Annotated in this window: 83 protein-coding genes, 4 tRNA genes and 1 pseudogene (1 of these 88 running past the window's edge); 24 read left to right on the top strand and 64 right to left on the bottom strand. The window is 61.8% G+C overall.

The window, feature by feature from the left end; all coding sequences use genetic code 11:
* Positions 1-83: 83 nt before the first annotated feature.
* From ACQ4W4_RS22585 to ssb, 5 genes are all read right to left on the bottom strand, one after another.
* Entirely contained in the window at positions 84-515 is a 432-nt protein-coding gene (locus tag ACQ4W4_RS22585) for a coiled-coil domain-containing protein (RefSeq protein ID WP_436543852.1), read from the bottom strand.
* Entirely contained in the window at positions 502-2,529 is a 2,028-nt protein-coding gene (locus ACQ4W4_RS22580; protein ID WP_436543851.1) for an integrase, read from the bottom strand. Before ACQ4W4_RS22580 ends, ACQ4W4_RS22585 begins: the two co-directional genes overlap by 14 nt.
* Entirely contained in the window at positions 2,522-4,069 is a 1,548-nt protein-coding gene (locus ACQ4W4_RS22575) for a site-specific integrase (RefSeq protein WP_436543850.1), read from the bottom strand. The genes ACQ4W4_RS22580 and ACQ4W4_RS22575 overlap by 8 nt, the downstream gene beginning before the upstream one ends.
* Positions 4,066-5,283, bottom strand: a complete 1,218-nt coding sequence (locus ACQ4W4_RS22570; RefSeq protein ID WP_436543849.1) for a tyrosine-type recombinase/integrase — start codon at positions 5,281-5,283, stop codon at positions 4,066-4,068. Before ACQ4W4_RS22570 ends, ACQ4W4_RS22575 begins: the two co-directional genes overlap by 4 nt.
* 128 nt (positions 5,284-5,411) lie before the next feature.
* On the bottom strand, positions 5,412-5,921 hold the full coding sequence (gene ssb, locus ACQ4W4_RS22565) for a single-stranded DNA-binding protein (protein WP_034781209.1): 510 nt from the start codon (positions 5,919-5,921) through the stop codon (positions 5,412-5,414).
* Positions 5,922-6,302: 381 nt separating this feature from the next.
* On the opposite strand from ssb, the gene uvrA reads away from it, so the two are divergent.
* Positions 6,303-9,152, top strand: a complete 2,850-nt coding sequence (gene uvrA, locus ACQ4W4_RS22560) for an excinuclease ABC subunit UvrA (RefSeq protein WP_436543848.1) — start codon at positions 6,303-6,305, stop codon at positions 9,150-9,152.
* A gap of 70 nt (positions 9,153-9,222) precedes the next feature.
* Here uvrA and ACQ4W4_RS22555 read toward each other — a convergent pair whose 3' ends face one another.
* Entirely contained in the window at positions 9,223-9,915 is a 693-nt protein-coding gene (locus tag ACQ4W4_RS22555) for a hypothetical protein (RefSeq protein WP_436543847.1), read from the bottom strand.
* A gap of 10 nt (positions 9,916-9,925) precedes the next feature.
* A complete protein-coding gene (locus ACQ4W4_RS22550) occupies positions 9,926-11,797 on the bottom strand; it encodes a phosphoenolpyruvate carboxykinase (GTP) (protein ID WP_436543846.1) in 1,872 nt (623 codons plus the stop codon).
* A gap of 357 nt (positions 11,798-12,154) precedes the next feature.
* Between ACQ4W4_RS22550 and ACQ4W4_RS22545 the strand changes: the two genes are divergently transcribed.
* Positions 12,155-13,168 (top strand): D-2-hydroxyacid dehydrogenase family protein, encoded by a 1,014-nt coding sequence (locus ACQ4W4_RS22545; protein ID WP_436543845.1) that lies wholly within the window; start codon positions 12,155-12,157, stop codon positions 13,166-13,168.
* Here the strand turns inward: ACQ4W4_RS22545 and ACQ4W4_RS22540 are convergent.
* A complete protein-coding gene (locus ACQ4W4_RS22540; protein ID WP_436543844.1) occupies positions 13,156-13,929 on the bottom strand; it encodes an L-asparaginase in 774 nt (257 codons plus the stop codon). The two genes, ACQ4W4_RS22545 and ACQ4W4_RS22540, sit on opposite strands and share 13 nt — an antisense overlap.
* A gap of 179 nt (positions 13,930-14,108) precedes the next feature.
* On the opposite strand from ACQ4W4_RS22540, the gene ACQ4W4_RS22535 reads away from it, so the two are divergent.
* The 5 genes from ACQ4W4_RS22535 (at position 14,109) to ACQ4W4_RS22515 (ending at position 16,691) form a co-directional block, all read left to right on the top strand.
* A complete protein-coding gene (locus ACQ4W4_RS22535; protein WP_034781194.1) occupies positions 14,109-14,594 on the top strand; it encodes an asparaginase domain-containing protein in 486 nt (161 codons plus the stop codon).
* Positions 14,595-15,030: 436 nt separating this feature from the next.
* Positions 15,031-15,168: a hypothetical protein gene (locus ACQ4W4_RS22530; RefSeq protein ID WP_436543843.1), complete on the top strand. Its 138-nt coding sequence runs from the start codon at positions 15,031-15,033 to the stop codon at positions 15,166-15,168.
* Positions 15,169-15,398: 230 nt separating this feature from the next.
* Positions 15,399-15,686: a hypothetical protein gene (locus tag ACQ4W4_RS22525; RefSeq protein WP_436543842.1), complete on the top strand. Its 288-nt coding sequence runs from the start codon at positions 15,399-15,401 to the stop codon at positions 15,684-15,686.
* A complete protein-coding gene (locus tag ACQ4W4_RS22520; protein ID WP_436543841.1) occupies positions 15,655-16,389 on the top strand; it encodes a TonB-dependent receptor in 735 nt (244 codons plus the stop codon). The genes ACQ4W4_RS22525 and ACQ4W4_RS22520 overlap by 32 nt, the downstream gene beginning before the upstream one ends.
* A complete protein-coding gene (locus ACQ4W4_RS22515) occupies positions 16,344-16,691 on the top strand; it encodes a hypothetical protein (RefSeq protein WP_436543840.1) in 348 nt (115 codons plus the stop codon). Before ACQ4W4_RS22520 ends, ACQ4W4_RS22515 begins: the two co-directional genes overlap by 46 nt.
* 113 nt (positions 16,692-16,804) lie before the next feature.
* Here ACQ4W4_RS22515 and ACQ4W4_RS22510 read toward each other — a convergent pair whose 3' ends face one another.
* The 3 genes from ACQ4W4_RS22510 to dinB form a co-directional block, all read right to left on the bottom strand.
* Positions 16,805-18,007 (bottom strand): hypothetical protein, encoded by a 1,203-nt coding sequence (locus ACQ4W4_RS22510; protein ID WP_436543839.1) that lies wholly within the window; start codon positions 18,005-18,007, stop codon positions 16,805-16,807.
* Between the two features lie 249 nt (positions 18,008-18,256).
* On the bottom strand, positions 18,257-19,153 hold the full coding sequence (locus tag ACQ4W4_RS22505) for a recombination-associated protein RdgC (RefSeq protein WP_034754435.1): 897 nt from the start codon (positions 19,151-19,153) through the stop codon (positions 18,257-18,259).
* 118 nt (positions 19,154-19,271) lie between these two features.
* Positions 19,272-20,426 carry a DNA polymerase IV gene (gene dinB, locus ACQ4W4_RS22500; protein WP_436543856.1) on the bottom strand — a complete coding sequence of 385 codons (1,155 nt, stop codon included), beginning with the start codon at positions 20,424-20,426 and terminating at the stop codon, positions 19,272-19,274.
* Between the two features lie 163 nt (positions 20,427-20,589).
* Here dinB and ACQ4W4_RS22495 point away from each other — a divergent pair, with 163 nt between their 5' ends.
* The 8 genes from ACQ4W4_RS22495 to ACQ4W4_RS22460 all read left to right on the top strand — a co-directional run bounded on the left by ACQ4W4_RS22495 (position 20,590) and on the right by ACQ4W4_RS22460 (position 25,821).
* On the top strand, positions 20,590-22,737 hold the full coding sequence (locus tag ACQ4W4_RS22495) for a S9 family peptidase (RefSeq protein WP_436543838.1): 2,148 nt from the start codon (positions 20,590-20,592) through the stop codon (positions 22,735-22,737).
* Between the two features lie 99 nt (positions 22,738-22,836).
* Positions 22,837-22,912: transfer RNA gene (locus ACQ4W4_RS22490), tRNA-Val, on the top strand.
* 54 nt (positions 22,913-22,966) lie between these two features.
* Positions 22,967-23,043 (top strand) — tRNA-Asp (locus ACQ4W4_RS22485).
* 217 nt (positions 23,044-23,260) lie between these two features.
* A tRNA-Val gene (locus ACQ4W4_RS22480) sits at positions 23,261-23,336 on the top strand.
* Between the two features lie 57 nt (positions 23,337-23,393).
* Positions 23,394-23,470, top strand: a tRNA-Asp gene (locus ACQ4W4_RS22475).
* A gap of 156 nt (positions 23,471-23,626) precedes the next feature.
* A complete protein-coding gene (locus tag ACQ4W4_RS22470) occupies positions 23,627-24,730 on the top strand; it encodes a hypothetical protein (RefSeq protein ID WP_436543837.1) in 1,104 nt (367 codons plus the stop codon).
* Entirely contained in the window at positions 24,721-25,347 is a 627-nt protein-coding gene (locus ACQ4W4_RS22465; RefSeq protein WP_436543836.1) for an ATP-binding cassette domain-containing protein, read from the top strand. Before ACQ4W4_RS22470 ends, ACQ4W4_RS22465 begins: the two co-directional genes overlap by 10 nt.
* Positions 25,348-25,482: 135 nt before the next feature.
* Positions 25,483-25,821, top strand: coding sequence for a CzcE family metal-binding protein (locus tag ACQ4W4_RS22460; RefSeq protein ID WP_436543835.1), 339 nt, complete (start codon positions 25,483-25,485; stop codon positions 25,819-25,821).
* A 66-nt stretch (positions 25,822-25,887) separates the two neighbouring features.
* On the opposite strand, the gene ahpF is transcribed toward ACQ4W4_RS22460, so the two are convergent.
* The 22 genes and pseudogenes from ahpF to ACQ4W4_RS22350 form a co-directional block, all read right to left on the bottom strand.
* Positions 25,888-27,483, bottom strand: a complete 1,596-nt coding sequence (ahpF, locus tag ACQ4W4_RS22455) for an alkyl hydroperoxide reductase subunit F (protein WP_436543834.1) — start codon at positions 27,481-27,483, stop codon at positions 25,888-25,890.
* 98 nt (positions 27,484-27,581) lie between these two features.
* Positions 27,582-28,145, bottom strand: a complete 564-nt coding sequence (ahpC, locus tag ACQ4W4_RS22450; RefSeq protein ID WP_034780873.1) for an alkyl hydroperoxide reductase subunit C — start codon at positions 28,143-28,145, stop codon at positions 27,582-27,584.
* A 187-nt stretch (positions 28,146-28,332) separates the two neighbouring features.
* Entirely contained in the window at positions 28,333-28,734 is a 402-nt protein-coding gene (locus tag ACQ4W4_RS22445) for a DUF3597 domain-containing protein (protein ID WP_436543833.1), read from the bottom strand.
* Between the two features lie 171 nt (positions 28,735-28,905).
* A complete protein-coding gene (locus ACQ4W4_RS22440) occupies positions 28,906-31,749 on the bottom strand; it encodes an EAL domain-containing protein (protein ID WP_436543832.1) in 2,844 nt (947 codons plus the stop codon).
* 134 nt (positions 31,750-31,883) lie between these two features.
* Positions 31,884-32,276, bottom strand: coding sequence for a D-ribose pyranase (gene rbsD, locus ACQ4W4_RS22435; RefSeq protein ID WP_436543831.1), 393 nt, complete (start codon positions 32,274-32,276; stop codon positions 31,884-31,886).
* 13 nt (positions 32,277-32,289) lie between these two features.
* Positions 32,290-33,198: a ribokinase gene (gene rbsK / locus ACQ4W4_RS22430; protein WP_436543830.1), complete on the bottom strand. Its 909-nt coding sequence runs from the start codon at positions 33,196-33,198 to the stop codon at positions 32,290-32,292.
* Complete coding sequence (locus ACQ4W4_RS22425) at positions 33,195-34,253, bottom strand: LacI family DNA-binding transcriptional regulator (RefSeq protein WP_436543829.1); 1,059 nt, start codon at positions 34,251-34,253, stop codon at positions 33,195-33,197. Before ACQ4W4_RS22425 ends, rbsK begins: the two co-directional genes overlap by 4 nt.
* A gap of 9 nt (positions 34,254-34,262) precedes the next feature.
* Entirely contained in the window at positions 34,263-35,234 is a 972-nt protein-coding gene (locus ACQ4W4_RS22420; RefSeq protein WP_070303783.1) for an ABC transporter permease, read from the bottom strand.
* An 18-nt stretch (positions 35,235-35,252) separates the two neighbouring features.
* Complete coding sequence (locus ACQ4W4_RS22415; protein WP_436543828.1) at positions 35,253-36,806, bottom strand: sugar ABC transporter ATP-binding protein; 1,554 nt, start codon at positions 36,804-36,806, stop codon at positions 35,253-35,255.
* An 86-nt stretch (positions 36,807-36,892) separates the two neighbouring features.
* Entirely contained in the window at positions 36,893-37,852 is a 960-nt protein-coding gene (locus tag ACQ4W4_RS22410) for a sugar ABC transporter substrate-binding protein (RefSeq protein WP_070219455.1), read from the bottom strand.
* A gap of 208 nt (positions 37,853-38,060) precedes the next feature.
* Positions 38,061-38,942: an EamA family transporter gene (locus ACQ4W4_RS22405; RefSeq protein WP_436543827.1), complete on the bottom strand. Its 882-nt coding sequence runs from the start codon at positions 38,940-38,942 to the stop codon at positions 38,061-38,063.
* Positions 38,943-39,104: 162 nt separating this feature from the next.
* Positions 39,105-40,187, bottom strand: coding sequence for a zinc-ribbon domain-containing protein (locus ACQ4W4_RS22400; protein WP_436543826.1), 1,083 nt, complete (start codon positions 40,185-40,187; stop codon positions 39,105-39,107).
* A gap of 8 nt (positions 40,188-40,195) precedes the next feature.
* A complete protein-coding gene (locus ACQ4W4_RS22395; RefSeq protein ID WP_436543825.1) occupies positions 40,196-41,317 on the bottom strand; it encodes a hypothetical protein in 1,122 nt (373 codons plus the stop codon).
* A gap of 67 nt (positions 41,318-41,384) precedes the next feature.
* Complete coding sequence (locus tag ACQ4W4_RS22390; protein ID WP_139841592.1) at positions 41,385-42,110, bottom strand: hypothetical protein; 726 nt, start codon at positions 42,108-42,110, stop codon at positions 41,385-41,387.
* Positions 42,111-42,159: 49 nt separating this feature from the next.
* The gene (locus ACQ4W4_RS22385; protein ID WP_436543858.1) at positions 42,160-42,894 is read right to left on the bottom strand and encodes a hypothetical protein; all 735 of its coding nucleotides are present in this window, start codon (positions 42,892-42,894) and stop codon (positions 42,160-42,162) included.
* 129 nt (positions 42,895-43,023) lie between these two features.
* Positions 43,024-43,179: pseudogene (locus ACQ4W4_RS22380) on the bottom strand (double zinc ribbon domain-containing protein); the annotation flags it as partial.
* A 281-nt stretch (positions 43,180-43,460) separates the two neighbouring features.
* Positions 43,461-45,722: a YgiQ family radical SAM protein gene (locus ACQ4W4_RS22375; protein ID WP_240453679.1), complete on the bottom strand. Its 2,262-nt coding sequence runs from the start codon at positions 45,720-45,722 to the stop codon at positions 43,461-43,463.
* A 356-nt stretch (positions 45,723-46,078) separates the two neighbouring features.
* On the bottom strand, positions 46,079-46,357 hold the full coding sequence (locus tag ACQ4W4_RS22370) for a DUF4404 family protein (RefSeq protein ID WP_034753883.1): 279 nt from the start codon (positions 46,355-46,357) through the stop codon (positions 46,079-46,081).
* 11 nt (positions 46,358-46,368) lie between these two features.
* On the bottom strand, positions 46,369-46,581 hold the full coding sequence (locus ACQ4W4_RS22365; protein ID WP_034780902.1) for a VF530 family protein: 213 nt from the start codon (positions 46,579-46,581) through the stop codon (positions 46,369-46,371).
* A 109-nt stretch (positions 46,582-46,690) separates the two neighbouring features.
* Positions 46,691-48,844 (bottom strand): M3 family metallopeptidase, encoded by a 2,154-nt coding sequence (locus ACQ4W4_RS22360; protein WP_436543824.1) that lies wholly within the window; start codon positions 48,842-48,844, stop codon positions 46,691-46,693.
* A gap of 226 nt (positions 48,845-49,070) precedes the next feature.
* The gene (locus tag ACQ4W4_RS22355) at positions 49,071-51,230 is read right to left on the bottom strand and encodes a M3 family metallopeptidase (protein WP_436543823.1); all 2,160 of its coding nucleotides are present in this window, start codon (positions 51,228-51,230) and stop codon (positions 49,071-49,073) included.
* A gap of 154 nt (positions 51,231-51,384) precedes the next feature.
* On the bottom strand, positions 51,385-51,603 hold the full coding sequence (locus ACQ4W4_RS22350) for a SlyX family protein (RefSeq protein ID WP_070290273.1): 219 nt from the start codon (positions 51,601-51,603) through the stop codon (positions 51,385-51,387).
* A gap of 158 nt (positions 51,604-51,761) precedes the next feature.
* Here ACQ4W4_RS22350 and ACQ4W4_RS22345 point away from each other — a divergent pair, with 158 nt between their 5' ends.
* Both ACQ4W4_RS22345 and ACQ4W4_RS22340 read left to right on the top strand, forming a co-directional pair.
* Positions 51,762-52,145, top strand: a complete 384-nt coding sequence (locus ACQ4W4_RS22345) for a type II toxin-antitoxin system RelE/ParE family toxin (protein WP_436543822.1) — start codon at positions 51,762-51,764, stop codon at positions 52,143-52,145.
* Positions 52,142-52,498, top strand: a complete 357-nt coding sequence (locus ACQ4W4_RS22340) for an addiction module antidote protein (RefSeq protein WP_131688131.1) — start codon at positions 52,142-52,144, stop codon at positions 52,496-52,498. The genes ACQ4W4_RS22345 and ACQ4W4_RS22340 overlap by 4 nt, the downstream gene beginning before the upstream one ends.
* A gap of 7 nt (positions 52,499-52,505) precedes the next feature.
* On the opposite strand, the gene ACQ4W4_RS22335 is transcribed toward ACQ4W4_RS22340, so the two are convergent.
* Positions 52,506-54,566, bottom strand: coding sequence for a UvrD-helicase domain-containing protein (locus ACQ4W4_RS22335; RefSeq protein WP_101483210.1), 2,061 nt, complete (start codon positions 54,564-54,566; stop codon positions 52,506-52,508).
* Positions 54,567-54,775: 209 nt separating this feature from the next.
* Between ACQ4W4_RS22335 and ACQ4W4_RS22330 the strand changes: the two genes are divergently transcribed.
* Positions 54,776-55,261 (top strand): SRPBCC family protein, encoded by a 486-nt coding sequence (locus ACQ4W4_RS22330; protein ID WP_436543821.1) that lies wholly within the window; start codon positions 54,776-54,778, stop codon positions 55,259-55,261.
* A 1-nt stretch (position 55,262) separates the two neighbouring features.
* On the opposite strand, the gene ACQ4W4_RS22325 is transcribed toward ACQ4W4_RS22330, so the two are convergent.
* Together ACQ4W4_RS22325 and ACQ4W4_RS22320 are read right to left on the bottom strand one after the other, a co-directional pair.
* On the bottom strand, positions 55,263-56,384 hold the full coding sequence (locus tag ACQ4W4_RS22325; RefSeq protein ID WP_436543820.1) for an HD-GYP domain-containing protein: 1,122 nt from the start codon (positions 56,382-56,384) through the stop codon (positions 55,263-55,265).
* Positions 56,385-56,548: 164 nt separating this feature from the next.
* Positions 56,549-57,997 (bottom strand): dihydrolipoyl dehydrogenase, encoded by a 1,449-nt coding sequence (locus tag ACQ4W4_RS22320; protein WP_436543819.1) that lies wholly within the window; start codon positions 57,995-57,997, stop codon positions 56,549-56,551.
* A gap of 131 nt (positions 57,998-58,128) precedes the next feature.
* On the opposite strand from ACQ4W4_RS22320, the gene ACQ4W4_RS22315 reads away from it, so the two are divergent.
* Positions 58,129-59,019 (top strand): ArgP/LysG family DNA-binding transcriptional regulator, encoded by an 891-nt coding sequence (locus ACQ4W4_RS22315; protein WP_436543818.1) that lies wholly within the window; start codon positions 58,129-58,131, stop codon positions 59,017-59,019.
* Here the strand turns inward: ACQ4W4_RS22315 and ACQ4W4_RS22310 are convergent.
* Both ACQ4W4_RS22310 and hemE read right to left on the bottom strand, forming a co-directional pair.
* Positions 59,016-61,067 carry a primosomal protein N' gene (locus ACQ4W4_RS22310; RefSeq protein WP_436543817.1) on the bottom strand — a complete coding sequence of 684 codons (2,052 nt, stop codon included), beginning with the start codon at positions 61,065-61,067 and terminating at the stop codon, positions 59,016-59,018. The two genes, ACQ4W4_RS22315 and ACQ4W4_RS22310, sit on opposite strands and share 4 nt — an antisense overlap.
* An 842-nt stretch (positions 61,068-61,909) precedes the next feature.
* Positions 61,910-62,995: a uroporphyrinogen decarboxylase gene (gene hemE, locus ACQ4W4_RS22305; RefSeq protein WP_070312001.1), complete on the bottom strand. Its 1,086-nt coding sequence runs from the start codon at positions 62,993-62,995 to the stop codon at positions 61,910-61,912.
* A 198-nt stretch (positions 62,996-63,193) separates the two neighbouring features.
* Here hemE and ACQ4W4_RS22300 point away from each other — a divergent pair, with 198 nt between their 5' ends.
* From ACQ4W4_RS22300 to ACQ4W4_RS22280, 5 genes are all read left to right on the top strand, one after another.
* Complete coding sequence (locus ACQ4W4_RS22300; protein WP_436543816.1) at positions 63,194-65,137, top strand: dipeptidyl-peptidase 5; 1,944 nt, start codon at positions 63,194-63,196, stop codon at positions 65,135-65,137.
* A complete protein-coding gene (locus tag ACQ4W4_RS22295) occupies positions 65,134-69,315 on the top strand; it encodes an SNF2-related protein (protein ID WP_436543815.1) in 4,182 nt (1,393 codons plus the stop codon). The genes ACQ4W4_RS22300 and ACQ4W4_RS22295 overlap by 4 nt, the downstream gene beginning before the upstream one ends.
* A gap of 69 nt (positions 69,316-69,384) precedes the next feature.
* The gene (locus ACQ4W4_RS22290; RefSeq protein WP_436543814.1) at positions 69,385-69,873 is read left to right on the top strand and encodes a hypothetical protein; all 489 of its coding nucleotides are present in this window, start codon (positions 69,385-69,387) and stop codon (positions 69,871-69,873) included.
* Between the two features lie 169 nt (positions 69,874-70,042).
* The gene (locus ACQ4W4_RS22285) at positions 70,043-71,902 is read left to right on the top strand and encodes a DUF885 domain-containing protein (RefSeq protein ID WP_436543855.1); all 1,860 of its coding nucleotides are present in this window, start codon (positions 70,043-70,045) and stop codon (positions 71,900-71,902) included.
* Positions 71,903-72,074: 172 nt separating this feature from the next.
* Entirely contained in the window at positions 72,075-72,509 is a 435-nt protein-coding gene (locus tag ACQ4W4_RS22280) for a hypothetical protein (RefSeq protein ID WP_436543813.1), read from the top strand.
* Between the two features lie 83 nt (positions 72,510-72,592).
* On the opposite strand, the gene tatC is transcribed toward ACQ4W4_RS22280, so the two are convergent.
* The 26 genes from tatC to ACQ4W4_RS22150 form a co-directional block, all read right to left on the bottom strand.
* A complete protein-coding gene (gene tatC, locus ACQ4W4_RS22275) occupies positions 72,593-73,348 on the bottom strand; it encodes a twin-arginine translocase subunit TatC (RefSeq protein WP_035823092.1) in 756 nt (251 codons plus the stop codon).
* Positions 73,345-73,878 (bottom strand): Sec-independent protein translocase protein TatB, encoded by a 534-nt coding sequence (tatB, locus tag ACQ4W4_RS22270; protein ID WP_436543812.1) that lies wholly within the window; start codon positions 73,876-73,878, stop codon positions 73,345-73,347. Before tatB ends, tatC begins: the two co-directional genes overlap by 4 nt.
* Positions 73,879-73,926: 48 nt before the next feature.
* Entirely contained in the window at positions 73,927-74,163 is a 237-nt protein-coding gene (tatA, locus tag ACQ4W4_RS22265; protein WP_071075001.1) for a Sec-independent protein translocase subunit TatA, read from the bottom strand.
* 80 nt (positions 74,164-74,243) lie between these two features.
* On the bottom strand, positions 74,244-74,615 hold the full coding sequence (locus ACQ4W4_RS22260) for a histidine triad nucleotide-binding protein (RefSeq protein WP_436543811.1): 372 nt from the start codon (positions 74,613-74,615) through the stop codon (positions 74,244-74,246).
* A 16-nt stretch (positions 74,616-74,631) separates the two neighbouring features.
* Positions 74,632-75,003: a phosphoribosyl-ATP diphosphatase gene (locus ACQ4W4_RS22255; RefSeq protein WP_034753849.1), complete on the bottom strand. Its 372-nt coding sequence runs from the start codon at positions 75,001-75,003 to the stop codon at positions 74,632-74,634.
* Entirely contained in the window at positions 75,000-75,437 is a 438-nt protein-coding gene (gene hisI, locus ACQ4W4_RS22250) for a phosphoribosyl-AMP cyclohydrolase (protein WP_070219635.1), read from the bottom strand. The genes ACQ4W4_RS22255 and hisI overlap by 4 nt, the downstream gene beginning before the upstream one ends.
* A 35-nt stretch (positions 75,438-75,472) precedes the next feature.
* Complete coding sequence (gene hisF / locus ACQ4W4_RS22245; protein ID WP_326459562.1) at positions 75,473-76,234, bottom strand: imidazole glycerol phosphate synthase subunit HisF; 762 nt, start codon at positions 76,232-76,234, stop codon at positions 75,473-75,475.
* Positions 76,235-76,292: 58 nt separating this feature from the next.
* A complete protein-coding gene (gene hisA / locus ACQ4W4_RS22240) occupies positions 76,293-77,066 on the bottom strand; it encodes a 1-(5-phosphoribosyl)-5-[(5-phosphoribosylamino)methylideneamino]imidazole-4-carboxamide isomerase (protein WP_070219639.1) in 774 nt (257 codons plus the stop codon).
* A 55-nt stretch (positions 77,067-77,121) separates the two neighbouring features.
* Positions 77,122-77,760 carry an imidazole glycerol phosphate synthase subunit HisH gene (gene hisH / locus ACQ4W4_RS22235; protein WP_121670709.1) on the bottom strand — a complete coding sequence of 213 codons (639 nt, stop codon included), beginning with the start codon at positions 77,758-77,760 and terminating at the stop codon, positions 77,122-77,124.
* A gap of 38 nt (positions 77,761-77,798) precedes the next feature.
* On the bottom strand, positions 77,799-78,389 hold the full coding sequence (gene hisB / locus ACQ4W4_RS22230; protein ID WP_010402123.1) for an imidazoleglycerol-phosphate dehydratase HisB: 591 nt from the start codon (positions 78,387-78,389) through the stop codon (positions 77,799-77,801).
* A gap of 19 nt (positions 78,390-78,408) precedes the next feature.
* Positions 78,409-79,503, bottom strand: coding sequence for a histidinol-phosphate transaminase (gene hisC / locus ACQ4W4_RS22225; RefSeq protein ID WP_436543810.1), 1,095 nt, complete (start codon positions 79,501-79,503; stop codon positions 78,409-78,411).
* A 33-nt stretch (positions 79,504-79,536) separates the two neighbouring features.
* Complete coding sequence (locus ACQ4W4_RS22220; protein ID WP_436543809.1) at positions 79,537-80,469, bottom strand: DNA-methyltransferase; 933 nt, start codon at positions 80,467-80,469, stop codon at positions 79,537-79,539.
* Positions 80,466-81,791 carry a histidinol dehydrogenase gene (gene hisD, locus ACQ4W4_RS22215; RefSeq protein ID WP_436543808.1) on the bottom strand — a complete coding sequence of 442 codons (1,326 nt, stop codon included), beginning with the start codon at positions 81,789-81,791 and terminating at the stop codon, positions 80,466-80,468. The genes ACQ4W4_RS22220 and hisD overlap by 4 nt, the downstream gene beginning before the upstream one ends.
* Before the next feature lie 26 nt (positions 81,792-81,817).
* Positions 81,818-82,486, bottom strand: coding sequence for an ATP phosphoribosyltransferase (hisG, locus tag ACQ4W4_RS22210; RefSeq protein ID WP_034753828.1), 669 nt, complete (start codon positions 82,484-82,486; stop codon positions 81,818-81,820).
* A 20-nt stretch (positions 82,487-82,506) separates the two neighbouring features.
* Positions 82,507-83,757, bottom strand: a complete 1,251-nt coding sequence (gene murA, locus ACQ4W4_RS22205) for a UDP-N-acetylglucosamine 1-carboxyvinyltransferase (protein ID WP_152252794.1) — start codon at positions 83,755-83,757, stop codon at positions 82,507-82,509.
* A 4-nt stretch (positions 83,758-83,761) separates the two neighbouring features.
* On the bottom strand, positions 83,762-83,998 hold the full coding sequence (locus ACQ4W4_RS22200) for a BolA family protein (protein ID WP_034753824.1): 237 nt from the start codon (positions 83,996-83,998) through the stop codon (positions 83,762-83,764).
* A gap of 70 nt (positions 83,999-84,068) precedes the next feature.
* Positions 84,069-84,830, bottom strand: coding sequence for an ABC transporter permease (locus tag ACQ4W4_RS22195; RefSeq protein WP_099379209.1), 762 nt, complete (start codon positions 84,828-84,830; stop codon positions 84,069-84,071).
* Positions 84,827-85,744, bottom strand: a complete 918-nt coding sequence (locus ACQ4W4_RS22190) for an ABC transporter ATP-binding protein (protein ID WP_436543807.1) — start codon at positions 85,742-85,744, stop codon at positions 84,827-84,829. The genes ACQ4W4_RS22195 and ACQ4W4_RS22190 overlap by 4 nt, the downstream gene beginning before the upstream one ends.
* Before the next feature lie 210 nt (positions 85,745-85,954).
* Complete coding sequence (locus ACQ4W4_RS22185; RefSeq protein ID WP_436543806.1) at positions 85,955-86,302, bottom strand: STAS domain-containing protein; 348 nt, start codon at positions 86,300-86,302, stop codon at positions 85,955-85,957.
* 52 nt (positions 86,303-86,354) lie between these two features.
* The gene (locus ACQ4W4_RS22180; protein WP_436543805.1) at positions 86,355-86,990 is read right to left on the bottom strand and encodes an MlaC/ttg2D family ABC transporter substrate-binding protein; all 636 of its coding nucleotides are present in this window, start codon (positions 86,988-86,990) and stop codon (positions 86,355-86,357) included.
* A 72-nt stretch (positions 86,991-87,062) separates the two neighbouring features.
* Entirely contained in the window at positions 87,063-87,944 is an 882-nt protein-coding gene (locus ACQ4W4_RS22175) for an MlaA family lipoprotein (RefSeq protein ID WP_436543804.1), read from the bottom strand.
* The gene (gene mlaD / locus ACQ4W4_RS22170) at positions 87,941-88,411 is read right to left on the bottom strand and encodes an outer membrane lipid asymmetry maintenance protein MlaD (RefSeq protein WP_070219660.1); all 471 of its coding nucleotides are present in this window, start codon (positions 88,409-88,411) and stop codon (positions 87,941-87,943) included. The genes ACQ4W4_RS22175 and mlaD overlap by 4 nt, the downstream gene beginning before the upstream one ends.
* Before the next feature lie 79 nt (positions 88,412-88,490).
* On the bottom strand, positions 88,491-89,276 hold the full coding sequence (gene mlaE / locus ACQ4W4_RS22165) for a lipid asymmetry maintenance ABC transporter permease subunit MlaE (RefSeq protein ID WP_436543803.1): 786 nt from the start codon (positions 89,274-89,276) through the stop codon (positions 88,491-88,493).
* Positions 89,273-90,082, bottom strand: coding sequence for an ABC transporter ATP-binding protein (locus tag ACQ4W4_RS22160; protein WP_436543802.1), 810 nt, complete (start codon positions 90,080-90,082; stop codon positions 89,273-89,275). The genes mlaE and ACQ4W4_RS22160 overlap by 4 nt, the downstream gene beginning before the upstream one ends.
* Before the next feature lie 258 nt (positions 90,083-90,340).
* Complete coding sequence (locus ACQ4W4_RS22155) at positions 90,341-91,804, bottom strand: glutamate synthase subunit beta (RefSeq protein WP_436543801.1); 1,464 nt, start codon at positions 91,802-91,804, stop codon at positions 90,341-90,343.
* Positions 91,805-91,883: 79 nt separating this feature from the next.
* On the bottom strand, positions 91,884-92,977 hold the end of the coding sequence (locus ACQ4W4_RS22150) for a glutamate synthase-related protein (protein WP_436543800.1). The gene runs 3,607 nt beyond the window's last position; only the last 1,094 of its 4,701 coding nucleotides appear in the window; its start codon lies beyond the right edge, outside the window; its stop codon occupies positions 91,884-91,886.

The raw sequence follows: 92,977 nt of genomic DNA, 5'->3' as shown, positions 1-92,977 counted from the left end.
CCACTACCTGATGCACCGGTATAACTGGATACGGCCACATCAGTTCAACCAGGGACTGGCACCGGCCGTCGCCGAAGAAAAACTTAACGTAGTGTCCGGGATGGGTTGACCACTACAGAGTGAGGCAGAGGCTCATTGAGCTTTTTTTCAGACAGACCGTGCTTTCCTGCGTTGTGCACCCATACAAAAAACTTAGCACGATAGTTGTTGCACTCAATACTGAGACGTTCGTTTTCTGCCTGAAGTCCGTCCAGCCTCTTCTGCAGAGCCTCAACTCGACTATCGGCTGGAACGGGACGGCCCGCCTCAAGCTGAAGCGAACGCTTACGAAGGTTGAACTCTTGAGTGATTTTCTTATGGTTGGCAAGTGCCTGCCGAGTGTATTCAGCACCGATACCCTTCTTTATGGCGGCAATTAGTAGGTCCCAGGTCAGCTTCCCGGTCCAATCGGAAAGAATCTCATGTACCACTTCGATGACGTCGTCATCAATGACCCTCGCTCTACTTTTTGCCATTTCGCAACCTCTCTAGCAGCTTGTTCTTTTTCGGCTCGCCTAGCTTCTCCTGCCGTAAGAAGGCGACCTGTTCAAATCGGGATGCCGACCGTACTTCGCTAAGGGCAACTAGCGCTCCATCGGCTATGGCTGGGTTCTCCAATATCGATACGAGTTGCTCGCAGTGGACCAGAGTCTTTCGATGATGTACAACCCACCGAGACGCGCCGTACTTTGACTGCTGTTCGGCCGCCTCAGCCTGCGCAAGAAGGACTTCGGTTTCGTCGCGCAGGCGTCGGATATTTGCAAGCTTCACCTGCGCGCCTTTAACGCAGATGTGCTCGTGGCAGTTCAGACAATCTCGATGAATTGGGCAAGGGGACGATGCGAAATCGTGCCTGCACATGCCGTACAGCGTGGCATGAGCCGTACCCGTTATCAGCTTTCCAGTAGCATCGTCGCGGTGCGCTACGACACGAATTTTCGGTATCTCGGTGACGCCCGCAAATAACTGCGCCCCCACAGCGACGGCGATTGCCCTAGTCTTGCTAAGAATTTCACCAGAGGAGACGTGGTCATACGCCGAGTTCTGGGAGGGGTCGGCGCGGCCGGACCACATTGCAATATCCAGCTGAGAAGCACCGTTAGACTGAGCCAAAGTATTAAGATAGTGCCGGGCCTGATGCGAACGCATCTCAAGGGCGGTGCCGTCACGCTCTTTCAAACCGCGCCGCTCGAAGATGGAGTTCGCACTACCACTGCTGCTCAAACGCGATGTGATTTCGCCAGGCGAAATTCTGTCGATAATGCACGAGTAGGCATTCAGCTTCTCGTCAAGGTCAAAGCGGCAGCATATAAACAGACTATCGCTGTACTTCAGTCCAGCTGTAGGCTCGCAGATGTCCTGGGGAAGTTTCCCGAGCACAACCCTTTCAATGTCCTTGAATAGATAGTGCTTCGGTATAACGGGCTTGACCTTTTCGTTGACGCAAAACTTTCTCATAGGCCGCGGCCGACCATAGAGCATTAAGCCAACCTCTTCTTCGTTGACGTATTGCTTTTCACGCAGGTATTCACACTCTGGTAACAGGTAAATCTCGTGCGGATGAGCCTCATACCATAAAGCAGCCTGCCTAGCTTTGCTCGAGGCTTCTTTAATGTTCTTGATAGCCCTACGAGCAACCGACTCCATAGTTGGCAAAATCCATCGCACAGAGTCGTTAAATCCCTTGGAACCAGACTCCCGCAGGCCGTAGTGCGGCTTTTGTTCACTGTCGTATTCGACCTCACACTCGTAAGGCAGCCTTACGACTTCGTTGATACGCTGTGGAAAACAGTACATCACAGCAAGGGCAGAGGTCACGAACAGCTCCGCAAGCGAAGCTGGCGTCTGAAAGATGAATGCTAAGGCTTCGATTGCCTCTTTGGAAGGAAGCTTCTCATCCCTTGCTTTGTCTGCATCGGCACCGACTCGTATACCTGTATCAATCGGTCTTCTGAGCGGATTAACCCAGGCCATCTTCATTTGACACAAGCCCTGTTCGAGCAAGAAGTCGCCTATTTTTTCAAGCTGCCCAGCAATCTTTGGCGCGGTCATGGCCTGATAGTCCCGCTTTATGACTCGACATGCGGCAACGAAGACATCGTATGTCGCGTGATTTACCTTACCATTGAGTCCTTCTATGCATAAAGCATGGTCCAGGACACGCAGGGCGGCAAGCCGATTTGACCAAGTTGTACTTCCCTTGAGGCTCAAAGAGTAGCGGAAATAGGACTTCGCAAAGCCGACAAATCCAAGCGACATGGCCGGAATGTCATTTCGAGACCGCGCGGCGTCGTAACTAGAGAAAATCGCGCGCGACTTTTTGTTAGAGCCCTTAGTGGGGTACGTAGCCGTGATATCCCAGACATCGTCATCAAATTGCAAGTCCACCCCAAAAAGAACAAGCTCGTGACGACAGTACTTTTCGAAAGCCGCCAGGTTATGTTCGGCAGACAACTCGGCCTTAGATTTAAATAGAAGAACATCACTCATCGATTTCTCCTACCAACTCAGCCTTCATACGCGCACATTCATCCATGACGTTCTTGATAGCTATTATCGTCAAATCATTCACAGCCGCCATGCGCTCCCCGCCAATTTCGAGCATATCCTCTCGCTCTTTCGTCAACTGCTCATAGAGTTCGCCGTGTGGGGCATCAACCCACGCTTCGAATTTAGGGCAGGTATAGCAGGCGATAGGGGCATGGAATTGGCAGTTATAAGTTGTGCCGCAGTTGCCTACACCCTTACCGCTATTCTTGTAGTCAATAATCTGACTACTGGAATCTTCGAAGCGTGTCGCATCAGAGAGTTTGGTTATAACTGTTCCGACAAAAGCGTTTGCGATAGGAGCCAAATCCTTTGCCAATTTTTTGTCTAGCCGCTCTGCGATTTCCGGTATAACGGCTACATAACACTTCACGTTTTGCGTATCAACGTGACCCAGAATCTCAGCGATAACCAACTCGCCGAACCCCTCTTGAGCAGCCCGCGTGCCCAGCGTGTCCCTGAAGCGACCGATAACCATGTGCATTGGCTCTGAGGTTCGAGGGCTTATTGGCGCGATTGCTGTCAAGGCTTCTCTAAAGTGTCTCGCGAGGCTGGTCGAGGTCCAATGCTCGGCGAAATCACTGTCCAGTTGTAGCAAACTAGAGTCGATATCGGTCGGAAACATCGGTGCGTTCACGCCGAGTCCTGGATAGCTAGCTTGTACCTCGAGCGCATAAGCAAGGAGCTCATCGCCAAACTGGCGAAGGAGCGGGCGTACCAAAAAATCATCACGAACAACGGCGCCGCGTTGTTTCGCCTTCGGAATCGAGACCTCATATGAAACGGTACCGTCACTGTCCTTTCTAACCACCAAGTCACACACCTTAAGGGCACAATATTGGGAGACTCGCTGTCCAGTCAGCATAGCTAGCCACGTCAAGAAATAGAATTTCGGCACGATTCGACCATTGGCGTAAGCCAAGTTCAAAGCTTGAGAGAGCTGCTGGATTTCAAGCTCCGTAAATGGTCCTTCGATTGGGTCCTGCGTTAACACAGCATGCCCCTTCTTGTTGCCCTTCTTGCGCATACTCTTAAGGAGCTTGACGGCGTCCTTCGACAGCCCGGGCAATCCCAAGTCATCCCACCTCGTAACTAGAGCCGACAAGTGCGTATCAATGCCGAGCCTATTTCGATGATGAGCAACGAAATTCAGGATGTGGGCTTCAGTGACTTGCCCAACTTCGGCAATGGCAGTCAGCTCTATCACGTCGGCCAATCGGCTAAAGCTTCTGTACATATTGACCGCATATGTCGGAGCATTGATTTCAAGAAAGTTGATTAAAACCTGCTTGACGTAAGGGATAAGCAGCGTTACCTGTACAGGTAAATCCGAGAAATTCATATAGACAGTGTAAATTCCATCAACAAATTTCCAGTGCTCTTGGTCCGGATGAAACGTGGCGCCGCTACGAAGACGAACGATCGTGGGAAGCCCGGTGTCGAAGAAATTTCGCTGAGCGGCAGTAGCCATCGGAAAGTTCATTTGTACACTTTCCCTTGCAAGGCCGTCAGAACTTCATTTGCTTTTTGTTCGATATAAGCCTTCGTATAAATTTGGGAGGTTTGCGAACCCTTTCCCCAACCCATAAGATAGTTTTGAATCAACTGAACCAAAGGCGCTTCCATCCCCTCACAAAGTTTCGCGAATCGGTCATTGATAGTGTGGCGCAAGACGTGAGCAGATAGCTGAACGAATTCAGGGAACGCACGGCGGAGAGACGAAAATAGATAATCGATGCCATTTAAAGCCAACTCGTTTCCTTCATCTGAGACAATTAGATACGGGTTGTACCCAGCCAATCGGCGGGTCGGCCGGACGTGTTGTATATAGTGCAGCAATAGCTGGACCATCTCGTCGTTAAGAGGCAGCACCCGGGACAAAGTTTTGGTGGTAGCCGGGCGCCCACGGTCGTCATCTTCATCATCGGTCCTCTTAGCAATGAAGATAAGGCCATTTCGCAGATTTATGTCCTCCAGCTTCACTCCAAGCAATTCGCCCTTACGAATGCCCAAGCCGTACAGCAGTTTCACGACTAGCTGATTGCGATGCCTGACAAATTCGCTCTTCCAGGGGTTACCGGGAAAATCAACATTGGTGACTTCAAAGAGCCGTACATCTGCTTCCTGGGGAAGGCCCTTTCGGTCAGATTTTTTGGGAACCACAGGCTTTTTCAACCTTAACGCATTGAGCGTAAGTTCAGTAGCTTGGTTGAATTCAGATTTTTTGATGGGAAGGTTTTGCAGCCGGGCGCGGCCCGCGAAGTGCTTAAGAAAGACAATGATGTAATGCAAGCGTATAACAGCGGTCTTGGAGCGGACCGACTCCACTTTCGAACGCGTGAATCGCCCTTTCCGACGCCGCGCAACTGCCAGCGAAATGACTCCCGTTGAGGAGTCCGCAAGTGCTTCCTTCCGGGTTTTACAGCGGTCGGAGATAGCCTCTACCTCAGATTGCCTCAGTAACTCGCCAGCACGAGCTCGCTCTACGAGGGAGACCTTCTTCTCGTGAAGGACTTCGTAAAGGAGCTGTACCGCGCGGATTGCAGAGTCGATGGTCTTAGTCTTCAGCGCCTGTCCTCGCAAATGCAGCGCAAAGGCTGCAGCCTCAAAATCTCCAAGCAAAGTAGAACTACTCACAAGCAACGGGAGTCGTTCACCATCCCCGAAGGCAACCAATCGCACCGCATATTCGCTCATTTACGTTTACACTTCTTCAGCTAGGTAATAAAAAATTATACCTTTCAATGAGAAAAATTGTAAACGAAAAAAAGTCCTGCAAATCAATGACTTGCAGGACGTTGTTTACGAATGAGGCTTATTGGGTCCTAGAACGGAATATCGTCATCCATATCAGAGAAGTTCGGTGCTGGCTTCGGTGCCGGGCGTGGGGCCGGGGCCGGAGCTGGACGCGGGGCTGGTGCCTGGCGTGGGGCCGGGGCTTCGTAGCCGCCGCCACCGCCGTAGCTGTCATCGCCACCGCCGGCGTCGCCGCCCATGCCGGAACGGCCGCCCAGCATTTGCATCTGTTCCGCGATGATGTCGGTTGCGTACTTCTCGACGCCGTCCTTGTCCGTGTATTTACGGGTTTGCAGACGGCCTTCGACGTAGACGGACGAGCCTTTTTTCAGGTATTGGCCGACGATTTCCGCCAGGCGGCCAAAGAACGAGATACGGTGCCACTCTGTCAATTCTTTTTGTTCGCCCGTGTTGCGGTCCTTCGATTTGTACGAAGTGGCCACGGCGATGTTGGCGATCGCGTCGCCGCTAGGCATGTAGCGGATTTCCGGGTCACGGCCCAGATTGCCGACGATGATGACTTTGTTGACTGATGCCATGAATAACTCCTGATGAACTGCAGCGGGAGCCGGTGTCCCGCGCGTTAGTTTAGTGTACTAAACGAGGATTATAAGCGACCACGCGACGCAAAGCACCCGCTTTCTGGCGGACGCCATCTCCCGTGCGGTGGCACGTTTTTTTCACGGCAGAGGAAAACAAGAAACTTGAATACTGGTATTATATACAGTATTCAAACGTCAGTACGCATCTGCATCAAACTTTGTCAGGGCACGTTCGCCCGGCGGCGCAATCCGCCCATGGACGCCTCAGGCATGCAGAGCAAAACCCGGCTATAGTTACAGGTTGACCCGTTGTGGCTCCTCATCTGCACCCAGGCACAATGCGCCGGCCGCACCACTCACTGAAAGCAAGGCAATCACATGGAACAGATCCGCATTCGCGGCGCTCGCACGCATAACCTCAAGAATATCAATCTCGATTTGCCGCGCAATAAGCTGATCGTGATTACCGGCTTGTCCGGCTCCGGCAAGTCGTCGCTGGCCTTCGACACCTTGTATGCGGAAGGCCAGCGCCGCTATGTCGAGTCGCTGTCGGCGTATGCGCGCCAGTTTCTGCAATTGATGGAAAAGCCGGACGTCGACCTGATCGAGGGCCTATCACCGGCCATCTCCATCGAACAGAAGGCAACGTCGCACAACCCGCGCTCGACGGTGGGCACCGTCACGGAAATCCACGATTATCTGCGCCTGCTGTATGCGCGCGTGGGCACGCCCTACTGCCCCGACCATCCGGAAAACGCACTGGCCGCCCAGTCCGTATCGCAAATGGTCGATGCCGTGCTGGCCATGCCGGAAGACACCAAACTGATGATACTGGCGCCCGTCGTCGCCAACCGCAAGGGCGAGCACGTGGATCTGTTCGAGCAGATGCAGGCGCAGGGCTTCGTGCGCTTCCGCGTGCAGAGCGGCACGCATGCGGCCAAGATCTACGAAGTCGATGACCTCCCGAAATTAAAGAAAACGGAAAAACACACGATCGACGTCGTCATCGACCGGGTCAAGGTGAACCAGGAGATCAAGCAGCGCCTGGCGGAAAGTTTCGAAACGGCCTTGCGCCTGGCCGATGGCCGCGCCATCGCCTACGAAATGGACACCGCCCAGGAGCACGTGTACTCCAACAAGTTCGCCTGCAATGTGTGTGGTTATTCCCTGCAGGAACTGGAACCGCGTCTGTTCTCGTTCAACAACCCCATGGGCGCCTGCCCCGAATGCGACGGCCTGGGACACATTGAATTCTTTGACCCGAAACGCATCGTCGCGTTCCCGAACCTGTCGCTGGCGTCGGGCGCCGTCAAGGGCTGGGACCGCCGCAACCAGTTTTACTTCCAGATGCTGTCGAACTTGGCCGCGTATTACGAGTTCGACCTGGACATGCCGTTCGAGCAACTGGACTTGAATTCACAGCAAGCCGTGTTGTACGGTTCCGGCAAGCAAGTGATTCCATTTACCTATGTCAACGAACGGGGCCGCACCGTCATCAAGGAACACACGTTCGAAGGCGTGGTCAACAATTTGCAGCGCCGCTACCGCGAGACGGATTCGATGGCCGTCAAGGAAGAATTGGCCAAGTTCATCAATGAAAAATGCTGCCCGTCCTGCGATGGCGCGCGCCTGCGCGTGGAAGCGCGCTTCGTCAAGGTCGGCACCGGCAAACAGCAGCGCGCCATCTATGAGGTGGCGGGAAAACCGCTGCGCGAGACGCTGGAATTCTTTGAAAAACTGAAGCTGACGGGCGCCAAGAAAGAGATCGCCGACCGCGTGGTCAAGGAAATCATTTCGCGCCTGAAATTCCTCAACAACGTCGGTCTCGACTACCTGTCCTTGGACCGCAGCGCCGATACGCTGTCCGGCGGCGAAGCACAACGCATCCGCCTCGCGTCGCAAATCGGCTCCGGTTTGACGGGCGTCATGTATGTGCTCGATGAGCCGTCGATCGGCTTGCATCAGCGCGATAATGACCGCCTGATCGAAACCTTGAAACACTTGCGCGACATCGGCAACAGCGTGCTGGTGGTCGAGCATGATGAAGACGCCATCCGCACGGCCGACTACATCGTCGACATGGGCATCGGCGCGGGCGTGCACGGCGGCGAGATCATCGCCGAAGGCACCCTGCAAGACATTCTCAAGAACAAGAAATCGCTGACGGCGCAGTATCTGAACGGCAAGCTGAAAATCGCCGTGCCCGCCAAGCGCCACGCCAGCAATCCGGAAAAGCAGCTGGTCATTACCGGCGCGACGGGCAACAATCTGAAGAAAGTCTCGCTGAGCTTGCCGGTGGGCTTGATGACCTGCGTCACGGGCGTGTCCGGTTCAGGCAAATCGTCGCTGGTCAACGATACTTTATATCCGGCCCTGTCGCGCCATTTGTACGGTTCGCAGACGGAACCGGCGCCGCACGAATCGATCAGCGGCCTGGAACACTTCGACAAGGTCATTTCCGTCGACCAGGCGCCGATCGGCCGCACGCCGCGCTCGAATCCCGCCACGTACACGGGCTTGTTTACGCCGATCCGCGACCTGTTCTCCACCGTGCCGACGGCCAAGGAACGGGGCTACAGCGCAGGCCGCTTCTCGTTCAACGTGAAGGGCGGACGCTGCGAGGCGTGCCAGGGCGACGGCGTGATCAAGGTCGAGATGCACTTCCTGCCCGACGTCTACGTGCCGTGCGACGTGTGCCACGGCAAGCGCTACAACCGCGAAACGCTGGAAGTGCATTACAAGGGCAAGAACATCACGGAAGTGCTGGGCATGACGGTGGAAGAGGCGCATGAATTCTTCAAGCCCGTGCCCTTGATCGCACGCAAGCTGCAAACCCTGCTCGACGTGGGCCTGGGCTACATCAAGCTGGGCCAGAGCGCCACTACCCTGTCCGGCGGCGAGGCGCAGCGCGTGAAATTGTCGCTGGAACTGTCCAAGCGCGACACGGGCCGCACCCTGTACATCCTCGATGAACCGACGACGGGCTTGCACTTCCACGACATCGACTTGCTGCTGAAAGTCATCCACCGCCTGCGCGACCAGGGCAACACCCTCGTCATCATCGAGCACAACCTGGACGTCATCAAGACGGCCGACTGGATCGTCGACCTGGGTCCCGAAGGCGGCGCCGGCGGCGGGCAGATCATTGCCACGGGCACGCCGGAAGACGTGGCCGTCAACCCGGCCAGCGTGACGGGGAAATACCTGGGGCCGCTGCTGAAGCAATAAGCTGCAGCACTTAAAAAAATGGCGCGGATTGTCCAGACAATTCGCGCCATTTTTTGTTTCCGCGCAAACGTCAGGGTTTGCTCACCTTGTTGGCTTTGGCAGCGCGTTCCAGTTTCGTCTGCATGTAGGCCCAGGAGTACTCAAGCGCCTCATACAGCGCCGTACCGTCTTCCAGCAGGCGCGGCCCAAGCAGGCACATGCCCCGCAACATTTCCGGCGACTGGCCGCGTTGGCCATTCCAGGCTTGCGCCGCCATCGCCTGGACTTTGTAGCGTTCGCCAGCCTTCTGGCGCTGCGTATCGACGGCCTTGCCCTCCTCATCCGTCCACACGGTCTGGAAGAAACGGCCGGCGTCGTCATCGGACCAGATACCGCCTTGCTTCATTTCTGCAAGCATGGCATCGAGTGTCTTGTGATAGCGCGCCTGCTGCTGGCGCATGCGCTCGACATTGCTCTTCAGCCCTGCTTCCAGCGTGACGCCATACTGCCGGGCATACTCGATGTTCTCGCAATCCTGGCGGTGCTCGGCATGAGCGCCGCTGCCGAGCAGGCAGGCGGCCACGGTGCTGATGATGATCGTTTTTTTCATTTTTTGAGCAGGCATAACAGGAAATAATTTCCACGGGACAATTATTATACCGGCAATAAAAAACGGCGCGGATTGCTCATGCAATCCGCGCCGTTTCTCTTTTGATAGCACCCCAGTCATTGCCGGCGTGTCATTTATCGCACGCCAGTCTTTGCCGGCGTGTTTCTCCCCCACTACTAAACGCTTACTCAGCCAAACGCTTTTCCAGCGCCGCCTTGTGATCTGCCAATTCTTGCGGCAGATGATACGCGAGTTTTTCAAACAACTGCGTATGCAATTTCAATTCTTCCACCCACGCGGCCTTGTCGATCGAGGTGATGGTGTCGAACTGTGCTTGCGTGAATGGCAAGCCATCCCAGTTCAGATCGCCATACTGCGGCGTCGTGCCGAACAGGTTTTCCACGCCGCCCGCCTTGCCCTCGATGCGCTCCAACATCCACTTCAGTACGCGCATGTTGTCGCCAAAGCCGGGCCAGACGAATTTGCCTGCCTCGTCCGTGCGGAACCAGTTGACGCAGTAGATCTTCGGCAGGGCTGCCGGGTTGACCTTGCCCACCTTGACGCCCATGTCCAGCCAGTGCTGGAAGTAATCGCTCATGTTATAGCCGATAAACGGCAACATGGCAAATGGATCGCGGCGCACGACACCCATCTGGCCCACGGCCGCAGCCGTCGTTTCCGAACCCATGGTGGCGGCCATGTACACGCCCTCGACCCAGTTGCGCGCTTCGGTCACCAGCGGCACGGTGGTCGAGCGGCGGCCGCCGAAGATGAAGGCCGAGATCGGCACGCCGGCCGGATCGTCCCAGGCCGAGTCGATCACGGGGTTTTGCGTAGCGGCAACCGTGAAGCGCGCGTTCGGATGCGCGGCCTTGGTGCCGGACGCTGGCGTCCAGTCCTTGCCTTGCCAGTCGATCAGGTGGCTTGGCGCTTCCTTGGTCAAACCTTCCCACCACACGTCGCCATCGTCCGTCAGCGCCACGTTGGTGAAGATCGTGTTGTCGCGCATGGAGGCCATGCAGTTGTAGTTGGTTTTTTCGTTGGTGCCCGGCGCCACGCCGAAGTAGCCCGCCTCCGGGTTGATGGCATATAAACGGCCATCGGCGCCCGGCTTGATCCAGGCGATATCGTCGCCGATGGTGGTCACTTTCCAGCCGTTAAAACTTGCCGGCGGGATCAGCATGGCGAAGTTGGTCTTGCCGCACGCCGACGGGAACGCTGCCGCCACGTAATGCTTCTTGCCTTCCGGCGACTCCACGCCAAGGATCAGCATGTGTTCGGCCAGCCAGCCCGGGTTGCTGTCCGATGCTTGCGCTTCCTGGTAGCCCATATTCGAGGCGATGCGCAGGGCGAAACATTTCTTGCCCAGCAAGGCGTTGCCGCCGTAGCCGGAACCGAAAGACCAGATTTCACGCGTTTCCGGGAAGTGCACGATGTATTTGGTGCTGTTGCACGGCCATTTCACGTCTTGCTGACCGGCAGCCAGCGGCGCGCCCACGCTGTGCACGCACGGCACGAACTCGCCATCGGTGCCCAGCACGTCGTACACGGCGCGGCCCATGCGGGTCATGATCTTCATGTTGACGGCGACATACGGCGAATCGGACAGTTCCACGCCGATGTGGGCGATCGGCGAGCCCAGCGGGCCCATCGAGAATGGCACGACGTACATGGTGCGGCCGCGCATGCAGCCATCGAACAGGCCGTTCAAGGTGTGGCGCATTTCGCCAGGCTCGGTCCAGTTATTCGTCGGGCCGGCCGCTTCTTTCGTTGCCGAGCAAATATACGTGCGGTCTTCGACGCGGGCCACGTCGCTCGGATCGGAGCAGGCCAGGTAGGAATTCGGGCGCTTGTCGGCATTGAGTTTTTTCATGGTGCCGCTGGCAACCATGTCGGCGCACAGGCGCTCGTACTCTTCTTGCGAACCGTCGCACCAGTAGATGCGGTCCGGCTTGGTCAGCGCGGCAATGTCGGCCACCCAGTTGATCAGTTTCTGTTGTTTAATATAAGCTGGGACGTTGAGTGCGGCGACGCCACCCATGACAGGCTGATTCATATTACCTCCAATACCAATAAAAGAAATTCTGGTCGTTCCGGCAAGACAGGCAGCATCGTTGAGAGGTGGCTGCGGCTCACTGCGGGCGGTGTGTTCACGCGGGCAGGGCTCTGGTGTCGTGTCCGCCGCGGCGTTCGGGCCAGCGGCATTTACCTGGATCATGCTCCCGAGCTGCAGGAACAGTTTGCGCTATCACTATAATCACGAAGCTTCAAAAGTGCCGGCGATTGTACACCCGCATAACGGCTATTCTCGCAAAAATGTAGGAGAATAGCCTGACTAATGTAGTAGGCTATTCAGCATTTCCCGTATCCTGTTATTTCCCTACCAAATCCTTACTAAAATCGGCCATCCACCATGAAAATTGCCATACTCGATGATTACCAGGATGCCGTGCGCGGCCTCGACTGTTTCAAATTGCTCGATGGACACGAGGTCAAAGTGTTCAGCAATACGGCGCGGGGCCTGGGCCAGCTGGCGATCCGCCTGGCGCCGTTCGACGCGCTGGTGCTGATCCGCGAACGCAGCAGTTTCAATCGTGCCTTGCTGTCGAAACTGCCGAATCTGAAACTGATTTCGCAAACGGGCAAGGTCAGCGGACACATCGATGTGGCGGCTGCCACGGAACTCGGCATCGCCATCGCGGAAGGCATCGGCTCGCCCACGGCGCCGGCCGAACTGACGTGGGCGCTGATCATGGCGGCACAGCGCAAGATCGTGCCGTACGCACAACATTTACAGGAGGGGCTGTGGCAGACGTCGTCGCTGGAGCCAAAGCGCAATACGCTCGGCACGGTATTGAAAGGGCGCACCCTGGCGATCTGGGGCTACGGCAAGATCGGTCAATTGATCGCCGGCTATGGCCGCGCCTTCGGCATGACCATCCTCGTGTGGGGCAGCGAAGCGAGCCGCGCAGCGGCCGTGGCCGCCGGCGATACGGCGGCGGCATCGCGCGAGGCCTTCTTCGAGCAGGCCGACGTCTTGACCCTGCATCTGCGACTGTCCGACAAGACACGCGGCCTGGTCACAGCCGAAGACCTGGCGCGCATGAAACCGACGTCGCTGTTCGTCAACACCAGCCGCGCCGAACTGGTGATGGAGGGCGCGCTGGAAGCGGCGCTGCCGCAGGGGCGCCCGGGCGCCGCCGCGCTCGACGTATTTACGGACGAGCCGCTGCCGCCAGGCTCGCCATTGCTGCTGCTGCCGAACGTGCTGGCCACGCCCCACCTGGGCTACGTCGAGCGTGACAGCTATGAACTGTATTTCCGCTACGCCTTGCAAAACATCGTTGATTTTGCGCAAGGTCAATGCACGCGCCTGCTCAATCCCGAGACGCTGGCACATGCGCGCCAAGCCCCTCAGGAGCGCTGAAAGCCCTTGAGGAGGTCCGGCTCGCCCGTGATGCGGATGGCGGGCGCGGGCAGCACGTGCCGGCCGCGCCACAGGCCGGACCAGCCTGGCGGCCAGGCGATGTCCGGCCCGCCGTACGGCGCCACGCCGGCGCGCACGGCCACCACCGGCACGGGCGGCATGTCTTGCAAGGGCTCGCCTGGCGCGCGCTGCATGTCCAGGCTGTACATATAGTCAGGCAACAAGGCATCGCAGACGCGGCCAAACCACTCGCTATGGTCGTCGTCGCGTCCCAGCGCCTGCGCCAGGCCTTGCGGATCGAAGCGGGCCAGCGCATCGATCAGCTCGCCCGTGGTGGCGCCGGGAGAGTCTCCCCAGCCCATCACGGGGTTGACGTTGTAGTCGGCGCCCGAACCGTACCAGCCTTCGCGCCAGGGCCGTTGCATCCAGTCGCGCGGCCCCGTAAACAAATGCCAGCGCCAGTGCAGGCCGGACGGCTTGGGCCAGGAATACAGATACAGTTTCTGATAGCCGGCCTGGTGCAGTTCGCGCACCATGGCCATCAGGCGCGCGTGCGGCATGCGGTCGGGCGGCGCGCGGCGAAACAGGATCGCTTCGCCATCGGCGAACTGCACGTCGTCGGTCGACAGGTTCAGGTCCAGGGTCCGCGCTTCGCTGCCGAAACGGGCGGCGATCCAGCCCGTCAGCAAATTGACGGACGTGATCACCCCGTAACCGCGGTGGCGGTGAAAAATGACGGTGCCGGGAGCGAGCGCTTTCATACGGAGTCGGGGGTGGCTGGCAAGCAAAGAAACCAGTGTACTCACAGATGGCCGAATTTTCCAGATGTGGCGCGGTAGCAGGGCGGCAAGCACGCCGTCCCATCCGCAGCGGCATTCACGCAACGCTGCCAATCCACGCTATCATGCGCGTCATTCTCCACTGACATCGTGACCACATCATGACATTGCGCATACTCGCCACCGGCGGCACTTTCGACAAACACTACAACGAATTGAACGGTACCCTGGGCTTTTCCGACAGTCATTTGCCGGCAGCGATTGCCCGCGCGCGCATGACGGCGCCCGTGGCGCTGGAACAATTGCCCCTGCTCGACTCGCTCGACATGCAGGATGCGGACCGCCAGCGCGTGCTCGCCTCGTGCCGCGCGGCACAGGAAAAGGCCATTGTCATCATCCATGGCACCGACACCATGCGCGAAACGGCGCAAGTGCTGGGCGCGGCGAACCTGCAGCAAACGGTCATTTTGACGGGCGCCATGATTCCCTACGAAATCGACAACTCCGACGCCCTGTTCAACCTGGGCTTTGCCTGCGGCGTGGCGCAAACCTTGCCGGCCGGCGTCTACGTGGCCATGAATGGCCAGATCTTCGCCTGGGACAACGTGCAAAAGAACCGCGCCGCCGGCGTATTCCAGCCCTTGTAAGCGAATGGCAGGACAGGGCGCAACAACAGATCGGCACACACTCTGACTGACACTCTGTCACAATTCGACCAGCCCGTTTCAACGGGCTTTTTTACGTTTTTTACATTGTACAAATTCTGCAAAGCAATCCGACACGGTTGAGGTGCATTTTTTCTTGCTGAGACGACATACTGTTTGCCTCAACAAGTCAAAAGTACATTTATAACAATATTTCGCCATGTAGTCTTCCACCTTCCACCGACGTGGTACCGCCTACCGTACACGCCTTCGCAGGCCCTCTACCCGATGGCCCGAGCGGTGCTCGTGTACTGCTTGTCGTTATTAAAACTACTACGGGGTAATTGCTAGAATGGCATTAAAGAAAAAATGGGCGTGCGCAGCGTACGCCTGACCCTGACCGTTCTGGCAGGCGACGTCTTGTTCTCCGGCCAATACCATGGCGGACGAAACAATTCAAAAAGTTGAAATTACCGGTTCGAGTATCAAGCGTATGGCTGTCGAAGGCGCCTTGCCTGTACAGCGCCTGTCGCAAGAAGCGATCGCCAAATCGGCGCCACTTCGGTTGCCGACCTGATCCAGGCCCTGCCAGCCATGCAAGGCTTCACCATCGGCGCAGTCGCAGCAGGTTCCGACTCGGGTGGCAATACCAGTGCTTCGCTGCCCGGTATCGGCGAGTCCTACCCCCTGGTACTGCTGCATGGCCGCCGCATCGTGCCACAAGGCTCCCGCACCACGGTCATTTAGGCAGCGCAACAGGGCGATATCAAATCGGTCACGGCCAACTTCCCCAGCAGCGACTTCGGTGTGCGTGCAAGCCAGACCGTTACCCAGACCAAGCACATGGTGGTTGGCGTGGAAGGCGGACTGGGCGCGTGGAACTTCGAGAGCGGCCTGACCTGGTCGCAAAACTCGATCGACGAGCGCTACACAGGCGGCTACGCGACAAATCAGGGCTGCAATGACATCCTGGCCAATCCGGATTTCGATGCGTTCGCGTTGGGCCAAAAAGCCATTCGTGCAAGCGCAATTCGTCGGCTCCGTGCGTACCGCATCGACCACGATGCGCGGCATCGACACGCACGGTTCGCGTGAGTTGTTCTCCTTGCCAGGCGGCAAGGCCAGCCTCGACATCGGCGGCGACTACCGCACCTACCGCTATGAGCAGTCGCCAGGCGCCACCAGTGACGACATCTACAGCTTCAACACGAAGACCGCCTACAACATGAGCGGCGACACCTACGGCGCGTTTGTCGAGTTGCTGGCTCCGCTGACGAAATCGTTCGAAATGCACGTCGGTGGCCGTTACGATGCTGTCAAGGCGATCGATGACAAGCCGAACAAAAAAATTGTCGGCAAAAAAGACAGCGCCAATACCTACAAGGTAACGGCACGCTGGCAGCTGGTACAAACCGTGCTGATCCGCGATTCCTACGGCACGGGCTTCAAGGCGCCAAGCATGCTGGACACCGCTCAGCCACTGGTCAATGCCGCCTTTACCGCCAAGAAATTTACCTGCCCATGGCCAGGTACCGAGTTCTGCTGCGGCGAACCAATTCAAGACAACGCCGTATCGGAAGGCAACCCGGAACTGCAATCGGAAAAATCGAAACAGTTCACCCTGGGCTTCCGTGTCGGGCCTAGCGCGGCCTTCTCGTTCGGCGCCGACCTGTGGGATGTGAAACTGCACAATACCGTCTCGTCAATCACCGAACATCAGGCATTTGGCGATCCGGTCAATATACCTGCAACATGCACTTCTTCGGCGACACCAACAAAGTCACGTTCCGCAACCTGATGAAGCTGACGACGACCCTCGATACGGGCCGCCTGAGCAACGCGGTCACGGTCAACTACCGTAACGGCTACACCGACGCAGCCGCTGCCGTATATGACGTAGCGGCCGCAAAAGAAGTGAAGGGTTTCCGCCTGCAAGTACCGTCGTACACGACGTTCGACTGGCAAGCACGTTTCGCCTTTGACAAGCAAACCACGATACGCGCAGGCATCAAAAACTGTTCGACCGTGCACCGCCGCTGTCGCTGCGCGCTTCATCTGGCCACCAGGTCGGTTTCGACCCACGTTACGCCGATCCAATGATGCGTTCGTTCTACATCACCGGCAACTACAAATTCTAATGTGACGTTTTGAACGAGCTTGTCCGAAAGCGCCTTGCACTTCACCGTACAAGGCGCTTTTTTCTTGTCGCACAGCTATTTTGTTACCTGGACATTCAGATAACGGTAATGGCTCTCACCGTAATCTTTCGATAACGTACGCAATTGTATGGCGACGCCCAGATCATGCAGCAAAGCACTCTCAACCACGTACGCAGTTTCCTGCGAGGTGCAGACAAAGCGGGTCGCTTCGCCTTGCAAACTGGCGAAAATCGTACTGGCCTGTAACGTATCCTGCACTTCACATAGCGTGGTCACGTGCTCTGGCCGCTCGCCCGGCTTGGCAGGCACATTAGTTGTGGTCATATTGGCCTGAAAGCGGGTACCCGGGGACAAACTCGCCGGCAGCGACAGCGACAGGCTGGAGGTGGCCAGATAACTGTTGCGGACATCGCCCTTCTCTGCGGCCCGCAACTGAAACAGGCCCGCAACCTCCAAGCGCTGCATCGTAAAGGTACGGTAATGCTCGCTCGTCACGACCAGGCCATCGCGCTCGCGCAAGTCATGCTCGACCACCGTGGTCCCTTCAGGTTTGCCGGCAGAGATGGACTGCCGGGAAAAATGCAGCGTCTTGAATCGCGGCTGCCACAGCGGCGCCGCCGCCAAGGCCGCTTGCGCCGCCGCCAACACCTGCGGCGGCAGCGGCGCACTGTCAAACGCGCCCGTGGCATTTGGCGGCGGCGGATACTCGCTCGCATCGATGTCGGGGCGCGCCTCGCGCAGCAGAGCGCCGTCGACACCGCCTTGCAGCGAACAGCCGACGCGCACGACGCCTTGCAGCTCTTCGTGCGGTTCGATCAGGAACACGCGTTCGACCTTGTCCCGTCCGGCCGCCACGCCGGAGGCGGACGCAAACGCCTGCCAAGGCCCGCCGGGCAGGCGCACGTCGGAGCGCACATACGCGCCGTCATCGGCGCGCATGCGCCGGGCATCGTGAATCAGAGGCTGCAATTGCCCATACACCGCGTCGACCTTGCCGGCGACGAGAAAGCCCCAGCTGTAATAGCGGCCCAGGCCGCCCAGATCCGACGCTTCATCCGTATAGCCGAGCAAGGTCAAGCCGCCAGCGCGCAAGGGCGCGGCAAACAGCACACTATTGCCCTTGGCCTGATAACGGTTGGGCACCCTGATCCAGCTGGTATCGCCGCGCGTGGCCAGCGGCACGCTGCCGGCCAAGGCCGCGCTGTCCTGCTGCAAGCTGCGGAAAAAAGAGGCATCGCAAGCGCTCAGCTCGCGCAAGGTAGTGTCGGATAGTTGCGCCTGGGCGGTGGCCATCTGCGTGGCCGCGAGAATAAGGACGGCGCAACAGCGCTGGAAATACTTGTGCATGAGTGAATGTAGAAATAATCAATGTCAGGATAGTAACGATATCACAGCAATATTATTTCCACATGGCAAATTTTAATGTGCTGTCGCCAGCTTTGCTCAATGCAAAACGGCCCGCCGGGCAATGCCAGCGGGCCGTCCGTCACGCATACATGCTGGTGCTTACGCCGTCGCTTCGCCGCCCAATGCCTCGACCACGTCGGCCATCAGCTTGCTCAGCTCGCCCGTCATCAGCATCACGTCGCCGTCAAAACGCTCTTCGTCGTTCTTCGTGCTCGATTCCGTTTCCTTGATCACGTCCAGCGGCTTGACGCTCTTGATGGCCAAGGACTCCGTCAACACGAACGAGATCTTGTCGTTCCAGGTCATGGCCAGGCGCGTGCACTGCTTGCCGGCGGCGATGTGGCGGCGCACGTCGTCCGCTTCCAGCGTATGGCGCACATAGCGCACGGTGGCCTTGCTTTCGCCTGTGGCGCGCAATTCCGTGTCCATGTCGACCGTGAAGCCGGCAGGCGCGTCATCCGCCTGCAGCCACTCCGTCATCACCGCCACGGGCGAGCGCTGCACGCGCAGGCTTTCCAGCGGCAATTTATCCACGGCTTTCAACAGCAGCTTGATGACTTCATCGGCTTTCGCCGGGCTGGCGGCATCGACCACCAGCCAGCCATTGACGGGGTCGATCCACGTCCAGACGTTGCTGCGGATGCTGAAGGCGCGCGGCAACAGTTCGTCGGCCACGCGTTCCTTCAATTCTTTCATGGCTTTCTTGCCAGGCGCAAAGCCTTGTGCTTCTTCCATCTCGGCGGCGCGGGCCTTGGCCACCTGGTTGATGACGGTCGCCGGCAACAGTTTCTTTTCCGTGCCCAGCAAGATCAACATCTGTTTGTTGACCACGTGGACCAGGCCGCCGTTCGGGCGCGGCGTATCCCAGCCCTGGCGCATCAGATCCATGCTGGTCGCCGGCGTAAATTTGTTCGAGGACAAGGCCTCTTCCAGTTGTTCTGGCGTATAAGCCCACGGTGCGGGCAGGCGGTAAATCTGAAGATTCTTGAACCACATAGTTTTTGTCTTCCGTTTGTTTCAGTAGTGCCAGGGGAACGCCATTCTACACTTTCGACACGGGAATGCCGTCAAAAGCGCGGACTGGCGCGGTGTTGTTGATACATGGGGAACGCCGCTACAGGGCGGGAAACAGCTCCGCCTGGGCTGGCGCCTGGCGCGTCACGACGGCCGGATCGGACAAGGTCGAGATGCGCACGCCCAGCAGGCGAATTTTCTTGTCAAATGGCACGCGCCGCAAGCAATCGCGGCTGGCGCGCAGGATGGCGGCGGCATCCGCCGTGGCGCTGGGCAGGGTGATGTCGCGCGTAACGGTGCTGAAATCCTCGAAGCGCAGCTTGATGCCCACCGTGCGCCCCGCCAGCGACTGTTTATCCAGGTCGCCCGCCACGCGCGTGCACAGGCTTTCCAGCTTTTCCGACAGGGTGGCGCGGTCGCGCACCACCTGCAAGTCGCGCTCGAACGTCGTTTCGCGGCTGACGGACTTGGTTTCCCGGCTCGTCTGCACGGGCCGTTCATCGATGCCCAGCGCCGCCTGGCGCAGCCAGCCCGTGTACAGGTCGCCGAACTGCGTGCGCAGCATGGCCAGATCGGCCCGGGCCAGCTCGCCGATGGTATGGACGCCCAGCGCTTCCAGCTTGGCCGTCGCCTTCGGGCCGATGCCGTTGATCTTTTTCGCCGGCAAGGGCCACACGCGCGTTTCGATATCCTCGGGCGACAAGATGGTCAGGCCGTCGGGCTTTTCCAGGTCGGAACAGATTTTTGCCAGCAATTTGTTGGGCGCCAGGCCGATCGAGCACGACAGCCCGGTCGCCTCGAACACGGCCGCCTTCAGGCGCGCCGCCATGGCCGGCGCCCGCTCGCCGTACTCGGTGAGGTCGACATAGATTTCATCGATGCCCACGTTCTGGATGATGGGGCACAGCTGGGCCACGGCCTGCTTGAAGCGGGCCGAATATTCGCGGTAAGCCTCGAAGTCGGCCGGCAGCAGGATGCTGTCGGGCGCCAGCTTGGCCGCCTTCATGATGCCCATGGCGGAAAACACGCCGAAGGCGCGCGCCGCATAGGTCGACGTGGTGACGACGCCGCGCCCCACATAGTCGCGCATGCGCGCAAACTGCCGCGTGCCATCTTCCTGCAGCACGGGCTGCTGCAGGCGCCCGCCGCCGATGACGACGGCTTCGCCGCGCAATTCCGGATATTTCAACAGTTCCACGGAGGCGAAAAAGGCATCCATGTCCAGATGGGCTATCCAGCGGCGCGGTTCAGGCAATGTAGGGGCAGATGTAGTCAAGGACACCTCGCGGCGGGGCACTGTAATTATATACAGTATCGCTGGAAATGCCCGTGGATGCAAGTTGAAACGCACGAGCACGGCGGTTGCTTTTCTCAATAGCAAGATTACAATCCTGACATAACTATTCAAAGGAGTCACCTTGTCTATCGCCCATCACGCTGCGCGCCGCCGGTCCGTCTGGTCATCCCTCTTGCCGGCCCTGCTGCTGTCCACCTTGGCGCCATGCGCGCTGGCCGCCGATGCCGCCCCCGTGGCCGCCAAGACGGCCTGGCAGGAAACGCGCCACGGCACCGTCGTCACGGACGACTACCGCTGGCTGCAAAAGAAATCCGATCCTGCCGTGATCGATTACCTGAATGCGGAAAACGCCTACACGGCCGCCGTCACGGCCCCGATCCAGCCGCTGGCCGACAAGCTGACTGCGGAAATCAAGGGCCGCATGCAGGAAGTGGACCTGTCCGTGCCTGCGCGCCAGGGCAATTTCTACTATTACACGCGCATGGAGGCGGGCAAGCAATACCCGCTTCATTGCCGCCGCCCTGTCGGCGCGAACGGCGTCTACGATGCGCAAGCGGTCGAAGAAATCCTGCTGGACCAGAATCAATTGGCCGAAGGCCACAAATTCTTTGCCGTGCGCGCCTTTGCCGTCAGCCCGAACGAACAATTGCTGGCCTACACCACGGACACGACGGGTTTCCGCCAGTACGAATTGCATGTGAAGGATTTGAAAACGGGCAAGTTGCTCACCGACAGCATGCCTAGAGTCACATCCCTGGCCTGGGCGGCGGACAACGCCACCCTGATGCTGACCCAGGAAGACGCCACCACCAAGCGCGCGGACCGCTTGTTCCGCCTGGCCCTGGGCGGCACGCCGCAGCAGGTCTACCACGAACCGGTGGAGCAGTTCGCCCTCAACCTGGGCCGCACGCAGGACAAGCGCTACTTCGTGCTGACCTCGGGCAGCACGGACACCAGCGAAGTGCTGTTGTTGCCAACGAACAAGCCTGAAGGCAGCTTCCAGAGCGTGCTAAAACGCGAAAAAGGCCACCGCTACGGCATCGAGCACCGCGACGGCCAGCTGTATATCCTGACCAACAAGGACGCGAAGAATTTCCGCGTCGTCAGCGCGCCGCTGGCGGCCCCGCAGCCGAAGAACTGGAAGACCGTCGTGCCGCACAACAAGGACGCCGTGATCCAGTCCCTCGACGTCTTCCAGGGCTACCTGGTAGTGATGGAAAAGGCCAGCGCCCTGAACCGCGCGCGCATCTACGATTTCGCGCACAAGAACTGGAAAACGGTGCAGTTCGACGACCCCGTCTACCTGGCCACGGCGGCCGGCACGCCTGAGTTTTCCGCCACGCAATTTCGCATGTCCTACCAGTCGCCCGTCACGCCACCCACCGTCATCGACGTCAATATGCAAAATGGCAAGCGCACGGTGCTGAAGCAGCAGGAAATCGTCGGCGGCTTTGACGGCAGCCGCTACACGACGCAGCGCCTGTGGGCGAAGGCGCGCGATGGCGTGCAAGTGCCTTTGTGGGTCGTCTACAAGAAAGGCGTCAAGCTCGACGGTTCCGCGCCGCTGCTGCTGTACTCGTACGGTTCGTATGGCATCTCGACGGAAGCCACTTTTTCCATCAGCCGCATCAGCCTGCTGGAGCGCGGCGTCATCTATGTGCAAGCGCATATCCGCGGCGGCACCGACATGGGCGAAGCGTGGCATGAAGACGGCATGCTGATGAAGAAGAAAAACACCTTCCATGACTTCATCGACAGCGCCGACTACCTGGTGCGCGAAAAATGGACGAGCCCGAACCGCCTGATCATCCAGGGCGGCAGCGCCGGCGGCTTGCTGATGGGCGCCGTCGTCAACATGCGCCCCGAGCTGTTCCACGCCGTGCACGCGGCCGTCCCGTTTGTCGACGTGATGAACACCATGATGGATGCCAGCCTGCCCCTGACGACGGGCGAGTACCTGGAATGGGGCGACCCGAACCAGAAGGCTGCCTACGACTACATGCTCAGCTACTCGCCTTACGACAACATTGCACGCAAGAATTATCCCGCCATGCTGGTGACGACGGGCCTGAACGACAGCCAGGTCATGTACTGGGAACCGGCCAAGTATGTGGCCAAGCTGCGCGCGTATAAAACGGACAGCAATCCATTGCTGCTGAAAACGAATATGGGCGCCGGCCACGGCGGCGCTTCGGGCCGCTACAACGCCATCCAGGAAAACGCTTTCAATATGGCGTGGATGCTGTCCCAGTGGGATATCACGGAATAATGTGAAAAAAGCGCTTGCAGAAGGATTTTAGCCATCCTATAATAGCGCCTCTTCCAGACGTGGTGACAAACGTCGGGATGGTTTTCTGAGACAAGCAACGGGTGCTTAGCTCAGTTGGTAGAGCGGCGCCCTTACAAGGCGTAGGTCGGGAGTTCGAGCCTCTCAGCACCCACCAAATCAGAAAACTGTCCAGTGCTTCATGGATCAGCAACACAGATCATACGAGCTTGGAGTGGTAGTTCAGTTGGTTAGAATACCGGCCTGTCACGTCGGGGGTCGCGGGTTCGAGTCCCGTCCGCTCCGCCAATAAAAGAAAAGCCCTTTGGTTCCTGGAACCGAAGGGCTTTTCCCATTTCAGCAGCGGAAATCGCGCCAGCCCCCCCCTTCCTGAACATTTTTGCGTTTTTCAGCAAAAAAACTGCGGTTATCCCTCAAGAATAGTTGCACAAGCGGGAAAGCGCCCCCTATAATAGTGCCTCTTCCAGACGTGGTGACAAACGTCGGGATAGTTTTCTGGGTATGCGGGTGCTTAGCTCAGTTGGTAGAGCGGCGCCCTTACAAGGCGTAGGTCGGGAGTTCGAGCCTCTCAGCACCCACCACCAATGCAGAAAATTATCCAGTGCTTCATGGATCAGCAACACAGATCATACGAGCTTGGAGTGGTAGTTCAGTTGGTTAGAATACCGGCCTGTCACGTCGGGGGTCGCGGGTTCGAGTCCCGTCCGCTCCGCCAATAAAAGAAAAGCCCTTTGGTTCTCTGAACCGAAGGGCTTTTCCCATTCTGGGGTCAGACCCTCAACAGCGCCAACGTCAAGCTCAACGCTAACTTATCCGGGGGTCTGACACCGGCTGTTAGAATCAGCGCTACCCTGACTCCGCCCCTGCCCGCATGCGCCTGCCCCGCAGTCTTCCCCCCTATTCCGCCTTGCGCTTGCGCCTGGCCCATCATGCGTTGCTGCAATTTGCCGCCAGCCTGGCCAGCTCCATGGAAATTCTCGTGTTCCTGGCCGGTCCCGTCCTGCTGGGCCTGCTCAGCGTCATCGCCCTGCCCGGCTTTCTCGCCATGAGCCAGCCTTGGCCGGCCGCCGTGGCTATCATCGTCACGCAGACCGTCCTCACTTGCCTGCCCGCCTGGCTGCTGCGCAAACGGCTGCTGCCGGCAAGTACCGCCGCCTGGCTGCGCCAGCTGCCCTTGCCGCCGCGCCTGCGCTGGCAAGCCGATATCGCCGTGGCCGGCCTGCTGATGCTGCCGCTGGGCCTTGCCTATGCCGTCTCGGCCGCCGTCTGGCTGGTGCAGTCGCCGCCGTGGCTGCGCCCCATTGCCGCGCCCGGCATGGCGGCCACCGTCGGTGCCTGGCTGCTGGCCTGGCTGCTGACGGCGTGCATCGTGGCGCAACGCCTGCGCGCGCCGCGCCCCGCACAAAAAGCGCGCCTGCCCACGATGACGGCCTATGTGCCGCAGCGGCCCCGCTGGACTACCCTGTTCCTGTGGCGCCAGCTGTTCTGGCTGCCCTTCTGGCGCAACGACAATGTGATCGGCCTGCAGCAAAGCGTGCTGCTGGCCACGGCCGGCGCCAGCATGCTGGCCTGGCTGCTGCGCGCGCCCCTCGTGCCCGCACCGATGCTGGGTTTGCTGGCCAGCGCCAGCCTGGTCATTGTGACGGACCGGGGCGACAAGGCCGTGCGCGAGCAGATCGCCGTGCTGCGCCCCGCGCTGAACGCCTGGCCGCTGGCCGGCACGTCCTTGCTGCGCCTGGCCTGCGCGGCCAGCCTGCTGCCGCCGTTTGCCGTGCTGCTGGCCGGTGCTGTCTTGCTGTACGCCACCGATCCCGCCGCCTTGCAGCAGCGCGTAACCGGGGTATATGCCCTCACCGCCAGTGCGGCCCTGCTGGCCATCGTCGGCCTGCCCCGCCTGACGGCGCGCGGCCGGGTCTCCCTCGTCGTCCTGTCCATCCTTGCCTTGAGCGCCATCGGAAGCGAATTATGGAATTGAACCTGCCTACTCCCGTGCTGCACATCGAGCACCTCGATTTTCACTTCCCCACGCACAGCGTCTTCCAGGGGTTCAACCAGCAATTCGGCCCCGGCATCACCTGGCTGCGCGGCGCGAACGGGGCCGGCAAGACGACCTTGCTGAAGCTGGCAGGCGGCGCCCTGCTGCCCGCGCGCGGCGCCATCCGCCTGAATGACGTCGACAGCGGCTTCATGCCGCTGGCCTACCGCGCGCAAACCTTCTATTGCGGCGGCGACGCCCCCGCCCTGCCCTGGCTGCAAGTGCACGAGTTTCTCGACCTGCACCTGGCCCTGTATCCGGGCAGCGACCAGGCCCTGCTGAACGACGAGCTGAGCGCATTTTCCCTGCTGCAGACCTTACAGCAAAGCATCACCGCCCTGTCCCTGGGCCAGCATAAAAAACTGCAACTGGCGCTGGCCCTGGCCTTGCCCGTGCGGCTGCTGCTGATCGATGAACCGTTCAACGGCCTCGATGCGGCGGCCATGGCGCACCTGCGCGCGCGCCTGGCCGATGCGGCCCGTCTGGCGCGCCAGTGCATCGTGCTGACCAGCCATCTGGCGCCGGATGTGCCGCTGGCGGACACGGTGGAAATATAGACAGAAAATACAGCTTTGCAGATCGACCAAGGACAGCTTAGGATGCCGTGTTGCAAAATCCGGCGATCCCGGTGCAACCACGACGACAACACGGCGCGCTTATTCACCGCGCCAGGCTTATTCTTGGAGATTAATATGTTGAACACCTACCGCAACGCCCTGGCCATCCTGTGCGCCATCCTTGCCACCTCGGCCAGCGCCGCCGGCCCCACGGGCACGGCCGCCGACTATGGCACGCCGGCGCACCACGGCGCCGCCCAGCGCAGCATCGAACTGCAGGCCGATACGCGCCACATCAACGTCACGCGCGGCGAAACCGTCACCATCGCGCGCGCCGGCCAGCGTTTTACGTGGCATGTGCAGACTTTTAACCATCAAACGACATTCGCCCTGAGCGACATCGCGCCGAAGGACATGCCCGTTGACGGCATCGCCGTGTATGTGGCCGCCAATCCCCTGTATGCGGGTAGCTGATTTCCTGCGCCCATAAAAAAAACCGGAACCACCTCGCGGCGTTCCGGTTTTTTTCAGCGTGAAGATTTACGCCGTCAATGCTTCTTTCGCTGCGGACTCATCGACCACTTCCTCGTCGTCCGAGCGGATCAGGTGGTCAAAGGCGGACAAAGCTGCCTTGGCGCCTTCGCCGGTGGCGATGATGATCTGCTTGTACGGCACCGTGGTGACGTCGCCGGCCGCGAACACGCCGGGGATCGAGGTCTGGCCGCGGGCATCGACTTCGATTTCGCCGTGGCGCGACAGGGCGACCGTGCCTTTGAGCCACTCCGTGTTCGGCACCAGGCCGATCTGCACGAAGACGCCTTCCAGCTCGACCTTGTTCGATGCGCCGCTGTTGCGGTCCGTGTAGCTCAGGCCATTGACGATCTTGCCATCGCCGTGGATTTCGGTGGTCTGCGCCGACGTGATCACGGTCACGTTAGGCAGGCTGTGCAGCTTGCGTTGCAGCACCGCGTCGGCGCGCAATTCCGCGCCGAACTCGATCAGGGTCACGTGCTTCACCAGGCCGGCCAGGTCGATCGCCGCTTCCACACCCGAGTTGCCGCCGCCGATCACGGCGACGCGCTTGCCCTTGAACAAGGGACCATCGCAGTGCGGGCAGTAGGCGACACCGTGGTTGCGGTATTCCTTCTCGCCCGGCACGTTGATTTCGCGCCAGCGGGCGCCGGTGGCCAGGATGACGGTCTTGGCTTTCAGCACGGCGCCAGTCGCCGTTTCAATCTCGATCAGCTTGCCTGGCGTCAATTTCGCGGCGCGCTGCGTGTTCATGATGTCGACGTCGTATTCCTTGACATGCTGTTCCAGCGCCACGGCGAACTTCGGACCATCGGTTTCCTTGACGGAAATAAAGTTTTCGATTGCCAAGGTATCGAGCACCTGGCCGCCGAAACGCTCGGCCAGCACGCCCGTATTGATGCCTTTGCGGGCCGCGTAGATGGCCGCTGCCGCACCGGCTGGGCCGCCGCCGACGATCAGTACATCGAACACGTCTTTTTTCGACAACGCTGCCGCCTGGCGTGCTCCGGCGTTGGTGTCGAGCTTGGCGAGGATTTCCTCGACATTCGTGCGGCCCTGGCCAAAGTGTTCACCGTTCAGGAACATCATCGGCACGGCCATGATCTGGCGCGCTTCCACTTCTTGCGGGAACACGCCGCCATCGATGGTGGTGACCTTGATGCGCGGGTTGATCACGGCCATGGCATTCAAGGCCTGCACCACTTCCGGGCAGTTATGGCAGGAAAGCGAAATAAACGTTTCAAACTCGTAATCGCCGTCGAGATTGCGGATCTGCTCGATCACGGCGTCGTCGAACTTGATGGTGTGGCCGCCCACTTGCAGCAGCGCCAGCACCAGCGACGTGAATTCGTGGCCCAGCGGCACACCGGCGAAACGCACGCCGATGTCGGAGCCGGTACGGTTGATGCTGAACGACGGGGTCCGTACGCCAGCGTCAAGGCGCTCGACCAGCGTGATCTTGTCGCTCAACAGGACTATCTCCTGGAGCAATTCCTTCATCTCGCGGGCTTTTGCGCTGTCATCGAGAGAAGCGACCAGCTCAAGCGGATACACCACTTTTTCCAGGTAGGATTTCAGTTGGGTTTTGAGGGTTGCATCTAACATGATTTTTTCTTCCTTTACAAATATTTAGGCGAATGCCGGGCCGGACGCCCGGTCCGGCATCGCGGTAACTACTTGTTTGCTACGTCGTGCATCGAGACTTAGATCTTGCCAACCAAGTCCAGCGATGGGGTCAGGGTTGCTGCGCCTTCCGTCCATTTGGCTGGGCACACTTCGCCTGGGTGAGCGGCAACGTATTGAGCTGCCTTAACTTTGCGCAACAGTTCCGATGCGTCACGGCCGATGCCGTTGTCATGCACTTCCAGCACTTTGATGAAGCCGTCAGGATTGATGACGAAGGTACCGCGCAGTGCCATGCCTTCTTCTTCGATCATGACTTCGAAATTGCGCGACAGCGTACCGGTTGGGTCGCCGATCAGTGCGTATTGCACTTTCTTGATCGCGTCCGAGGTGTCGTGCCATGCTTTGTGCGCGAAGTGCGAATCGGTCGAGATGCCGTAGACATCGACGCCCAGCTTCTGGAATTCAGCGTGGTGATCGGCCAGATCTTCCAGTTCGGTTGGGCAAACGAAGGTGAAGTCGGCTGGGTAGAACACGAATACCGACCACTTGCCTTTCAGCGACGCTTCCGTCAGGTCGACGAATTTGCCATTGTGGAATGCGGTTGCCTTGAATGGTTTAACTTGGGTATTGATGAGCGACATTTCATTTCCTCTCGTGTGGTGAATCAGTAAGACTCTAGTGTAAGGGCTTTTAACCCATATGCAAAATTGATTGTAGCAATAGTTTCAATTGGTTTTAGCTATCACGACAGTATGGGAACTCCATGATAGGCAGTTCCCACAGGATTGAACAGCGACAAAAAGGGTTCCCTTTCCTGCCGCCGGGTCTTTAATTTTTGAGTTCTTCCGGTACCTTGCCGCCGTTTTCCGCCAGCTTGATCATCACCTGGCGGTGCAGCCAGATATTCATGCTGGCCGAATCGTTGGTGTCGCCGGTGAAATGCAGTTCTTGCGCCAGTTCCTTGCGCGCGGCCAGGCTGCTGTCAAGTTGAAGCAGTTTCATCAGGTCGACGATGGACGTGCGCCAGTTGAGTTTTTCCGCGTTCTTGCTGGCCAGGTCGACCAGCACCACTTCCACGTCCACCACGGGCACGGCAGCCGCTGGTGCAGGTGCAGGTGCCGCCGGTGCTGCCGCCGCTGGCGCGTCGGTAGCGGCAGCTGGCGTGGCTGCGGGAGCAGCGTCGGACGAATGGTGGAAGATCTTGTTGTAGATATTGCTGAAAATGCCCATGAGGTCACCTCGAGTTGAGTGAATGGAAGAAGAGTTGCCTGCGCACCCGGTACAGATACCGGGGACAGCTGAAGCCGGGCGCAGGCGCCAGCCCATCGAGTATAAGCCCGTTCAGGCCGGGAGCCCTGTCCCGCAGGGCCAACGGAAATCTGGTGGCAGGGCACGCCTGTTTCAAGGGAGCAAGGGCCGCTGGGCGTGCAGCAGCGCATCGAACGCTTCGATGGCCAGCGGCGGCGCAAACAGCTCGCCTTGCGCAAAATCGCAGCCGATCTCCAGCAGCCGCGCGCGCTGCTCTTCAGTCTCCACGCCTTCCGCGATGACCTGCAAGCCCAGCTTGTGGGCCATGGTGACGATGGCTTCGCACAGCGCCAATTCGCTGGCGCCGGACGCCAGCTTGCACACCAGCACGCCGTCGAGCTTCAGGTAATCGAGGCGGCATTGCTGCAGCTGCGTCAGCGAGGCATGGCCGCTGCCGAAGTCGTCGAGGGCGATCTGCAAGCCCGCCTCGCGCAAGTGCTGCAGGCGTGGCGCCATGCTGGTGCCGCCAGGTAAAAGTACATCTTCGCGCAGGTCGAGCACGATAGCCGAGGCCGGCACATCGAGCGCCAGCAGCTGGCGCAGCCAAGTGCCGGGCGCCTCGACTTCGCGCTGCAATTCCAGTGACGACTGGTTCAGGCACAGTTGCAGCCCCGGCAAGCCGATGGCCTGGCCCTGGGCACGCCAGCGCCGCAGCTGCGCGGCCGCCGTGCGCAGCACCCAGTCACCGATCTCCACGATCAAGCCGCTGCTTTCGGCCAGCGCCAGGAAATCGGGCGGGCACACGACGCCCCGCTGCGGATGGTGCCAGCGCAGCAAGGCTTCCGCTTTGGCAAGTTTGCCGCTACGCAACTCGACGATGGGCTGGTAGTGCAGCTGCATCTGCTGTTCGCACAGGGCCGTGCGCAAGTCCGCGCCCAGGCGCATGCGGTTGACGGCCGCCACCTGCATGGCCGGCGTGAAATAACTGTAGCGGTTGCGCCCCGCCCCTTTCGACACATACATGGCCTGGTCCGCATGCTTGAGCAAGTCCTCGATCGTGCCCGCATCGTCCGGATACAGCGTGATGCCGATCGAGGCGGAGACGAAGGCCTGCTCCTGCCCCAGCAGGAACGGCGCCAGCAAGCCGTCAAGGATTTGCCGCGCGATGCGGTCGACTTGCTGCAAATCGTCGAGGTCGGACAGGATCACCGTGAATTCATCGCCGCCCAGACGCGCCACCGTATCGGTCTCGCGCACGCCCACGCGGATGCGCCGCGCCGCCTCGATCAGCAGAATATCGCCCTGGTGATGCCCAAGCGTGTCGTTGACCTCCTTGAAATGGTCGAGGTCGATGAACAGGATGGCCACGCGGCTTGCGTCGCGCCGGCCCTGGGCCAGCGCCAGGCGCAGGCGCTCGTGGAACATGCGCCGGTTCGGCAATTGCGTGAGGGTATCGAAATTGGCTTGCTGCCAGATCAGCGCTTCCGTTTGCCGCTTGTCCGTCACGTCTTCCAGCATGCACAAGTGGTGCGGCCCGCCATGGCGCGCCGTGGCGATGGCCGTCACCGAGGCATCGACCCACACCACGCCGCCATCAGGACGCACGATGCGCTTGGCGTAGCGAAAGCCCTGCATGCGCCGCACCAGCAGCTGCGCCACGTGGGCTTGCTCGCCCGCCACGTCGTCGGGATGGCTGATCTCCATCCAGCTCGTCTGCTTCATGTGCTCCAGCGTGCGGCCGGCGATGGCCAGATAGCGCGGATTGATATCGAGAAACTGTCCGCTCACGGTATCGATCAGGGCGATACCCATGGGCGCCTGCTCGAACATGGTGCGAAAGCGCAACTCTCCTTGCCGGATGGTGTCCTCGGTGCGGCGGCGCTCGCGCGCCAGATTGCTGAAATGAAAGGCAGCCGACACGGCCAGCAGGCTGCCCGCCACGCCCAGCGACAGGTACAGCCAGCCGAGGTCCGCGCCTGGCACGGGGCGATACAGGAAACCCTGGTAGGCGCGGCTGTCCGTGGCATTGCGCGGCAGCACGCCCATGGCGGCATAGGTCGTGGCGATATGCTGCCAGCGCTGGGGATTCATGTAGCCCGGCTCCACCAGCGTAGGCTGCAGCAGCAGCTCCATCTGCTGGGCCTCATACAGCAGGTGCGCGCGGTCATGGCGCTGACTGTATTTGACATGGATCAGTTGCGCCATTTCCTCGCGGTGCGCCATCGCGTATTGCCAGCCGCGCAGGCTGGCCGCGCGGAACGCTTTCACGCGCTCGGGATGGCGGCGCAGTTCCTGTTCGCTGGTAAACAGGTTGTCGCCATAGAAATCGATGCCGGCCGTGCGCGGCGTAAACTGGTAATAGGGAAAACCCGCCCGGTCCAGATAGTCCGGTTCGTTGGTGGAATACGCGGCAATCGCATCGACCTTGCCTTCGATCAAATCCTCGATCCGGTAGCTGGGCGGCAAGTGGCGCATCTGCTGCGGCGCGACGCCCATTTTCTTCAGGAATAGCGACACTTCATCGGACGCGGACGCCACATCGGTGGGCGCGCCTATCATCACGGGCGCGCCCACCAGCCGGCGCACATCGGGCGCGCCGCCATGCTGGCGCATCAGCAGCACGCCGGGTGAATGCTGGAACACGACGGCCAGCACCACCACGGGTTTACCGGCCAGGCGGCTGAGCAACAAGGTGCTGTTGCTCACGCCATACTCGGCCTGGCCCGCCAGCACGGCCGCCTCGGCACGCGGTGCACCGCTGCCTTCGACCAGCCTGACTTCCAGCCCCGCCTCGCGGTAATAGCCCTGCTCGATGGCCGCGTAATAGCCGGCGAACTGGAACTGATGCGTGAAATTGAGCTGCAGGGAGACGGGTTCCAGCGCCCGGGCCGGCGGGGCCAGGCACAGCAGCAGGAAATAGAGGCCGCGCCAGCCGTGCGCCAGCCTGCCGGCGAGCGGCAAGACTAGGCGGAAAGCATCGCTTGCTTTCATCGGCATGGCGGAACACCACAGGAAGCTGCCGAGCTGGCAGGGGTAAGGCTATTGTAGCCGCCCCTTTTGCCGTTGGATAATTATTTCAGTCAGGACAAGTGCGTTGATGTTTTTAGCAAACAATTGCGCGTTTGTTTGCGCTAGAACACGACGCCGGCCACCAAAATGACGTTGGCATACGGACTGCACTCGCCTGTGCGCACGATGGCGCGCGCGCCCTTGCTCAATTGCTTGAACTCCTCGTGCGTCACTTGGCGCGCATCGGGCAAGGCCAGCGCCGCCACCTGCGCCGCCATGGCCGGGTTATGCTGCGGCAGTTCGCTGGCGAGCAGATGGTATTCCACCTGCATTTCAGTCAGTACCGTGTTGACGGTATCGATGAAGCCGGGGATACCGCGCGTCAGGGCCAGGTCGATCAGGGGCACGCCTGGCTGCGATGGCAGGCCCGCGTCGCCGATGACAAGCATGTCGCCATGACCGAGCGAGGCGATCAGTTGCGACAGCGCGATATTGAGCAGCGGTGATTTTTTCATGGGCGTGGTGTCGTTAGAACAGCTCGTGCAAGTGGGGAATCGAGGTTTGCGCGCCGGGCTTGGTGACGCTCCAGGCGGCCGCGCGCTGGCCTTGCTGGATCGCTTCGGCCTCGTCCATGCCGGACGCCAGGCCCGCCACAAAGCCGCCGATGAAGGTATCGCCGGCGGCCGTCGTGTCGACGGCTTGCACCGCTTCGGCCGGGAAGGTGTAATCGCCGCCATACAGGGCCGCGTGCACGCCCTTGGAACCCAAGGTGATGATGACGTTGTCGCTGCCCAGTTTTTGCAGCGCGGCGGCCAAGGCCTTGGCATCCGCGCCTTCCGGGCTGACGCCGGCCAGCATGGCCGCTTCGATTTCATTCGGAATCAGGTAGTCGACCAGTTCCAGCACGCCTGCCGGCAAGCTGGCCGCAGGGGCGGGATTGAGCACCACGGTCTTGCCCAACGAGCGGGCCAGCTTGATGGCGTGCACGACGGTGGCCATCGGCGTTTCCAGCTGCAGCACGACGATGTCCGCCTGCTCGATCAGCTCTTTGGCCGCGTCGATATGCGCGGGGCTGAGCAGATCGTTGGCGCCGCCGGCGATCACGATGCTGTTCTGGCCGTTGTCGTCGACGAGGATCGAGGCGATGCCCGAAGCCACGCCCGGCAAGGTCGTGATGTGGCTGTCGATGATGCCGTCGCCGACGAGCGCCGCGCGCAACGTCGCGCCGAACGCGTCGTCGCCCACGCAGCCGACCATGGCCACTTGCTGGGCGCCCGCCACCTTGCCGCTCAGGCGCGCGCAGGCCACGGCCTGGTTGGCGCCCTTGCCGCCAGGAATAGTTCTAAACGCGCCGCCCGTCAGGGTTTCGCCGGGCAGGGGCATGCGCGGCACGCGCAAGACCAGGTCCATATTGATGCTGCCGATAACCACGATCATGATGTCATTCCCATCAGTTCAGTTGCAGGAGAAGAAGTAGGTACAGCAGAAGGTACGGTGGCGGCCACGCTGGAGCCGCGCACGTGCAGTTCAGGTGCGATGCTGCGCTGCTGGCGCGGCAAGGCGGGGTCGGCGATGCGCGCCAGCAGGCAGGCCGCCGTGATGTGGCCCAGCTCACGCGTATTTTGCGCCACGCTGCTCAAGGCCGGATGCACGAAGCTGGCCAGGTCGATATCGTCGAAACCGACGACGGCCAGTTCGCCCGGCACGGCAATGCCGCGCTCGGCGGCGGCGCGCAGGGCGCCAAACGCCATCAGGTCATTGCAGCAGAACAGGGCGTCGGGGCGCTGGTCTTGCGGCAGCGCCAGCAAGTCCAGCGCGGCCGCATAGCCGCCCGCGCTCGTAAAATCGCCATGGCGGCACAGGGCGTCGGCCAGGACCACGCCCGCGTCCGCCATGGCGCTGCGCGCGCCATCGATGCGCTCGTTGGAAATGCTCACTTCGCGCGGACCGGCGATGCAGGCGAGGCGCCGGCGTCCCAGTCCCAGCAAGTGGCGCGCGGCCAAGGCGCCGCCAGCGCGGTTGTCGACGGCCACCGCATCGATGGCCAGGTCGCTGGGCGCGCGGTCGAGCAGCACGGCCGGCACCTTCATCTTGCGCAGCAGTTCGCCATCGCTGTCGGCCAGCGCGGACAGAATCAGGCCATCGCAGCGCTTGGTCAGCAGCACGTTCAGGTAATCGCGCTGCTTGACGGGGTCGTCATCGGAATTGCACAAAATCACGCTGTAGCCGGCCGCGTAGCAGCTGTCCTCGATGCCGCGCGCCACCTCCGAGAAATACGGATTCGTATTGTTCGGAATGATCAGGCCGATGGTGCCCGTGCTGCGGCTGCGCAAGGAACGCGCCAGCGCGCTGGGCACGTAATGCAGTGCCTCCGCCGCCGCCAGCACGGCGCGGCGCGCCTCGTCGCTGACGGGACGGGTATTATTGAGGACGTGCGAGACGGTGGTAAACGACACCCCCGCCGCCTGCGCCACTTGCTTGATGGTTGCCATGGGCCGGTATTATGAACGCTCGCCGCGGCGGCGGTAAGTGTCAAGCACCACGGCGGCGACGATCACCAGGCCCGTGACGATGCGTTTCACGGGTTCCGACACGCCCACCTGCGCCAGGCCCGCTTCCAGCACGGAAATGATCAACACGCCGATAAACGTGCTGATGACGGAACCGCGCCCGCCCATCAGGCTCGTGCCGCCAATCACGACGGCGGCGATCACCTGCAATTCCATGCCCACGCCGCCGTTCGGGTCGGCCGCTTCCAGGCGCGAGACCTGGAACAGCGCGCCCACGCCGGCAAGAAAGCCCATCAAGGCAAATACCAGCACTTTCGACGGCTTCGTATTGATGCCGGACAGCCGCACGGCTTCCTCGTTCGTGCCGATGCCGATCCAGTGGCGTCCCAGCACCGTGCGCGTGAGCACCAGGTGGCCGATGACGACGATGGCGATCGAGGCGATGAAGGCGGGCGACAGGCCGAAGGCGATCGGCGAACTGATGCCGTCAACGGCGCTGCCGATGTATTCCGTGCGCGAGTTCGTCACTTGATAGGCCATGCCGCGCGCCATTTCCAGCACGCCCAAGGACACAATGAACGAGGGAATGCGCCAGCCGACGGAAATGAGGCCCGTGGTCGCGCCGCACAGGGCGGCGACGAACATGCCCAGCAGGGCCGCACTCCACACGGGCCAGCCCCAGTGCACGACGGCCAGCGACAGCACGGAAGCGGCCAGCGCCATCACGGAACCGACGGACAGATCGATGCCGCCGATGATCAGCACGAACGTCATGCCGACGGCCATCACCACCAGGGTCGGGATGTTGTTCGACAGGGTACTCAAGGTCGCCAGGGTAAAGAAGTTTTCGCTGGCAAACGAGAACAGCACGCACATGGCCAGCAGGGCGCCGATCAGGCCCGCATAGTTTTTCAGGTCGGCCAGGCTGCGCTGCAGATACGAAGGAGAGGAGTTGGTGGTCATGGGAATCTTTCCGGCGGATCAGGCCGCAGCTGGAGTGGAATTAGGGGTCAAATAGCCGGAGAAGGCGGCCGACAGCAGCGCGTCCTGGCTCCAGGCGCCGCGCTCGAAGGTATCGACGATGCTGCCCGCGCTCATGACGGCGATGCGGTCGCAGATCAGCATCAGTTCGCGCAAGTCGCTCGAGACGATGACGAGGCCCTTGCCCTGGCGCGCCTGTTCGGCCAGCACCTGATAAATATCAAACTTGGCGCCGATATCGATGCCGCGCGTGGGCTCGTCGAACAGCATCACGGGGCAGTCGCGGTACAGCCAGCGGGCGATCACGACCTTTTGCTGGTTGCCGCCAGAGAGTTCCGCCACCGTTTGCGCGCTGTTGCGCGAGCGGATGCCCAGGCGCTGAATATAGTCGTCGGCCACCGACGCTTCGGCCGCGTCGTTGAGCCAGCCCGCGCCACTGACCGTGTCCAGCGACGCCACGGTCGTGTTGACAGCGATCGACTGGCGCAGCAACAAGCCCTGGCCCTTGCGGTCTTCCGTGATCATGGCGATGCCGGCCTGCACGGCTGCCTGCGGCGAGTGCAAGGCGGCCGGTATTTCGCTGTCGCCGAGGAAAATTTCACCGGCGTCGGCGCGGTCGGCGCCGAAGATCAGCCGCAACAATTCCGTGCGGCCCGAGCCGATGAGGCCGGCGATGCCGAGGATTTCGCCGGCGCGCAAGTCGAACGACGTCGGGTTGACCACCTTGCCGCGAGCCAGGCCGCGCACGCGCAGCAGCGGGGCGCCGATGGTGCGCCCGCTCAGGTCGACGGCATCGTCGGCCGAGCGGCCCACCATCAGGCTGACCAGGTCGGCGGCGGAGTGGCCCGCGATGTCGTCATCGCACACGAGCTGGCCGTCGCGCAGCACGGCGATGCGGTCGGCCACGCGCTTGAGTTCTTCCAGGCGATGGGAAATATAGATGATGCACACGCCTTCGGCCTTCAGGCGTTCGATCTGCAGGAACAGCAGTTCCACTTCGCGGTGCGTCAGCATGGCCGTCGGCTCATCGAGCACCAGCAGGCGGCAGGCGCCGATCAGGTTGCGCGCGATCTCGATCATCTGCTGGTGGCCGATGCCCAGCTCGCCGACTAACGTCCACGGGTCGAGACCGCCCAGGCCCACTTTGTCCATCTGTTCGCGCGCGTCGCGTTCGAGGCGGCCGCGGTCGATGAAGCCGAAACGCTGCGGCAGATTCTTCAGGTACAGGTTTTCCGCGATCGACAGCGTGGGAATCAGATTAAGTTCCTGCATCACCATGCGGATGCCCAGCGCCTCGGCGGCGCCGCGCGAAGCGGGCTGGTAAGGCTTGCCGTCGAGCAGCATCGTGCCCGTGGTAGCTTGCTCCAGGCCGCAGATGATCTTCGACAGGGTGCTCTTGCCCGCGCCGTTCTCTCCCGTCAGCGCCAGCACCTGGCCTGGGGCGAAGCGCAGGCCCACGCCGCCCAGCACGGGGCCGACATAAGACTTGCCGATGTTGTCCAGGGTCAATAGAGGGATGGCGGCTGAGGGCGCCGGGGGGATGTCGGTAGGCATGGTAAAACTCCGCGGAAAAAGGCGGCGGGGCCGGCGCCGCGCGCTCGGACAGAGACGCGGGCGCCGGCTCCGGCGGGATCAGACGATCAGGACTTGGCGCCCTTGGCGACCAGTTCGACCTTGGTTTCGATGACGCCACCGAGATCGGCCTGTTTCTTCTTCTGCGCCAGCGCTTTGAGCACGGTGTCGATGCCGAACACGGCTTGCTGCGAACCGAACTGGTCGGCGGTAGCCAGCACGCGGCCATCGGCCAGCATCGGCTTGATGGCGTTGATGTTGTCGTAGCCGACGACGAGCACTTTGCCCGTCTTGCCTGCCGCCTTGATGGCGGACACGGCGCCGATGGCCATGTTGTCGTTACCGCACAGCAAAGCCTTGATGTTCGGGTTGGCGTTCAGCATGGCGGCGGCCACCGTGTTGGCGGGAGCGATTTCCCACTGGCCCGACTGCACGCTGACGACCTTGGCGCCGGCCGCGTTCATCGCGTCCTGGAAGCCCAGGGTGCGCTGCTGCGCGTTGTAGGTGGTGGAGACGCCCTCGATGATGCCGACGGGATCGCCCTTCTTGATCTGCTTGGCCAGGAAGTCGCCGACGACCTTGGCGCCCTTGCGGTTGTCCGGGCCGACGAACGGCACGGTGATGCCCTTCTCTTTCAAGGCGCCCTCGTCGAGCTTGTTGTCGATATTGACGACGATGATGCCCGCGTCGATGGCTTTTTTCAGCACCGGCACCAGCGCTTTCGAATCGGCCGGGGCGATCACCAGCGCGTTGACGCGCGAGACGATCATTTGCTCGACCAGTTTGATCTGGCTCGACGTATCCGTTTCATCCTTGATGCCGTTCGACAGCAGGTCGTACTTGGCGGCATTGGCCTTCTGATGCGCCTTGGCGCCATTTTCCATGGTCAGGAAAAATTCATTGGCGAGCGACTTCATCACCAGCGCCACCTTCGGCTTGGCAGGTGTCTGCGCCATGGCCGGCACGGCGGGCAAAGCACATACCAGGACAGCGGCGGCAATCATTTTCAGGCGAATACGGGATGTCATGAGCGTCTCCAGAGTTGTTGGTCAAGCACGTGTACTGCATGCTTTTTAGGAAATTCGTTGCGCGCAAACGTTTGCGCGAAGCGAATAGTGCCTCAATGCCCTATTACAGTGCAAGCAAAACTGTATGTGCGGTGCAGCAAAAAGGGAGCGCCCAGAGGGAAAGGGACAGGCCGAGGCGATCGGCCTGCCGAGGGGAAATGCGCGGAAGTCAGGCGTTTGTTGCGGGACGGGCGCTGGCCCACTGCACGGCCAGTACGCTGGCCAGCACCAGCAGCAAGCCCAGCATTGACCAGCCCGTCATGGCCTGGCCCAGCAAGGCCCAACCCAGCACGACGGCCATCAGGGGGCTGAGCAGTCCCAGCGAGGACACGGCCACGGGCGACAGCCTGGCGATGCCGCGGAACCACAGCGCATACGCCAGCAGTGCGCCGGCCAGGCACAGGTAGGCGTAAGCCAATACTTGCTGCAAGGACAGCGCCGGCAACGGTGCGTCGGCCAGCCAGGCGACGGGCGCCAGCATCAGGCCGCCGAGCAGCAATTGCCAGCCCGTCAGCGCCAGTACGGGCAAGTCCGGCTTCCAGCGCCGCGTCAGATAGGTGCCGGCCGCCATGCAGGCCGTGCCGCCCAGCGCGGCGGCGATGCCGATCGGTTCCCACACGGTGCGCGGCGACAGCAACAAGACGCCCATGCCCAACACGCCGAGCACGCTGGCGCCCAGGGCCAGGCGTGCCGGACGCCGTCCTTCCACGCCCCAGGCCAGGCCCATCACCAAGAGCGGCTGGATGGCGCCCACCACGGCCGCCAGGCCGCCGGGCAAACGGTAGGCGGCCACGAACAGCAGCGCCTGGAACACGCCGATATTGAGCGCGGACAGGATCAGCACGCGGCCCCAGTCGCGCCGCGCGGGCAGGCGCCGCATCAGCAGCAGCAACAGCAGGCCGGCCGGCAGCACGCGGATCAGCGCCGCCGTGAACGGGCGGTCCGGCGGCAGCAGTTCGGACGTGACGATATACGTGGAACCCCAGATCATGGGCGCCAGCGCCGTGAGCAGAATATCGCCCCAGGCGGGGCGGACAGAAAAGGTGGACATGTACTATCTCGACATCAAGATAAAAAGCCAGTGTGGGCGCGAACTATCTTGATGTCAAGATAAATTGACGGATGGAGCGGCGCCTGGCGGGCGTAAAAAAGCCCGGCAGGGCCGGGCTGCGGGAAAGAGGCAAGGCGGCATGCTGTGCCGCCTGCCGGATGCTTAATCGCGCACGCGCTGCAGCACCGCGACCGGCATGCCGCCGACGGTGAGCGTGGCCACGTTGTTGCTGTTGCTTAGGGTGATCTGCATGGCCATGCCGCTCCCCTCTTCCGAGACGATCGTCACGACATTGCCTTCGGTGGCAAACGTGGCCGTGCTTGCGTTGCCGTTCTCGATAATGCTGTCCTGTGTAAATTCCAGGATTTTGCCCGTCGAGCCCTTCCATTTGCCCACCAGCGGGTGGCCGCCAAAGCGGAACAGGCTTTTCAGCATGTCCAGCATGCCCGCTCCTTGCGCACCCGAGGCATTGCGCATGGCGCCCGCCATGGCCATGGCGGCCTGGTGCATTTTCGCACGGTCGGTGACTTGCCATTGCTTGTCGACCAGCGCCAGCGGCAGTTGCACTTCCAGGCCGCCGCCCGGCAAGCGTTGCAGGATCAGCGCGCGGTCGGGCGATTTGACGAGCCATGCCGCCTCATCGCTCAGCGCCAGGGTAGCCGTGGCCATCGCCGTCGGCTGCCCGCCTATCTCGCGCACCTGCTCGTAGCCGCTGACACTGGCCACTTTCACGCCCTTGGCCACGCACAGCTTGTCGCCACGCAAGGCCGCCTTGCCCGGCGCGGCCAGCGCATAGACGAATTGCGATTGCGCCAGCCAGCCGCCGCTGCTTTGCTCGACGGGAGCGTTGTACAAGCCGCCACGCACGAGGATATCGAGCCATTGTCGAGTGGAACTATCGTACGACGCCACGCGGATTTCTTCCTTCTGGTACGGCAAGTTGGCGAAGCAGAGCAGCTTGTCGCGCGCCGCCTCATCGGCCGCCAGGTGGGCATCGATGGCGCGGCCAAAACTGCTGGCCGACGCCGCTTCCGGCGCCAGCAGCCATGCCAGGGCGCCGCCGGCCACGATGACCGCCGTCAGCGCGCCGCCGGCGATCATGAGGTGGCGCCGCTTCACGCCGGACAGCGCCGGTGTCGCGGCCGGCGCGGGTGCCGGGGCGGCGTTGACGGCCTTGCCGCACTCGTCGCAAAAGCGCGCGTCAGGCGCGTGGGCGGTGCCGCACTGTTTACAGAATTGCGCCATGGTCTGCCTTACTTGAGTTTATGCGCGCATTCGCCGCAGAACACGTCGTCGGACGCGACCGGGGCCTTGCAGCTCGGGCAGTGCAGGCTGTCCGCCGGTGCCGCCGGTGCCGCAGGCGCAGAGGGTGCTGCAGGGGCGGAGGTCTGTTCGGCCAGGGCACGCGCGCGTTCACGCGCTTCTTCGGCTTTCTTCTTGACCGTGGCCAGCCCGTCGTTCAGGCTCGCTTCCGAGGCGCTGAAATCGACATTGCGCGTGGCGTTCAGGTAAATGATGCACACGCCCTTGGTAAAGATCAGGCCGGGCACCACAGCCGCGGCCGCCATCAGCAAGCCGCCGCCCAGACCCGCTGCGATGATGTAGCCGGAACCGCCACTCAGCCCCGAAGCCAGGGAATACATATTCATCTGGCCGCCCAGGCCCAGGATGCCAGCCGACATGCCGCTGGTCAGCGACACGCCGGTACCGACCACGCCAAAGATCAGCAGCGCGACAAACATCGTGATCAGGAACAGCAACACTTCCAGCAGGATCACCGACACCAGCTTGGTGCGCACGATCAGGTTCAATCGGGCAATGATCTGGAACACGGTGGCGCCCGACCACGCGGCTGGGCCGGCCAGCGGCAGCATCACGTAAAACAGCGCAAACACCAGCACGCCCAGCACGATGGCCGACAGCGGGAAGACCAGCGTGTACAGCACGGGACCGAGCACGGGGATCTTGCAGACGAACAAAATGATGGCGATGGCGATCATGGCCGCCAGCACGATCAGAAATTCCAGGAACACGACCGCGATCAGGCGGTGGCTCGTGTACAGCGAAACGAGCACGGCATCCACCAGGCTCAAGCCAGGCTGGCCCTGGGCATCGCGCATCAGCAGGATGCCTACGGCGTTGGAGCCGTAAAACATCACGAGGAAGGCCATCAGGCCGCCCAGGAAGCCCAGCAGCACGCTGCTCATGCTGCCGGCGAGCATCGTCAGTACGCCACCGACGAGCACGGCGCCGATGAAGGTCAGGGCCAGCAGGGCAATTGCGCGGAAATTCTTGATGGCGTCGGTCGCTTCGATCAGCGAACCGAGCGCGGAGGAAAAGGGAAGAGGTTTAGATGCTTCTGTGGAAATGGTCATGTCTAGCCTGGATGGGGGTAAATCGGGGAACGGAACGGCCGGCATGGCCGCCCCGTGGCAATCAGTGTCAGTAAGCGCGGGCCAGTTGCAGGTCGGACGCGGGCGCCTGGCGCTGGACGATCTGCAGCTTGACGTCCTGGCCGCCGACGCGCTTGCTATTCAGGTACAGGGCCGTGCGTACCGGGTAAATGCCCTGCGGCACACCTTCCGGCATGGGAATCGAAAAGCCGCCCTTGTAGGCGCCGCTGCCGTTATTGCTGCTGACCACCTTGCGCACGGTCTTGATCAGCTCGCCATTTGGCTTGTACAGGCTCAATTCCTCCTCCACCAGCGGGTTCGGATCGCGCGTGCCGGCCGCCACTTCGATATACGAATTGGTCTGCGCCTTCTGGCCCGGACGTACGGAAGACGGCGTAAAGCCCGTCTCGTATTTCACCAGGGTCGACTGCTCGGGCAGCTTGCCCTTGTTGGCCACCTTGTAGTCGGCCTGTACCTGCTGCGACGTCTTGACTTGCTGGCTTTGATAATTCAGGGCCACGCAGGCGAGCGCGCCCAGACTGGCGCCCAGTGCCGCGCCGCGCACGGTATTGTTGCCGCCGCCCAGCAAGCCGCCCACGACGGCGCCGATGCCGGCCAGCATTGCCGTATTGCATTCGCCGCTGGCCGCTTCCGTGCCGGCGGTGGTGGTATTGCCCGTGGCGCCAGGACCGCCTGGCGCGGCGCAACCGGCCAGCATCGAAGACACGACCAGCAGCGCCACCATGGGCTTGGCAATTTGTTTCAAGTTTTTCACGTTATTCTCCGGAAGGATCAAAATAGGAATGAAAGGCAAGCCGCGCGGCTTACTCGATCTGGATTTGCGACAGCGCCTTGTCTTGCGCTTCCTTCGCCTTGCGCTTGATGTCGAGCGCGTAACGGTTGCCCGTGTCCATGCGCAGCACGGCATTCGCGTTGGCAATGGCGCAGTCGTACTTGCGCTGGCTCATGCAGTGGCTCGCTTCCGACAGGCTGTCCGTGATCACGCTTTCCAGACCAGAAGACTTGCTGGCAGGCGCAGCCGGCGGTGTCACCTTGACGGGTTTGGCCGGCTTTTCCACGATAGGGGCCGGGGCGGGTGCCGGGGCGGGAGCGACTGCCGGCGCTGGAGCAGGCTCGGCGGGGGCCGCCGCAGGCGTGGCGGCAGGCTCGGCCGCCGTGGCGCCATCGAGCACAGGGTCGCTGATAGCCAGCGGCTGCTCGGCGGCAGGCGCAGGTTCCGCCTGCGCTGGCAAGACTGGAACAGCTTCCGGCGCCGGTGCAGCCGGCTTGCTTGACATAAAAAAGTAAGCGCCCGCACCGCCCAGCAGTACTACTGCGGCGACGGCTGCGGCGATCAGTTTCTTGCGGCTGCCCGCCGCTGGGCTGTCCTCCGGCACATCGGGCGCGGGCGCCGGTTCTGGCGCAGGCGCAGGTGAAGGAGCGGGATCGGCACGGCGCTTTTCCAGCACGGGCGGTGGCGGTGGCGGTGGCGGTGGCGGTGGCGCGACAGGCTCCGGGATGAAGACGGGAACGGGTTCCGGAACAGCTTGCTCGAGCATTTCTGCCACTGGAGCGGGCTCAGGAACAACCACACTCACTGGTTCAGGAATCGGCGCCGAAACAGGTGCCGTAACAGGTTCTGGCGGCACCACTGGCGCCACGGCAAAGCTGAACGCGCATTTGGGGCAGAACTTGGCGTCGGGCTTGCAATCATGGCCGCACTGGCCACAGGATTTGCCTGGCACCGCAGCGGCGGCGGTCGTGGCAACGGCAAACGTCGTGCCGCAGGATGAACAGAATTTTGCGCCCGGCTTATTCTCGGCTTGGCAGGAAAGGCATTTCAATTGGCATCTCTTTTCATATCAACGCTGGGAGTCGCGTACGCTGGCGCTTGCCAGAAAGGCAGCTTTGTTGCCGTACGGCTAAATATCCAACGAGTATATTTTCAAACACCAAGTTGCCACAAGGGAAAATTGCCTTTTGCTCTATTCAATTTTTAAATATTGGTAAAAATCCGCCGCCACGGCGGTTTGCCGCCCCATCTTGGTGCGCCCATAGCAAAAAACCCGGCAACGCAGTACGCGTTGCCGGGTTTTTCAAACGATGCCCGAGGGCCGAAGACTATCTACTTGCGTCCACCCCGTGCCGGCGCGGCATGGCCGCCCTTGGCTGGCGGCTTGCTGCCACGGCCCATCGGCACGGCGGCCGGCTTGGCCTTCGTCTTGATGGTCGACAGAATCGATGGACGCACTTTCGACTCGGCGGCCGACGCTTTGGGCGCCGCTGCCGTGCCGCCCAGGGCGATGCGGTTTTTGCCCGGCGTGACCTTGAACTTGTCCGGCGTGCCGGCGCCATGCGTCTGGCGGCTGCGTTCGCCAGCGGCCAGGCCGCCCGATTCCGACGAGGTCCAGGCCGGTATCAAGTGCTTGTCGCCATTGCCGATCAAGTCGCCACGGCCCATATTGACCAGCGCCTCGCGCAAAATCGGCCAGTTGGCCGGGTCCTGGTAGCGCAGGAAAGCCTTGTGCGTGCGGCGGATCTTGCCGCTGCGCGCCGTTTCCACCACTTCCGAGTCGGCTGTCACCTTGCGCAGCGGATTCTTGCGCGTGTGGTACATCGTCGTGGCCATGGCCATCGGCGTGGGCATGAAGGTCTGCACCTGGTCCAATTTAAAATTGTTTTTCTTCAGCCACAGGGCCAGGTTCAGCATGTCCAGGTCCGTCGTGCCCGGATGGGCGGCGATGAAATAGGGAATCAAATACTGCTTCTTGCCTGCTTCCAGCGAGAAACGGTCGAACATTTCCTTGAACTCATCGTACGCGCCGATGCCGGGCTTCATCATCTTCGACAAGGTGCCCTCTTCCGTGTGCTCGGGCGCGATTTTCAGCAAGCCGCCCACGTGGTGCGTGACCAGTTCCTTCACGTACTCGGGTGAACGCACGGCCAGGTCGTAGCGCAAGCCCGAACTGATCAGCACTTTCTTGATGCCAGGAATGGCGCGCGCCTTGCGGTACAGCGAGATCAGCTTGCTGTGGTCCGTGCCCAGGTTCACGCAGATGGACGGGTACACGCATGACAAGCGGCGGCACGACACTTCGATCTCTTTTTCCTTGCAGGCCAGGCGGTACATATTCGCCGTCGGGCCGCCCATATCAGAAATGGTGCCCGTAAAGCCTTTGGTTTTATCGCGGATATGCTCAATTTCACGCAGGATCGACGGTTCCGAACGGCTCTGGATGATGCGGCCTTCATGTTCCGTAATCGAGCAGAAGGTGCAGCCGCCGAAGCAGCCGCGCATGATGTTGACGGAGAAGCGGATCATTTCCCACGCCGGGATATGCGCCTTGCCATAGCTCGGGTGCGGGGCGCGCGCGTAGTTCATGTCGTACACGCCGTCCATCTCGTCCATGGCCAGCGGCAGCGGCGGCGGATTGAGCCACACGTCGCGCTCGCCGTGCGCCTGCACCATGGCGCGCGCATTGCCGGGATTCGATTCCAGGTGGAACACGCGCGAGGCGTGCGCATACATGACGGGATCATCCTTGACGACATCGTAGGCGGGCAGGCGCACCACCGTCTTGTCGTGCTTTTCCTTGGCCATGGCCAGGCGTTCTTCGCGGCTCATGATGCGGATCGGCTTGATGACTTCGGCCGATTTCGAGGCATTTTCCGTGGCGCAGGCGGTCTTGTCTTCCTGCACCATCTCGTACGGGCTGTAGTGCGGGTCGATCTTGCCGGGCACGTCGACGCGGGTGGAATTGTGCACGCCCCAGTCGTCGCCGGGCAGCCAGCCGGACGGCACCATGAAGGCCGTGCCGCGCAAGTCGCGGATATCCTTGATGTGTTCGCCGGCGGCCAGGCGGTGCGTCAGGTCGACCAGCGCCCGCTCGGCATTGCCGAAGATCAACAAATCAGCCTTGGAATCGGGCAAGACGGAGCGGCGGACCTTGTCCGACCAGTAATCGTAATGGGCGATGCGGCGCAAGGATGCCTCGATGCTGCCGATGACGATGGGCACGTCGGAATACGCTTCGCGCGCGCGCTGGGCGTACACGGTGACGGCGCGGTCCGGGCGTTTGTTCGGTTCCGCGTTGGCCGTGTAGGCGTCGTCGGAGCGGATCTTGCGGTCGGCCGTGTACTGGTTGACCATGGAATCCATGTTGCCGGCGGTAATGCCGTAGTACAGGCGCGGCTTGCCGAGGATGCGGAAGGCGTCGGCCGACAGCCAGTCCGGCTGGCTGATGATGCCGACGCGATAACCTTGCGCTTCGAGCAGGCGGCCGACCAGGGCCATGCCGAAGCTCGGATGGTCGATGTAGGCGTCGCCCGTGACGAGGATGACGTCGCACTGGTCCCAGCCCAGCGCGTCCATCTCGGCACGCGACATCGGCAGGAAAGGCGCCACGGCAGCGCGGGCAGACCGCTTGGGAACGGTCGCAAATAAATTGGTAGGGGAGCTCATAGGGTACGGATTGTACCGGAATTGGCCATTTCCAACCTGACGGCCTGCTTTTTACTGTTGGATTTCAGTACAAAAAACGTTTATTTTTCAATCACTTGGGAAATTTCCATCGAGAAATTGTGACTGAGGAGCAGTTTTTATCATGGCATCAACATCGTCTCGGCGCCTCTCAAAACCGTAGCGAGCAAGCTCAATGCCGGGTTGAGTAGCGGAGCCGTACGAAGGTACGGTGAGCAACGGATGCCCGGCAGTGGGCTGCGCAGTAGGTTTTCAGAGGTGCATCAGATACCCATGTTGGCGAGAATTTCACCCAATTCGCGTAAAGCCGGCTCCAGTTTCGGATGCTTGACGGCAAACTTGGCCGACAATTCCTGGCTGCGCTCGGCCAGTCCATAGGTGGTCGACTCTTCTTCCTGTTCCTGCGCGGCGCGCTTTTCCATCAGCAACTTGATGTCGACATCGAGTTTTTGCAGCAAACCATGCAGTTCTTCATCGACGGGGCCGCTGGTTTCCAGTGTCGAATGCAGTTGTTGCAGCGATTCCTTGAGTTTGCTATCCATGTTTTTTCCTGTCAGTCAGTAAATTGCGTGTCCAGATACAGCTGTTCCACCTTGCTCCTGGCCCACGGGGTCTTGCGCAAAAACTTCAGGCTCGACTTGATGCTGGGATCGCTGATGAAGCAATTGATATCGATGTGCTTGGCCAGACCGTCCCAACCATAGTGGGCTTGCAGGCGCGTCACGATACCTTCCAGGGTAATGCCATTCAAATCTTGCTGACTCATATACTCTTTCGACTGCCTTCTTATTTACATCTTACTCAATTCTACGCCGCCGGCACGGAAAGCTTGCGTGCGCCATGTCAACGCAACGCAAGCTTCTGATGAGGACGTCTTACTTCGCGTTCAAGCCCCGGCGTTCCAGCAATGGTTCCACGGTGGCATCGCGGCCGCGGAAGTCGCGGAACAGTTGCAGCGCATCGACGCTGCCGCCGCGCGACAGCAATTTGCTGCGGAACCAGTCGCCATTCTTGCGCGTCAGGCCGCCGTTTTCCTTGAACCAGTTGACCGACTCCGCGTCCAGCTTTTCCGACCACAGGTAGGCGTAATAGGCTGCCGAATAGCCGCCCGAGAAGCTGTGCGAGAAGTAAGCCGTGCGGTAGCGCGGCGGCACGGGCGCGTAGTCGACGCCCGCATCCTTCAGGGATGCCGCTTCAAAGGCCAGCACGTCCGTCGGGATCTGGCTCGGCGCCAGCTGGTGCCAGCGCTGGTCCAGCAGGGCCGCCGACAGGTATTCCGTCGTCATGAAACCCTGGTTGAATTTCTTTGCCGCCGTCACCTTGTCGAGCAATTCCTGCGGCATGGCCGCGCCGCTCTGGTAGTGCTTGGCATAGTTTTGCAGCACTTCCGGCCAGACGGCCCACATTTCATTGACTTGCGATGGATACTCGACGAAGTCGCTCGGCACGCTGGTGCCGGCAAAGCGCGGGTATTTCACGTTCGAAAACATGCCGTGCAGCGCATGGCCGAATTCGTGGAACATGGTCGTCACCTCATCGAAGGTCAGCAAGGTCGGCTGGCCGGCGGGCGGCTTCGGAATGTTCAGCTGGTTGGCGACAACGGGATGCGTGCCCATCAGCATTGACTGCGACACGTATTCATTCATCCATGCGCCGCCATGCTTGTTGCCACGCGCATAGAAGTCGGCGATGAACAGGGCCAGCGGCTTGCCGTTGGCGTCGAGCACGTCGTAGACGCGCACGTCCGGGTTGTACACCGGCAAGTCTTTGCGTTCTTTGAAGCTGATGCCATACAGTTTATTGGCGGCAAAGAAGACGCCGTTGTTCAGCACGCTGTTCAATTCCAGGTACGGTTTCAGCTCGTTTTCATCGAAATTGAAACGCTGCTTGCGCAGCTTGTCCGTGTAGATGGCCCAGTCGGCTGCTGCCACCTGGAAACCGCCTTTTTCCGCGTCGACCACTTGCTGCAGGTCGGCCGCTTCGCGGCGCGCGTTGGCGACGGCCGGTTTCGCCAGCTCCGACAGCAGGGTATTGACGGCCGTCGTGGTCTTGGCCGTCTGGTCTTCCAGCGAGTATGCGGCGTAGTTGGCGTAACCGAGCAAGGTCGCCCGTTCGGCGCGCAGTTTGGCCAGTTTCAGCACGATGGCGCGGTTGTCGAACTCGCCGCCCTGGCTGCCGCGGTTCAGCGACGCATCCATCAGGCGCTGGCGTGTCTTGCGGTCCGTCAATACGGCCAGCGGCGGCTGGCCGCTGGTGTTGACCAGGGCGATGACGAACTTGCCCGTCAAACCCCGTTCCTTGGCGGCCGCGGCAGCCGTGTCGATATCGCTGTCCGTCATGCCCGCCAGCTCGGCGCGCGTGTCGACGACGATGCTCTTGGCATTCGTTTCCTTCAGCACGTTTTGCGCGAAGGCCGTTTCCAGGCCCGCCTGCTCGGCGTTATAGGCTTTCAGTTTTTCCTTGTCCGCATCGGACAGCTTGGCGCCGGCGCGCACGAAATCCGTGTGGTAACGTTCCAGCAAGCGCAAGGATTCGGCGTCGAGGCCCAGCTTGTCGCGCTTGGCGTACAGGGTGTCGATGCGGGTAAACAATTTCGGGTTCAGGGTGATCGCATCGCCATGCGCGGCCAGTTTCGGCGACACGTCCACTTCCACCGCTTCGAGCACGCTGTTCGTGTTGGTCGACGTCATATTGCTGAAGATGCTTTGCACGCGGTGCAGCAGCTGCCCCGTGCGCTCGAGGGCCACGATGGTGTTCTCGAACGTGGCCGGCTGGCGGTTGTTGGCAATCGCATTGACTTCGGCCAGCTGGCGTTTCATGCCTTCGGCAAACGCCGGCGCGTAGTGTTCATCCTTGATCAGGCCGAACTGCGGCATCTGGAACGGCAGCGGACTGGCTTTGAGCAAGGGGTTCTGGGCGCTGACGGCGGCGGCAGGTGCGGATTTGGCGGTGGCGGCAGCCATGGCGGAAGGAGCGGCGTGGGCCAGCATGACGCTGGCGGCGATGACGAGCAGTTGTGGACGGATCATGACATCTTTCAGGAAGCGCGGGAAGAACCGCGATCGCGTCGCGGGCCAGTGGCAGATCATAGCAGCCTGTCACACAGGCGTCATCCAACATGGGCAATCCTGTGGTGCATCCCGCCAAATGCGCGGTTTACCACGGCGAACAATCAAAATCGCCAAATAAAAATGGCCGCCCATTGCCGGGCGGCCATTGATATTCAGCACAGACGAGGCTAGTGCTGGGGAGGAATTACTTGCCGTTCAAGCCACGGCGTTCCAGCAGCGGCTCGATCTTCGCATCGCGGCCGCGGAAGTTGCGGTAGATGTCGAGCGCATCGGCGCTGCCGCCGCGCGACAGCAGTTTATTGCGGAACCAGTCACCGTTCTTGCGCGTCAGGCCGCCGTTTTCCTTGAACCATTCGACCGTGTCGGCATCGAGCTTTTCCGACCACAGATACGCGTAGTAGCCGGCCGAATAGCCGCCCGCGAACGCGTGCGAGAAATACGTGGTGCGGTAGCGCGGCGGCGCCGGCGCGAAATCGACGCCCGCGTCGCTCAAGGCGGTTTTTTCAAACGCCAGCACATCGGTGGGGATCTGTGCCGGGGTCAGCTGGTGCCAGCGCTGGTCCAGCAGGGCCGATGCCAGGTATTCCGTGGTCTTGTAGCCCTGGTTGAAGTTGTCGGCCGCCGTCACCTTGGCCAGCAGCTCGGCCGGAATGGCCGCGCCCGTCTGGTAGTGCTTGGCGTAGTTTTGCAGCACCTCCGGCCACAGCGCCCACATTTCATTGACTTGCGACGGGTATTCGACGAAGTCGCGCGGCACGCTGGTGCCGGCGAAGCGCGGGTATTTCACGTTCGAGAACATGCCGTGCAGCGCATGGCCGAATTCGTGGAACATGGTGTTGACTTCGTCAAACGTCATCAGGGTCGGCTGGCCCGCTTCCGGCTTCGGAATGTTGAGGTTATTCGCGATCACCGGCTTGCGGTTCAGCAAGGTCGACTGGCCCACGTAGGCATTCGCCCAGGCGCCGCCGCGCTTGTTGCTGCGCGCGTAAGGGTCCAGGGTAAAGATGGCCAGCTGCGTGCCGTCTTCATTGAAGACGTCGTACACCAGCATGTCGGTGTTGTAGACGGGCAAGTCGGTGCGCTGCTTGAAAGTGAGGCCGTACAACTTGCCAGCGGCAAAGAACACGCCCTTGGTCAGCACGCTGTGCATTTCAAAGTACGGTTTCAACTGATTTTCATCAAAGTTGTAGCGTTCGGCGCGCACCTTGTCGCTATAGTAGGCCCAGTCGGCGGCGCCCACCTTGAAGCCGCCTTTGCCCGCATCGATGACCTTCTGGATATCGTCCGCTTCACGGCGCGCATTGACGACGGCCGGCTTGGCCAGCTCGCCCAGCAGGGCGTTCACGGCGGTCGTGTCGTGCGCCGTCTGGTCTTCCAGCGAGTAGGCCGCGTAGTTCGGGTAGCCCATCAGCGCGGCCCGTTCGGCGCGCAGTTTCGCCAGTGCCAGCACTTCCTCGGTGTTGTCGAACTCGCCGCCGCGGCTGCCGCGCGCTTGCGACGCGGCCATGATGCGTTCGCGCACGGCGCGGTTGGTCAGCAGCGACAACGGCGCCTGGCCCGTCGTGTTGACGAGGGCGATCACGTATTTGCCATCGAGGCCGCGCTTCTTGGCCAGGCCGGCGGCCACTTCGATGGCGGCCGGCGACAGGCCGTCCAGCTCTTCGCGCGTATCGACGACGACAGCCGATGCGTTCAATTCCTTCAGCACATTCTGCGCGAACTTGGTCGACAGGGCGGCCAGCTGGCCGTTATAGGCGCGCAGCTTTTCCTTGTCCGCCGCCGACAGCTTGGCGCCGGCGCGTACAAAATCGGTGTGATAGCGTTCCAGCAGGCGTTTCGATTCCGCATCGAGGCCAAGCTTGTCGCGCTTGGCGTACAGGGTGTCGATGCGCTTGAACAATTTGTCGTTAAGCATGATCGCGTCGCTGTGGGCCGCCATCTTCGGCGCCAGCTCGCGTTCCAGGCCCTGGATCGTCTCATTCGTGTTAGAGCCGGACATCACGGAAAACACGGTGCGCACGCGGCTCAGCAGCTGGCCCGAGCGTTCCATGGCCACGATGGTGTTATCGAAGGTCGCTGGCTTCTTGTTGTTCGCAATCGCGTTGATTTCCGCCAGGTTGGCGGCCATGCCGGCCGTAAAGGCGGGCGCGTAGTCGGCATCCTGCACCTTGTCGAAGGGCGGATAGTTGAATGGCAAGCTGCTCGCTTGCGCAAACGGGTTTGAAGCGGGCAAGGCGGCGGCCGCAGTAGCGGCAGTGGTGGGCGCGGTGTTGGCGGCAAAAGCGGCGGCGGCTGGTGCCAGCATCAGGCTGGCGGCGATGACGAGCATTGTAGGACGGGTCATGTCTTCTTTCAAGAAACGCAAGAGAGCCGCGATTGTGTCGCGGGCCAGCCTGAAATAATAACAGCCTGACACACTTGCGTCACCAGCAACTACCGATGGTAGCCCGCCCGCCAGTGATGAACGGTTTTCACGCGCTCCGCGTCACGATGCCGATTTAGTAATGCGGCGGACGCTCGTTGACCAGCCCGCCATTTGCCTGCTGCGCCCCGTCGCGCACGTGTTCGCCCAGCTTGTGCAGCATCGCTTCCAATTGATCGATGCGCTTGCCCTGCTGGTACACCATCTGGTTCAGCGACTCGACCAGGTCTTCCTGCTGCGCCAGCTTGATTTCGATATCGACGAAACGTGTTTCCATCTGTTCTGCATTGTCCATGGTGCTCTCGGTGACTCCTGACTGAAAGCGGCATTCTACCGCCGCAGCGGCGTGAGCCAGGACAAACTCCCGCCATTCGCCGCCGGACGGGCTTCGATTTCTGCTTATTCTTCCTGTATGGGTTCAAGCCGCTTGACGAATGAGAACAAACGATTACAATGACTGCATCCACGCCACCCGAACCAACCCTGATCGATACGCGCAAGACGGTCGAATACCGGCGCTGGGAAGATTCCCTGCACGACGTGGCGGCCGCCGCCATTGACGCGCGCATCAAGCATCTGCAGCACGGAAAAAAGGGCGACTGGCGGGCAGTGGGCGAAGGCGTGTGCGAGCTGCGCTTTTTGCAGACGGGGCCCGGCTGGCGCGTGTATTTTCACGAAACAAATCGGGGCACCCTGATCTTGCTGCTGCTGGGTGGCAATAAATCCAGCCAGCAACGCGACATCAAGCAGGCGCAAGCGATACTCAAGGACTTGAAAGCCCGGCAGGCGGCCCTGAAGAAAGCGGCGGCGGCATCCACAGGAGCACGAAAGAAATGAACCAAGACATCCATAGCGACACCTTCGACCTCGACGACCTGGAAGCCTTAGGCCTGAGCAAATTTGACCCGACGCAACACCTGACCAGCAAGGCCGCCGTGGCCGCCTACATGAGCGAAATCGTCGCCACGGGCAACGCCGAACTGTTCCAGTCGGCCATGAACGACGTGGTGCGTGCCTATGGCATGGGCAAGGTGGCGGCCCGGGCCGACATCACGCGCGAAGGCGCCTATAAAGCCTTGCGCGAAGGCAGCAAACCGCGCTTTGAAACCATTTTGAAGATGCTCGATGCGCTGGGCATGCAACTGGCCATCGTGCCGAAAACCACGCCGGACGGCGCCGTGGAAGCCTGAGCGCCGCTTACACTTTCGGCGTGGCCAGCAAGGCCTTCATGCGCGCCAGACGTTCTTTCGGCGAAATGATTTCCGACTCGGTCGGCACGGCGTCGCCCACGTCAAGTTGCATTTCCTTGATGAAACGCGACGGGTCGCAATGGACTTGCTCACCGGCCCGCTTGCGCTTCTTGCACCAGGTGACGTGCAAGGTGCGCTGGGCGCGCGTAATGCCCACATACATCAGGCGGCGCTCTTCCTGGATGCGCGCGGCGATGGTTTCGGCCGGCGCGTCGGGGTCGCCCTTGTGCGGCAAGATGCCCTCTTCCACGCCCACCAGGAACACGTGCGGAAACTCCAGCCCTTTCGACGCGTGCAGGGTCGACATGCGCACGGCGTCCTGCTCCTCGTCCTTGCCCTCCAACATCGTCATCAGGGCCACCATCTGCGTCAGTTCCAGCACGTTCTTTTCTTCGCCATCGCGGTCCTTGCCGCCCCGGCCCCGTTCCTTGAGCCAGTTGACGAATTCCAGCACGTTCTGCCACTTGCTTTGCGCCTGCCGTTCCTCGAAGGCATCGTACAGATACGATTCGTAGTGAATCTCCTTCATCATGTCATCGAGCACTTCGGCCGCGTTGTCGCCGCTGCCGGCCGCGCCCGGACGGCTGGCGCGCGATTCGAGGTCGTTGATGAAGTTGCAGAAATCGCGCAGCGGCCCCAGCTGGCGGTCCGTCAGCTTGGCCTCGATGCCGCCCTTGAACACAGCCTGGAACAGCGAGCACTGCCACTGCCCCGAGAATGCGCCCAGCACTTCCAGGGTCGACTGCCCCACGCCACGGCGCGGCGTCGTCACGGCGCGGATGAAGGCCGGATCGTCGTCTTCGTTGGCCAGCAAACGCAGGTAGCTGATGATGTCCTTGATCTCAGCCTTGTCGAAGAAACTCTGGCCGCCCGAGATCGTGTACGGGATGCGCTCCTTGCGCAGACACTGTTCGATGATGCGCGCCTGGTGATTACCCCGGTACAAAATCGCGTAATCGGAAAATTTGTTCTTGCGTTCAAAATGGTCGGCCGAGATCATGATGGCGACCTGCTCCGCTTCCTGCTCGTCCGTCTGCATGCCCAGCACCTTGATCGGTTCGCCCAGGCCGTGCTCGGACCACAGCGACTTTTCAAACAGTTTGGGGTTGTTGCCGATGACGGCATTGGCCGCATTGAGCACGCGCATGGTGGAACGGTAGTTTTGCTCGAGCTTGATCACGCGCAAGTCGGGGAAATCCGTCTCCAGGGTTTTCAGGTTTTCCACGGTGGCGCCGCGCCACGCATAGATCGCCTGATCGTCGTCGCCCACGGCCGTAAACATCGGCTTCTTGCCGATGCCCGTCACCATCAATTTGACCAGTTCGTACTGGCAGGTGTTCGTATCCTGGTATTCATCGACGAGCAGGTAGCGCAAACGGCGCTGCCACTTGTCGCGCACGGGACCGTTGTTGCGGAACAATTCCACGGGCAGGCGGATCAAGTCGTCGAAATCGACGGCCTGGTAGGCCGAGAGCGTCGCCACATAGCTGCGGTAGATGCGCGCCGCGTTGGCTTCATCTTCATCCTTGGCTTGCGCCAGCGCCATGTCAGGATCGATCAGGCCGTTTTTCCACAGCGACATGGCGTTCTGGATGCCGCGAATCACCTGTTTATCGGTGGTAATGGCGAGGTCTTGCACGAGAGAAAAGCAGTCGTCGCTGTCCATGATGGAAAAGCGGTCTTTCAATCCCACGCCATTGGCTTCCTGGCGCAGGATTTTCACGCCCAGCGAGTGAAAGGTTGACACCGTCAACTGCTTGGCCTGGCGCGGCTGTTTCAAGAGCTTGGCGATGCGTTCCTGCATTTCCAGCGCCGCCTTGTTGGTGAAGGTCAGCGCGGCGATGGTGCGCGGGTCATAGCCCCGGTCTTCGATCAGGTGGGCGATCTTTTGCGTGATCACGCGCGTCTTGCCCGAACCGGCGCCCGCCAGCACGAGGCAGGGGCCGTCGAGGTAGGTAACCGCTTCGCTTTGGGGCGCATTCAGACCGAACTGTGGTGCTTTGGACATCAGGGTATTTCCGCAGGGAACAGCAGCCCATTGTAACAGCGTCGCGCAGCCTATTTGCATGGCGGACCATGCCTGAAAAACAGGCAATGGCATTGATATATCGCCATATGCCGCCATCTTGGCCGATGGAATGCGTGCGGCGATGCCACGCCTGGAGTACCATTCCGCCTATATCGCCCGTGCGCGCCCACTTACCGAATGGCAGTCCCATGAAATTTGAACACCTGATTGAAATCAACGATCCTTTGAATCCGCTGATCGACACCCTGACCCTGGAACAAGTGTGGCGCGGTCTGGTCTTGCGCGCCGAGTCGCCGAAGCTGTTCGTGCCGCACCTCGATGAGTGCCAGATCAGCGAGCGCAGCGACGCCGGTTTCGCGCGCAGCCTGCGCTATGGCGAACTGATCATCAACGACAGGGTGGTGCTGGTGCCGCAACTGCAGGTGCGTTACGAAGTGCCGGCGCAACAGGATATCAGCGCCTCCTCGCTGGTGATGACCATCGAAATGCCCGACGAAGCGAGCATGTGGGTGCGCTTCCAGTACGACGACGGCCACGACGCGGCCACCGATGCGGCCAACGCCCTGTACGACGACTTCCGCCGCTCGGCCTACAAGGAATCCGACATCGACACCGTGCGCATCATGCGCGAGCTGGCGCTCGAAGGACGGCTCGATGCGGGTCTGCTGAACTAAATCAAACTCGCGCGCTGCGGCCCCACAGCTGGTCGGGCCGGAACTGCAAGCCCGCCTGCTCCGCGCTGAGCACTTCGCGGATGGCGTGCAAGTCCACGCGCGTATCGCGCCGCAGCGGCACGTCCAGGCGCGCACCGCGGGGGCCGATCAGCGACTGCACGTGGGGCGTGGTGGCATTCAAGCCCTTGCGCGTGACGACGCCGATTTCTCCATTGAGCAGTTTGACGAAGGTGCCGACCGGGTAGATGCCCAGCTCGCGCACCAGCAGCGACGCCAGCGGCGCATCCAGGGTGGCCTTGTCGGCCATCAGCATTTCGCGCAGGGCCACGTTCGGCAGCAAGGGCTGGCGGTAGCTGCGCTTCGAGACGCGCGCGCAATAGCGGTCGGCCAGCATGATCAGGCGGGCGCCGATGCCGATCGCCTCGCCTTGCGTGCCCAGCGGATACCCGCTGCCATCGATATTTTCATGGTGCTGCAGCACGGCTTGCAGCCAGACGGCGTCCGTGACGCCCGTCGCGCGCAGCAAGTCGACACCGGCTTGCGGGTGGGCGCGCAAATAGGCCCGTTCCTGCGCGTCCAGCGGGCCCGCCTTCTGCTGGAAATCCGCATGGCGTTCCAGCATCCCCACATTCATGCTCAGCGCGGCCAGCACCACGCTGCGCACGACCTCATCATCGAGTTTCAGCGCCCGCGCCAGCAAGGCCGTGATGACGGCCGTGTCGACGCTGTGGCGTACGGCAAAGTCGCCCGCGCCCTGGTTGTGCAGGATGCAGGCCAGCGCCACGTCGGCGTCCAGCACAACGGCCTCTTCCACCAGTTGCGCCAGCGGCGCCAGCGACAGGTGGCTGCCCGTCTGCCCGGCGGCAATGACCGGCAAGACAAGGGCCAGCCCCGCCGTGACGAGGTTCAGCATGCGCAGGGCCGACGGCGCTTCGGTGGCCGTGCGCGGCACGTCGGCACTCGTGTCGGCGATGACGCCGCGCGCCAGCAATAAGGCGATCTGGTTCTCGCTGCTGATGACATGGCCCAGCCTGGCCAGCAAGCCGCCCGTCTCGCCGTGCACGTCCCAGGGCAAGGCCACGCCCAGGGCGAGTTCTCCCGCGTAAATGCGCCGAATTTTCACATCGTCTCCATCATCGCCTGCACCCGCTTGTTTTTACCATCCTGGCATCAGCGGCATGTGCCAATTGAAATGTTTTTTGCTTTTAATCAATATTTCAATGTGGCAGCGATGATCGCGCAATCATGTGCGCTTGTCTACAAAATTGTGTAAATATTAAAATTGCATCAGACGCCAGGCGAGCAGTCGGCGCAGCCGGGCGCGTGTTCCGGGTCTTTTTCCAGGTGCAGCGCCAGCTCGCGCAAGGCCGTGCGCACGCCTTCCTCGATGACGGGGTGGTAAAACGGCATGTCGAGCATGGCGGGCACCGTCAGCTGCGCCTGGCACGCCCAGGCCAGCAAGTGGCCCAGGTGTTCCGCCCGCGGGCCGATCAGTTCGGCGCCGAGAAAGCGCTTGCTGCCGAACTCCGCATACACGCGCAACATGCCCTGGTTTTGCAGCATGACGCGGCTGCGGCCCTGGTTGCCGAAGGACACGGCGCCCACGGCGAAGCGGCCCGCGTGGCTCACGCACAGTTGCTGGTACGTCGCGCCCACGGTGGCGATCTGCGGCTCCGTGAAGGCGATCGTCAACGGCGTGCGGCGCAAGCCCGGTTGGACGTCAGGAAAGCGCGCCGCGTTGTCGCCCGCGATGCGGCCCTCGTCGGCCGCCTCGGGCAGCAGCGGCAGTGCGTTGTCGGCGTCGCCGGCGATGAAGATGGCGCTCTTGCCGCACTGCATGGTGTGCCGGTCATGCAGGGGGACGGCATGTCGGTCGAGTTCGATTTGCGCCGTCTCCAGGCCGATCTTGTCCACGTTCGGACGGCGGCCGATGGCGGCCAGCACGTACTCGAACTGCTCGGTTTTTTCCACGCCCGCCTCATCGCTGCTGGTCAGCAGAATGCCGCCGCCGTCCGGCGTTTTTGCCATGTGCGCGACCTTGGTCATGAAACGGATATCGAGTTCGCGCGCCAGCACGGCGTCGGCCTCCCGCAGCACCAGCGGGTCCGTCAGCTGCGCGACTTTATTGCCGCGCGCAAACACCGTCACGCGCACGCCGAGACGCGCCAGCGCCTGGCCCAGTTCCAGGCCGATGACGCCGCTGCCGACCACGGCGACTGACTTTGGCAAGTCCGTCCATTCGAACACGGCGTCGCTGGTGATGACGCGCTCGCCCGCCGCCTGCCACTCGGGCGGCACGATGGGCGTGGAACCGGTGGCGATCACCACGCTGGCCGCTTCGACAAGCGTGTGTTCGTCGACCTGCAGCTTGCCCGGCGCAATGAAGCGGGCGTGGCCGCGCAGTTTTTCTTCCTCGGGGATGGCGTTGACGCCGTCGAGCACGAAGCCGACAAAACGGTCGCGCTCGCTACGCACCCTGTCCATCACTTGCCGGCCGTCGATGCGCACGGGGCCCGGATGCACGCCAAATGCGGGTGCGGCAGCCACGGCATGGGCCGCCTCGGCCGCCGCGATCAGAAGCTTGCTGGGCATGCAGCCGACCCTGGCGCAGGTCGTGCCATACGGCCCGCTTTCGATCATCAGCACGCGCTTGCCCTGCATGCGCGCCGCCTTGTGCGCCGTCATGCCGGCCGTACCGCTGCCGATCACGGCCACATCCACTTGTATCGTTTTCATCGTGCTACTTATCTCCGCGTCAGATTGCTCACAGCGTTCGATACTACCCGTTTGCCGAAAATAAGGTTTTACTTTGCTGCAATATGTGTATTAGTATAACTAATCAATTCTAAAATTTATAAGCTGAGCTAATGGGATCACTCGATTATCGCGCGCTGGCCGTGCTGGACGCCGTGGCCAGCCATGGCAGTTTCGACAAGGCCGCCCTGGCGCTGGGCATCACCCAGTCGGCCGTCTCGCAGCGCATCAAGGCGCTGGAAGACGCCAGCGGGCGCCTCTTGATCATCCGTGGCCAGCCAGCCGTGCCGACGGGCCTGGGCCAGCGATTGATCGTGCATCACCGCAACGTCAAGCTGATGGAAGCATCGCTCGACATCGACCTGGGCAACAGCGTCAGCATGCCGGAAATCGCCATCGCCATCGATGCCGACAGCCTGGCCACGTGGTTCCCCGACACCTTGTCGGCCCTGCTGGCACCGCCCCGCTGCCAGCTCGACGTGCGCCTGGCCGACAGCGACAGCGCCCTGCAGATGGTGCGCGACGGCTCCGTGTTTGGCGGCGTGACTGCCGAGTCCGGCCCAGCGCTTGACGCGGCGGCCGCCACCAGCGTCACGCCGCTGGGCACCTTGCGCTATGTCTGCGTGGCCACGCCCGTGTTTGCCGGGCACTGGTTCGGCGACGGTTTTATTGCCGAGGCGGTACAACTGGCACCGGCCGTGGTGGGCCAGCACGGCTTGCTGGCGCGTTTCCTCGCTGAACAATTAAACATGCGCGAACCGTTTCCGCACCACACCTTGCCGGTCGAAGCGGCGCGCCGCGCCTGCGTCCAGGATGGCCTGGCTTACGGCCTGATGCCGCAGCGCCTGGCCGCGCAGGCGCTGGCGACGGACAGACTCATCGATCTGCTGCCAGGCAGCACCCTGGACGTGCCGCTGAGCTGGCACGCGTGGACCCTGGACACGCCGTTTACCAAGCTGCTGTCCGAGCAGATCGTCAAGGCCGGGCGCGACTACCTGGCTTAAATGTCCAGCGGGTCCACTTCCAGCGACCATTTCACGCGCGACTTCATGGCGCGCAGCTCACTTAACCATTCTTTTAAAAACGCCTGCAGCGCGGGCCGCGAGGGCGATTCCAGCAGCAGCTGGGCGCGGTCCACGTTGTAGACGCGCGTCATGCTCATGGGAATCGGGTCATTGATGGTCACCTGCGGGTGCTCCATGCACTCTTTCGCCGCCTGCAGGAATGCGATGGCCGTGGCCAGCTCGGGCGCCTCGGCGCGCAGCAGGGCCTGGAACAGATACGGCGGCAGCGCCGCCTGCGCCCGCTCTTCCAGCAAGGTCGTGGCGAAATGGTCGTAATCGTGGTTGACGACCGCTTCATACAGCGGATGGCGCGCGTAGCGCGTCTGGATCAGCACCTCACTGACGCTGCCGCCCTCCGTCTGCGCGGCGCGCCCGGCGCGGCCCGCCACCTGCATGAGCTGGGCGAACAGCCGTTCGCTGGCCCGGTAATCCTGCGAAAACAGGGCCGTGTCCGGATTCAAAATGCCGACCAGGGTCAGCTTTTTGAAATCGTGGCCCTTGGCCACCATCTGCGTGCCGATCAGGATATCCACTTCGCCCCGGTGCACGCTGTCGAACGCTTCCTGCGCGCTGCCCTTCTTGCGCGTGGAATCGGCATCGATGCGCAGAATCCGCGCCTCGGGAAACAATTGCTGCAAACCCTCTTCCACCCGCTGCGTGCCGCGTCCCAGCGGCTGCAAGTCGACGTTGCCGCAGGTGGGGCAATGGCGGGGAATGCGCAATTCCAGGCTGCAATGGTGGCAGCGCAGCCGGTGTTCGGGCTTGTGCAGCACCATGAACGAGGTGCAGCGCGTGCAATTGCTGATCCAGCCACACGATTCGCAGCAGATCACGGGCGAATAGCCGCGCCGGTTCAGGAACAGCAGCGACTGCTCGCCCCGTTCCATGCGCAGTTTTAAGGCGGCGACCAGATGCGAGGTCAGGCCGTCTTTCGGCTTGTCGCGCTCCATGTCGAGGATCTTCACGCGCGGCAAGACCGCATTTTTCACGGCCCGCTCGCGCAATTCCAGCTTGCGGTAGCGCCCCGTCTGCGCGTGGTGCCAGCTTTCCAGCGACGGCGTGGCCGAACCGAGCACGATGGGAATCTGCAATTGCCAGGCGCGCCACACGGCCAGGTCGCGCGCGGAATAGCGCAAGCCTTCCTGCTGCTTGTAGGACGGGTCATGTTCCTCGTCGATGACGATCAGTTTCAATTTCGGCAAGGACGCCAGGATCGCCAATCGCGTGCCGAGCACGATGCGTGCCTGGCCCTGGTGCGCGGCCAGCCAGTGCAGCATGCGCTCGCCTTCGGACAGGCTGCTGTGCAGGGTGGCCAGCATGACGCAGGGAAAGCGCGCGCGGATATTGCCTTCCAGCTGGGGCGTGAGGTTAATTTCCGGCACCAGGATGAGGATTTGCGCATCGTCCTCGCGCGCCAGCACCTGGGCGCAGGCTTGCAGATACACTTCCGTCTTGCCGCTGCCCGTGACGCCGTACAGCAGGGTCGGTTGAAAGCCCTGGGCGCCGCCGATGGCGTCAGCCGCCTCTTGCTGGGCGGCATTGAGTGCCGGCATGTTCAGCGGCGTGCCGTCGTGCGCATCGGCCAGCTTGCCCAGCTTCTTGATGGCGCGGTCGAGCGCCACGGTGGTGAGCACGCGCAAATTCTTCGGTAAACCCGGCAAGGCCACTTCACCAAGCGGGCGCTGATAGTAATCGGCGGCAAAGGCGGCCAGCGCCAGCCACTGTGCCGACAGCGGCGCCAGCTGGCTGCGCACGGCCAGCACGTCCTTCAATTTCGCGGCGGGCACGTCGGTGCTGTCGGACACCCCGACGATCAGCCCCATCACTTCGCGCCGGCCGAACGGCACCAGCGCCAGCTGCCCCACTTGCGGCAGCGGCACGGCTGCGTCCGCATCCGCCGCCGCGTTCCAGCGGTAGTCGAACAGGGCGTTCAAGGGCGTGTCGAGCGCGATGTTCAGGATGCACGACGTCAAAATGCACTGCGACATGGGGGTAGGGCCTATCTCAATAAAAAAGCGCGCCGCAGGGGCGATGGCGCGGCGGGATGTCCGGCAGCAAGCCAGCGGGCCATGATACTTGTTTCGTCCGTCAAACGCCTAACGACGGACGGGACAGCGCGCTCTCGTGCCTGAAGAAAATTCTGTGGATAACTTTGTGGACAAAGCAAAATTAACTTTCAGAAAAATGTGGACAGAAAATTTCGATCGCCGTCAAGAGCGGCACGCAAGAAAAATTAAGTATGTAAAATCAATGACTTAAAAATTGATGCCCGGGCGGCCACAAATCCACAGGACATTTCCGCCGCTGTGCATAACTGAGCCATTTGTAATTTATTTATACAGAAATCAGCACCATTTTGAGGCGTCCGATCGAGAAAAACGCGGGCGGCATGCAGCAAAATTGACAATTGCCGGGCAAGCGTTCGTTTTTACCTGACGGACGGCGAAACATTGTTCAATTATCATGCACTGCAACATGCACTTCAGGTGAAACCTGAACATCGGCGCTAAGTACCGGTTAACAAAATACTTTTCAATTTTATCCACAGAATCTGTTGATAACTTTGTGGACAATGAAGGAATAAGGCAGGCGGACGAAAGAATAACCTTATCAATAGCAACAAAGTCCGCCAGTCAATGAATTTTTTATTCCTTAATAATCAATTACTTATAAATCGCCCCGGGGCATGGCTTTTACACTGCCTTTTATTTCCGCAGCAAAAAAAATTGTGCATAAGTCGGTATGTCTTGCTAAGGCGCAGCAAAGAAAAAGGCAGGCTTCCGTTGGAAAGCCTGCCTTTTCTGCCCCTGAGCCAGGGGAAAACGACGACTTACTGGCCGCTGCGCATGGCGCGGCTCATGCTGTGCACGGCTTCCACCATCGCTGCCACGGATTCCGGCGGCGTGAACTGGGAAATGCCATGACCCAGGTTGAACACGTGGCCCGTACCTGCCGACGGCGCACCGAAGGCGTTGAGCACTTTCGCCACTTCCGCGCGAATCTGCTCGGGGCTGGCGAACAGGATGGCGGGGTCGAGATTGCCCTGCAAGCCCACCTTATGGCCCACCAGCTGGCGCGCGCGCGTCAGGTTGACGGTCCAGTCCAGGCCCACGGCATCGGCGCCGATGTCGGCGATCTGCTCGATCCACTGCCCGCCGCCCTTGGTAAACACGATGGCGGGAATCTTGACGCCATCCTTGTCGCGTTTCAATTGCGCCACCACTTGCTGCATATAGGCCAGCGAGAATTCCTGGTAGGCGCCATCGGCCAGCGCACCGCCCCAGGAATCGAAGATCATCACGGCTTGCGCGCCGGCGTCGATCTGCGCATTCAGGTATTGCGCCACGGAGGTGGCGTTGATCGCCAGGATGTGGTGCATCAGGTCAGGGCGGTTGTACAGCATCTTCTTGATGGTATGGAACTCTTTCGAGCCGCCGCCTTCCACCATGTAGCAGGCCAGAGTCCACGGGCTGCCGGAAAAACCGATCAGCGGCACGCGGCCATTGAGTTCCGTGCGGATCTGCGTGACGGCCTTGAAGACATAGTCGAGCGACGCCAGGTCCGGCACCTGCAAGGCCTTCACGTCCTGCTCCGTGCGCAGCGGGCGCTCGAACTTCGGGCCTTCGCCATCGGCGAAATACAGGCCCAGGCCCATGGCGTCAGGCACCGTCAGGATGTCCGAAAACAAAATGGCCGCGTCGAGCGGGAAACGCTCCAGGGGCTGCAAAGTGACTTCCGTGGCGTAATCGGGATTCTTCGCCAGGCCCAGGAAGGAGCCGGCCCGCTCGCGCGTGGCGCGGTATTCGGGCAGGTAGCGGCCCGCCTGGCGCATCAGCCAGACGGGAGTGTGCTCGGTCGGCTGGCGCAGCAGGGCGCGCAGGAAAGTGTCATTCTGGAGCGGAGCAAATTGTGGCATGGCAGGCAATCGAGCTTGGAGAAGCGGTATTATCGCATCCAATCGCTGCCATTTCATTGATTCCGGTGCCGCTTTGCAGCATTTGCCACGCACAGCGATGACTTTCGTTGTGCCTGCCCTTCCATTATGATGATGCACGCCGCCGCGCGCCCTGACCCTGCCTGGCGGCCCTTGATCCCCTCACTATACGGAGCCCGCATGACCTCGACCGCATCCAGCACCCCTTATGGCATCTGGCCATCGCCGATCAGCGCGGCCATCGTCGCCGCCGGCGCCTCGCCGCTGACGCAGCTGGCCCTGGGCGGTGCGGATGGGAACGATGTGTACTGGCTGGCCGGGCGCGCCAGCGAGGCGGGCCGCAACACCCTGCTGCGCCAGCGCGGCGCGCGCGTCGATGAACTCACGCCGGCGCCGTTCAATGTGCGTACTCGCGTGCATGAGTACGGCGGCGGCGCGTATGCCGTCGCCGGCGATACCGTATATTTTTCGCATTTCGCCGACAATTGCCTGTACCGCGTGGCCGGCGACGCCGCGCCCGCAGCGTTCACCACGGGCGGCAACACGCGCCATGCGGACTTCGTCGTCGATGCGGCCCGTGCCCGCCTGATCGCCGTGCGCGAGCAGCATCCGGACGCAGGCCATGCGCATCCGGAAAACTGCCTGGTGGCCGTCGGCTTCGACGGGCGCGAAACGGTGCTGGCGCGGGGCCACGATTTTTATGCGGCGCCGCGTTTGTCGCCGGATGGCAGCCAGCTGGCCTGGATCAGCTGGGACCACCCGCGCCTGCCGTGGCAAGGCACGGAACTGTGGCTGGCCGACGTGCAGCCGGACGGCAGCCTCGGTTCGCCGCGCCTGATCGCCGGCGGCGCGCGCGAGTCGATTTGCCAGCCGGAATGGTCGCCGAACGGCTTGCTGCACTTCGTTTCCGACAGCAGCGGCTGGTGGAATCTGTACCGGCTGCACGGCGCCGACATCGAGGCGTTATGCCCGATGGAAGCGGAATTTGCCACGCCGCACTGGACCTTCGGCGGCAGCATGTACGGTTTTCTTTCCGACGACGAGATCGTCTGCACGTACATCCAGGCCGGCATCAGCTACCTGGCGCAATTGAACGTGGCGGCGGCCAAGCTCGAGCCGATACCGCACCCGTACCAGGAAATCCGCGAACTGCGCGTGGGCCCCGGCTTCGTCGCGCTGCTCGGCGGCAGCCCCACCATCGCGCTGGAACTGGCGCGCATCGATTTGGCTAACCATGAGCTGGAAGTGCTGGCGCAGTCGATCACGGCCTTGCCCCCGCTCGCCTACCTGTCCGTGCCGCGCAGCTTGAGCTATCCGAGCAGCAATGGCCGCACCGCCCACGCCTTCTTCTATGCGCCCACGAATGGCGACGTGCAGGCGCCGGCAGGCACCTTGCCGCCCGTCATCGTCATCAGCCATGGCGGCCCCACCAGCATGGCCAGCAATACCTTGAAACTGGCGACGCAGTTCTGGACCAGCCGCGGCATCGGCGTGCTCGACGTCAACTACGGCGGCAGCAGCGGTTTCGGCCGCGAATACCGCGATGCGCTGCGCGGACAATGGGGCATCGTCGACGTGGAAGACTGCATCGCCGGCGCCCGTTACCTGGCCGCCAACGGCCTGGCCGACCCCGAGCGCCTGATCATCCGCGGCGGCAGCGCGGGCGGCCTGACGACCCTGTGCGCATTGACGTTCCACGACGTCTTCAAGGCGGGCGCCAGTTACTACGGCGTGTCCGATCTGAAGGGCCTGGACAACGATTCGCACAAGTTCGAATCGCGCTACACCGACTACCTGATCGCCTCGCAACCGCAAGCCGAGGCGCTGTACCGCGAGCGCTCGCCCATCCACCACACGGATAAACTGTCGCGCCCGATGATCTTCTTCCAGGGCCTCGATGACAAGGTGGTGCCGCCGCAGCAGTCGCAGCTGATGGTCGACGCCCTGCAGGCGCGCGGCGTGCCCGTCGCCTACGTGCCGCTCGAAGGCGAGGGACACGGCTTCCGCAAGGCGGAAAACATCGTGCGCACCCTCGACGCGGAACTGTATTTCTACCAGCGCGTGTTCGGCCTGCCCGTGGCGGCCGGCGATGCGCCCGTGCATATCGCCAACTTGCCCGCATGAGCGAACAGCATGTAGACCAACAGCTGCTGGACGAGTTCGCCGCACTGGAGCAGCACGAACAGATGATCCTGGCCTTGCTGGCGATTACGGGCGAACCGGTGGGCAAGCATGCCGTGTATGAACACTTGCAGCGCGCCAATGTCGTCGAGCCCGACGGCACGCCGTTTTCCCTGCTGGTGGTCACCAACATGCTGCAACGGCTGACGCGTCTGGCGCTGGCCAGCGAGGTGGTGGGGCGCGGCTTTGCCTGCGAAGCCAGGCTGCGCTGGCCCGCCATGCGCGCCGCCATCGAGCACCTGGTGTTTCGCGACCTGTGCCAGGCCATCGAGCTGATCAACCCCGTGCGCCGCAACTGGGATGGCTATGTGGAATTGCGCAGTTACCGCCAGGGCGTGGCGCGCCTGCGCATCGCCCTCTTGCGCAATGACGAGGTGCGCCACGTGGCCGCCATCCTGGCCGCCTGCATGGCCTGCTATGAGGCGCAGCAGCTGCACCCGCTGATCGAGATCTTCGGCCGGCCGTTCGAGCCGGAAATGCTGTCTTTCGTCATGCCGCAACTGCAGGACGACATCCTCGCGGTGCTGCTGGGCAATGCGCCGCGCGAACCGGCCACGGCGCACGCCATCCGCACCTACGCGCGCACCCACCACGCGCGCCAGGCGGCCGCCGGCGACCATATCGGCGCCGCCCTGCCGCTGGCCCTGGCCGAAGACGCCCTGCTGTGCGGCGAACTCGACGCCGCCGCGCGCTACCTGGCGGGCCAGCAGGGGCCGCAGGCGCTGTTTGTCGACAGCAGCATCGCCCTGTTGCGCGGCGAACATGCGCAAGCCGTGGCGGGCTTTGAAACGGCCTTGAAAGGGTTGCGCAAGGAAACAGGCAAGCGCAAGCTGTGCTTTACGGGCATCGGCGGCCACCTGTACGTGCTGGCCCTGCTGCGCGGCAACGACGCCAAGCTGCTGAAAAGCGCGGAGACCTACCTCGATATCGCGCTGCATGCGCAACCAAACCACGACAGCATCGTCTACCAGCAACTCAATACCTTGCGCCTGGTGCGCGCCGGCGTGCAGCTGGCGGAAAGCATCCCCACGCGCAGCTGGGAAACGGCACTGCAGGCGCAGCTGTTCCAGGCCTTGCTGTACTACTGGCTGGCCCTGCCGCAATTGAGCGAGCGCAAGGATCAACTGCACCTGCTGGTGCTGCAAGCGGACGCGGCCGGCTACGATTTGATCGCCGCGCAGGCGGCCGGCTTGCTGGGCCTGATGGGCGAGCCGCAGCAGGAGCGCTATGCCACGGCCAAACGGGCGCAACACGGTCTGACGGACATGGCGCCGTGGTTCGAGCGTCAGGAAGCGTGGCAGCGCCAGCTGAGCGCCCTGATCAACCTGCAGCAGAACGCGCCGGCCGAAGCGCTGGGCGGCGTCTCGCGCCTCGTCTGGCTGGTGGCGTTCGACCCGCGCTTCGGCCTCACGGCCGTGGAAGTGCGCGAGCAGAAGCGCGACGCGCGCGGCGGCTGGAGCAAGGGCCGCGCCATGGGCCTCAAACGCCTGGCCGAAGAGGCGGGCGACATCGATTTCCTCACGCCGCAAGACGCGCGCGCGGCCGGCAGCATCGCGCCGTTCAAGCAATATTATTCGTCGGCGCCGCGCTATGAAGTCGAGCTGGACAAGGCCGCCGTGCTGCTGGTGGGCCACCCGCTCGTTTTCTGGCTCGATCATCCCGACACGCGCGTGGAACTGATCGCCGGCGCGCCCGAGCTCCTCATCAAGTCGCACGAGGGGCAGCTGTGGCTGGGCATGCAACCGCCCCTGCCCGACAACGGCAGCAACGTGGTGGTGCAGCGCGAGACGCCGACGCGCTTGCGCGTGGTCCACATCCTCGACGAACACCGGCGCATCGGCGCCATCGTGGGCCTGGGCCTGTCCGTGCCCCTGCATGCGGAAAAGCAGGTCATGCAGGCCATCGGCGCCATCTCGTCCATGGTCACCGTGCAATCGGATATCGGCGGCGGCGCCGGCGACGCGGAAGCGATCACGGCCGACCACCGCCTGCACGTGCACCTGCTGCCCTACCAGCAGGGTCTCAAGATGCAGATTCTGGTCCGCCCGCTGCTCGACAACGGCGCCTATTACGCACCGGGCAGCGGCGCCGAGAGCGTGTTTGCCGACGTGGCGGGCCGGGCCGTGCAAGCGCGGCGCGACCTGAACGCGGAACGCGAAGCGCAGCGCCAGCTCATCGGAAAATGCCTGGTGCTGGAAGAGGCGGAAGAAGAGCATGGCGAGTGGCTGCTGGGCCAGCCCGCGCTAGGCCTGCAACTGCTGGTGGAGCTGCAGGCGCTGGACCCCGCCGGCATCGTGCTGGCCTGGCCGGAAGGCGAAACCATGCGCGTATCGAAACGCATCGACAGCGGCCAGATGCGCCTGAACATCAAGAGCGAAAAAGACTGGTTTGCCGCCAGCGGCGAAGTGCAGATCGATGAAGACAAGGTCATGGATTTGCGCGCCCTGTTGGATTTGATGCAGAACAATAAAAGCCGCTTCGTGGCCCTGGGCGACAACCAGTTCCTCGCGCTCAGCGACGAATTGCACCGCCGGCTGTCCGAACTGGCCGCGTATGGCGAGGCGCATGCCGACGGCGTGCACATCCACCCGCTGGCCGCCTTCGCGCTGGAAGAGCTGGCCAACGATGCGGGCGGCGTGAAGGCCGACAAGTTGTGGCGCGAACACCTGCTGCGCCTGCGCGCCCTCGACGATTATCAGCCGCAGCTGCCCAGCACCCTGCAGGCCGACTTGCGCGACTATCAGCTGGCCGGCTACCAATGGCTGGCGCGTCTGGCGCACTGGGGCGTGGGAGCCTGCCTGGCCGACGACATGGGCTTAGGTAAAACCTTGCAGGCGCTGGCGCTGATCCTGGCGCGCGCGCCGAACGGTCCCACCCTCGTTGTCGCCCCCACGTCCGTGTGCATGAACTGGATCAGCGAAGCGCAGCGCTTCGCGCCCACCTTGCAGGTGAAGCTGTTCGGCAGCGGCGACCGGGCCGACATGCTGGGCACCTTGCAACCGTTCGACGTGGTGGTGGCCAGCTACGGCTTGCTGCAGCAGGAAGCCACCATGTTTGCCGGCGTGCGCTGGCATACCATCGTGCTCGACGAAGCGCAGGCCATCAAGAACGGCGCCACCAAGCGCTCGCAAGCCGTGATGGCCTTGCAAGGCGACTTCCGCATGGTGGCCAGCGGCACGCCGCTGGAAAACCACCTGGGCGAACTGTGGAATCTGTTCCGCTTCATCAACCCCGGTTTGCTGGGTACCCTCGACCAGTTTAATTTGCGCTTTGCCGGTCCCATTGAGAAAGATCAAGACAAGCGGGCGGCGGCAGGCGCGCGCCTGCGCTTGCGCCGCCTGATCGCGCCGTTCATCTTGCGCCGCACGAAGACGCAAGTGCTGTCGGAATTGCCATCGCGCACGGAAATCGTGCTGGAAGTGGCATTGTCGCCGCAGGAAACGGCGCTGTACGAATCCTTGCGCCGCGAAGCGCTGGAAAAGCTGGCCATGGTGGAAGGACCGGCGTCGAAAAAGGCCATCCAGATCCTGGCCGAGATCATGAAGCTGCGCCGCGCCTGCTGCAATCCGCAGCTGGTGGCGCCCGAGCTGGGCCTGGCCAGCAGCAAGCTGGCCGCCTTCGCCGAGCTGCTGTCGGGCTTGCTGGAAAACCGCCACAAGGTACTCGTCTTCAGCCAGTTCGTCGATCACCTGACCCTGATCCGCCGGCACCTGGAGCAGCATGGCGTGAGCTATCAGTATCTCGACGGCAGCACACCCATGCAGGAGCGCAAGCGCCGCGTCGATGCCTTCCAGGCGGGCGAGGGCGATGTATTCCTGATCAGCCTGAAGGCGGGCGGCATGGGCATCAATCTGACGGCGGCCGATTACGTGATCCACATGGACCCGTGGTGGAACCCGGCCGTGGAAGACCAGGCCTCGGACCGCGCCCACCGCATGGGGCAATTGCGCCCCGTGACCATTTACCGCCTGGTGGCGAAACACACGATCGAGGAAGGCATCGTCGAATTGCACCAGCACAAGCGCGACCTGGCCGACAGTTTATTGGAAGGCAGCGACGCGGCCGCGCGCATGTCGGCCAATGACATGCTGGGCATGCTGCAGGAGGGCTTGAAGCGATGAGCTTGAAAAAATGCGCGGCGCCGCCGGGTTCCATGCGATGATCGTTTTTCCCTGTTTTGATGCCACGCCATGACCGACCTTATCGCCACCACCGCCGGCCAGCGCGCCGCCTTTTTGTGCGGCAAATCCTGGACTGCCTACGTCAGCACCTTCCTCATTGCCGTGCTGCTGTTCTTTGCCGCCCTGCCGCTGGCCTTCAAGTACAACGCGCGCGCCGCCTTCGTGGTGCTGATCGGCTCGGCGCTGATCGTCGGCTACCGCCTGCTGACGATCCGCAGCTATCAGCTGTACATTGATGAGGCGGGCGTGTGGCTGGCCTCCGGTATCTTGCCGTGGAAAAAGAAACTGACGGGCGTCAAATGGCGCGACATGGATGAAGCCGTCTATGAAACGAACTTCTGGAGCTGGCTGTTCCAGTCCTACACGGTGCGCGTCAGCCAGCGCTACACGCAGGAAACGGAAATCCACGCCACCGGCATGGCGCGCGGCAAGGATGCCGTGGCGGCCATCAATGCGCGCCACCAGGAATTGCTGCACGGCAGCGCCATCGTCGTCTAGCGCGGCGCGCTCCCGGCGCAAAAAACTGCGCAGCGGCGGCAATTAATGCTAATCTTTGGGCCGCCCAGGCAAGCAAGGCCAACCTTTCAATAGTTGTTTGTTATTCATATTGTCAGTTTATTCTTTCCTTACAATGACAAACAGCCAAATATTCAAGAGATAAACTATGCTGATCAAAAATAAAGTTGCGCTCGCCGCATTGATGATGGCCTTTACCCTGACACCGGCCAGCGCCGCCAAGAAGCCGCAGAAACAAGGCAAGGCAACGAGCAGCAGCAGCAAGAAGAAAACCGTCGCCAAGAAGGCGGCCGTCGTCACGGCGGCCACGGCAGCGACGGTCGCGGCCGTCGCCAGCGAGAACAGCAGCGACCGCTCCATGAATAACCTCAGCGGCCAGTTCCTCACGGCCCTGTGGCGCCTGGACCCGGAAAGCGCGATTTCGGTCGGCAAGTACGATGGCGCCGCCAACCTGAGCATTCCCGACGCGGCCAGCCGCCAGAAGCAACTGGCCTTCATCGAAGAATGGCTGGGCAAGTTCGGCAAGCTGAATGCCGGCAAAATGTCTGACAAGCAACGCACCGACCTGGCCTTGCTGACGAATAAACTGCAATCGGACCGCTGGTATCTGACCACCTTCCGCGAATTCGAATGGAATCCCGCCCAGTACAACGTGGCCGGTTCCATCGACTTCATCCTGAACACGGAATACGCGGCCCAGCCGCAGCGCCTGCGTACCTTGCTCAAGCGTATCGCCACCGTGCCGCAATACTATGCGGCCGCCCGCGCCAGCATCGTCAACCCCACGCGCGAACACACGCAGCTGGCCATCGCCCAGAGCGCCGGCGTGCTCAGCGTGCTTGACGACCTGAACAAGGCGGCGCAGGGTTCCATCCTGACGCCGGCGGAAAAACAGCTGTACAACGCCCGCATCGCCGCAGCCCGCACGGCCGTGCAAGGCTACGCGGCCTGGCTGAAGGAACAGGATGCCGCGCTGGCGCAGAACGGCAATGCGCGCTCCTTCCGCATCGGCAAGGAGCTATATGAGCAAAAATTCGCCTACGATATCCAGGCCAGCGTCAGCGCCGAGCAGATGTACCAGAAAGCCCTGGCCGCGCGCGAAAAGTTGCTCGAGCACATGGATAGCCTGTCCGACGAGCTGTGGGTGAAAACCATGGGTACTACGGCCAAGCCGGCGGACCGCACGGCGAAGATCGGCATGGTGATCGACAAGCTGTCCAGCAAGCACGTGGCGCCAGCCGATTTCGTGCCGGAAATCCGCCGCCAGATCCCCGAGTTGCAGGAATGGGTGACCAGCCACAACCTGCTGACGATGGACCCGAAAAAGCCGCTGGTCGTGCGTGAAACGCCCGCTTACCAGCGCGGCGTGGCCGGCGCCAGCATCGAGGCGCCCGGCCCGTACCGCCCGCAGGACCGCACCTATTACAACGTGACGCCGCTCGATGGCGAAACGCCGGAACAGGCGGAAAGCAGCTTGCGCGAGTACAACCACTGGATCTTGCAGATCCTGAATATCCACGAAGCCATCCCCGGCCACTACACGCAGCTCGTGTACGCCAACAAGTCGCCGTCGCTGGTCAAGTCGATCTTCGGCAATGGCGCCATGATCGAAGGCTGGGCCGTGTATGGCGAGCGCATGATGCTCGAATCGGGCTACGGCAACAACGCGCCGGAAATGTGGCTGATGTATTCGAAGTGGAACTTGCGCAGCGTCACCAACACCATCCTCGACTACAGCGTGCACGTGCTGGGCATGACGGAAGCGCAGGCGCTGGACCTGCTGACGCGCCAGGCCTTCCAGACCAAGCGTGAAGCGACGGAAAAATGGCGCCGCGTGCAGCTGAGCTCGGTTCAGCTGACCAGCTATTTCAGCGGCTACAGCGAAATCATGGACTTGCGCGAACAGCGCAAGCAAGCGCTGGGCAGCAAGTTCGTGCTGAAAGATTTCCACGAGCAATTCCTCAGCTACGGCAGCGCTCCCGTGAAAGTCATCAAGGAATTGATGAATTAAGCGGCGCTCGCCGTCAGCTTGCAAAGGGCGCCGCGGCGCCCTTTTTACATGCGTTTGCGCCGCCGCAAACCACCGGCTGCCCTGCCCATTAAGCTGACGGGAAGGCAGGCGCCACCGCACTCCTCACTGGCAATCGCCGCTTTTTCTGCTAGGCTGGATTTCAGGAGCGTCCATGCATATGCCCATCCAGTTCGACACCCTCGATTACGCCAAACGCCTCGCCTCGGCAGGCGTGCCCGTGCAGCAAGCGGAAGCCCATGCGGCGGCCCTGGGCGATGTGCTGGGGTCGGCCGTCGTCGTGCATGGCGAACTGGCGGCGCTGGAGCGCAATCTGCTGGGGGAAATCAAGCTGGTGTCGCAAAGAGTCGACACCAGGGTGGGTGCCCTTGATGTGAAAATAGATGCGCTGGAACTGAAACTCGATAGCAGAATAGATGCACTTGAACGGAAGTTCGATGCCAGATTCGATAATTCCGAGCAAAAATTCGATGCGCGCCTGGAACGCATGGACTTGCGCCATGGCGCGGACATGAAACACGTGTACTGGATGATGAGCACCCTGATCCTGCTCAACCTGGGCATCCTCAGCAAGCTGATGCTGCAGTAAGCGCACACCAACTTTCTCGACAATGAAAAAGCCGCTGCTCCCGGGGGAGGTCAGCGGCTTTTGCCTGTGTGGCTTGCTTACGCCTAGGACGCTTCTTCCGGCGCCTGGGTGGCCTTGACGAAGATGGGCGCCACCAGCAAGCCCAGTTCGAACAACAGGCACATCGGGATGGCCAGCGAGAACTGGCTGACCACGTCCGGCGGCGTGACGATGGCGGCAATGACGAAGGCGCCGACGATGATGTAGGGGCGCACTTCCTTGAGTTTCGCGATGGAAACCAGCCCCATGCGCACGAGGATCACCACCACCACGGGCACTTCGAACGTGGCGCCAAAGGCCAGGCACATCGACATGACGAAATCGAGGTAGTTTTCGATATCGGGCGTCACCGCGATCGACGACGGGGAAAAGTCGCTGATGAAGTGAAACACGCGGCCAAACACAAAGAAATAGCAGAAGGCCACGCCGGCCATGAACAGCAGGGAAGACGAGATGACCAGCGGCGCGATCAGCCGCTTTTCATGCGTGTACAGACCGGGCGCGATAAACGCCCACATCTGGTACAGCACCCAGGGCAAGGCGACGATGAAGGCGATCACCAGCGTCACTTTCATCGGCACGAGGAACGGCGAGATGACGCCGGTGGCGATCATTTTCGAGCCGGCCGGCAGCGAGGCGATCATCGGCGCCGCAATGAAATCGTAGATATGCGATGGGCCGGGCCAATAAAACAGCACGGCGCAGACGACGGCGATGCCGATCGACGCCTTGACCAGACGGTTGCGCAGCTCGACCAGATGCGAGATAAAGGTTTCTTCCACCGGGGATTTGCTACTCATGAGTAAAAGGAGGAGGAACTGGCGCGCGGACGGAAGCGCGCCACGCGGGCGGCGGCCGACTGCACGTGCTGCTTGCCGCCATGGCGCTGCTTGTACCAGCCAGGGATGGCGGAATTGCGCACCAGTTTCTTGCGGCGGAATTCGCGCGCCTTGCGGGCCAGGTCATCGTTGGTGGCGCGCAGCATGGCTTCATGGGCATCGTGATGCCCCTCATATGCACTGGAATCGCCGCGCCAGGCGTTTTCCACCTCGGCCAGGTTGCCGGAGATCGAGTTTTCCACGCCATGCATGGATTTCTCCACGCTTTGCTTGACGGAATGGGCCGCCTCCTGCACTTCCTTCTGCAGGTTTTTCAGCTCTTCCATTTCAATTTCGCGCGAAACTTCGGATTTCACCTGGTTCAGGTAGCGTTGCGCGCGGCCATACAGGGTGCCGGCCATGCGCGCCACTCTCGGCAACTTTTCAGGGCCGATGACTATCAACGCAACGACGCCGATGATGGCGATTTTAGAGAGGCCGAGATCGATCATAAGCGGACAAGGGCTGTTACCGGACGAGGCAAGCGCCCCGCCACGCTATCAGAACTTGCTTTTCTCTTTCGTTTCGACGTCGATGGTGCTTTTGTCGGCCACTTGCGATGGCGCAGCAGGAGGGGTATTGGCTGCCGGCGCGTCATCATCGCCCTTGACGCCATCCTTGAAGCCTTTGACGGCCTTGCCGATATCACCGCCGATATTGCCCAGTTTCTTGGTGCCGAAGACCAGCATCACAATGACCAGAACGATCACCCAGTGCCAAATACTCAATGAACCCATCACATTCTCCTTGCGGGACGGTGCCCGAATAGCGTCAACCAATGCCGGTAGTATACACGCGAACCCGGCGCACGGCGAAATCAGTGCTGGCCGCGCCAGGGACGGGGACCGCCGTACACATGCATGTGCAGGTGATACACCTCTTGCCCGCCGTTCGGGCCGCTGTTGATCATGGTCTTGAAGCCGCCGGCAGGCGTGCCGTCGGCGTCATAGCTGACGGCGCAGCCGAATTCGGCGGCGAGTTTCGGCGCCAGGCGCAGCAGCTTGCCCAGCATGTCCGTATGGCTGTCATCGCAGTCGGACAGGGTCGCCACGTGGCGCTTCGGGATCAGCAGCAGATGCACGGGGGCGGCCGGGTTGATGTCCTTGAAGGCCAGCAGGTCCTCGTCTTCATACACGATGGTCGAGGGGATTTGTTTTGCAGCAATCTTGCAGAAAATACAGTTATCCACGCGTTCTCCGGTCAGGTCAGTGTTTGTCTGTTTCGCCAGCGTCGCGCAGCTCATCCTTGCGCGCCGCCTTTTCTTCCAGGCCGGACAAGCCTTCGCGGCGCGCCAGCTCGTCGAGCACCTGCTGCGGCGTCAGGTCGAACTGCGCCAGCATCACCAGCGAGTGAAACCACAGATCGGCGCATTCGTACAGGACCTTCGACGGGTCGTTGTCGCGGCGCGCATCCTTGGCGGCCATCACGGTTTCCGTGGCTTCCTCGCCGATTTTTTTCAGGATGGCGTCATCGCCCTTGGCGAACAGGCGCGCGACATAGGACGTGGCGGGGTCGCCGCCATTGGCCAGCTTGCGCGATTCGATCACGGCGGCCAGGCGTTTTAACGTTTCACTCATTTGCTCTTGCTTTCCGCGTAAATCGTCTCGGGGTCTTTCAGGACGGGGTCGGTGATCTGCCATTCGCCCGTTTTTTCGTCGCCTTCGAACTTCTGGAAGAAGCACGAATGGCGGCCCGTATGGCAGGCGATGCCGCCGGCTTGCTCGATTTTCAGCAAGACTACGTCTTCGTCGCAATCGAGACGGATTTCCAGCACCTTTTGCGTGTGGCCCGATTCTTCGCCCTTGTGCCACAGTTTCTTGCGCGAACGGCTCCAGTAGACGGCTTCGCCCAGCTCCACCGTGCGCGCCAGCGCGTCGCGGTTCATCCAGGCGAACATCAGCACGTCATTGCTGCCCGCTTCCTGCGCGATCACGGGCACCAGCCCGTGCTCGTCCCATTTGACCTTTTTCAGCCACTTGGCATTGCTTGCTACGATGGTTCCGTTCTGCATGTTCTTCTATCCCGCTGATATTGACTTGCTTGTCTTTACGCCAGACGCATGGGGATGCCCTGCTGCGCCATGAACTGCTTGGCTTCCTGCACCGTGTGCTGGCCATAGTGGAAGATGCTGGCGGCCAGCACGGCGTCCGCGCGGCCCACCTTGATGCCGTCGACCAGATCCTGCAAGCCACCCACGCCGCCCGAGGCGATGACGGGAATGCTGACGGCGTCGGACACGCCGCGCGTCAAGCCCAGGTCGAAGCCCACCTTGGTGCCATCGCGGTCCATGCTGGTGAGCAAGATTTCGCCGGCGCCCAGGCTTTCCATCTTTTTGGCCCATGCGAACGCGTCGAGCCCCGTGGCCGTGCGGCCGCCATGGGTAAACACTTCCCACTTGCCGGGCGACACCTGTTTGGCGTCGATGGCGACGACGATGCATTGCGAACCGTGCTTTTGCGAGGCCTCGTACACCAGTTGAGGATTCGTCACGGCCGAGGTGTTGATGCTGACCTTGTCGGCGCCCGCGTTGAGCAGCCGGCGCACATCTTCCACCACGCGCACGCCGCCGCCCACGGTCAGCGGAATGAACACTTGCGATGCCACCGCTTCGATGATGTCGAAGATCAGGCCGCGGTTGTCGCTCGAGGCGGTAATGTCGAGAAAAGTGATTTCGTCGGCGCCCTGCTCGTCATAACGGCGGGCAATTTCCACGGGGTCGCCCGCATCGCGCAATTCCGTGAAGTTGACGCCTTTGACGACGCGGCCATTGGTCACGTCGAGGCAGGGGATGATACGTTTTGCAAGCATGATGGTATCCAGATTGTCGTCAGGCCAGGGAGCGTGTTCGCGCCCCGGCCGGGCAGGCTTAAACGGCGGCGTCGGTCAGTTCGTCGGCGCGTTCCTGCGCCTGCGCCAGGTCGATCGTGCCTTCATAGATGGAACGGCCGCAGATCACGCCTTCGATGCCTTCGGCCTGGACGGCGCACAGCGCTTCCACGTCGCCGATGTTGTGCAGGCCGCCCGAGGCGATGACGGGGATCTTGACGGCTTGCGCCAGCTTGACGGTGGCCTCGATATTGATGCCGCCCATCATGCCGTCGCGGCCGATGTCCGTGTAGATGATCGATTCGACGCCGTAGGCTTCGAATTTTTTCGCCAGGTCGATCACTTCGTGGCCCGACATCTTGCTCCAGCCATCCGTTGCCACCTTGCCATCCTTGGCATCGAGGCCGACGATGATGTGGCCCGGGAAGGCGCCGCAGGCGTCGTGCAGGAAGCCGGGGCTTTTCACGGCCGCCGTGCCGATGATGATGTAGGTGATGCCGGCGTCGAGATAGCGCTCGATGGTGTCGAGGTCGCGGATGCCGCCGCCCAGCTGCACGGGGATTTCCTCGATGTCGTTTTCCACGGCGAAATCCTGCACGGCCTTCAGGATGGCTTTCACGGCGCCTTCGTTCTTCGGCTTGCCGGCAAAGGCGCCGTTCAGGTCGACCAGGTGCAGCCGGCGCGCGCCTTGCATCAGCCAATGGCGGGCCATCTCGGCCGGGTCTTCGGAAAATACGGTGGCAAGTTCCATATCGCCTTGTTTCAGGCGTACGCAGTGACCGTCTTTCAGGTCGATGGCGGGAATAAGCAGCATGGTCAGTGTGATTTAAAAGTGAGTGAGAGGCGGAAAAAAAGCCGGAGAGCCAACGTTAAGGTTGCCAGTGAACGAAGTTCTTGTACAGCTGCAAGCCAGCGGCAGCACTTTTTTCAGGGTGAAACTGTGTCGCGAAAATATTATCACGGGCGACGGCGCAGGCGAACGGCGCGCCATAGACAGTCTCGCCCACCGTGTGCGCTGCCTCTTGAGGTTGAGCAAAATAGCTGTGCACAAAGTAAAAATACGCGTTATCGGCGATGCCATCCCACATGACATGGGACGCCGTTTGCCGCACTTGGTTCCAGCCCATTTGCGGCACCTTGAAGCGCGAGCCGTCTTCCTGTACCTGGCCGTCGAGCTGGAAGCGCACGACTTTGCCTGGCAGCAAGCCCAAGCCGGCCGCGTCGCCCTCTTCGCTGCCGTCGAACAGCATTTGCTCGCCGATGCACACGCCCAGCACGGGCTTGCTGTCGGCGGCGCGCAGCAGCGCCTCCAATACGCCCGATTCGCGCAGGCTGCGCATGCAGTCGGGCATGGCGCCCTGGCCCGGCAGGACGATGCGGTCGGCGCTGTCGATGTCGGCAGCGACACCGGAAATGCGCACGTCGGCTTCCGGCGCCACGGCACGCAGCGCTTGCGCCACCGAGCGCAAATTGCCCATGCCGTAATCCACCACCACAATTTTATTCATGTTTGATCCCGGAATCTACAATATAGCGAGAGCGGCGCTTACAGGCTGCCCTTGGTCGATGGAATGATGCCGGCCGCGCGCTCGTCGAGCTCGGCAGCCATGCGCAGCGCGCGGCCAAAGGCCTTGAACACGGTTTCGCACTGATGGTGGGCATTCGTGCCGCGCAAGTTGTCGATATGCAATGTCACGCCCGCATGGTTGACGAAGCCGCGGAAAAATTCCAGGGTCAGGTCAACGTCGAAGCCGGCGATCATGGCGCGCGTAAACGGGATGTGGTATTCGATGCCCGGGCGACCCGAGAAATCGAGCACCACGCGCGACAGCGCCTCGTCCAGCGGCACGTAGGCGTGGCCATAGCGGCGGATGCCCTTCTTGTCGCCGATGGCCTTGGCCACGGCCATGCCCAGGGTGATGCCCACGTCTTCCACCGTATGGTGGTTGTCGATATGCACGTCGCCCGTCGCTTCGATATCGAGGTCGATCAAGCCGTGGCGGGCGATCTGGTCCAGCATATGGTCGAGGAAGGGCACGCCGGTATTGAGCTTTTGCTGGCCCGTGCCGTCCAGGTTGAGGGCGACGCGAACTTGCGTCTCATTGGTGTTGCGCGTGATTTCTGCGGTGCGGTTCATGGGAGGCTCTGGCGATAGGCTAAACGAGGGATGCCTTGAAGGCATCGTAAAAAAGGGAATTTTCTTCCGGGGTGCTGACGCTGATGCGCAGGCAATTGAGCAGCGCAGCATGCATTTTACTCATATTTTTAATTAAAACCCGGCGGGCAAGCAGTTTTGCGCAAACATCGTCGGAATCCGCCACACGAATCAGAAGAAAATTTGCCTTCGAGGGGAATACCGTCACGCCGGGCAGTTCCGCCAGGCGCCGCGCCAGTGCGTCGCGCGCGCTGTTGAGCAGGGCCGCCTGGGCGTTGAGCACGTCGAGGTGCTCGAGCGCGAATTCGGCCGCCGCCTGCGTCAGCACATTCACATTGTAGGGCGGACGCACTTTCTCAAATTGCGCCAGCAAGGCCGGCGCGGCCGACATGTAGCCGAGGCGGATGCCGGCCAGGCCCAGTTTCGACACGGTGCGCATCACCACCAGGTTTTCGAACTCGGGCAGGCGGCCCATGAAACTGTGCTGCGCGAACGGCTCATACGCTTCGTCGACGACGGCGATGCCGGAGTCGCCCAGGGCGCCCAGGATGCGTTCGATGTCGGCAGTGGCAAACAGGTTGCCCGTCGGGTTGTTCGGATACGCGAGGAAGACCAGCGCCGGGCGGTGCTCTTCGATGGCCGCCAGCATGGCGTCCATGTCCAGGCTGAAGTCCGCGTTCAACGGCACGCCGACGAAATCCATGCCGGCAAACTGCGCCGAGCGCGCATACATGACGAAGGCCGGCACGGGCGCCAGCAGCACGGCGCGCTTGCCTGGCTCCTGATGCGCGCACGCCATGGCCAGGATGGAAATCAGTTCATCGGAGCCGTTGCCCAGCATGACCTCATAGCCGGCGGGCACGCCCAGATTGGCGCAGATGGCTTTTTGCAGGCTGGCGTACGACGGCGGATAGCGGTTCAGCGCCACGCCGGCCAGGCGCGCGCCCAGTTCCTCGCGCAGATGCGGCGGCAGCGGATACGGGTTTTCCATCGCATCGAGCTTGATGTAACCGCTGGCATCGGCTACCTGGTAGCTTTTGACGGCCCGCACATCGGACCGCACGGTGTTGCTGATTAACTGATCGAGGAAAGACATGCTGCAAACACTCCTGATGGAATTAAATGGAGACTAAATGACGACGTCTTCCGGCACGCTAGCGCTGCGCGCCTTGCGGGCCGGCGCTTTTTTCGCGGCGGGCGGCTTTTTCGCCGCCGCAGGCTTCTTGACGGCGGCCGGTTTTTTCGCTGCTGCCTTGGCCGGCTTAGTCGCGGGCGGTGCTGCCAGTTCCTGCGTCAACGCCGCCAATCGCTGTTCGATGATGGCGCAGTAATCGGGATTCAATTCAAAGCCGACGAAATCGCGCCCGCAGCGCTTGGCCGCCAGGGCCGTCGTGCCGCTGCCCATGAACAGATCGAGCACCACGCCGCCGGGCGGGCACGACGCCTTGACCATGCGCTCGATGATTTCGAGCGGTTTTTGCGTCGGGTGGTCGGCCCGTTCCGGGTGTTCCTTGTGCAGGCGCGATACGCTCCACAAGTCTTTCGGGTTGTAGCCCACTTCCAGCCATTTTGCGCCGATGAAGATCGAGCGCGAACGGGCTTTCTTGGTGGCCGCGTCGTAGGCGATGCGCACCGCGTCAAGGTCGAAGTAGTAATCCTTGCGCTTGACGAAGAAGCCGATGGTGTCGTGCACCGATGAAAAGCTGCGCACGCTGCCGCCCATGGACGGCACGCGGCGGTCCCAGATGATTTCATTCATCATCGCCATGCGCTGTTTCAGCATGACGAAGATTTCCGGCGAATAGCGCCAGGTCAGAAAGATATACAGGCTGCCGTTGGCTTTGAGCTTGGGCAGCGCCGCATCGATCCACTGTTCCGTCCAGCGCAGGTAGTCGGCCACCGACTGCTGGTCCGAGGCATTGCCGTAATCCTTGCCCAGGTTGTACGGCGGATCCGTCAGGATCAGGTCCACGGAGCCATCGGGAATGCGCGCCAGCCCCGCCAGCGCATCCTCGCAATAGACCCGGTTGACCCAGTCCGGCCGATCCGCCATCGTCGTCATGGCTGCGGCTTCAGACGCAGTTCGGCGCTGCGCGCGTGCGCTTGCAAGCCTTCGCCATACGCCAGGGTGGCGGCGACACGGCCCAGGGTTTGCGCACCCGCTTCGCTGACGTGGATGATGGACGAACGCTTCTGGAAGTCATACACGCCCAGCGGCGACGAAAAACGCGCCGTGCGCGAGGTGGGCAGCACGTGATTGGGACCGCAGCAATAGTCGCCCAGCGATTCGGACGAGAAGCGGCCCAGGAACATGGCGCCCGCGTGGCGGATCTGCTCGGCCCACTGCTGCGGGTTTTCCGCCGAGATTTCCAGGTGCTCGGCCGCGATGCTGTTGGCGATCTCGCACGCCTCCGCCATGCTGCGCACCTTGATCAAGGCGCCGCGGTCGGCCAGCGAGGTGCTGATGGTGGCCTGGCGCGGCATCGTCGGCAGCAGCCTGGCGATGCTCTCTTCCACTTTCGCGATGTAATCGGCGTCGGGGCACAGCAGGATCGCCTGGGCCAATTCATCGTGCTCGGCCTGCGAAAACAGGTCCATCGCGACCCAGTCGGGGTTCGTCGTGCCGTCGCACAGCACGAGGATTTCCGATGGCCCCGCGATCATGTCGATGCCGACGATGCCGAACACGCGGCGCTTGGCGGCGGCCACATAGGCGTTGCCGGGACCGACGATTTTATCCACGGCGGCGATCGTCTGCGTGCCGTAGGCCAGCGCGCCGACGGCTTGCGCGCCGCCGATGGTGATCACGCGCGTCACGCCGGCGATCGCGGCGGCGGCCAGCACCATCTGGTTTTTCACGCCATCGGGCGTCGGCACCACCATGGTGATTTCGCCCACGCCCGCCACGTGCGCGGGAATGGCGTTCATCAGCACGGACGACGGATACGCGGCCTTGCCGCCCGGGACATAGATGCCGACCCGGTCCAGCGGCGTGATCTTCTGCCCCAGCACCGTGCCATCGGGCTCGGTGTAGCTAAACCCGCGCAATTCCTCGCGCTGGCGTTCGTGGAAGGCGCGGATGCGCTGCGCGGCGATCTGCAGCGCTTCGCGCTGGGCCGATGGCAAGCCGTTCAGGGCCGCCTGCAATTCGGCTTGCGAAATATCGAAGGCCGCCATTTCCGCCGCGCCGCCATGGGGGATGCGGTCGAAACGGTTGGTGTATTCCAGTACGGCGGCGTCGCCGCGCGTTTTCACGTCGGCCAGGATTTTTGCGACCGACGTTTCAATCGCTGCATCGGTGCCCGCCTCGAACGCCAGCAAGGTGTCGAGCGATTGTTGGAAACCATCCTGGCTTGAATCGAGCTTGCGTATCTGTATCGGCATAATCGGCTTTCTGCTACTGAAGGTGTCTAGGCTTGCGAGGCGCGTTCAAACGCCTCGATAATCGGCTGCAAGCGCTCGCGCTTGAGCTTTAATGCCGCCTGGTTGACCACCAGGCGCGACGAAATTTCCATGATGTGCTCGACCTCGACGAGGTTGTTCGCGCGCAGGGTGCTGCCCGTGCTGACCAGGTCGACGATGGCGTCCGACAGGCCGACCAGGGGCGCCAGCTCCATCGAGCCATACAGCTTGATCAGGTCGACGTGCACGCCCTTGGCGGCGAAATGCTCACGCGCCGTGTGCACGAACTTGGTGGCCACGCGCAAGCGCGCGCCCTGGTGCACGGCCTTCTCATAGTCGAAGCCGGCCTGCACCGCCACCGACATGCGGCAGGCGGCGATATTCAGGTCGATCGGCTGGTACAGGCCTTCGCCGCCGTGTTCCAGCAGCACGTCCTTGCCCGCCACGCCAAAGTCGGCCGCGCCGTACTGCACGTAGGTCGGCACGTCGCTGGCGCGCACGATGATGACGCGCACGTTCGGATCGTTGGTGGCCAAAATCAGCTTGCGCGAGGTCTCCGGGTTTTCCAGCACCTTGATGCCGGCCGCTTCCAGCAGCGGCATGGTGTCCTCGAAAATGCGGCCTTTCGAGAGCGCCAGGATCAGCTGGGAGCTGTCGCCGTTGTTCGATCCGTTCATGCTCGTTCCTTTTCTTGTTTTTACTTGATGCGCACGATGTTCGCGCCGACGGCCGACAACTTCACTTCCATGCGGTCGTAGCCGCGGTCGAGGTGATAGATGCGGTCGATCAGGGTTTCGCCGTCGGCGGCCAGGGCCGCGATCACCAGCGACGCCGAGGCGCGCAGGTCGGTCGCCATCACAGGCGCGCCGCGCAGCTGCTTGACGCCGGCGATGATGGCCGTGTTGCCCTCGATGGTGATGTCGGCGCCCAGGCGGTTCATTTCCTGCACGTGCATGAAGCGGTTCTCGAAGATCGTCTCGGTGACGCGGCTGGCGCCGTTGGCGATGGTGTTGACGGCCATGAACTGCGCCTGCATGTCGGTCGGGAAGCCCGGGTATTCCGTCGTGCGGAAGCTGACGGGGTTCGGACGGGCCGACATCTCGGCGCGGATCCAGTCGGCGCCGAAGGTCATCGTCAGGCCCATGGCACGCAGCTTGTCGAGCGCCGCGTCGAGGATGTCCGTGCGCACGTTGCGCAGGGTGATGTCGCCGCCGGTGGCCGCCACGGCGCACAGGAAGGTGCCCGTTTCAATACGGTCGGCGATCACCGCGTGCGAGGCGCCGTGCAAGGACTCGACGCCCTGGATCACCAGGCGGCTGGTGCCGATGCCGTCGATCTTCGCGCCCATGGCCACCAGCAGGTGGGCCAGGTCGGTCACTTCCGGTTCGCAGGCGGCGTTTTCCAGGATGGTCTCGCCTTCGGCCAGGGTCGCGGCCATCAAGAGGTTCTCGGTGCCGGTGACGGTGATCATGTCGGTGACGATGCGCGCGCCTTTGAGCTTGGCGCACTTGGCGTAGATATAGCCCGCTTCGATGCGGATCTCGGCGCCCAGCGCTTCCAGGCCCTTGATGTGCTGGTCGACGGGACGCGAACCGATGGCGCAGCCGCCCGGCAAGGATACCTTGGCTTCGCCGAAGCGCGCCAGCATGGGGCCCAGCACGAGGATCGAGGCGCGCATGGTCTTCACCAGTTCATACGGCGCTTCCAGGGTATCGATGGCGCTGCCGTTGAGAACCACGCGGTCGCCGTCCTGCTGCACTTTCAGGCCCGTCTGGCCCAGCAATTTGAGCATGGTGGCCACGTCGTGCAAATGCGGCACGTTCGTCAGGTCCAGGTCGCCCGCGGTCAAGAGACCCGCGCACAGGATGGGCAGGGCGGCGTTTTTCGCGCCGGAGATGGCGATGTCGCCGTTCAGGCGGTTGCCGCCGTTGATGAGGAGCTTGTCCATGTGCTTATCCTTGGAATTCTTCAGGTGTCAGGGTTTTCATCGACAGCGCGTGGATTTCTTCGCGCATGCGGTCGCCCAGCGCCGCGTAGACGATCTGGTGGCGCTGGATCAGGCGCTTGCCAGCGAATGCGGGCGAGACGATCACGGCCTGGAAGTGCTGGCCATCGCCCTCCACTTCGAGGTGCGTGCATTCGAGGCCGGCCGACAGATAGCCGTGGATCAGTTCTGGAGTGGTGGTCACGATAAGTCCTTGATATTGAATAATGTAGTGATGTGATGTGCCGCAGTCAATGGCGCAATGAGTGTCGCAATCAGTGACGCAAACGATAGCCGCTTTTCAGCAGGCGGATCGACGCCAGCGCCAGGATCACGAGGAAGCCGGCGACGATGGAAAGACTGAGCCACGGGCTGACGTCGGACACGCCGAAGAAGCCGTAGCGGAAGCCGTCGATCATGTAAAAGAAAGGGTTCAGGTGCGATACCGTCTGCCAGAATGGCGGCAGCGAGTGGATCGAATAGAACACGCCCGACAGGAACGTGGCCGGCATGATCAGGAAGTTCTGGAAGGCGGCCAGCTGGTCGAATTTCTCGGCCCAGATGCCGGCGATCAGGCCCATGGTGCCCAGCATGGCGGCGCCGAGAAACGCGAAGACGACGATCCACAGGGGCGCGACAAACGACAGGTCGGCGAACCAGCAAGTGATGGCAAACACGCCAAAGCCCACGGCCAGGCCGCGCGCGACGGAAGCGAGTACATACGCCGAGAAGATTTCCCAGTGCGACAGGGGCGTGAGCAGCACGAACACCAGGTTGCCCGTGATCTTGGACTGGATCAGCGAGGACGAGGAATTGGCAAACGCGTTTTGCAGCACGCTCATCATCACCAGGCCGGGAATCAGGAAGGCCGTGTAGCTGACGCCGGGGCTCGGCTCGACGCGGCCGTCGAGCACATGGCCGAACACCAGCAGGTACAGCATCGACGTGAGCACGGGCGCGGCCACGGTTTGCGTCGCCACTTTCCAGAAGCGCAGCGTCTCTTTGTAGACGAGGGTGCGAAATCCTGTCGAAATCATACGGTACCTTTATCCATGATCTGCAAGAAGATATCTTCCAGGTCGGCTTGTTGCAATTGCATTTCATCGATCTCGACACCCGCCTCGCGCAGGCGGGCGAGGATTTTCTCGACTTCGCTGTATTCGTTGACGCGCAGGCTGAACTTGTTCGGCGCCTGCTGTTCTTCCGGGTGCAGCACCAGGTGCTGCAGGTCGGCCGGCAGGCTGCCGTGTTTCAGGTGCAGCTGCAGCTGCGAGCCGGCGATGCGGCGGATCAGGGCCGACATGGTGTCGAGCGCCACCACCTTCCCGCTTTTCAGCATGGCGACGCGCTGGCACATGGCTTGCGCCTCTTCCAGGTAGTGGGTGGTCAGCACGACCGTGTGGCCGCCTTCGCGGTTCAGGCGCGAGATGAACTTCCACAGGGTCTGGCGCAGTTCCACGTCGACGCCGGCCGTCGGTTCATCGAGCACGATGACGGGCGGCTTGTGCACCAGCGCCTGCGCCACGAGCACGCGGCGCTTCATGCCGCCGGACAGCGCGCGCATGTTGGTGTCGGCCTTGCCGGTGAGGTCGAGGTTTTCCATGACCTCGTCGATCCACTTGTCGTTGTTCGGCAGGCCGAAATAGCCGGACTGCAGGCGCAGGGTTTCGCGCACGGTGAAAAACGGGTCGAACACGAGTTCCTGCGGCACCACACCCAGGTTGCGGCGCGCGTTGCGGAAGTCCTTGACCACGTCGTGGCCATGGATCTTGACGGTGCCCGCGTCGGGGCGTATCAGGCCGGCGATGATGGAAATGAGGGTGGTCTTGCCGGCGCCGTTGGGACCAAGCAGGCCAAAGAACTCGCCTTCTTCGATGGCCAGCGACACGCCGCCCAGCGCCTTGAGCGATTTATAGCTCTTTTCTACATTCGTTATTTGAATTGCGGTCATGTGCTTGTTTCAAGTGTAATGCGTCTGGTGTGATGCGCCAGTTGCCGGAGACATCCATGCCGGCAGGCCGGTGCAGGGCGCCCCTTCAGGCGAGGACGGCGCAACAGTCAATTATAGTTGGAAACTTCGTGGAACACTTGGAGATCAATCCGGCGGCGCTGCTGGCCTGCCGGCTTGAAAGCTACTGCTGATGCGGGGAGTGGGACAGGATCAATGATGATGCAGGTCGGACGGGCTGCGTTCGGCGTGGCCGCCGGCGCTGCCGCAGTCGTCGGCCGTCAACGTGCTCGAAACGAGCGAGCAGACGCCATACAGCTTGGTCAAGTTTTTCAGGTTGTTCGGCAGGTTTTTCAGCTCCAGCACGGCGCCGGCATCCTGCGCCGCGCGCTGCCACGTCAGCATGACGGAAACGGCCGCCGAATCGACGGCCTTGACGTTGCGCAGGTCGAACTTGGTCTGACCCGAGCGGATGGCGTCCAGACCCTGCTCCAATGCCGAAGTGGCATTGTGCACGGTCAGGGAAGTCAGGGACTGCAAGGTGTCGAGAGAGTCGGGCATGGCGTCGGGCTGCGCTGGTCTGGAGCTGGGTCAGGAGCTATATGATAGCCGATTATTTGGCTTTGGCGGCGGGACGGCTGGCCAGGGCCTTGTTTTTCGCAGCCAGGGTCTTGATCAGACCATCGACGCCGCCTTTGCTGATCTCGCTGGCAAAGCTGCTTTTGTAGGTTTCCACCAGCCATGCGCCCAGCACGTTGATGTCATAGATCTTCCAGCCGGACGGGGTCTTCGCCACGCGGTAGTTCAGGGGCACGGGTTCGCCGCGCGCCACGTTCACTTGCGAACGCACTTCCACTTCCGTGTCGGCCGGGTCGGCGCGCAGCGGCTTGAATTCCACGGTTTCATTCTTGATCTGCGACAGGGCGCCCGAATACGTGTAGATCAGCAAGGTGCGGAATTCCGCAGCCAGCTGCTTTTGCTGGTCCGGCGTGGCGTCGCGCCAGTAGCGGCCGGCGGCCAGAGCCGTCATGCGCTGGAAATCCACGTAGGGCAGGATCTTGCTTTCCACCAATTCGGTAACGCGCTTGATATCGCCAGCCTGGATGGCCTTGTCGTTCTTGGCCGTGTCGATCACGTCCTGGCTGATGCGTTTGACCAAGACGTCCGGCGCTTCGACAGCAGGAGCGGCCTGGGCGGCGGTGGCAAAGGCGATGGTCGCCATCGCCAGCAGTTGTTTCATCAATTTCATGGTTCTACCTTTCATGGTGTTGCTATGCACCGGCTGGCGTTGATTCGCAGCCGTGGTGTTCTTGCATCCAGTTTACTCCTGGGGCTTGGCCTCGGAAGCAACGGTATTGCTACCAGATGTTACGAGGTCCGCTGGCGCCACCTCGGCGGCGGCCGTGGCCGCAGGCGCGTCATTGGCGGCTTGCGGTTTTGCCTCGTACTCCGGCTCGTAATCGCTGCTGTCGTTTTTTGGCACTTTGCGGTCGCGGCGGTCCGTATCACCGTCGAAAACCTTGCTTTCGCGCGCCTGCAGGAAGCCGTCGCGGATGAATTCATAGCGGTCCAGCGCGGCCGCTTCCATCAGGTTGGTCGCGTCGAGCAGCGCGGCGCGCTTGTCGACCACGCGCGTCACCGTGCCGATATTGCGCACATTGACCGGATCCTTGTAGCGCCATGGGTCGCCCGCGATATCGAGCGGCAAGGCCACCGTGTCGCGCACGGTCGACGGGCCCAGCAGCGGCAACATCACGTACGGACCCGACTGGACGCCATACCAGCCCAGAGTCTGGCCAAAGTCTTCGCTATGCTTGGGAATGCCGGCCTGCGACGCGATGTCGATCAGGCCGAGGATGCCGAAGGTCGAGTTCATGCTGACGCGCACGACGTCTTGCAAGCCCGCCTCACCCTTGCCTTGCAGCAGGTTGTTCACGGCACTCCACACATCGGCCAGGTTGCCGAAGAAGTTGCCCACGCCCGTTTGCACGAACGACGGCGTCACCTTCTTGTAGGCCGTAGCGACGGGCTTCAATGCCACCTGGTCGACGGTATCGTTGAACTTGAACATCGCGCGGTTATACCCTTCCAGCGGGTCGCGCGGATTGGTGCCGGTGGCGCAAGCGCTCACGCTGGCGGCGATGGTCAGGGCCAGGCCGATGCGCGCCAGGCTGCCTTGGGATTGTTTGGTCGACTCGCTCATTTGCTGTCCTTTCCTTCCGCTGCCTTGCTGTAGATGAACTGATTGATCAGGTCTTCCAGCACTGTGGCCGATTGAGTACGGGCGATCTTGTCGCCCTCTGCCAGATTCGCCAAATCGCCGCCTGCTTCCAGGCCGATATATTGCTCACCCAGCAAACCGGCCGTCAAAATCTTGGCCGAGCTGTCTTTCGGAAATTTGTAGCCATCTTCGATATCGAGTTTCACCAGCGCCTGATACGTCTTGTCGTCAAAGCGGATCTCCGCCACGCGCCCGACCACCACGCCAGCCCCCTTGACGGGCGCCTGCGGCTTGAGGCCGCCAATATTGTCGAACTTGGCCGTAATGGTATACGTCTTGCTGAAAGACAGCGAGCTCATATTGCCGGCCTTGAGCGCCAAAAACATCAGTGCCGCCACACCCAGCAAGACGAACAAGCCGACCCAGACATCCAAAGATTTACGTTGCATAAACAATCCTAAATAATTTTTACTTGCTGCCGCCTGTGCAACATCCTGCCCAGGCCCGCTGTTGTTCGCTGATCGGCAATTACTTGCTAAACATCAACGCCGTCATCATGAAATCGAGCCACCACACCATCAACGACGAAATGACCACCGTGCGCGTGGTGGCGCCGGACACGTCTTCCGGCGTCGGCTGTGCCTGGTACCCCTGGAACAGCGCGATGAACGTCACCGCGATGCCGAAGACCATGCTTTTCACATAGGTACCATTGGCGATATCTTTCCAGATATTCACACCGCCCTGCATCTGCGACCAGAACGAGCCTTCATCGACGCCGATCAGCACGACGCCCACCAGGTAGCTGCCGATGACGCCGACGGCCGTGAAGATGCCGCCCAGGATAGGCATGGCGATCACGCCGGCCCAGAAGCGGGGCGCCAGCACGCGCTGGATCGGATTGACGGCCATCATTTCCATGGCCGACAATTGCTCGCCCGCCTTCATCAGGCCGATTTCCGCCGTCAGCGAGGTGCCGGCGCGGCCCGCGAACAGCAGCGCCGTGACGACCGGACCCAGTTCACGCATCAAGGATAGCGCCACCAACTGCCCCAGCGACTGCGTCGCGCCAAAGGTGCTCAGTGTGTAATAGCCTTGCAGCCCCAGCACCATGCCGACGAACAGGCCGGACACGGCGATGATCACCACCGAGCGGCTGCCGATGTAAAACAATTGCTCGATGAGCAAGTGTGGCCGGCGCCACAGGCCACCCGAGGAGGCGATGATGAGAAAGAAGGAACGCACGGCAAAGCCGAGGTCTTGTACCGCATTGCGCAACCATGCTCCGATCGACGCCAGGAAACGCGCGATCATCGGCCTGCTCCCGCATGCAAGCCCAGGTCGTCGGCCAGCGACTTGCCCGGATAGTGGAACGGCACCGGACCATCGGCCTCGGCATTGACGAACTGCTTGACGTACGGATGCGTCGACACGGCCATCTGGGCCGGCGTGCCGTGCGCCACGATCTTGCCCGATGATAGAAAATACACATAATCAGCGATGGCGAAACACTCCTTCACGTCATGCGATACCAGGATAGACGTGGAACCCAGCGCATCGTTCAGATTGCGGATCAAATTGGCCGTCACACCCATGGAAATCGGGTCCAGGCCGGCGAACGGCTCGTCGTACATGATCAGTTCGGGGTCGAGCGCGATGGCGCGCGCCAGCGCAACGCGACGGCCCATGCCGCCCGAGATCTCGGCCGGCTTCAATTGCGCCGCATTGCGCAGCCCCACGGCGTGCAGCTTCATCAGCACCAGGGTGCGGATCAGCTCTTCGTTCAGATCCGTGTGTTCGCGCAGGGGGAACGCCACGTTCTCGAACGCCGTCAAGTCCGTAAACAGCGCGCCGTGCTGGAACAGCATGCCCATCTTGCGGCGCAGCTGATATAACTCGTCGGTTGCCAGCGTATGCACGATCTGGCCGTCCACATTCACGGAGCCGGAACTGGGGCGCAGCTGCCCGCCGATCAGGCGCAGTACGGTCGTCTTGCCACTGCCGGAGCCACCCATGACGGCCACAACTTTTCCACGTGGGAAATCCATTTGAAGGCCCGATAAAATCGAACGTTCTCCATAGGCAAAGTGTAAATCACGGATCTCAACAAGATTTGGCACGACGAAGCTCACTATTTTAATGGCGTATTGTAGTGCAGAAACGCCAACCTCTGCTGAGACACCCCTTGGGACAGCCCCGGAAAGGGGAAGAATACAACACTAATGAATCGAAAGTCAGATATTGTAGTGGAAATTTGACCTGCGCATCGCGCCACCATCCGCCGGCGTTCACGGCTGTCGACTTGCCAAGTAAAAATAGCCAGGGCCACGTCGCGCTGCGCGCCGTGGCCCTGGAAAAAACGAACAATTGCTCGTTAATTAGCGTGGCAGCACGGATGCCCCCATCAGGAACTCATCGACGGCGCGCGCGCACTGGCGCCCTTCGCGGATGGCCCACACCACCAGCGACTGGCCGCGGCGCATGTCGCCGGCCGCAAACACCTTGGCCACCGAAGTCTGGTAGCAGCCGGCGCCATCCGTTGTCGCCTTGACATTGCCGCGCGCATCCGTATCGACGCCGAACGCTTGCAGCACCTGTTGCACAGGGGAAACAAAGCCCATGGCCAGGAAGACCAGGTCCGCCTTCATCTCGAATTCCGAATTCGGCACTTCGCTCATCTTGCCGTCTTTCCATTCGACTCGGCAGGCGATCAGCTTTTCCACCTTGCCGCCCTTGCCTTCGAAACGCTTGGTGGCCACGGCCCAGTCGCGCTCGCAGCCTTCCTCGTGCGAGGACGAGGTGCGCAGCTTGGTCGGCCAGTATGGCCACACGAGCGGCTTGTTTTCCTGTTCCGGCGGCTGCGGCATCAGTTCGAACTGGGCCACCGAGGCGGCGCCATGGCGGTTCGAGGTGCCGACGCAGTCGGAACCCGTGTCGCCGCCGCCGATCACCACCACGTGCTTGCCCGTGGCCTTGATCTGGTCCTTGAGCTTGTCGCCCGCGTTGACCTTGTTTTGCAGCGGCAGGAAATCCATGGCGAAATGCACGCCTTTCAGCTCGCGGCCCGGCACGGGCAAATCGCGCGGCTGCTCGGCGCCGCCGGCCATGATGACGGCGTCAAATTCCTTTTCCAGGTCTTCCGGGAAAATGGTTTCCTTGGCCCAGTTGTTCACGTGGGCAGGGAAATCCTTGCCGACCAGCACGCTGGTGCGGAAGACCACGCCTTCGGCTTCCATCTGTTTCACGCGCAGGTCGATGTGCGACTTTTCCATCTTGAAGTCGGGAATGCCGTAACGCAACAAGCCGCCAACCCGGTCGCTCTTTTCAAACACGGTGACGGCATGGCCGGCGCGCGCCAGCTGCTGCGCCGCCGCCAGGCCGGCGGGGCCGGAGCCGACGATGGCCACTTTCTTGCCCGTGCTGAAGCTTGCCGGCTGCGGCGTGACCCAGCCGTGCTCCCAGCCCATGTCGATGATTTTATGTTCGATGGACTTGATGCCGACCGGATCTTCATGGATGCCCAAGGTACAGGCCGATTCGCACGGCGCCGGGCAGATGCGGCCCGTAAATTCCGGGAAGTTATTTGTCGAATGCAAGATATCGAGCGCTTCGCGGTAGGCGCCGCGGTACACGAGGTCATTCCAGTCGGGAATGATGTTATTCACGGGACAGCCCGTGGTGCAGAAAGGGATGCCGCAATCCATGCAGCGCGCGCCCTGCACGGTCGCTTGCGCATCCGACAGGTGCAGCACGAATTCCTTGTAGTTCTTCAGACGCGCGGCAGGCTCCAGATAGTGTTCGTCCTGGCGCTTGAATTCCATGAAGCCGGTAATTTTACCCACGATGTTTCCTTTGTATTTGGCTGGCGGGGAGCGGCATGGCCGCTCCCTGGTCGTTCATTTGGCAATGAGCTTGGCTGGCTCAGGCGGCGACGGCTTGCACTTCCATGGCGGCGTCGGCAGCCATCTCGATCAGCGCGCGCTTGTATTCGTTCGGGAAGACTTTCACGAACTTGCCGCGCGCCGCAGCCCAGTCGTCCAGCAGGACACGGGCGCGCGTGCTGCCCGTGTGCTTGAAGTGACGCTCGATCAGGCGCTTGAGGATGACTTCGTCCGCTTCCGGCACGCCATCGCGGTGCTGCGTATGCCAGGCGTCGCGGTCGACATGCTGTTCCGCCGCCGACACGACCTTGTCCAGGCTGACCATGGCCGTGTTGCATTTGCTGGCAAAGTCGCCGGCCGGGTCGTACACATAGGCGATGCCGCCCGACATGCCGGCCGCGAAGTTGCGTCCCGTGTTGCCCAGGACCACCACCGTGCCGCCCGTCATGTATTCGCAGCCATGGTCGCCCAGGCCCTCGACCACCGTGGTGGCGCCCGAGTTGCGCACGGCAAAGCGTTCGCCGGCCACGCCGTTGAAGAAGGCTTCGCCGGCGATGGCGCCGTACAGCACCGTGTTGCCGATGATGATGTTGTCCACGGCCCAGCCACGGAACTCGGTATTGGGCCGCACGATGATGCGCCCGCCCGACAAGCCCTTGCCCACGTAATCGTTGCCTTCACCCACCAGGTCGATCGTGATGCCGTGCGCCAGGAATGCGCAGGCCGACTGGCCCGCCGTGCCTTGCAGCTGGATGTGGATGGTGTCGTCCGGCAAGCCGGCGTGGCCGTATTTCTTTGCCACTTCGCCGGACAACATGGTGCCCACCGTGCGGTTCAGGTTGCGCACGGGCGAGATGAAGGAGACGCGCTCGCCCTTTTCCAGCGCCGCGCGCGCTTGCGCGATCAGCTTGTGGTCGAGCGCCTTTTCCAGCGCATGGTCCTGGAATTCCACATGGCGGCAGGCTTGGCCATCCGGTGTTTCCGGCTTGTAGAAGATGGACGAGAAGTCCAGCCCCTGCGCCTTCCAGTGCGAAATCGCCTTCGATTTGTCCAGCAAGTCGACACGGCCGATCAGCTCGTCATACGTGCGGATGCCCAGCTGCGCCATCAATTGACGGGCTTCCTCGGCAACGA

This window comes from Janthinobacterium glycogeni (assembly GCF_051380725.1).
Classification (GTDB): Bacteria; Pseudomonadota; Gammaproteobacteria; order Burkholderiales; family Burkholderiaceae_D; genus Janthinobacterium.
This window is presented reverse-complemented; position numbering and strand designations above follow the sequence as displayed.

What these genes read in the sequence shown, in the direction of transcription:
- tatB (WP_436543812.1), bottom strand. Translation starts at nt 73,878, where the DNA reads ATGATCGATCTCGGCCTCTCTAAAATCGCCATCATCGGCGTCGTTGCG.
- hisA (WP_070219639.1), bottom strand. Translation starts at nt 77,066, where the DNA reads ATGCTGCTTATTCCCGCCATCGACCTGAAAGACGGTCACTGCGTACGC.
- ahpF (WP_436543834.1), bottom strand. Translation starts at nt 27,483, where the DNA reads ATGTTAGATGCAACCCTCAAAACCCAACTGAAATCCTACCTGGAAAAA.
- ACQ4W4_RS22255 (WP_034753849.1), bottom strand. Translation starts at nt 75,003, where the DNA reads ATGAGTGAAACGTTAAAACGCCTGGCCGCCGTGATCGAATCGCGCAAG.
- hisG (WP_034753828.1), bottom strand. Translation starts at nt 82,486, where the DNA reads ATGAACGGATCGAACAACGGCGACAGCTCCCAGCTGATCCTGGCGCTC.
- hisD (WP_436543808.1), bottom strand. Translation starts at nt 81,791, where the DNA reads ATGCCGATACAGATACGCAAGCTCGATTCAAGCCAGGATGGTTTCCAA.
- ACQ4W4_RS22330 (WP_436543821.1), top strand. Translation starts at nt 54,776, where the DNA reads ATGAAATTTGAACACCTGATTGAAATCAACGATCCTTTGAATCCGCTG.
- ACQ4W4_RS22550 (WP_436543846.1), bottom strand. Translation starts at nt 11,797, where the DNA reads ATGAATCAGCCTGTCATGGGTGGCGTCGCCGCACTCAACGTCCCAGCT.
- tatC (WP_035823092.1), bottom strand. Translation starts at nt 73,348, where the DNA reads ATGAGTAGCAAATCCCCGGTGGAAGAAACCTTTATCTCGCATCTGGTC.
- ACQ4W4_RS22335 (WP_101483210.1), bottom strand. Translation starts at nt 54,566, where the DNA reads ATGTCCAAAGCACCACAGTTCGGTCTGAATGCGCCCCAAAGCGAAGCG.
- mlaD (WP_070219660.1), bottom strand. Translation starts at nt 88,411, where the DNA reads ATGCAACGTAAATCTTTGGATGTCTGGGTCGGCTTGTTCGTCTTGCTG.
- tatA (WP_071075001.1), bottom strand. Translation starts at nt 74,163, where the DNA reads ATGGGTTCATTGAGTATTTGGCACTGGGTGATCGTTCTGGTCATTGTG.
- ACQ4W4_RS22385 (WP_436543858.1), bottom strand. Translation starts at nt 42,894, where the DNA reads ATGCTCGAGCAAGCTGTTCCGGAACCCGTTCCCGTCTTCATCCCGGAG.
- ACQ4W4_RS22295 (WP_436543815.1), top strand. Translation starts at nt 65,134, where the DNA reads ATGAGCGAACAGCATGTAGACCAACAGCTGCTGGACGAGTTCGCCGCA.
- ACQ4W4_RS22570 (WP_436543849.1), bottom strand. Translation starts at nt 5,283, where the DNA reads ATGAGCGAATATGCGGTGCGATTGGTTGCCTTCGGGGATGGTGAACGA.
- ACQ4W4_RS22365 (WP_034780902.1), bottom strand. Translation starts at nt 46,581, where the DNA reads ATGAGTCAGCAAGATTTGAATGGCATTACCCTGGAAGGTATCGTGACG.
- ACQ4W4_RS22470 (WP_436543837.1), top strand. Translation starts at nt 23,627, where the DNA reads ATGCGCCTGCCCCGCAGTCTTCCCCCCTATTCCGCCTTGCGCTTGCGC.
- ahpC (WP_034780873.1), bottom strand. Translation starts at nt 28,145, where the DNA reads ATGTCGCTCATCAATACCCAAGTTAAACCATTCAAGGCAACCGCATTC.
- ACQ4W4_RS22420 (WP_070303783.1), bottom strand. Translation starts at nt 35,234, where the DNA reads ATGACCACCAACTCCTCTCCTTCGTATCTGCAGCGCAGCCTGGCCGAC.
- ACQ4W4_RS22520 (WP_436543841.1), top strand. Translation starts at nt 15,655, where the DNA reads ATGCGCGGCATCGACACGCACGGTTCGCGTGAGTTGTTCTCCTTGCCA.
- ACQ4W4_RS22280 (WP_436543813.1), top strand. Translation starts at nt 72,075, where the DNA reads ATGCATATGCCCATCCAGTTCGACACCCTCGATTACGCCAAACGCCTC.
- ACQ4W4_RS22400 (WP_436543826.1), bottom strand. Translation starts at nt 40,187, where the DNA reads ATGGCGCAATTCTGTAAACAGTGCGGCACCGCCCACGCGCCTGACGCG.
- rbsK (WP_436543830.1), bottom strand. Translation starts at nt 33,198, where the DNA reads ATGATCGTGGTTATCGGCAGCATCAATATGGACCTGGTCTTGCGCGTG.
- ACQ4W4_RS22465 (WP_436543836.1), top strand. Translation starts at nt 24,721, where the DNA reads ATGGAATTGAACCTGCCTACTCCCGTGCTGCACATCGAGCACCTCGAT.
- ACQ4W4_RS22535 (WP_034781194.1), top strand. Translation starts at nt 14,109, where the DNA reads ATGACATTGCGCATACTCGCCACCGGCGGCACTTTCGACAAACACTAC.
- hisF (WP_326459562.1), bottom strand. Translation starts at nt 76,234, where the DNA reads ATGCTTGCAAAACGTATCATCCCCTGCCTCGACGTGACCAATGGCCGC.
- hisH (WP_121670709.1), bottom strand. Translation starts at nt 77,760, where the DNA reads ATGAATAAAATTGTGGTGGTGGATTACGGCATGGGCAATTTGCGCTCG.
- rbsD (WP_436543831.1), bottom strand. Translation starts at nt 32,276, where the DNA reads ATGAAAAAATCACCGCTGCTCAATATCGCGCTGTCGCAACTGATCGCC.
- ACQ4W4_RS22370 (WP_034753883.1), bottom strand. Translation starts at nt 46,357, where the DNA reads ATGGATAGCAAACTCAAGGAATCGCTGCAACAACTGCATTCGACACTG.
- mlaE (WP_436543803.1), bottom strand. Translation starts at nt 89,276, where the DNA reads ATGATCGCGCGTTTCCTGGCGTCGATCGGAGCATGGTTGCGCAATGCG.
- ACQ4W4_RS22190 (WP_436543807.1), bottom strand. Translation starts at nt 85,744, where the DNA reads ATGACCGCAATTCAAATAACGAATGTAGAAAAGAGCTATAAATCGCTC.
- ACQ4W4_RS22320 (WP_436543819.1), bottom strand. Translation starts at nt 57,997, where the DNA reads ATGAAAACGATACAAGTGGATGTGGCCGTGATCGGCAGCGGTACGGCC.
- ACQ4W4_RS22585 (WP_436543852.1), bottom strand. Translation starts at nt 515, where the DNA reads ATGGCAAAAAGTAGAGCGAGGGTCATTGATGACGACGTCATCGAAGTG.
- ACQ4W4_RS22360 (WP_436543824.1), bottom strand. Translation starts at nt 48,844, where the DNA reads ATGATCCGTCCACAACTGCTCGTCATCGCCGCCAGCGTCATGCTGGCC.
- ACQ4W4_RS22180 (WP_436543805.1), bottom strand. Translation starts at nt 86,990, where the DNA reads ATGAAATTGATGAAACAACTGCTGGCGATGGCGACCATCGCCTTTGCC.
- ACQ4W4_RS22315 (WP_436543818.1), top strand. Translation starts at nt 58,129, where the DNA reads ATGGGATCACTCGATTATCGCGCGCTGGCCGTGCTGGACGCCGTGGCC.
- ACQ4W4_RS22345 (WP_436543822.1), top strand. Translation starts at nt 51,762, where the DNA reads ATGACTGCATCCACGCCACCCGAACCAACCCTGATCGATACGCGCAAG.
- ACQ4W4_RS22505 (WP_034754435.1), bottom strand. Translation starts at nt 19,153, where the DNA reads ATGTGGTTCAAGAATCTTCAGATTTACCGCCTGCCCGCACCGTGGGCT.
- uvrA (WP_436543848.1), top strand. Translation starts at nt 6,303, where the DNA reads ATGGAACAGATCCGCATTCGCGGCGCTCGCACGCATAACCTCAAGAAT.
- ACQ4W4_RS22530 (WP_436543843.1), top strand. Translation starts at nt 15,031, where the DNA reads ATGGCGGACGAAACAATTCAAAAAGTTGAAATTACCGGTTCGAGTATC.
- ACQ4W4_RS22415 (WP_436543828.1), bottom strand. Translation starts at nt 36,806, where the DNA reads ATGCCTACCGACATCCCCCCGGCGCCCTCAGCCGCCATCCCTCTATTG.
- ACQ4W4_RS22220 (WP_436543809.1), bottom strand. Translation starts at nt 80,469, where the DNA reads ATGACGACGATGGCGGATCGGCCGGACTGGGTCAACCGGGTCTATTGC.
- ACQ4W4_RS22405 (WP_436543827.1), bottom strand. Translation starts at nt 38,942, where the DNA reads ATGTCCACCTTTTCTGTCCGCCCCGCCTGGGGCGATATTCTGCTCACG.
- ACQ4W4_RS22545 (WP_436543845.1), top strand. Translation starts at nt 12,155, where the DNA reads ATGAAAATTGCCATACTCGATGATTACCAGGATGCCGTGCGCGGCCTC.
- ACQ4W4_RS22395 (WP_436543825.1), bottom strand. Translation starts at nt 41,317, where the DNA reads ATGACCATTTCCACAGAAGCATCTAAACCTCTTCCCTTTTCCTCCGCG.
- hisB (WP_010402123.1), bottom strand. Translation starts at nt 78,389, where the DNA reads ATGAACCGCACCGCAGAAATCACGCGCAACACCAATGAGACGCAAGTT.
- ACQ4W4_RS22540 (WP_436543844.1), bottom strand. Translation starts at nt 13,929, where the DNA reads ATGAAAGCGCTCGCTCCCGGCACCGTCATTTTTCACCGCCACCGCGGT.
- ACQ4W4_RS22425 (WP_436543829.1), bottom strand. Translation starts at nt 34,253, where the DNA reads ATGGCAACCATCAAGCAAGTGGCGCAGGCGGCGGGGGTGTCGTTTACC.
- murA (WP_152252794.1), bottom strand. Translation starts at nt 83,757, where the DNA reads ATGGACAAGCTCCTCATCAACGGCGGCAACCGCCTGAACGGCGACATC.
- ACQ4W4_RS22300 (WP_436543816.1), top strand. Translation starts at nt 63,194, where the DNA reads ATGACCTCGACCGCATCCAGCACCCCTTATGGCATCTGGCCATCGCCG.
- ACQ4W4_RS22185 (WP_436543806.1), bottom strand. Translation starts at nt 86,302, where the DNA reads ATGCCCGACTCTCTCGACACCTTGCAGTCCCTGACTTCCCTGACCGTG.
- ACQ4W4_RS22290 (WP_436543814.1), top strand. Translation starts at nt 69,385, where the DNA reads ATGACCGACCTTATCGCCACCACCGCCGGCCAGCGCGCCGCCTTTTTG.
- ACQ4W4_RS22515 (WP_436543840.1), top strand. Translation starts at nt 16,344, where the DNA reads ATGCACTTCTTCGGCGACACCAACAAAGTCACGTTCCGCAACCTGATG.
- ACQ4W4_RS22195 (WP_099379209.1), bottom strand. Translation starts at nt 84,830, where the DNA reads ATGATTTCGACAGGATTTCGCACCCTCGTCTACAAAGAGACGCTGCGC.
- ACQ4W4_RS22355 (WP_436543823.1), bottom strand. Translation starts at nt 51,230, where the DNA reads ATGACCCGTCCTACAATGCTCGTCATCGCCGCCAGCCTGATGCTGGCA.
- ACQ4W4_RS22410 (WP_070219455.1), bottom strand. Translation starts at nt 37,852, where the DNA reads ATGACATCCCGTATTCGCCTGAAAATGATTGCCGCCGCTGTCCTGGTA.
- hisI (WP_070219635.1), bottom strand. Translation starts at nt 75,437, where the DNA reads ATGCAGAACGGAACCATCGTAGCAAGCAATGCCAAGTGGCTGAAAAAG.
- ACQ4W4_RS22460 (WP_436543835.1), top strand. Translation starts at nt 25,483, where the DNA reads ATGTTGAACACCTACCGCAACGCCCTGGCCATCCTGTGCGCCATCCTT.
- ACQ4W4_RS22175 (WP_436543804.1), bottom strand. Translation starts at nt 87,944, where the DNA reads ATGAGCGAGTCGACCAAACAATCCCAAGGCAGCCTGGCGCGCATCGGC.
- ACQ4W4_RS22575 (WP_436543850.1), bottom strand. Translation starts at nt 4,069, where the DNA reads ATGAACTTTCCGATGGCTACTGCCGCTCAGCGAAATTTCTTCGACACC.
- ACQ4W4_RS22340 (WP_131688131.1), top strand. Translation starts at nt 52,142, where the DNA reads ATGAACCAAGACATCCATAGCGACACCTTCGACCTCGACGACCTGGAA.
- ACQ4W4_RS22440 (WP_436543832.1), bottom strand. Translation starts at nt 31,749, where the DNA reads ATGCCGATGAAAGCAAGCGATGCTTTCCGCCTAGTCTTGCCGCTCGCC.
- hisC (WP_436543810.1), bottom strand. Translation starts at nt 79,503, where the DNA reads ATGTCTTTCCTCGATCAGTTAATCAGCAACACCGTGCGGTCCGATGTG.
- ACQ4W4_RS22445 (WP_436543833.1), bottom strand. Translation starts at nt 28,734, where the DNA reads ATGGGCATTTTCAGCAATATCTACAACAAGATCTTCCACCATTCGTCC.
- ACQ4W4_RS22350 (WP_070290273.1), bottom strand. Translation starts at nt 51,603, where the DNA reads ATGGACAATGCAGAACAGATGGAAACACGTTTCGTCGATATCGAAATC.
- ACQ4W4_RS22580 (WP_436543851.1), bottom strand. Translation starts at nt 2,529, where the DNA reads ATGAGTGATGTTCTTCTATTTAAATCTAAGGCCGAGTTGTCTGCCGAA.
- ACQ4W4_RS22310 (WP_436543817.1), bottom strand. Translation starts at nt 61,067, where the DNA reads ATGTCGCAGTGCATTTTGACGTCGTGCATCCTGAACATCGCGCTCGAC.
- ACQ4W4_RS22375 (WP_240453679.1), bottom strand. Translation starts at nt 45,722, where the DNA reads ATGTCGCGTGCCGAGATGGACGCGCTGGGCTGGGACCAGTGCGACGTC.
- hemE (WP_070312001.1), bottom strand. Translation starts at nt 62,995, where the DNA reads ATGCCACAATTTGCTCCGCTCCAGAATGACACTTTCCTGCGCGCCCTG.
- ssb (WP_034781209.1), bottom strand. Translation starts at nt 5,921, where the DNA reads ATGGCATCAGTCAACAAAGTCATCATCGTCGGCAATCTGGGCCGTGAC.